Below are 111,822 nucleotides of genomic sequence, written 5' to 3'. Positions count from 1 at the left end.
ACGCCCGTCTGGACGCCAGCGAATTGCTGTTCGAGGGCCGGCTGATCTACCGCCAGGCCTGAGCGTCGACAAAGAAAACGGCAGCCCGTGGGCTGCCGTTTTCGCGTTCTTAAGATCCTGTTTGCGATCCCGCGAGCTAGAGCGAGACAAGACGAAAACTAGCGAAAAAGCGGAATGTGCTTGTGGTACATGAGCATTTCGAAGACGGCACTCATCGCACAATCTCTCTACCGACGCGCAGCAGATCGTAAACAGGTTCTTAGAGCGGCTAACAAAAGTCAGTTTCACGTCTGAGGCAAGGCGCGCCGACGCAGGCAGTACTTGAGTACGGCAAGTCGGCGCAACGCAGCATCAGGAGTTTTGTTAGCCGCTCTTAGTGCGCGGCGGCCGGATAACGCTCCCTCACCCAGGCTTCGAAACGGCGGCACATCTCCGCCTCTCCCGCCTCGTTGTCGGCGATCAGCTCGGCGCCGTGCACCAGCCGTATCGTCGCGTCCAGCCGCTGCGGATATTCCTGCGCGTATGCGCGCTCCGCCGCGGCGGCGATCTGCCCTTCCGCTTCTTGCCAGGCCTCGTCCACGCTGCGATTGCAGGCCTCGGCCAGGTAACGGGCGTTGAAATGCTCGCCGGTCAGGCTCAGCAGGGTGGCGTCGTGGTCCAGGCTGTTGCCCGGCGCCCAGTAATGTTCGGCCAGCAGCGGGCCGATCGCCGGGTTGTCGGTCAGATAGCCGTATTCGCGCAGGAAATGGGCGCGGGTCTGGTACACCGCCATATGCGCCAGCAGATAGCCGTGATAGGACGCCGCCGACTCCTGGTTCAACAAATGCGGAATCGCCAGCAGCGGCCGCGGGCCGCAGTCCACGCCCAGGATGTCGCGCTCGCAGCGGCGCGCCAGCGCCAGCACCGTTTCCGGCGTCAGCTCCGCCTCCGGCAACCGGTACAGCTCGCGTTCGAAGTAGGCGACCACGGCGATGGAGCGCTCGGAGAAGGCGAAGAAAGGCTGGATCGCCTCGATGCGCGCGCGGATCAGCGCGTCCGGCATCGCCTCGCCGGCGGCGTTGCGCGCGTAGCGCTTCAGCCAGTCGGCGTCGTTCAGCAGGCTGTCGCAGAACATGCTCTGGGTTTCGGCGTAGGCCATCGAAGTGGGCGCGAACTCCTGGGAGAAGCACGGCGCGTTCTGGACCACATTGGCGAAGTGGGCGGCGTGGCCGCCTTCGTGGAACAGGGTGTTGATCGCGCGCGCGCCGCTGCCCACCTGGTCCGGCGTGGCGTCGGCGGTGAAATTGATCCGGCCCGGCACCCAGCGGCCGCCGTCGTAGAAGCTAGGCACCGGCCCGTGGCAGAAGCCGTTCTGATACTTGCCCTTGCGCTCCACCAGGTCCAGTTGCATCGTGGCCTGCCGGTATTGCACGCCCAACCGGCGGAAGCTCAGCACCCAGCGCTCCACCGCCTTGGAGAACGGCAGATACGGGTCCATCTGCCGGGTGACGTCGCCGCTCATGTGGAAGCGCAGATTGTACGGCAGCAGCGCGTCCGCGCCCTTGTCCTCGGCCAGCCGCCGCAGCGCGGCCTGGTTGGCGTCGCGGGTGCGCGCCTCGAAATCGTCCAGCACGGCGAACAGCGCCTGCGGCGTCATCTGCTCGTTCTTCCTCACCTTGTGCTCGAAATAATCGGCGCTGCCCAGGCTGCGCGCCAGCGCGTTGCGCTGCTTGACGATGTCGAGGAAGCCGTTGTCCAGCACCCAGCGCTCCAGGCCGAGCAAGGCGTCGTGCGAGCTTTTGCGCGCGGCGGCGTCCGGGTTGGTGGTCATATTGATGCTCAGCATGGTCAGCGTCGCCTCCTCGCGCTCGCCGCGCTCGTTGACGTGGCTGAGCGACAGATCGCGGCGCTTGGCGAACAGCTCGGCCTCCATCTCGATCAGCCGGCGCATCTGTTCCTGCGCCGCCGCGCTGTCGATGATGTTGCTTTCAAACAGCGCCAGCCAACCCTGGTAACCGTGCAGCAAGGCGTCGCGCTCGGCGTCGGCCGGCTGCGCCTGCAGGCGCTCCAGCGCCGCGCGCACCGCCGCCAGCCGTTCCGGGCTGGAAATGAAGGCCTTGTAGGCGGCCTCGGCGCGGGCGAAACCGTCGTGGTCGTCGGACACCGCCATATAGGTGTCCCAGAACAGGTCTTCCTTGGTCTTGTGCACCGCCAGGTAATCGCGGTTGAGCTGGTCGAAGCCCGCGCGCAGTTCGGCAATCGCTGTCATCTTGCTGACTCTCCTTTGCGCTGTCCGTAGGCCGCTTGTGGCGGGCCTGGACAGTCTGTTTATGAAATTTGCATTGAGTGTGCGCGCGCGTTCCGCGCCGGTCAAGCGCGGACCGCGTCCGTGACTAGTCGTTGGCGGCGGCCCATTGCAGCACTTCCCGCCGCGGGCCGGAGAACGGCGGCGGCACCGCGGACAGCAGCAGGCTCAGCCGCGGCTCCGCGCCCAGCGGCTGCACCATGAAGCCCAGCCGCCGCGCCAATTGCAGCATGGCGATGTTGCCGGGCGCGCAATCGGCCCAGATCCGGTGCCAGCCCAGCTGGCGGTAGCCGAAGTCCAGCATCATCCGAGCCGCTTCCAGCGCGTAGCCCTGGCCCCAGGCCGATTCCGTCAGCTCGATGCCGAAACTGGCTTCGCCGCCGCGCCCCAGGCCGCGCAGGCCCACCGAGCCTAGCAGCGCCTTGTCCTCGCCGCGCACGATGGCCAGCTGCCAGCCGCGACGGGGAGAGTCGCGCTGCTGCTCCAGAAAACGCAGCAGCAACTGCCCGCTGCGCGCCGGCGTCACCTCTTCCGGCGGGTAATGACGGGCGAACTCGCGGCCGCTGCGCGCCATCGCGTAGGCGGCGTGGTCGTCCGGGCGGAAATCGCGCAGCATCAGACGTCGACTATAGAGCAAGGGGCTCAGCATAAGCCGCCCTTCTCCAGCCGCAGCCGATGAATGCGTTGTTCCAGCTCCAGACGCTGGTCTTGAACGTGTTGGTCTTGATGTCGGGCCTGGCTGCTCAGCCATCGGCCATCGGCCGGCGCTACGCGCTCGTCGCCGAGAATGTCGCGCAGCAAGTGCGGCGACAGGGGAATAAAGAACGATGCCATGACGGCGGTACCTGTAAAGAACGATAAAGATCATGGACGGCTGGCCCGCGGGGAGCGGGAAGACGTCCGGCATGCGCCGCCGGGCTTGCGGGGCCTGGCGACGCTGCGCAGTCTGCTACCGGGATGGCATGACGTCAAGCATAATCTGCGACAAACATCCAGTTGACATGAACGAAGGGACTCAACGCTCAGCGCCACCAGCCGAGATAACGGGCCAGGCTGGTGGAAATGGCCGCGTCGGTCAGCCCCAATTGCAGGCCCACCAGCGCCGCGTAAAGCTGCATGCCGTGCTCGTCCGGCATATAGGGCAGCGCCCAATCGCTCAACATCGGATACAGCAGCCAGGCCAGCAACAGGCCGGCCGCCAGCGCCGCGCCCACCCAGGCGCGGGAGCGCGCGCGCAGGGCCAGCCGGATCAAGATGTCCGAACCGAAGAAAACCACGCTAACCAGATAGAGCGCCATCACGCGCCTCCTTGCAAAAAATTGACCATGCCGCTCCGCCGTCGGCGACGCGCGGGCGGTTTGGAGCGAATGCTTGTTTTTGGGGCAATCAGGGGCGGCAAGCGCATCACAACGATGCATGGCGACGCGGTGCGGCCGCGCTCTATGCTCTTGAACTACGGAAACGGGCCGGACTCGGCTCGGCAATGGGCCGGCGCCGCAAACGCCCGGCGACGGCCCATTGAGTGGTTTATAGCAGACTCTCCTAATGAAAACAGCCCGCGTTTCTTGCGAAACGCGGGCTGCTTCGGCGGCGGAAAAGCTCAGGCCGCGGCGGCGCGCCGCCCCTGCCACATCTGCAGCAAACCGGCGGCGGAGTACAGCAACAAGGCCGCCCAGATCAGGCCGAAACCCACCGCGCGGCCGCTGTCGAACGCTTCGCCGAACAACAGCACGCCCAAGGCCAGCTGGATGCTGGGGCCTATGTACTGGATCACCCCCACCGTCGCCAGCTTGAGCCGGCGCGCGCCGGCGGCGAACAGCAGCAAGGGCACCGCGGTCACCACGCCGGCGCCGATCAGCAAACTCGTCTGCACGACGCCGCCATGGCCGAAAGCGCTCTGTCCCTGCCATTCGAACCAGACCAGCGCCAAAGCCGCCAGCGGCGTCATCAGGAAGGTTTCCAGCGCCAGCCCTTCCAGCGAGGCCAACGGCGCTTTTTTGCGCAGCAGTCCGTACAGGCCGAAGGTGGCCGCCAGCGACAGCGCGATCCACGGCAGCGCGCCGGCGCTATAGGTGATCCAGGCCACGCCGGCCGCCGCCAGCAGCAAGGCGGCGTTCTGCAGGCCGCTCAGGCGCTCGGACAGGAAAAGCCTGCCCAGCAGCACGTTGAACAACGGGTTGATGAAGTAGCCCAGGCTGCCCTCCACCACGTGGCCGGCGTTCACCGCCCAGATATAGATCAGCCAGTTCAGCGACAGCAGCAGGGACGACAGGCCGAAAATGCCCAGCTTGCGCGGTTCGCGCACCGCGGCCGGCAGCCAGCCCCAATGATTGCGCGCGGTCAGCACCGCCGCGACGAACACCGCCGACCAGACAATGCGGTGGCACAGAATTTGCAAAGCCGGAACATCGTGCAGCGGCTTCCAGTACAGCGGAAACAAACCCCAACAGATGAAGGCGGCAACGGTGAAAGCGACGCCGCGGCCGCTTTCGGAGGTAGAAGAAACAGGACTCATGGGATTTCACACAGCAAGAGAGGGGGTCAGGATGACAGCTTAACCAAATTGACTCTTTGGAAAAACCGCAATTCAATCAACAGATTGTTCATTATTTAAAACAATGACTTTCCGGATAATAAGCATGCTGCGCTGGCACAATCGCCGCAGTCGCCGTCCAGATCAGTCAATCTCTTTGACGTTGACGTAAACGTAACTTATAGTCCGAGCAAATAGAGAAAAGACTCTAGAACCCAGCCCCGGACCAGGGACCGCGCCGGCGCGCCGGCGATCAAAAACAATACCGGCTGGAGATGGAGCTCAACCGCTGACAACAAAGGAGAAGCCGTCGGCGCCGCACAGACCGCAAGCATGCGGCGGGCGCAGACGCACCGGACCGCCGCCCCGAATTTAGGGGCGGTGGCGCCGGGCCAGCGGGTCTAAAACTTAAGGAGAAGGCCGGCCGCACGCGCCCACAAGGCGCAGGCCGGCCCCATCGCCACAAGCGATGGGTCGTCCGCCGCGCGGCGCCAGCGCCCGCCGGACGCGCCCGAGAATGACAGGAGGAGAAACCATGTCGATCCGCCACGCAGACCTGGAAGAAAAATACACGGCCCCCACCGGCCAGGTGCTGATGACCGGGATTCAGGCGCTGGTGCGCCTGCCCATGCTGCAACAACAACTGGACCGCGCCGCCGGACTCAACACCGCCGGCTACGTCACCGGCTACCGCGGCTCGCCGCTGGGCAACGTCGACCAGACCATGCAGAAGGCCGGCAAATACCTGAAGGAACACAATGTGGTGTTCCACCCCGGCCTCAACGAGGACCTGGCCGCCACCGCGGTCTGGGGCACCCAGCAGGTGAATATGTTCGACGGCCCCAAATACGACGGCGTCTACGCGCTGTGGTACGGCAAGGGCCCGGGCGTGGACCGCTCCGGCGACGTGCTCAAGCACGGCAACGCCGCCGGCACCAGCCGCCACGGCGGAGTGTTGCTGGTGGCCGGCGACGACCACGCGGCCAAATCGTCCACCTTCCCGCATCAATCCGACCACATCCTGGCCGCCAGCATGATTCCGGTGCTGAGCCCGTCCGGGGTGCAGGAAATCATCGATTACGGCCTGCACGGCTGGGCGATGAGCCGCTATTCCGGCTGCTGGGTGTCGATCAAGGCGATCTCCGACACCATTGAAAGCTCGGCCATCGTCGACATTTCGCCGGAGCGCCTGCAGTTCAAGATTCCGGAAGACTTCCCGCTGCCCGAGGACGGCCTCAACATCCGCTGGCCGGACGCGCCGCTGGCGCAGGAAAAACGCGTGCTGCACCACCGCCTGTACGCGGCGCTGGCCTACGCCCGCGCCAACAAGCTGAACCACATCACGCTGGATTCGCCCAAGCCGCGGCTGGGCATCATCACCTGTGGCAAGAGCTATCTGGACGTGATGCAGGCGCTGGACGACCTGGGCATAGACGAGGCGCTGGCCGCCGACATCGGCCTGCGCATCTTCAAGGTGGGCATGGTGTGGCCGCTGGAGCCGGAAGGCGTGCGCCAGTTCGCCGAAGGGCTGGAAGAAATCCTGGTGGTGGAGGAAAAACGCCAGATCATCGAATACCAGTTGAAAGAGCAGCTGTACAACTGGCGCGACGACGTGCGGCCGCGCGTGGTGGGCAAATTCGCCGAAAAAGGCGAATGGGCGCTGCCGCACGGCGACTGGCTGCTGCCGGCCGCCGGCGAGCTGACCCCGGCGATGATAGCCCGCGCCATCGCCGGCCGGCTGGCGCTGATCTTCGACAGCCCCATCATCCACGACCGGCTGAAGTTCTACGACGACAAGGAAGCCCAGCTGGTCAAGCCGCGCGAATCCATCGCCCGCGTGCCCCACTACTGCTCCGGCTGTCCGCACAACACCAGCACCAAGGTGCCGGAAGGCAGCCGCGCCGTCGCCGGCATCGGCTGTCATTACATGGCGCACTGGATCCAGGCCGACAGCACCAAAACCTTCACCCAGATGGGCGGCGAAGGCATCACCTGGGTGGGCCAGGCGCCGTTCACCCACACCAAGCACATCTTCACCAATCTGGGCGACGGCACCTATTTCCACTCCGGCCTGCTGGCCATCCGCGCCGCCGTGGCCGCCAAGGTCAACATCACCTACAAGATCCTGTACAACGACGCGGTGGCGATGACCGGCGGCCAGCACGTGGACGGCTATCTGGATGTGCCCATGATCACCCGCCAGCTGGCGGCGGAAGGCATCAAGCGCATCGTCATCACCAGCGACGATCCGGACAAATACCAGAACGTCCAGGGCCTGGCGGCCGGCGTGGAAGTGTTCCACCGCCGCGAGCTGGACCGGCTGCAAAAAGAGCTGCGCGAAGTCGAGGGCACCAGCATCCTGATCCACGATCAGACCTGCGCCGCCGAGAAGCGCCGCCGCCGCAAGCGCGGCGACTACCCCGACCCGGCCAAGCGCGCCTTCATCAATCAGCAGGTGTGCGAGGGCTGCGGCGACTGCGGCCAGAAATCCGGCTGTCTGTCGGTGTTGCCGGTGGAAACCCCGCTGGGCCGCAAGCGCAAGATCGATCAGTCCAGCTGCAATAAGGACTACTCCTGCGTCGAAGGCTTCTGCCCCAGCTTCGTCACCGTGGAAGGCGGCCAGCTGAAGAAATCCGCCGGCAGCAGCGCCAGCCTGAGCACGATGCCGCCGCTGCCGGAACCGGCGATCCCCCTGCTCAGCGAACCGTTCAGCATCATGGTCACCGGCGTCGGCGGCACCGGCGTGGTCACCATAGGCCAGGTCTTGGGCATGGCCGCCTACCTGGACCGCAAGGGCGTCACCGTGCTGGACATGGCCGGCCTGGCGCAGAAAGGCGGCTCGGTGTGGTCGCACGTGCGCATCGCCGACAGCCAGGACAAACTGCACGCGGTGCGCATCGCCGCCGGCGACGCCAACCTGGTGCTGGGCTGCGATCTGGTGGTGACCGCCGCCGAGGAGGCGCTGGCCAAGATGCGCGACGGCTTCAGCCACGCCATCGTCAACAACTACGAATCGCCGACCAGCGCCTTCCTGAGAAACCCGGACGTGCGCTTCCCCAGCAAGGCGATGAAAGAGGCCATCGTGGAATCGGTGGGCGCCGGCCGCTACAGCGAGGTCAACGCCACCCGGCTGGCCACCTCGCTGCTGGGCGACGCCATCGCCAGCAATATGTTCATGCTCGGCTACGCCTGGCAAAAGGGTTTGGTGCCGGTGACGCTGGAAGCCATCATGGAAGCGGTGCGGCTGAACGGCGCCGCGGTCAAGTTCAACCAGGACGCCTTCAGCTGGGGCCGCCACGCCGCCCACGACCCGGCGCGCATCGAAGCGCTGGTCAGCCCGTCGGCGGTGGTGGCCTTCGTTCCGCGTGAAACTCCAGACGCTGTGCTGCACCACCGCGCCACCGCGCTGACCGCCTACCAGAACGCGGCGCTGGCCGAGCGCTACAAAGCGCTGGTGTCCCGCGTGCGCCAGGCCGAGGAGGCGCTGAACCCGGCCAGCAGCGCGCTGACGCTGGCGGTGGCCAAGAACTACTACCATGTGCTGGCGTACAAGGACGAGTTCGAAGTGGCGCGGCTCTACACCGACGGCAGCTTCCAGCGCGAGCTGGCGCAACAGTTCGACGGCGACTTCCAGCTGCGCTTCCACATCGGCGCCGGCTGGATCACCGGCGGCCAGCCGCGCAAAGTGGCCTTCGGCCCCTGGCTGCTGACCGGCATGAAGTGGCTGGCCAAACTGCGCTTCCTGCGCGGCACCCTGCTGGACCCGTTCGCCCGGCAGGCCGACCGCAAGCTGGAGCGCCGCTTGATCGGCGAATTCGAACGCCAAGTGGAAGACCTGCTCGGCGGCCTGACGCTGGACGCGCTGCCGCGCGCGGCGGAACTGGTCAAAACCTGGGAAGGCGTGCGCGGCTTCGGCCACATCAAGGAGCGCAACTACCAGCAGGCCAAGAGCAAACAGGCGCAGTTGCTGGGCGAGCTGAAGCCGGGCGGCAAGAACCGCCAGGTCGCCTAAGTCAAAGCAATGAAGTTGCTGTAAACGTAGTACCCGAGTGTTCCTACAGCTTGCGGGCGTCGACCATGTCGACGCCCTCTTTTTTCGCCCGTCCTTTCTGCCAGCCACCCCTTTCTCCAATTGAAAATGCCAAAGGCATTTTCTAGCTTCAAGACTGGCGCGCTCCCGCGCCGCCCCATCCCAAGCTTGTCCGCATAGGAGATCCCGTATGTCCCTGAACTGTCGCCATGGCTTGCTCGCCTTCGCCTGCGCCCTCTTGCTGGGCTGCGCGTCCACGCCCGGCAGCGACCGCTGCGCCGGCCAGACCCAGCCGCCGATGCCGGGCATGAGCGCGGTCGACAATCCCGCTTTGCTGAACAGCGCGCTGGGCCAGCCCGGCAAAGGCGGCCTGTGCGCCGGCCAGGTGCGGCGCCAGGACGCCGCGGATCAAACCGTGACGGTCTACCGGGTGTACGACAGCGGCAAGGCCAATTCGCGGCTGGGCCGCTGGTGGTCGTTCAACGCGCCGCAAGGGCCGGTGGCCGCCTACCGCGCCGCCAACGCCATCTGCCCGAGCTGGAGCCAGCTCAACCGCGTGGTGCGCTGTCAATTGAAAGTGGGCGCCCAGGTGGCGGTGGGACCGGGCCAGAGCGCCGATTGCGCGCCGGACCCCAACTACCCGCCGTCGCCGGTCAACCAGGTCTACGTTCCCAACGCCAGCCCGGACAGCCTGCTGGTGGAGCGCTGCGAGGATCTGGGAGATTTCCCGCCGGCCTCTTGAGCAAGACTCCACTCAATTGACGCCAATCATCTGAGCCATCAGCATGGTCGTTTATTCCAACAAGAGAAACGACCATGCGCCTTAAGCCCCTTCTCGCCGCCGGCCTGTGCGCCGCGCTGTTCCACGCCGGCCCGGCGCTCGCCGCCGAAGACAGCGCCGCCGCCGCCAAAGCGTTGCTGCAGGCGATGCGTTACGACGAGATGATCGTGCAGACGATGCAGCAGATGGAAGCCACCATGCAGCAGCAAATGGAGCAGCAGCTGTGGCAAAGCCAGCCGAACTGCGCGCAGACGCCGGCTTGCAAAGACAAGGTCGGCGCTTCTCTGCAACAGCTGCGGAAAACCCAACAAGCCTATTTCCAGTCCGCCGAAACCCGCAAGTTGTTGCACGAGGTGCAGGTCCAGGCGCTGAGCAAGCACTTCAGCGTCGCCGAGATCCGCGAGATGAGCGCTTTTTATCAAACCCCCACCGGCAGCAAGATGTTGCGGCTGATGCCCAAGATCGTGGCGGAAACCGGTCCGGCGGTGATGCAGGACCTCAACCAGCGCTTGCTGCCCGAGCTCAAGCGGCAGATGGACGAGTTCGCGCGTCAGAACGGCGTCCGCTGAACCGGGAAGCGGACGACAAAACGGGGCCGTCGGCCCCGTTGTCGTCTGGCGTCCGCGGCGCTCAGCTCTGACGCACCACCATCGCCTGCTCCGGCACCGGGAAGCCGCCGGCGGCCAGGGTTTCGCGAATCACGCGGTTGCTGTCGAAATACACCTGCCAGTAGTCCTGCGGCTTGCAATACGGCCGTACCGCCAACACCGGTCCCAAGGGCGTGAACTCCAGCAGGCCCACGTCCGGCGCCGGGCTGGCCAGCACATTGGGCACCTTAGCCACCGTCTCCCGCAGCAAGCTCATCGCCGCCGCGTGATCGGCGCTGGCGGCCAACTGGGCTTTCAGGTCCACCCGGCGCTGCTCGGTGACGCTGAAGTTCTGGATGGTGTCGGAAAATATCTTGTTGTTGCCGATCAGGGTCAGCACCCCGTCCGGCGTGTCCACCGCGGTGGCGAACAGGCCGATGTGCTTGACCGTGCCGACGACGCCGGCCACGCCCACCAGATCGCCCACCTTGAACGGCCGCAGCACCACCAGGAAGATGCCGGCGGCGAAGTTGGCCAACAAGCCGCTCCAGGCCATGCCCACCGCCACGCCGGCGGCGGCGATCACCGCGGCGAAGGTGGTGGTCTGCACCCCGAAGAAGCCTAGGATGCCGATCACCAGCACGATGGTCAGCGTCACGTCCAGGAAAGACTTCACGTACTGGCGGATGGTGTGGTCCAGCGATTTGCTGGCCAGCTTGGCGTCCAGCAGGCGGGTGGCGAAATTGATCAGCCAGCGGCCCACCAGCCACAGCAAGATGGCCGACACGATGTTGAGGCCGATTTTCACCGCCAGATCGGACCAGTGACTCCAGTTGATGGCATCCATTTGTAAATTCCCCTTTTCAACGGTTTTGCAACATGTTTAAAGATAGGAGCTTGCCACAGAAATACCAAATGAATTTTTACGCGAAGCTTCGCCGCCCTGCTTCTGTCGCCCGCGCGCTCAGCGCCTGGTCAAAGTCTCGCGAGCAAGGGCGAGACCAGGCGAAAACTGGCGAAAAAGCGGAATGTACGAGCGGTACATGAGCATTTTGAGCTCGTACTCGCCGTGCAACGCTTCACGACGCGCAGCAGACTTTGAACAGGTTCTCAGGCCCCGGACAGGGCGCGGCAGGTCTCCCCTATGCCGCCCAGGATGCGCAGATCGAAGGCGTGGTCCATGCGCGTGGGCGTGTAATTGATCAAGGCGGTGGCCACGCCGGCCTGCGCCGCTTCCAGCGGAATCAGGTTGACCGGCGACACCTCCAGCGACGAGCCCATCACCAAGAGCAGATCCGCCTGCAAGGCGGCGTCGAAGGCCAGCTCGATCAAGGGCACCGCCTCGCCGTACAGCACCACGTCCGGCTTGAGCACGTCGTGGCACAACCGGCAGACCGGCAGCGGATGGTGCAGCACGTAATCCAGCGCGTGGGTGGTGTCGCAGCTGGGGCAGCTGGCGGTCAGCAAGCTGCCGTGCAGCTCCAGCACCCGGCCGCTGCCGGCGCGCGCGTGCAGGCCGTCGATGTTCTGGGTCAGCACCGTCACCCGCTTGCCTTGCTGCTCCAGTTCCGCCAGAAACTGGTGCCCTTCGTTGGGCCGGTAGTCGCCAATCAGCTTGATGCGGAATATTTCGCGGAACGCCTGCCAGAACGCCTCCGGATCGCGGCGGAAATAATCGATGGACACCACCTCGGCCAGGCTCATGCTGCGCGACCACAAGCCGTTGGCGGAACGGAAGTCCGGGATGCCGGACTCGGTGCTCATGCCGGCGCCGGTCAGCGCCACAATGGTTTCCGCCTGCTCCAGCATCTGGCGCAGGCGGCGGATTTGCTCGGACATCTATCCATTCCAGCTAATGAATGAAGCGAAATGTAAGCCTGGTTCAACCAGCGTATCGCGGCGCCGAACCTTAGCTTAGCTTTTTCATGCCAATGGCTCAGCCGGCCGTTGGCACAGGGTATTTGACGGCGTTCTTGGCCATCTTGTCGCGCACCGCCGCGTCCAGGTCCACGCCGGTCGCCATCGCCAACATCGTCAGGTAGAGCAGCACGTCGGCGATTTCTTCCTGCAGATGGGTGAAGCGCGCCGGATCGTCGCGCAGCGCGACCGCGTCCTCGTCGCTCAGCCATTGGAAGATTTCCGCCAGCTCGCCCACTTCCCCCACCAGCGCCAGCATCAGGCCGCGCGGCTTGTGATAGCGGTTCCAGTCGCGTTCGTCGGCGAAACGCCGCAGGGCGGCGGTGAGTTTTTCAGTCGAGATCAGGGCTTCGGTCATCGTTCAATCCGGGTTTCACGTGGAACATCAGGCGCTTGCCGCCTCATGCGCCAAGCACCTTCAAGGCCGCCCGCTCCCCCCACCACGCCGCCTCCTCGAACAGCGACAGGCCGCTGAGATCGGAATGAGCGAACAAGAGCGGGCCGTCGGCCGCGCGCAAGGCTTGCAGGCCGGGATTGGACAAAAAGCCCGGCGCCGGACTGGCCATCGCGTGGCCGCGCGCGGTCAGTTCCACTTGCAGCAGCGACTGACGGAAACGCCAGCCGTAGACAGTCAGCAAATCGGCGGCGGCGACGGCGAACAGCTCTTCGGCGCTGGCGACCTCCAGCATTTTACGCGCATCCGCCGGCGCCAGGTCGGCGAAGGCGTGGTAGCTGGTGAACACGCTCTGCTCCGGCTTGGCGGCGCGGATCAGCTGGTGAGTGGACACCACATAGCCCAGGCCGCGGCTGCCGTACACCACATTGTCCCAGGCCAGCGGTGCGGCGGCCGGCTCCGCCGGGAAACGGTCGATCAGGAAATTGCCTATCAGCCACGGCGCGCGCAGCGGCAGGTGGCGGCGTTCGAAGCCCAGTTCCGGCAATTGCCCGCTCAGGTGCAGACTGACGTGCAAGGGCGTGGCCAGAATCACCCGCTCGGCCAGCAGACGCCGGCTTACGCCGGCCGCGTCCAGGTAGTCCACCGCCATGCCGCCGCCGGCCGGCGCCGCTCGCCAGGCCACGCCCGGCCATTGCCGCTCGGCGCCGATGCGGGCGCGCAGATGACGGATCAGCGGATTCAGCCCATCCGGCCAGGTCAGCACCGCGCCCTCCTCGGCATTGGCCGCCTGACCGCCGCGGCTGCAAAAATAGTGCAGGCCGGCCCAGGCCGAAGTGGCGGCCAGCGCGCTGCCGTAATCGTCGCGGCAGCAGTAGTCCAGATACCACAGCAGGCCGGGCGCGGTGTAGCCGTTGGCGCGCAGCCAGTCGGCGAAACTCAGCCGGTCCAGCGCGGTCCAGGCCGGATCTTGCGAGGACAAAGCCACCGGCACGCAGAACACGCGGCGGCCGTCGCTGCCGCGCTGTTCGCGCCAGCCCGCGGTCTGGGCGAGAAAACGACGCTGCTGCGCCAACTCGTCCGCGCCCATGCCCAGCCGCGGCAGCAGGCCTTCCTGCCATTGGCCGTCCAGCCACAACCGCTCGTCCGGCGCGTGCACGGTCGCGCGTTCGTCGAAACGCGGCCGCGCGCCGTAGGGATCGGACTCGATCACCCCCATTTCGGCCAGCAGCTCGCGCACATGGCGCGACTCCGGCGACGGCAGCGGCAGATAGTGAGCGCCGGTGGGATAGCGATAGCCGCCGAAAGCGCCGGCGGCGGCGTTGCCGTCCGGCTCCGGTCCGTCCAGCACCACCACGTCGTCGAAACCCTCCTTGCGCAGCCGCCAGGCGGCGAACAGGCCGGCCACGCCGCTGCCGACGATGACGACGCGGCAGCGGCGCGTTTCGCGCGGCGGCGGCGGCCTCCTGCCGCCGCGCAGCCGGTGGCCGGCGGCCATGCCCGGCCGGTTCAAGCGCAGCGGCACGCCCAGCCGCATCACTCGCTCGCAGCCGGACAGCAGGGGCAGGCCGGCCAGCGCCGCCGCCAGCCGCAAGACCTCGCGGCGGCGCATCAGCGCAGCACCTGCGACCAGTCCTGCTCGAAGTAGTGCACCAATTGCTGATTGTTCAGCTCATTGGGCAACACCTTCCAGCGCGGCATGTCCGGCGGGAAGAAGAACATCTGGCGCGTGGCCTCCTTGTCCAGGAAACGCAGCGGCACCGTATAGCGCTCCGGCGGCGCGTAGCCGGGCTTCTTGGCGGCGATGATGAAGCCCCATTCGCCGAAGGAAGGCACATAGGCGTGATAGGGCGTGGTGCTCAGGCCGGCGGCGCGCAAGGTGGCGTCCACGCTCCAGAACGAGCGCGGCGCGTGCATCGGCGAGGTGGATTGCACCACCGCCAGCCCGTTTTCCGCCAGGTGGCGCGCCAGCAGCCGGTACAGCGGCACCGAGTACAATTTGCCCAGCGCGAAATTGGACGGATCGGGAAAGTCGACGATGACGGCGTCGAAGCTGCCGTGGTCCTGCTCCAGCCAGCGCGCGGCGTCGTCGTTGACCACGGTGACGCGCGGATCGGTCAAGGAGCCCTGGTTCAAGGCCCGCAGCGGCTCGGAGCGGCTGAACAGTCGGGTCATCGCCGGGTCCAGGTCCACCAGGGTGATGCGCTGGATATTGCGGTACTTCAGCATCTCGCGCACCGCCAGGCCGTCGCCGCCGCCCAGCACCAGCACATTGCGCGCCCACGGCAGCTTGGCCAGCACCGGATGCACCAGCGCCTCGTGGTAGCGGTGCTCGTCGCGGCTGGAAAACTGCAGATTGCCGTTGATGTAGAGCCGCAGATCGCTCTTCCACTTGGTGATCACCAGCCGCTGGTAGGGCGTGGTCTCGGCGTGGATGATCTCGTCGCCGTACACCGCCTTCTCGCTCCAGCGCGTCAGATGGTCGGAGGCCAGGAAGCCGCCGGCCAGCAGCAGCAGGACCACGCCGCTGCGCGCCAGTTGCAGGCCGGGCTGGCGCAGTTCGCGGCGGAAGGCGCGGCAGGCCCACAGCGCCACGCCGGCGTTGAGCAGGCCGAACAGCAAGGCGCTGCGCGCCAGGCCCAGCTTGGGCGCCAGCACCAGCGGAAACAGCAGCGACACCGCCAGCGCGCCCAGGTAGTCGAAGGTCAGCACCTGGCTGACCAGCTCGGAAAAGCTCGCCTGGCGCTGGTTCATCGCCCGCATCACCAGCGGGATCTCCATGCCCACCAACACCCCGATCACGAAGACCAGGCCGTAGAGCACCAGCCGGAACGGCTCGCCGGCCCAGGCGAACACCAGGAACAGCACGGCGGCGGACACGCCGCCGATCAGGCCGACCAGCAGTTCGATCTCGATGAAGGCGTCCAGCACCCGCTCGTCCTTCACGTACTTGGACAGGTGGGATCCCACCCCCATGGCGAACAGGTAACAGCCTATGATGGAAGAGAACTGCAGCACCGAGTCGCCCAGCAAGTAACTGGCCAGCGCGCCGGTGATCAGCTCGTAGGCCAGCCCGCAGGAGGCCACGATAAACACCGATACTATCAGCAAGCGATTTCGCATTGGATTGTCATTGTGGGTAAAATAGCCGCCATTATGCCCCAGCCCACGGCCAAGCGCCGCGCGCACCCCGCCTCTGCAAAGGACGCCCGACCATGATTGCCGCCTTCCTGCCCGCCCTGCTCGCCTACCTGACTTATATGGGCAGCGGCCTCGCGCTGCTGGCGCTGTTCGCGGTGATCTATTGCTGGATCACGCCGATAGACGAATTGAAGCTGATCCGCGACCACGGCCACGCCGCCGCCGTCTCCTTCGCCGGCGCTCTGCTGGGCTTCTCGCTGACGCTGGCCTCCAGCGCCTGGCACCTGAACAACTGGAACAGCTTCATGCTGTGGGCGCTGCTGGCCATGCTGGTGCAGATCCTCGTCCACATGGTGGTGGCGCGCTGTCTGAAGGACCTGAGCCGCGCGCTGGTAGACAATAATCTGGCGATGGGCATCCTGGCCGGTTCCATCCACCTGGCGGTGGGACTGATCAACGCCGGCAGCCTGTCCTGAACCCGGCCGCGCCTTTTCAATTGGAGCAGACACTATGAGCCTGATGTCTTTCATCAAGAAGCAGTTCATCGACATCCTGGAATGGCAGGAGCAGGAAGACGGCGTGCTGGCCTGGCGCTATCCGATGCAGGACAACGAGATCCAGTACGGCGGCAGCCTGACGGTGCGCGAGTCGCAGGCGGCGGTGTTCATCAACGAAGGCAAGATCGCCGACGTGTTCGAACCCGGCATGTACAAGCTGACCACCCAGACCCTGCCGGTGCTGACCTATCTGAAGAACTGGGACAAGCTGTTCGAATCCCCCTTCAAGTCCGACGTGCACTTCTTCAGCACCCGGCTGCAGCTGGGCCGCAAATGGGGTACCGCCCAACCGGTGACCATACGCGACAAGGACTTCGGCATGGTGCGGCTGCGCGCCTTCGGCGTCTATTCCTACCGCGTGGCCGATCCGCGCCTGTTCTTCACCGAGGTCAGCGGCACCCGCGACAGCTACAGCCGCGACGATCTGGAACTGCAACTGCGCAATCAGGTGGTGGCCACCATGAGCAGCGTGCTGGGCGGCAGCGGCGTGCCCTTCCTCGACATGGCCGGCAACCAGGGCCTGATGGCGGACAAGATCCGCGAAGCGCTGCTCCCGGTCTTCCAGCGCCTGGGCCTGGAACTGGACAGCTTCGCGGTAGAGAACATCTCGCTGCCGGAAGAACTGCAAAAAGCCATAGACAAGCGCATCGCCATGGGCATGGCCGGCGATCTCAACCAGTACACCCGCTATCAGGCGGCGGAAAGCATTCCGCTGGCGGCGCAGAACGAGGGCGGCATCGCCGGCCTGGGCGCCGGTTTGGCGGCCGGCGTAGGCGTCGGCCAGCTGATGGGCCAGGCCATGCAACAGGCGGTGCAGCCGGAGGCCGCGCCCGGCGCGCCAGCAGCCCCGGCCGCCGCGCCGGCGGCGGACAATCCGCAAGCCAAGCTGGCCCAGCTCAAAGGCTTGCTGGACCAGGGCCTGATCACCCAGGCCGATTACGACGCGGCCAAGGCCGACGTGCTGAAGAAACTGGTGGGCTAAGCTAGCGCATGTACCGTATTGCCTGCCCCTCTTGCGGCGCCGATGTCGAGTTCAAGTCCGAAGCCTCTGCCATGGCGGTGTGCGCCTATTGTCAGAGCACCCTGCTGCGCAGCGCGGACAGCGTGCGCGACATCGGCAAGATGGCGGCGCTGCTCAATGATTACTCGCCGCTGCAAATCACCAGCTGCGGCCAATACATGGGCCGCGGCTTCAGCGTCGTTGGCCGCATCCAGCTGCGCTACGACGCCGGGCTGTGGAACGAGTGGTATCTGCTGTTCGACGACGGCGGCGACGGCTGGCTGTCGGAAAGCGTCGGCCAGTACACGCTGACGCTGGCCGTCGGCGCTGCGCCGCAGGCGGCCGGATTCGAGCAGCAACGCCCCGGCGCCGCCTTCCGCCACGACAAGGTCGACTTCGTGGTGTCCGACGTGCGCGCCGCCGAATGCACCGCCGGCGAGGGCGAGCTGCCGTTCCAGGTGGGCGCCGGCTGGCAGGCCAAGGTGGTGGACGCGCGCCGGCAGGCGCAATTCCTGACGCTGGACTACTCCGACAACCCGCAAAAGCCTCAGCTTTTCCTCGGCAACGCCGTCACCCTGCCGCAGCTGCGCATGGAGCGGCTGCGCGACGCGCGGATGATAGAAGAGGCCACCGGCAAGCTGAAGGGCAGCGTCGCCTCGCTGGAGTGTCCGTCCTGCGCCGCGCCGCTGAGCTACCGCGCCGGCACCGCCACCCAGCTGATCTGCGGCCACTGCCACACCCAGGTGGACGCCAGCGGCGACCAGGCGCTGGCGCTGAGCGCCGCGCAACAGCGGCTGGACACGCCGCTGACGCTGGAACTGGGCAAGACCGCCACCATCGATAAATTGCCATGGACGCTGACCGGCGCGCTGGTGTGGGCCGAGGAAGAAGACGCCGACAGCCGCTGGTGCGAATACCTGCTCTACAACGTGGACAAGGGTTTCCGCTGGCTGGTGGAAAGCGGCGACGGCTGGTTCATCGGCGAGTTGATGGACGTGTGGGTGGACAGCCTGCGCGCCGACTACGCGATGCTGGGCAACAAGGCCTATCAGCGCGCCTATCCCGACTACGCCGCCCACATCGTCTACGCCGCCGGCGCCTTCCCCTGGCGCGCCCAACTGGGCGACCAAGTGCTGCTCAGCGAATACCAGATCTCGGGCGGGCAAAAGCGCTTGTCGCGCGAGCTGTCGGCGCAGGAACTGAACTGGAGCTGCAGCAGCCTGGCCACCTCGGTCGAGGTCGGCCGCTGGTTCGGCAGCCCAACCCCAATTGAACCGGGATTCTTCGCCGCGGAGGACGACGGCGGGGACTTGAAGGCCATCGCCGTCAAATTCGGCCTGGTGCTGTTATTGATCAACCTGCCGCTGGCCTTGCTGAGCCAGGATATCGGCGATGGACTGCTGATCTGCTTCTTCGCCTGCTGCGTGCTGGCGATACCGCTCAAGCAGAAGGACTGAACGCGATGTCGCCAGGACTCTATAAAGCCTTTTGCCTGCTGGTGATCGTAATCACCACCATGATCAATTTCTCCAATATGGACAGCTCTAGCCGCGGCACCGGTTCGCGCAGCTGGAGCAGCGGCAGTGGCGGCGGCTCTTCCGGCTGGGGCAGCGGCGGCGGCGGACATAAATGAAAACGGCGATCGGCCGGCACCTGCTGGCGGATTTTCACGGCTGTCCGCCGCAGCGCCTCAGCGATCCGGCCCAGGTGGAGCAGGCGCTGCGCCGGGCGGCGCAGGCCGCCGGCGCCACCGTGCTGGCCGGCCATGTTCACCACTTCGGCGAGGCCCAGGGCGTCACCGGCATCCTGTTGCTGATGGAGTCCCACCTCAGCATCCACACCTGGCCGGAACACGGCTACGCCGCGCTGGACCTGTTCATGTGCGGCCAGGCCCGCATCGACGCCGCGCTGGCGCGGCTGCGCGAGGCGCTGCAGCCGGCCGAGGTGCGCAGCCAGCTGCATCGTCGCGGCGACCTTCCTTCCCCTCTCCCCAAGCCCTCTCCCGCAAGGGGAGAGGGGCTTTAAGAACCTGTCCAAAGTCTGCTGTGCTTCAGCGATACGGCGTTAAAAACCAGCTCAAAATGCTCATGTACCACTTGTACATTCCGCTTTTTCGCTCGTTTTCGCCTTGTCTCGCCCTTGCTCGCGAGACTTTGAACAGGTTCTAACGACACCTACTCCACCAATTCCAGGCTCACCGAACCATCGCCATGCTCCGCCGCCAGGCGGAACTGCGGCTGGCGCGCCAGATAGCGCAACGCGCCGCCGCCGGTGTCGAAGCGCATGGCGACGCCGGTCACCGGCTGAATGCGCCAGGCCGGCTTGGCCGCCGGATCCACCACCTTGCGCTCGGCCAGATAGGCCGCCACCGCCGCGCGGTTCTCGTCCGGCGAATCCACCACCACGCGGCTGGCGTCGATGCAGGGGAAATGGCCGCCGCCGGAGGCGCGGTAGTTGTTGGTGGCCACCAGGAAGCTGGCGTTCTCGTCTATCGGCTTGCCCTGGTAGCTCAGCTTGACGATGCGATGGCTGTCCGGCGCCGCCAGCTTGCCGTCGGCGTCGTAGCGCGCCGGCTGGCTGACGTCGATCTCATAGCTGACGCCGGCGATGCTGTCGAAGTTGTAGGAGCGGAATTCCGGGTTCAGCAGCGGCTGGGTCTTCGGCCCCTTGGGATCGATGCGCAGAAACTGCCCGGCCGACATTTCCAGCCATTCGCGCACTTCGCGGCCACTGACCTTCACCGCCTTCAGCGTATTGGGATAGATGTAGAGATCGGCCAGGTTGCGAATCGCCAGCGGGCCGGCCGGGATGTCGGTGTAGTAATTCCAGCCCTGGCGGCCGCCGGCCTTGAACGGCGCGGCGGCGGACAGCACCGGCAAGCCTTCGTACTCGGTGCCCTTGACCGCGTTCCTCACATACCAGGCCTGGGCCTCGGCCACGATCTGCACCGACGGGTCATCCGCCGCCTGGGCGAAGTAGCTGTAGATCGGCGCGCGGGTTTCCGCCACCTTGCCGCGCACATAGTCCAGCGTCCGGCGATGCTCGGCGGCGATCAGCTCGGCCACCTTGGGCTCGGCCTCGGCCAGGGGCCGCTTGGCTTTCTTGTCGTAGATGGCGCGCAGGCCGGCCTGCTTGCCGCTCACCTTCCAGCCGCCGTCGCCGCGCTCCAGCATCAGGTCCACCACGCCGATATGGTCGCCCCAGCGGCCCGGCATCACCGCCGGCACGCCGTTGATGGTGCCGGCGGCCAGGTCCACCTTGGGATAGCCGGCGAAGGCGGCGGACGGGAATTCGGCGTGGGCGTGGCCGAACAGGATGGCGTCGATGCCGGCCACCTCGGCCAGCCCGGCCACCGAGTTCTCGGCGAAGCGCGCGCTCTCGCCTTTTTCGAAACCGGAGTGCGGCACCGCGATCACGATGTCGGCGCCCTTCTGCTTGAGCTCGGGCAGGTAGCGGCGCGCGGTGTCGACGATGTCCCGCACTTCCACCTTGCCCTGCAGATTGGCCTTGTCCCACTGCATGATCTGCGGCGGCACAAAGCCGATCACGCCGATGTTCAGCGTCTGCGGCTGGCCGTCCTCGTCCTTGAATTCGCGCTTGAGCAGCGCATAAGGCTGGAAATACGGCCGGCCGGTCTTGGCGTCCACCACATTGGCGTTGACGTAGGGGAAGGCCGCGGTTTTCAGCGCCTGGTCAAGAAAGGGCAAGCCGTAATTGAATTCGTGGTTGCCGATATTGCCGGCGTCGTAGCGCAGCCAGTTGAGCACTTTGTAGGCGGGATGAACCTCGCCGGCGCGCAGCGGCTGAATCTTGGCCACCAGATCGCCCAGCGGGTTGCCCTGCAACAGGTCGCCGTTGTCTATCAGCAGGCTGTTGGGCGCCTCTTGCCGCGCCGCGCGGATCAGCGTCGCCGCGCGCGCCAGGCCGAAGTCCTGTGTCAGCTTGTCCTGGTAGTAGTCGTAGTCCAGCAGGTTCATGTGCACGTCTGAGGTTTCCAGCACCCGCAGTTTCAGCGGGGCGGCCCAGCCGTTGACGGCCGTCGCGGCCAGCAGGGAGGAGACGAGGAGAGGCGCAAGTTTCACGGAACAGCCCTTTTCTGGTTTTATCGCGCCCGCATTATACGCCCGCCGTCGGCCGCTCCAGATAGAAAGCGCCCCAGGCGCACATCGCGTCTATCACCGGCCGCAGCGTGTCGCCCAGCTCGGTCAGCCGGTAGTCCACCCGCGGCGGCACCTCGGCGTACACCGTGCGCGCGATCAGGCCGTCGCGCTCCAGTTCGCGCAGCTGCTCGGTCAGCACTTTCTGCGACACCCCGCCCAGCAAGCGGCGCAGTTCGCCGGTGCGCCGGCTGTCCTCGGACAAGTGGCACAGGATCGCGCACTTCCATTTGCCGCCCACCAGCCGCATGGTGGCGTCGATGGGAAAATTCAGTTCGCTCATGCGGGCACAGTTACCTTTTGGTGCTTATGAAACAAAAAAGTGCATACTTATCAACAACTTGATCAATTGATAGCATGGCCGTACCCATTTTACAGGAAGCACCATGAAAACCCTGATCATCGTTGCCCACCCCGATCTCGAGCAATCCCGAATCAACCGCCGCTGGATGGCCGCGTTGAGCCAGCATCCGGAGCGCTATACCGTGCACGCGCTGTACCAGGCCTACCCGGACGGAAACATCGACGTGGCGCGAGAACAGGCGCTCTTGAACCGCCACCAGCGCATCGTGCTGCAGTTTCCGCTGTACTGGTTCAGTTCGCCGCCCTTGTTGAAGACGTGGCTGGACCAAGTGCTGGACGAGGGCTTCGCCATCGGCGCGTGGCCGGAAGACTGGCGCATGCGGGACAAGCGCATCAGCGTGGCGGTGTCCACCGGCATCCGCGAGCTGGACTTCGCGCCCGACGGCCGCTATCTGTACCGGATGGAGGAAGTGCTGCGGCCGTTCGAGCTGACCTGCCGCTACCTCCGCGCCGAGTGGCTGCCCGGCTTCGCGCTGCACGGCGCCGAGCACGATCTGAGCGACGCCGAGATCGAGGCCAGCGCGGATGCTTATCTGCGGCACCTGCAGGCCGAGGCAGTATAAATCCACCCGCCATGAAAAATGCCCGGCCGGAGCCGGGCATGATCTTGTCTGGAACGGCGAACGTATTCCTGTTCCAGTTGGAATTATTCCAGCAAGCCTTCCGCCTTCAGCGCCTGCTGTACGAAGGGCAGCGCCGCCACGCGCTTCTGGAAATCGATCAGCGCCGGGAAATCGCCCAGCGAACGCTGAACGAACTGCGCCCAGTTCAGGCAAGTGAACAGATAGGCGTCGGCCACGCTGAAACGCTCGCCCAGCAGATAAGGCGTTTTCGCCAGCTGCTGCTCCGCCAGCGCCAGCCGGCTCGTCAGCTTGTCCCAGGTCTGCTGCTTGAGCTCGTCGCTATTGGGATAGAACAGCGGCGAGAAGCCCTTGTGCACCTCGGTGGAGATATAGTTCAGCCATTCTTGCAGCCGGTAGCGCTCCAGCGTGCCGTTGGCCGGCGCCAGCTGCTTGGCCGGCACCTGGTCCGCCAGGTATTGCACGATGGCCACGCCCTCGGTCAGCAATTCGCCGTTGTCCAGCTGCAAGGCCGGCACATAGCCGCGCGGATTGATGGTGGAGAAGTCCACCCCGCCGGCGGTCAGATGCGGCTGAACCTTGAGGTTGACCTTTTCGGTGTCGAAGGGCAGGCCGCTGGCGAACAGCACGATATGCGGGGACAGCGAGCACGCGCCGGGGGAAAAATACAGTTTCATCGCTTTTCTCCAGTTCAGGATGTCTCGGGACAAAGCACAGGAATGCGGAAAACCCGGACAGCCTGATCCAAATCGATGACAGTTGCAACCCTGCGCTCAGCAGGGCCGTTGGCCGGCGGGCGCTCAGGGCGACTTCTTGGCGAACAAGCGCGGCCGCTTGTCCGGACCGGCGCCGGCGGGCGCCTGCGGCCGGCTCTTCAGCGCCACGAACAAGTCCTCCACCTGCTGGCGCGCCCACGGGGTGCGGCGCAGGAAAGCCAGGCTGGATTTGACGCTGGGATCGTGATTGAAGCAGCGGATCTGGATGCGCCGACCCAGTTCCGGCCAGCCGTAATGGCCGACCAGCTGATTCAGCATCTGCTCCAGCGTGACGCCGTGGGTGGGATTGTTGGGTTGCGGTGCGCTCATGGTCGTGTTTTCTGGCTTGGGCGGGCGCAGTGTACCTTGCGCCCGCCGCGCCGCAAAGCCGTCCTCACGCGGCCGGCTTGGGCTTGCGTTGCCGCGGCGCGCGCTGGGACGCGGGCTTGGCCGGCGCCGGCGCAGCGGAAGGCGCGCCGTGCCGCTGCGCCAAGCCCATCGCCAGCGCCAGCCGGCCCAGGCGTTGCTGCTTCTCGCCGCTGATGGGGCCCGCCGCCTGCAGCAGCAGAATCGCCAGCTCCAGCGAGAACTGACGCTGCTCCTCGGTGGGCAGCAAATGCTCCAGCGTGGCCAGCGCGCGCTTCTCGTCGTTGCGCACCAGCCAGGTCTGGCGCCGCACCGCCTGCTTGAACTGCTCCAGCGTCAAATCCTCGCCCAAGGCGGTTTCCTGCATCACCCGGCGAATGGCGTTGAACGGCCGCACGTCCACCACGCCGTTGCCGATGGCGACATAGATCAACAAGCGCAAAAAGCCGTCCACCGGCCCGCCTTCGGCGTAATGCGCCTCCAGCTCCTGGCGCTTGAGCCGCAGCATCTCGCTGCGCTCCCAGCTGCCGTCCGCCTTGCGCACCCCGTATTCGCGCTGCGGCTTCAAACCGGTCAGCGCCGCGCTCCAAGGCGACTCGAACAAGGCGCGGAAGCTCAGTTCCTGCCAGGCGTCACGGCCGTCGCGCCAGCCGTCCAGCGCGGTCTCCATCATGCGCGCGTAGCTTTGCTGCCATTGCCAGAACGGGTTGTCCTCCGCCGCCGGCCGCCGTTCGTCGCGCACCTGCTCCGCCCATTGCCGCAGCCCGGCCAGCCAGGGGTTGCGGCTGGAAAACCAGCGCCGCTCCCATCGCGACGGGTGCATTTCGCGCAGCCAGCGCGCGGTGTGCTCGTTGCCGTACAGGCGCAGCCACGGCGAGACGAAGGTATCGTAAAGCTGCTGGTTGACCTCGCCCACCCGGCGCACCACTTCGAAGGCGGCCTCGCCCTGGCGGCCGTCGCCCAGCGCCAGGATGTCGTCGATGTCGCGCGGCTCGAAGCGGATCACATAGCGCCCTTGCAGATATTCCAGCCCGGCCATTTCCGGGTGGGTGTCGGTGATGATGGCCTCGTACAGGCCGGGCGGCAGCACATCGATCAGGTCCAGCGCGCTGGCCAGCTCGCTGTGCTCCTTGTTGGCCACGCCGGCGGACACGAAGATGCCCAGATGGCCGACCTGCTCGTGCAAGCAGTAGACGATGGTCTGTTCGTTGACGCGGATGTCCTCCACGCTGTGGTACAAATCGGCGATCCAGAACAAGGCCTGCTGCGGCGGAGTGATGTTGTCGCCCCAGGAGGCGAACACCACGATGGGCGAGCGGATATTGCGCAGGTCCACCGCCTGCCGCCCCTGCTCCAGCGTCACCTCGCCGTGGCTCAACCGGTTGCCGACGAACAGGTTCTGGGTGATCCACTCCATCTCCGCCTTGTTCAGCAAGTAATGGCCGCCCCACCAGCGCTCGAACTCCAGAAAGCGCTCGCGCTCGCTGTCCACCTTGGCGTACAAGGTGTAAGGCTTTTTCCAGTAGGTGTTGGCCGGGTCCAGCTGCTCGAAATTGCTGACCAGGTTGGCGCCGTCGAACTGGCCGTGGCCCAGGTCGCCGGCCAGCGAGGCCATCCAGGTGCCGCCGTAGAGGCCGCCGGAATAACGCATCGGATTCTTGCCGGCCACGCCGGCCCAATAGGACAGCGGCGAACCGGCCAGCAGGATGGGGCCCACCAGCTCCGGCGCGGTGGCCGCCAGCATCGCCAGCGCCCAGCCGCCCTGGCAGTTGCCGATGACGAAGGGCTTGCCGGCGCTGTGCGGATGCAGCTGGTTCACCTTTTGCAGAAAGATCTTCTCGGCGCGCCACACGCATTCAATCGTCTGCTTGGGCTCCGGCACCGGGAAGAACATCACGAAATAGCACGGGTGGCCCTGACGCAGCGCGATGCCGATCTCGCTGTCCATCTTGAAGCCGCCTATGCCCGGGCCGTGGCCGGCGCGCGGATCTATCACCACGAAGGGCCGCTTGGCCGGGTCCGGCTTCGGGCAGCCGTCCGGCGGGCGGATCGCCGACAGCGCGTAATTGACCGGTTGCTCCAGTTCGCGGCCGTCGACGATGATGTCGTAATCGAACACCAGCACCGGCGGATGGCCGGAGGCGGCATGTTCCAGATAAGTGTCGCCGCGCTGCCGCAGGATGTCGCAATACAGCACCGAACGCTGCCAGGCGTCTATCCAATACTCCACCAAGGCGCCGTTCAAACCGCCCGCGCCCAGCGCGGAGAACCAGGGAAATGAAGAATCAGGCAGGCTCATGCGAAAACGCTCCCGCGACGATAAGGAAATGCCGCATTTCACTCTAGTTCAAATCCCCGCGCCGATCGGGAAAAAGCCCGCAGTCAAATCGCTTGCCGGCGGGCTTTACATTTGGTAACAATTGATTTTGGCCAACTCATACTTAATTGACAGTCGCCATCCAGAATAATGGTGTAATCCTGCCGATGCCGCTCGCCCGCATCGCAGCCATTGATGGAATGGCCCACCTATGAAACCGCAGATACCCTTTATACTCGCCAGCCTTGTCGCCGGCGCCGCTCTGGCCGCGCCGCCGGAGCCGGCTTGCCCGCCGATGGGCAATTTCGCCGGCCGGCCGTGGAAGATAGACCCGGCCAAACGCGACGCCTTCATCGCCCAGCACCAGAAGGCGCTGCACGACAAGCTCAAGATCCAGCCGGCGCAGGAAGCCGCCTGGCTGGCCTTCGCCAGCGCCACCCGCCCCGGCCCGATGCCGCCTTGCGAGAACGCGTCCACCGCGCCGGAACGCATGGAACAGCGCGTGCTGATGGCGCAGCGCCACCTGCTCAACCTGCAAAAACGCTTGGAAGCGCTCAAATCCTTCTACGGCCAGCTCACGCCCGAGCAGCAAAAAATCATGGACCAGGACAGCCCCCCGCTGATGGGCGGCCGGGGCCAGGGGCCGATGCGCAAGCTGCAGGCCGGCCAGGGCAACGAGCCGCACAACTGAGCAGCGCCTCCCTACCCGCGCCCGTCCCTCCTCCCCGCGCATTGTTGCAAGCTGCTAAGTTGGCCGGCCCGGTTAACATTCGGTAACAACCCCCGCCCGGCCAGCAACACTTGCCAGACATCCGTGGCCAATACTGCCTGCATGATCAACCCTTGTAGGAGTCCTCAATCATGACCAAGCTGTTCAAGCCTCTGCTGATCGCCGGCCTGCTCGCCGCCGGCGTCGCCGGTTCCGCGCTGGCCGCCGGCGAAGCCCCGCTGCATAGCCCGATGCCGATGATGGAAAAAGGCCGCCACATGGACCCGGCCCAGCGCGAAGCCATGGCCGCCCGCCATCTGCAGGGGCTGCACGATCAACTGAAGCTGCAGGCGAATCAGGAAGCCGCCTGGAAAACCTTCGCCGCCTCGATGAAGCCGGGCGAGCGGGCGATGCCGCCCAAGCCGCAAGCCGGCGAAACCGCGCCGCAACGCATGGAGCGGATGCTGGACATGATGAAACAACATCAGGACGCGATGCAGAAACGCCTGGACGCGCTGAAAACCTTCTACGGCCAACTGACGCCGGAGCAGAAGAAGGTGATGGACCAGTGGCATGGCCAGATGGGCCACAAGGGCCGCATGGGCTCGATGGCCAAACCTCAGCCCCAATAAGCGCGATGCGCTCGGCAACAAAAAACGGCAGCTTCAGGCTGCCGTTTTTTGCTTGTTGACGAGGCGAGTGGCGCTCAAGCGCGCCCAAACCACTTGTCGCCGAAGTTGACCAGCAGCACGCCGCCCACCACCAGCGCCGCGCCCAGCAGCCGCGGCAGGCTCACCTCGCGCAGCGGCATCGCCAGCCAGCCGAAACGGTCGAACAACAGCGACACGCACACCTGGCCGGCGATCACCAGCGACAGCATCGCCGCCACGCCCAGCCGCGGCGCCAGCAAGGTGGTGCCGAACACGAACATCGCCCCCATCGCGCCGCCCAGCAACATCCACCACTCCACCCGGCCGAGCGCCGCCAGGTCCTGCCATTTCTGGCCGGTGGCGACGGCCAGCCCGGCCAGACACGCGCTGCCCACCGAAAACGACACCAGCGCCGCCAGCAGCGTGCTGTTGCCCAGCACGCCCTTGAGCTGGTTGTTGATGGCGGCCTGCAAGGGCACCACCACGCCGATGGCGAAGGCGAACAAGGGGTAGATTGGGTTCATCACTATCCTGTCGAATCAATTAAGAGCATGTTTACGATCTCGCGAGCCAGAGCGAGACAAGGCGTACTCGCCGTGTCACGTCTCGCGACGCGTAGCAGATCGTAAACAGCTTCTTAGGGGGTTTCACGTGAAACCGCGTTCACGCCGCGGTGTTGCGATGGAAGACGATCTTCTGCGGATTGCGGGTATAGGCGCAGAAACCGGGCTTGGGGCCCACCTTGGGATGGTTGCGGCAAGTATTGGGACGCCGCTCGTAAATGGCGCACAAGCGGGTTTTCTGATCCAGGTGCATGCAGTCGCCGTTGGCGCGCCGCGCCAGCGTAAACAGCTCGCGCTTGAAATTGAAGTGCTGGATCAGCCGCTGCTTTTCCAGCCGCTTGGCGATGTTCTTGATCGGTTCTTCCAGCTCGAACTCGTCCACCACGCCCATGCGCACCAGATCCGGCAGCCGCACTTCCACCGGCATGGAGCAGCAGCTGCCCATGCAGTCGTCGCACAAACCGTTCTTGTATTTGACCCAGGTGTCCAGGCGCTCGATGTCGGCCACGTTTGATTCCCCGTGCTGCCGGCGTGGCCGGCGATCATTTATTAAAGGATTGTTCCGGATAGGAAAAAAGGAAAGAGGCGCATTTTACGCGCCTCCCCGTCGCCGCAGCAATCGACGCGCCGGTCGTTTCAGACCGGCAAGCCAGCGCTCAAGACTGCGGACGCTGCTTGAAGAAGGTCAAGGGCGCGGTGTAGGGCACCTCGCTCGGCGGCGCCGCCTTCAGGATGTGCTTTTTCATCTTGCCCATCACATGCATCTCGCAGGGCCGGCATTCGAACTTCAGCGTGTAGGTTTCATTGCCGGACTTCAGCGTCATCGGATCGGCGCGCACCTGGCCCATCACCCCCTTCACGCCCTTGGCCTGCTTCGGACACAGATTGAAGGAGAAGCGCAGGCAATGCTTGGTGATCATCAGGCTGACCTCGCCCTCTTCCTGATGCGCCTCGTAGGCGGCGTCGATGAGCTCCACCCCGTGCTTGCGGTAGAACTGCCAGGCCAGATTGTTGTAGACATTGGCCAGATAGCTCAGCGTCTTTTCCGGATACGGCACCGGCGGCTCCAGCGCCGCCTTGCGCGGCTGGCGCGGCCAGGCCTGCAAGCGCGCGGCCTCCAGCCGGGCGATGGCGTCGCGGCGCAGCGCGTTGATCGCCGAGGCCGGCGCGAACCACGGCTGCGACAGCTGCAGCGTCACGTCGTGGGCGACGAACATGGTGTTGCCCAGCTTGCCCAGATTGTCGCGCAGGCCGGCCAGCGCCTTGTCGGCGTCCTTGGCCGGCTCTAGCGCCAGCGGGCTACAGGCGGAGGCGCTGACGCCGTCCTCGTCGGTGACGCTCAGCTCCAGGCCGTCGGCGGTTTCGGCCAGCGTCATCCACACCCCCACCTTGCGTTCGGCGGACTTCTTCAGCAGCGCCAGTTCCCAGGCGTGGTCGCGGTTGCGGCTGATGTCCACGCCCGGCTTGAGCCCGGCCAGCACCGAGGCGTCGTTGGGGAACACCCGCCACAGCAGTTCGCCGTCCGCGGTCTTGCCCACTTGCTGCACGGTGTTGGCCTGCACCCCCACCACTTCGCGCTTCTTCATGAAATTGATGCCGTCGCCGTTGCTCATGGTTTCGCGGCTGGCGATCTCCAGCCAGTCCGGCCCCACCTTGCTGACCACGCCCAGGCCGACGCCGACGAATTTGGGCGAATCGAAAGCGCCGATGTCGATCTTGCGACCGGTGGCGAAGTAATCGGTGCCGCCGCGATGGAAGGTCTTGTCCGGGTCCGGCGCGAAGAATATCTCGCTGTCGCCGCTGGAGGCGCGCGCCAGCTCCGGCCGCCGTTCGATGATCTCGTCCAGCAGCAGCCGGTAATGGGCGGTGATGTTCTTCACATAGGACACGTCCTTGTAACGGCCCTCTATCTTCAGCGAGCGCACGCCGGCGTCCAGCAGCGCCTCCAGGTTGGCGCTCTGGTTGTTGTCCTTCATCGACAGCAAATGCTTGTCGAAGGCCACCACGCCGCCGTCCTTGTCGGTCAGCGTGTACGGCAGCCTACAGGCTTGCGAGCAGTCGCCGCGGTTGGCGCTGCGGCCGTTGTCGGCGTGGCTGATGTAGCACTGGCCGGAGAAGGCCACGCACAGCGCGCCGTGGATGAAGTATTCGATGGTGGCGGCGTCGCCCACCGCGTCCGCCGCCTTGCGGATCAGCGGAATGGTCAGCTCGCGCGCCAGCACCACCTGGGAGAAGCCGGCGTCGGACAGGAAGCGCGCCTTTTCCGGCGTGCGGATGTCGCACTGGGTGGACGCGTGCAGCTGGATGGGCGGCAGGTCCAGTTCCAGGATGCCCATATCCTGGATGATCAGCGCGTCCACGCCGGCGTCGTACAACTGCCAGATCAGCTTGCGCGCCGGCTCCAGTTCGGCGTCGTGCAGGATGGTATTGAGCGTGGCGAAGATGCGCGCGTGGTAGCGGTGCGCAAACGCGGTCAGGCCGGCGATGTCCTCCACGCTGTTGCAGGCGTTGTGGCGCGCGCCGAAGCTGGGCCCGCCGATGTACACCGCGTCGGCGCCGTGCAGAATGGCCTCGCGGCCGATTTCGGCGGTCTTGGCGGGCGATAGCAACTCGATCTGGTGCGACAACAGGCTCATGGCGTTTCCTGACATTTAGTATAGGTGGCCGCACTGGGCGATGGCGGCCGCAAAGGGGCGGAATTATAACGGAATCATGGAGTTATAGGTAGAAATTTGCAGCAGCGGCTTTTAAGTTAAGTCCCAGGATCACGGCCTAGTCATGCCGCCGTCACATGCCGCGACTACACCTCCAAATAGTCAAAATCGGTTTTATGCAAGTAAAAACCAATTCGGAGAGCGTCATGTTCAACCGCTTGACCATCGCCCAGCGCCTCAGCGCGCTCGTCGCGGCCCTGCTGGCCATCACCGTCTTGATCAGCCTGTTTGGCCAGCACGCGCAAAAAGGCATACTCGACGACTTCGCCACCACCTACAACGACCGGGTGGTTTGCCTGAAGCAGCTGAAAACCGTGGCCGACAGCTACGCGGTGGGCATCGTGGACGGCGCGCACAAGCTGCATGCCGGCGCCATCGACGCCGCCGGCTTCCTCGGTGGCATCGACGCCGCGCAGGCGGCGCTGAAGAAACAATGGGGCGATTACCGCGCCACCTATCTGACCGCCGAGGAAAAAACCCTGGCCGATCAGGCCGAGACGGCGATGCGCCAGGCCGACGCCAGCGTGGCCCGGCTCAAAAGCCTGGCCCAGTCCGGCGACCGCGCCGCGATGCAGCTGTTCCTGGACAAGGAAATGTACCCGGCCATCGATCCCATCGCCAACCGCATCGCCGCGCTGATCGATTTGCAGCTGCGGGTGGCGGCGGAAGAATTCGCCAAGGCCCAGGAACGCGCCGCCGCCAGCCGCGCCGTCGCCATCGCTCTCTTGATCTGCGGCGTGGCGCTGGGCGCAGTCTTGTCGCTGATCATCATCCGCTCGCTGATGGCCGAGCTGGGCGGCGAACCGCGCGACGTGGTGGCGCTGACCGAGCGCATCGCCAACGGCGACCTCAGCCAGAGGCTGCAGGTCAAGGCCGGCGACCAGCACAGCGTGATCGCCTCGATGGCGCGGATGCAGAGCGGGCTGATCCGCATGGTGCGCGCCATGCAGCAGATCATCAGCCAGCTGAGCGCCAACGCCACCGAACTGGCGGCGGCGGCCGAGCAGGTGGCCGCCAGCGCGGAAGAACAGACCCGCGCCGCCTCCTCGATGTCGGCCTCGGTGGAGCAATTGTCGGTCAGCATCTGCTCGGTGGACGACAACACCACCGACGTGGCCACCGAATCCGTCTCCACCGGCGAGCTGGCCACCCGCGGCGAATCCATCATCGACCAAACCCTGCACACCATAGAATCCGTGGCCGACATGGCGCGCGCCTCGCAGGACCAGGCCGATCTGATGAGCAGCCGCTCGCAGCAGATCGCCAACGTGATCCAGGTGATACGCGACGTGGCCGACCAGACCAATCTGCTGGCGCTGAACGCCGCCATCGAGGCCGCGCGCGCCGGCGAACAGGGCCGCGGCTTCGCCGTGGTGGCCGACGAGGTGCGCAAGCTGTCCGAACGCACCGCCCAATCCACCTCCGAGATAGGCGCCAGCATCCGCGAAATGCTGGATAGCAGCGCCCACGTGGTGCAGAACATCCACCACACCGTGGACCATATGGAAGTGGGGCTGCAACAGGCCAGCGACGCGCGCGCCGCCATCACCGGCATCAACGACAAGGTGGCCAGGGTCAAGCAATCGCTGAGCGCGATCTCGGTATCCCTGCACGAACAGCAGGCCGCCGGCACCGGCATCGCCGCCAATGTGGAGAAAGTGGCGCAGATGTCCGAGGAGACCAGCGCCGCCGCCAGCCAGACCGCGGACTCCGCCAGCCAGATGGAACAGATGTCGCACGAGCTGCAATCCAGCATCAACTATTTCACTCTGCCGCAGGCCGGCCAAAGCCAGGGCGAAGAAACGCCGCTGCAAACCGGCCGTTCGCTGGCGGCCGCCAGCTGAAGCGCCGCTTACCTCCTCTCCGCACTTGGCCTGGCGCTTGCCAGGCTTTTTTTTAGTCTGGCAATGGCCGGTGGCCTATGGGCCAGCCGGAGGGGGCGCCCCCCGCAAGCACATGCTGCATTGCAGCAATGTCGATAAGCGAAAATCTTCCGCTCATGCGCCCGCTGTCGCGATTGAAAACGCATGGCTTCCCCAGCCAATCCTTCGTTGGCACTCCAAATCCCGTTCGGAAAAACAAAAAGTAGATGCCTTTCATTCGCATTCTGCGGCGATCTGGCGTCATGGCGCACTTATTTCCGACAAAACCATGTGCATGGCAGCATTGCAACAATATGACGAACTATTTTGCAATACCAATGAGATACCAATTGAGAACCAGTAAAAGACCAGATAGTTTTAGCGCAGGACATCCGACAGAGGTGTCGCCACGTGATTGGAGTGACTGAAATGCCTAAGCCGACCAAGCTTGCCCTACTGCTGTTGACCGCCCTGCCCTGTGTCGTCATGGCGGCGGAAGACTCGATTCCGACCAACGACACCTCGCCCACCCAGGGCGCGCCGGCCACCTACGAAGCGGTGGACGTCTACGACTTGATCACCAAGTCCGAAACCACCGTCAGCGCCATCTACTACGGCCGCAACCGTCAGGCGGACTGGCCCGCTCCGCCCAACGGCAAGAACCGCGACGACATCACCGTCAACGCGCTCAACCTGGGCCTGAACTTCCGTTCCGGCTACGCCTGGAACAAGCTGGGCTTCGACGCCGCCGCCCACGCCGCCATCCGCCTGGACAGCGGCAAGGGCTGGTCGGAAGTGCTGAACCACGACGTCAACGACAGCTCCCAGCCCGGCGGCGTGGACAAGAGCGCCGCGGTGCTGAGCCAGGCGGCGCTGAAATTCCGCCAGCACGAAGACGGCCAGGGCTTCTCCGCCCGCGCCGGCTACACCCCGATAGGCATCGGCACCCTGGGCACCTCCGGCGGCCTGCAATCCCACGCCTACCGCGGCGTGGAAATGAAATACAAGTTCGGCGACTTCGAAGTGGGCTACGGCTGGGCCGACCAGTTCCGCAACGAATGGGACACCCGCTTTCGCGACATGACCAACTCCTGGGAACAGGGCCGCAGCAACGGCAGCGCCGCCAAGCGCGTCGATTACGTCAACAGCCTGGGCTTCCGCTACGCGCCCAAGAACGGCTTCGTCGACGTGGGCGTGGGCGAAGGCAAGGACTACCGCCGCAACGCCCAGATCGCCGGCTCCTATTCCTGGCAGCTCAACGGCGACGACAAGCTGACCGCCACCGGCTACTACTTCACCGGCAAGTACCAGACCCAGCTCTCCGGCATCCAGAACCCCAAGAGCGAATACCACGCCAGCGGCAGCGTCAGCTACGCCACCAACGGCTGGACGCTGATGGGCGGCCTGGGCTACACCAAGGCCCCGGACTCCGGCGAACTGAACTTCCGCATGACGCCGTGGGGCAACAGCGACAACCGCAACTTCATCCAGACCTGGGGCCAGCTGGACGACTTCGTCTGGGACGGCACCACCGTCTACAAGCTGGGCGTCAACTACGACCTGGCCAAGGTGGGCGTGCCCGGCCTGACCGTGGGCCTGTCCGGCAACTACGCCACCGGGATGAAAAACCCGGGCAAGACCGACACCAAGGCGCACGAGGTGGACTTCAGCATCGGCTACAGCGTGCAAAGTGGCATGTTCAAGGGCGCCAGCATCGGCGTCTACCCGGCCTGGCTGCGCACCGACGGCTTCTACGGCAAATCCGACCGCAACGACGTCAAGGTGATCGCCTCCTACAGCAAGACCTTCTGATCCGCGCGGCCGGCCGGGGCGCTCCCTCCCCCGTCCGGCCGCCGGCTCACTGGCATTGAACTGGTCTCGCTTTCATTGACACCACTTCAATGCCACAATGCGGCAACAAGACATTCAAATAGCATAACATTGCACCCCGGCCGCCACGGTTGACGCCGACGTCGGCCCCCATGGAGAAACCATCATGAAACTCAACGCCTTCGCTCGCGCCGCCCTGCTCGCCGCCGGCTGCGCCGTCGCCCTGCCGGCGCTGGCCGCCGACAAACCGGTGCTGGAAGTGTGGACCATGAGCCTGTCGCCCAAGTTCGACGGCTACTTCAAGGATCTGGTCGGCAAATACAACGCCCAGAACCCCAATGTCGAAATCAAATGGACCGACTACCCCTGGGACGTGATCCAGTCCAAGTTCACCGCCGCCGTCGGCGCCGGCAAGCCGCCGGCCCTGGTCAACCTGAACGTGCCCTGGGCTTACGACTACAAGCAAAGCGGCCTGCTGCAGCCGCTGGACGGCGTGATCAACAAGGGCCAGTACGTGGACGGCGCGATCAAGGACGTCACTTTCGACGGCAAGGTCTACGCCTTCCCGCACTACAACGGCGCCAACGTCATCGCCTACAACGCCGAGCTGTTCAAGAAAGCCGGCCTCAACCCGGCCAAGCCGCCCAAATCGCTGGATGAACAACTGGCTTACGCCAAAACCATCAAGGCCAAGACCGGCGTCGCCGGCTTCGCCCCGGCGCTGGGCCCCACCAAGATCGAGGGCTTCCTGATCCAGAACGGCCTGCCCTTGCTCAAGGACGGCAAGCCGGTGTTCAACAGCCCGGCCCACGTGGCCATGCTGAAAAAACTGGGCGACGCCTACAAGTCCGGCGCGCTGCTGAAGGACAATCTGTTCGCCCAGGACAATTTCCAGGTATCCATCGCCGCCTACAACAGCGGCCGCATGGCGATGCTGGTCACCACCCCGGCCTCGCTGACCCGGGTGCGCGACGAAGCGCCCAAGCTCTACCAATCCACTCAAGTGGCGCCTGCGCCCATCGGCCCCACCGGCATCGCCGCCGGCGGCTGGATGTTCAACTTCGGCGTGGCGCGCAACGTCAACAAGGCGCTGCTGCCGGAGATAGGCAAGTTCGGCAACTACCTGACCAACGCCGACAACCAGCTCGCCTTCGCCAAACTGGCCGGCACCCTGCCCACCGCGCGCAAGGCTGCGCAGGATCCGTACTTCCAGAAAGTGGCCAATGACGCCGGCGCGGCGGAAAAAGCCGTAGGCGTCGCCGCCGCCAGCCTGGACAAGACCCGCACCATCTACCTGGCCGGGGTCAAGGACCCGGACGTGCTGTCCGCCCGCCTGGCCGCCGCGGTGGAAAAGGCCGTCACCGGCCGCCAGGATCCCAAGGCCGCGCTGGACGAGGCGGCGGCGTTCTGGAGCGGCAAGCTCTAAGAACCTGTTTACGATCTGCTGCGCGTCGTGAAACGTGACGCGGTGAGTACAGCTTCGAAATGCTCATGTACCACTCGTACATTCCGCTTTCTCAGCCGTTTTCGCCTTGTCTCGCCTTAGCTCGCGAGATCGTAAACAGGCTCTAAGTAAGCGCTTGACCGCGGCGGCGTCCTAGACCCCGCCGCCCCGCAACCCGCAGGCCGTCGCCGCATCCCGGCGCCGGCCTGCCGCTACGTCACAAGGTTCTGCCCATGCGCACCAAGACCACGCTGCAAGCCTATCTGTTCCTGGCCCCGGCGCTGCTGCTGATGCTGGCGTTCTCCTTCTGGCCGGTGGGCTTCGGCAGCTTCATCGCCTTTACCCAGTACAATCTGATCGACAGCCCGCGCTGGGTGGGCCTGGACAATTTCCGCGAGCTGTTCGCCGACGAGCTGTTCCTGGCCTCGCTGAAAAACTCCGCCGTCTACCTGCTGGTGGTGCCGGTGATCCAGGTCATCGCCATGCTGCTGGCGGTGCTGGTCAACAACCAGCTGCCGGCGATCAAATGGTTCCGCGCCGCCTACTACCTGCCGGTGGTCACCTCGGTATCGGTGATCGGCATCATCTGGAACTTCATGTACACCGAGGACGGCGTGCTCAACGCCGCGCTGCACTGGCTGCGGGTGATCAACGAGCCGGTGGGCTGGCTCAACGACGATCGCATCGCGCTGTTCGCGGTGATGTTCATCACCGTCTGGCGCGGCCTGGGCTGGTATATGGTGCTCTACCTGGCCGGCCTGCAGGCGGTGCCGGCCGACATCTACGAAGCCGCGCAGCTGGACGGCGCCAACGCCTGGCAGCGCTTCTGGCGCATCACCGTGCCGCTGCTGGCGCCCACCATCCTGCTGTGCTCGGTGATGTCGGTGCTGGCCGCGGTCAAGGCCTTCGAGGAGGTGCAGATCATGACCAAGGGCGGGCCGATGCAATCCACCTACACCGCGCTGTTCTACGCCTATGAGTTCGGCATCAAATCGCTGAACTTCGGCCGCGCGCTGGCCGCCAGCCTGGTGATGTCGGTGTTCTGCGTAGCCTTGGCCTGGTTGAACTTCCGCTATCTGCAGCCGCGCGAATCATAAGGAAACGCCATGCAAAATACCGCCACCCTCGCCGCGCCCGCCGCCCGCCGCCACAGCGCCCGGCTGAGCAAGCTGGCCGGCCGCGGCCTGCATTATCTGGTGCTGAGCCTGATCGCCCTGGTCACCGTCTACCCGTTCTGGTGGACGCTGGTCACCGCGCTGTCCACCGAGGGCGACGTGTTCGCCTTCCCGCCGCCCTTGCTGCCCAGCGCCCCCGGCCTGGACAACTTCAAGGAGGCGGTGTCCAGCATCGATCTGCTGGCCTTCTACAAGAACTCCGTCGTCATCGCGCTGGCCACCGTGGCCGGCACCCTGCTGGTCAGCGCGCTGGCCGCCTACCCGCTGGCGCGGATGCGCTTCCCCGGCCGCAAGCTGGTGTTCGGCGCCATCCTCGCCACCATGATCCTGCCCAGCGAAGTCAACTTCCTGGTCAACTTCATCACCGTGTCCAAGCTGCAGCTCACCGACAGCTACAGCGGCGTGGTGCTGCCCACGCTGGCCGGCGCGGTGGGCATCTTCCTGATGAAGCAGGCCTTCGAAGCCGTGCCGCAGGACTTGATCGACGCCGCCCGCGTCGACGGCGCCAGCGACTGGCAGATTTTCTGGAAAATCATGCTGCCCTTGTCGCGCCCGGCGCTGGCGGCGCTGACCATACTCACCATGGTGTCGGCGTGGAACCAATACATCTGGCCGTCCATCGTGATGTCCAGCCCGGACAAATTCCCGCTGTCGGTGGGCGTGCTCTACCTGTCCGGCGCCTTCAGCTTCAAGACCCGAGTGGTGGCCGCCGGCGCGGTGCTGACCGTGCTGCCCATCCTGCTGGTCTTCCTGTTCACCCAGCGCTACTTCCTGCGCGGATTCGATGGAGCCGTCAAATGAGCGATACCCTGCAACAACTGGCCGGCCAGGCGCTGATGGTGGACGTGGCCGGCCCGCGCCTGGGCGAGGAGGAAGCCGCCTTCCTGCAAGAATTGGGCGCGCGCGCCATCTGCCTGTTCCGCCGCAATGTGCCGGACGAGGCCAGCATCCGCCGGCTGATCGCCGATCTGCAATGTGCGCTGGGCGAAGACATCCTGATAGGCATGGATCAGGAAGGCGGCGCGGTGATGCGCACCCTGTTCCTGCCGACGGCGCCGTCGGCGATGGCTCTGGGCGCGGTGGACGACGCCGAACTGGCCGAACAAGTGGGCGCCGCGGTGGCGCGCGGCCTGGCCAGCCTGGGCGTGAACTGGAATTTCGCCCCGGTGCTGGACCTCAACAACAACCCCGCCAATCCGGTGATCTCGGAACGCTCCTTCGGCGAAGACCCGCTCAAGGCGACGCGGCTGGCGCGCGCCTGGATCAGCGGCCATCTGTCCGAGGGCGTGGCCTGCTGCGTCAAGCACTTCCCCGGCCACGGCGACACCCACACCGACTCCCACCTGGACCTGCCGGTGGTGGACAAGCCCAAGGCCGAGCTGCGCGATTACGAGCTGTCGCCGTTCGCGGCGCTGGCTGGCCTCACCCCCGGCATGATGAGCGCCCACATCCGCTTTCCGACGCTGGACGCGGACTGGCCGGCCACGCTGTCGCCGGCCATCCTGCAGCAACTGCTGCGCGAGCAGCTGGGCTACCAGGGCGTGATGATCACCGACGGCATGAATATGAAAGCCATCCGCGAGCGCTGGGGCCAGGCCCAGGGCAGCGCTCAGGCGCTGGCCGCCGGCGCCGACCTCAGCCTGGTGCTGCAATTCCAGGACGAAATGAAGGAGAGCAAGCAGGCCTTGATAGACGCCGTCGCCGCCGGGCGGCTGAGCGAGGCGCGGCTGCGGGAAGCGGCCGCGCGCGTGGACGCGCTGATCCGGCGCTACCCCAGCCGTCAGCGCGATTACGACCCGGCGCAGCGCGCCGCCGACGCCGAATTGTTCGCCGACACCTGGCGCCGCGCACTGACCGCCCACGGCCAGCCGCAACGGCCGCCTGCCGGCGCCACGCTGCGCCTGGTGGTGCAAGACCAGGCGCCGTCCGACGGCGTGTCCGAGGCCGGCCTGTCCGCCGACGCGCTGGTTACTCGGCTGATCGCCCAGCTGTCGCGCCGCTTCAGCCTGGAAGTGATCCGCTACCAGCGGCGCGAGGAACTGGACTGGCGCCGGCTGCCTCAGGACGGCCGCTACACCGTGGTCGCCTCCACCACCCGCGGACGCTACGGCGCGCGCGAGCGCGCCGAATGGCGGCCGGACCTGCACCTGGCCTTGTGGAACCCCTACGCCGCCGCCGATCTCGACGCGCCGGCGCTGATCAGCTACGGCTTCGCCGACGCGGCGCTGGACGCCGTCGCCCAATGGCTGTCCGGCGAGATAGAAGCCACGGGCGCGCTGCCGGCGCGCTTGCAATAAAAGGACTCGATATGGCCCACCTCAAGCTCAGCAATATTAAAAAAGTCTACGACGACGGCAACGCGGTCATCCACGGCGTGGACCTCGCCGTCCGCGACGGCGAATTCATGGTCTTCGTCGGCCCATCCGGCTGCGGCAAATCCACGATGATGCGCATGATCGCCGGCCTGGAAGACATCAGCGCCGGCGAACTGTGGATAGGCGGCCAGCTGGCCAACGACATCCAGCCGTCCAAGCGCGGCGTGGCCATGGTGTTCCAGAGCTACGCGCTCTATCCGCACATGACGGTGCGGGAAAACATGGCCTTCGGCCTCAAGCTGGCCGGCAAAAGCAAGCAGGACATCGCCGCCGCCGTGCACCGCGCCGCGCTGACCCTGCAGATCGAACACCTACTGGACCGCAAGCCCAAGGCCCTGTCCGGCGGCCAGCGCCAGCGCGTGGCCATAGGCCGCGCCATCGTGCGCAAACCGGAGGTGTTTCTGTTCGACGAACCGCTGTCCAATCTGGACGCCGCGCTCAGGGTGCAGATGCGCATCGAGCTGGCGCGGCTGCACAAGGAATTGGGCAGCACCATGATCTACGTCACCCACGACCAGGTGGAGGCGATGACCATGGGCGACCGCATCGCCGTGTTCAACGCCGGCCGCATCGAACAGGTGGGCACGCCGCTGGAGCTGTACCAGCGCCCGGCCAACCGCTTCGTCGCCGGCTTCATCGGCTCGCCCAAGATGAACTTCCTGCCGGCGACCATCGTCGCGAACGGCCCGGACGGCCTGACGCTGGAACTGCCCGGCGGCCAGCGGCTGAGCCTGCCCTTCCAGGGCCGAGCCGGCGACGCCGCCACCCTGGGCGTGCGCGCCGAACACCTGCGCTTCGCCGACGCCGGCGTGGCGGCGACGGTGCAGTTGGTCGAACACCTGGGCGATGTGCAGATCGTCTACGTCCAGGCCGACGGCGTGACCGAGCCCATCGCCGTCAAACTGGGCGGCCAGGACAGCGCGCCGCCGGCCGGCAGCGCCTGCCGCCTGGCGCTGGACGCCGAGCACTGTCATCTGTTCGACGCCCGGGACCAGGCGCTGCCCCGGCTGGCGGCGCAGCCGCAGGCCCAGGCCGAGACGGTGTAAGCAGCTGGGACGAACAAACAAAAAGGACGCTATTGCGTCCTTTTTCATTTATCCACAGGGAAAGCCGGACCAGCCGATTTATCCACAAATAGAAGCCGCCGAGCAAGGTTGCGCGACGATCACCGGCTGAGGAACCGGCTCGCTCAACTTATCCACAGACCAAGACCTTCACGCCACCTTATCCACAGCAGCCAACTCAAAGCGGGTCCGCGCCGCGTCCAGCTCGAAACGGACCAGTCGTCCAGCATGCGGCCGCAGCTGCTCGGCCAGCCAATCCATGCCGGCCCCGCCGGAAGGAAACCCCTTGTCCGGCCGCTCGCTGACGAAAACCACGTCGCGGCTGCCGGCGTCCAGCTTGAACAGGTCCGACTCCAACCAGTTCAGGCAACGGCACACCACCTTTCGTTCCCCGTTCAGCCATACCGCCTCGCCCGGCTGCGGCGTTTCCGTCTGGTCCCGCCCCAAGGGCAGAAAAGGCTCGTCGCCGGCGGCCAGGTCCAATTGCAATACGCCGCCCAGCTTAGCGATGTCCTCGCCGCCAAACGGGCTCAGGCTGAGCAAGGACGCCTGGTTGTACAAATCCACCAGCGGCAGGATGCTGCGCAGCTTGTCCTTCTGCGCCGCCTTGACCAGGTATTCCAGCGAACAGCGCGCCTTCTTGTCGCCGGGCAAGTCCTTGTACAGCTGTTTCCACGCTTGCAGCAAGGCGTCCAGATCGCGCTCCGGCTCCGGCAGCGCGGGCAGCCGCGCCGGCAAGGCGGCTGCGTTTATATCCAGCGCGATCAGGCCGCTGACCTGGAGTTGCGGCAGGCGGGACAATAAGGCGGGGCTCAGGGCAATCTGCATCGTCGGGCTTTCCACGGTTGAATCCGCTCCAGCATAGGCCCGCCGCGGTCAAAGGGGAAACGCGTTTTTTTGCTGGGGTATTAGTGAAACTGAATCCATTATGATTTCTGGCTTCCCATTCAATAAAAACCATTACTGACAACAAATAAAACATCATTAAAAACAAGCAAAGCATTAATTATTTTTAATGTATTTATTTTTTTATATAAACGCAATGGAATGCAAATAGAAATACTAGTCTTTAAGCCAGTTGCCGGTGCCTACCATTAAATAAATCATCATTATTTTTAAATAATTAGGGGTGCAATCATGGGAACTTGGCATCAAGTTGCACTGGATGGGAGTGTGAGCAAAAACGGTGGGGTATTGAAAGCCACCAGCACGGTCGCCTGCGACAATATAAAAGTTGGTCAGACCGGAGATATTGTCGAATACCCGGACGGCAGCACCGCCATCGTCACCGCTGGCTGCGGCTACGCTTTTTATAACAAGGAAACCGGCAAGTCGCTGGCGCTGATAGGCAGCCCACTCAGCAACGGCGACATGATCCACTCAGGCCCAGCCAATGGCTTGCGCTTCCTTGATGAACACGAAGGGAAACCCACCCCCGGCTTCTTGGACCCTGACTGGAGGCCGAGCCTTGTCAAAGAGATATAACTGCTGTCTTGGGGCAAGCACCACCGCCGGCGGCGTCATCGTAGCCGCCAGCGGGCAAGGACGCATCGAAGGCAGGGAACTGGCCGTTGAAGGCGATCCCATTCACTGCCCGGCCTGCAACCGCCTTGGCCGCATTATCTGCGTGCCGCCGCGGACATCGGAAATCTGGCATGGCAAACAAGCCGCGCTGGAGGGCGATCTGTGCATCTGCCAGTGCGACCCGCCACCCAAACTGATCGCCAATCAAAATCTGAAAAGCAATTCGACCGACGAAGGCGAACCTCCGCCTCCGCCGCCTGGATATGCAGCAGCGCGGGACTATGTCTCGCCCTACCGCTTCGAAATCCAGTACCAACTGGTCAGCGAGACAACAGGCAAGCCGCAAGTGGGCATGCCATATCGCATAGACCTGCAAGACCATACCTTCAGAACCGGACTGACGGATTCACTGGGCATGACCCAACTCATCGTCAGCACTATGTGCATGAATTCAACCTTGACGGCACCCTACCATGACGACCATACAGAGACCTTTGATGGCGAGATCGGAAGCGACTCCTGTTGTAGTGACGATTCCTGAACCAGAACTCAGCGGCATGGCCTGGGTGGAGCGCTATCCAGGCAGCAACAGCCTCTCGGAGCTGGAACCAGCCTTCCAAGCCAATGTTCGGGCTTTTATTGAGGCATTGAAAGCGGCAGGTGCAACTGTGCAGGTAGCATCGACCTATAGGCCTGAGAAACGGGCTTATCTGATGCACTGGAGTTACCAAATTGCTAAAAAGAAAATTAAACCCAATAAGGCCGTTCTTCGTATAGACGTACCAATCTTGTGGGATCACAGTGATGATACGAAATCTATCGAAGCAGCCACCGCAATGTCAAAATATTTCAAGACACTTCATCTAGGTACTAATCCGGCTTTGCGCACTAGGCATACTACCCGCCAAGCTATTGATATGAACACTACTTGGACAGGTGATTTAACAATAGCCAATAAAGATAGTTCTGTTGTAACTATTAAAACTGAGCCACGCACTGGCATGAATAAGGAGCTACATGCAGTCGGTGCCACCTACGGTGTCGTTAAATTTAAATGGGGCATAAAAGATAGACCACATTGGTCTTCAGACGGAAGGTAAATTATGAAGCACATACTAATCTTTGTGATGCTACTGTCTAGTAGCACATATGGCGGTGCTTTAACAAATAAAGACGTCAAGCGCTTTGTTGAGAACGCAGAGATTTGTCAGCACTTGGTTGGCGAGGTTTCTGAGACTAGCGATATGACGATGATTAATGATGCCAATAAAGCATGTGAACAAGCCAAAAAACAGCGAAAGCTATTACTTAAAAAATATAGTAAAGACAGAGAAGTGATAAAAACCATCAGAGAATTTGATGAAACACTTGCTCCAAAATACTGAAGTCAAATAAAAACCACATAAATTTTTTACATACCATGGAATGGCATTTCCATTTATTGACATGAAAAAAATTCTCGCTATTTTTATAACGCTTTCTAACAGCCTCTATGCTAGCAACCTCAACAATAAGGACGTAAAAATCTTCATAGATAATGCTGAAACCTGTGAACATTTGTCAGGTGAGATATCCGGCGATAATGATGCTCGTCAACGCGAAGTTATTCGGGATTTGAATAAATATTGCAATCGTGCAATCAAGCAACAAAAGCGCTTGCTAATAAAATATAAGGCAGACCCTGACGTGATGGCTGAATTAAAGAAATGGAATGAAGTATTCGGTATTGTGGAATGAAGCGGCTTGCCAATACTCGCCTCCCCTGAACACACTGGCTTGGATGCGGTGGATAAAAGCCGAATATAACTATCGCTGTGGATAAGAACAGCGCGTAGCTGAGCATCGTCAGCTTCTAAAGCAGCAGGCTGCAAATCAAGCAAGCCGGGCGCAAACACCAAGCCCGGCGCCATGGCCGGGCATAAACCGCATTGGCGCGGGCTCAGTGGATGGAGCCGCCCATCTTGCCGTCCGCGTCCAGGAATTCGGCGGCGCTGAGCACCGCCTCTTCCAGCAGCGAGAAGAAGCCGGCCCAATACTCGCCCTCCGGCCCTTCCGCGGTGAAATCGGCGTATTCCGCCATGCGCGCCAGCAAGGAATCCTCGGCAGCGCAGGGATGGTGAGCCACGTGTTCAATGTAATGGCCGGCGAACTCGCGGCCCATTCGGTATGCCTCTTGCTCGCCGGCGCCGGCCGGCACCGCCGCGCAGTACAGACGCAAACGCGGCGGCAGGCAGACGGCGAAGGCGGGTTCCTGCAGCGACTCCGCCTGGTCGGCGGAATGCTCATGGCGACGAAATGGACGTTTTACGGACATAAGGCCTCCCATCGGTCTTGCTGCGCGCCTGGCTTCAGGCTAGGAGAGCACAGAGTAGCAGCTTTGGCGCGACAAGGCCCGCGCAGGGTGGAGCGAGCCGGCCGAAATAGCGGGCAAGGGGCGCTCAAGCCGGGCCGCGGGCCCGCTCTGTGGATGAATCCCACTTTCCGCTCCGGCTGTGGATAAATCCGCTAAAGCCCGTTTTGGCCGGCAAAGACAAAGCCCGGCGCAAGGCCGGGCTGTTCTGGGTGGAAACCGCGTCAACTCAGGCGGTCAGCCTTTGCTCGCGCGCGGCGCTCTGGCCCAGCAACCAGGCGTCGATCACCTCGGCGGCGTGCGCCGGCAGGTGCAGCTTGAGCTTGGAACGGCGCCACAGAATGTCCTCGCTGCGCGTCGCCCATTCCTCGTCCGCCAGATAGCGCAGCTCGGCTTCGTACAAGCCGGGCAGCAGTTCCGCGCCCAATTGCTCCAGGCCGGCGGCCGCGCCGATCAGCTTGGCCACGCGGGTGCCGTAAGCGCGCGCCCAACGGCGCGCCAGCGCTTCCGGCAGCCACGGATGCTGTTGGCGCAGGCCTTGCAGGAAACGCTCGAAATCCGCGCCCGGCATGTCGCCGCCCGGCAGCGGCGCGTCGGCGGTCCAGGTGGTCTTGCCATTGCCCAGCAACGGCGCCAGCTTGTCCACCGCCTCTTCCGCCAGCTTGCGGAAGGTGGTGATCTTGCCGCCGAACACCGACAGCAGCGGCGCGCCGTCCAGGTCCATTTCCAGCGAGTAGTCGCGGGTGACGCTGGCGGCGTTGCTGGCTTCGTCGTCCAGCAGCGGGCGCACGCCGGAGTAGGTGGACAGCACGTCGGCCGGGCTGATCTGGGTCTGGAAGTAACGGTTGCTCATCTGGCACAGGTAGGCCACTTCCTGATCGTCTATCGCCACCTTGGCCGGATCGTCGCGGTATTCCACGTCGGTGGTGCCGATCAGGGTGAAATCCTGCTCGTAGGGGATCGCGAAGATGATGCGCTTGTCCGGGTTCTGGAAGATGTAGGCGTAGGGGTGGTCGAACAGTTTCTTGACCACGATGTGGCTGCCCTTGACCAGGCGGATGGATTTGCTGGACGGCAAGGCCAGCGTGTCCTTGATCAGGCTTTCCACCCACGGGCCGGCGGCGTTGACCAGCGCGCGGGCGCGCACCTGGCTGCGGCTGCCGTCTTCGGCCTGCAGCTCGCACAGCCAGTATTCGCCGTCGCGGCGGGCGCCGACGCAGGCGGTGCGGGTCAGCACCCGCGCGCCGCGCTCGGCGGCGTCCTTGGCGTTGAGCACCACCAGCCGCGCGTCCTGCACCCAGCCGTCGGAATAGACGAAGCCGCGCTTGAACGCCGGCTTGATCGGCTGGCCGGCCGGATGGCTGGTGAAACTGACGGTTTCGGAGCCGGGCAGCACTTCGCGGCGCGCCAGGTGGTCGTAGAGGAAGAGGCCGCAGCGTATCATCCATTCCGGACGCTGGTTCTTGTCGTGCGGCATCACGAAGCGCAGCGGCCAGATGATGTGCGGCGCGGCCTTGAGCAGCACTTCGCGCTCTTGCAGCGCTTTGCGCACCAGGCCGAATTCATAGTATTCGAGATAGCGCAGGCCGCCGTGGATCAGCTTGGTGCTGGCGGAGGAGGTGTGCGAGGCCAGATCGTCCTTTTCGCACAGCATCACCGACAGGCCGCGTCCGGCCGCGTCGCGCGCGATGCCGGCGCCGTTGATGCCGCCGCCGATCACCATCAGGTCGTAAATCTCCACTGCCATCTTTCGCCTCTTCCTTCCAGGGGACCCAGTTCGAGTCGTTGTTCCCTCGCCCGCGCGCATCCGCGCGCCGACGATGCCATCCTACCCAGAATAATTATAAACGAACAAAAATACAACATTTCGCTTTCGTTTTTACGTTGTTAGCACGCGATTTTGTCTTTTTAACTGCTTAAACGCGGAAATACACAAAAAAACAGGCGGCAACCAGGGTCGCCGCCTCGTAAAGCGCCCGGCAGCGCCGGGCCCTGCGGGATCTAAACTCGGTTCAAGACGGCGTCCTGGCCGCGTCCGTGCCAGGTGGTCAGCGCCAACAGCACGATGGCGGCGACGCAAGAGCCCACCATCAGCATGAAGCCGCCGTCCCAGCCAAAGTGATCGACGGTGTAGCCGACCACCGCGTTGGCGGCCACCGAGCCGCCCAGGTAGCCGAACAGGCCGGTGAAGCCGGCGGCGGTGCCGGCGGCTTTCTTCGGCGCCAGCTCCAGCGCGTGCAGGCCCACCAGCATCACCGGGCCGTAGATCAGGAAGCCGATGGCGATCAGCGCCAGCATGTCCACGGTGGGGTTGCCGGCCGGGTTCAGCCAGTACACCACGGTGGCCACGGTCACCAGGGCCATGAACAGCATGCCGGTGGCGCCGCGGTTGCCCTTGAACAACTTGTCGGACATCCAGCCGCACAGCAGGGTGCCGGGAATGCCGGCCCATTCGTACAGGAAGTAGGCCCAAGACGATTTATCCACCGAGAAGTGCTTGACCTCTTTCAGATAGGTGGGCGCCCAGTCCAGCACGCCGTAGCGCAGCAGGTAGATGAAGACGTTGGCGAAGGCGATGTACCACAGCAGCTTGTTGGGCAGGATGTATTTCTTGAAGATGTCGCGCGCGCTCAGTTCTTGCTCGTGGCTGGCGTTGTAGTCTTCCGGGTAGTCGTTCTTGTAGGCCTCCACCGGCGGCAGGCCGCAAGACTGCGGGGTGTCGCGCATGGTCAGGTAGGCGAAGATGGCCACGCCGATGGCGGCGGCGGCCGGCACGTAGAAGGCGGCGCGCCAATCGTTGAACCAGCCCATGCCCAGGATGAACAGCGGACCGATCAGACCGCCGCCCACGTTATGCGCGCAGTTCCAGATCGACACGATGCCGCCGCGCTCCTTCTGCGACCACCAGTGCACCATGGTGCGGCCGCTGGCCGGCCAGCCCATGCCCTGGAACCAGCCGTTGAGGAACAGCAGCACGAACATGATGCCGACGCTGGAGGTGGCCCAGGGGGCGAAGCCCATCAAGAGGAAGACGGCGGCGGACAGGATCAGGCCGACGCTGAGGAAGACGCGGGGATTGGAACGGTCCGACACCGCGCCCATCAGGAATTTGGAAATGCCGTAGGCGATGGCGACGCCGGACATGGCGAAGCCCAGGTCGCCGCGCGAATAGCCTTGCTCCACCAGGTAGGGCATGGCCAGCGAGAAGTTCTTGCGCACCAGGTAATAACCGGCGTAGCCGATGAAGATGCCGAGGAAGATCTGCCAGCGCAGTCTTCGATACAAGCTGTCTTGCTCAGAGGAGGGCAATAGCGGCTGATGCGCCGCCGGACGGAACATGCTGATCATGGGAACACCTCATTTTTTAGTGTGGCAACTACGGTCCGCTCTGCGTCGGCTCCGGATTACAAACGCGGCGGCTAAAGCGCCGCCGCGCGAAAACTGCGGCCGGCTCCAAAGAACCGGCCAGGCATCACAGGGTATAGGCCAGGGCCGCCAGCGCGCCGCCGATCAGCGAGCCCACCACCGGCACCCAGGCGTAGCCCCAGTCGCTGTCGCGCTTGCCGGGAATCGGCAGGATGGCGTGCATGATGCGCGGCGCCAGATCGCGCGCCGGGCTCATCGCGTAGCCGGTGGTGCCGCCCAGCGACACGCCGATGCCCAACACCAGCAGCGCGACAGGCAGCGCGTCGATGGCTCCCAGCGACATCTTGGGCGCCACCATGCTGAGGATGGCGAACACCAGCACGAAGGTGGCGACGATTTCGGACACCAGATTGCCCGGCAGGCTGCGGATGGCCGGGCCGGTGCAGAAGGTGGCCAGCTTGGTGTCGGCGCAATCGGTGCTGTCGAAGTGCTTGCGGTAAATCAGCCACATCAGGCCGGCGCCGCTCATGCCGCCCAGCATCTGTGCCAACACGTAGCCGGGCACTTTGTCCCAAGGAAACTTGCCGGCCACCGCCAGCGCCACCGACACCGCCGGGTTCAGGTGGGCGCCGCTGATCGCCGCCACGCTGAACACGCCGACGAAGACCGCCATCGCCCAGCCGAAGGCGATAACGATGAGGCCGCTATTGTGGCCCTTGGTGTTTTTCAGCAGCACATTGGCCACCACGCCGTTGCCCAGCAGCACCAGCAAGGCGGTGCCGATGAATTCGCCCATTAAAGGATTCATGATCGTTTCTTCCGGATAAGGAGTGCGTCCGCCGCGCCCTGGCGGCGGAGCATATCAGTCGTCGCGTCCAAGACGGACCCTTGCGTCAAGCCTGTTCGTCGTCGGCCCAGACCTTGGCGGCGTTCACCGCGCGCCGCCAGCCCTTGACCTTGCCGGCCACTTGCGCGGCTTCCAGCCGCGGCTTGAAGCGGTGGTCCAGTTGCCACTGGCCCTGCACGTCTTCGACGTTCTTCCAGTAGCCGACGGCGAGGCCGGCCAGATAGGCGGCGCCCAGCGCGGTGGTTTCGGTGATCCTTGGGCGCACCACGTCCACGCTCAGGATGTCGGACTGGAACTGCATCAGCAGCTCGTTGACGGTGGCGCCGCCGTCCACGCGCAATTCGGCGATGTCCAGGCCGGCGTCGGCCTCCATCGCCTTGAGCACGTCCATGGTCTGGTAGGCGATGCTGTCCAGCGCCGCGCGGGCGATGTGGGCGGCCTTGGTGCCCAGGGTGGCGCCTACGATGGTGCCGCGCGCGTTCGGGTTCCAGTGCGGCGCGCCCAGGCCGGCGAAGGCCGGCACCAGGTAGACGCCGTCGCTGTCGGCCACTTCCTGCGCCAGCGGACCCACGTCGGCGGAATGGCGGATGATGCCCAGGCCGTCGCGCAGCCATTTGACCACCGCGCCGCCGATGAAGATGGAGCCTTCCAGCGCGTACTGCACCTTGCCGTCCACCTTCCAGGCGATGGTGGTCAGCAGATTGTTCTTGGATTCGATCGGGGCGTCGCCGGTGTTCAGCATCATGAAGCAGCCGGTGCCGTAGGTGTTCTTCACCATGCCGGGGCGAGTGCATTGCTGGCCGAACAAGGCCGCCTGCTGGTCGCCGGCCACGCCGGCGATCGGGATTTCCACGCCCAGGTGCGCGGCGTGGGTGTGGCCGTAGACTTCGCTGGAGCTTTTCACCTCCGGCAGCATGCTGGCCGGCACGCCCATGATGTCCAGCAGCTCCGCGTCCCATTCCAGGGTGTGGATGTTGTAGAGCATGGTGCGCGAAGCGTTGGACACGTCGGTGACATGCACCTTGCCGTGGGTGAAGTTCCAGATCAGCCAGCTGTCCACGGTGCCGAAGGCCAGCTTGCCGTCGCGGGCGCGTTCGCGCGCGCCCGGCACATTGTCCAGAATCCACTTGATCTTGCTGCCGGAGAAATAAGCGTCCACCAGCAGGCCGGTCTTGGAGCGGATCAACTCGCCCAGGCCGCGCCCCTTCAATTCATCGCAGAACTCGGCGGTGCGGCGGTCCTGCCAGACGATGGCGTTGTACACCGGGTGGCCGGTCTCGCGGTCCCACACAATGGTGGTTTCGCGCTGATTGGTGATGCCGATGGCGGCGATGCTGCGGCCGTCGATGCCGGCCTTGGCCACCGCCTCGGCCGCCACGCCCACCTGCCCGCCCCAGATTTCCTGCGGATCGTGTTCCACCCAGCCCGGCTGCGGGTAGATCTGACGGAATTCCTTTTGCGCCAGCGACACGATGTCGCCGCTGCGATTAAACAAAATGGCGCGAGAACTGGTGGTGCCTTGATCCAAGGCCAACACGAATTGATCCTGCATAGGGTTTCTCCTGTTCAGCCGGTGGGCGGCCTAGTGTCTGTTCGTTCGTTGCATGCGGCGGCGGATGCCGGTTCTGGACCGTGCTCCATCGCTCAAGTTATTGATAATGTTTCTTTTTGTACTTATGACGTTCGTTTTATTTTCGAGCCATTCTAGGCCCCGGCCCAAGCTTGTCAATCGTTCTTCGTAAAAAAATCTTAATATCGCGACTTTCCACACCGCCCCAATCCATGCTGCAAAGCAATAAAGACAAGGATTTAGCGCCTGTAGCGCCCCACTACAAATGATGCCGTTTCAGCAAGTTATCGAGCAAAAACCCTATGTTGCAGCGCATTGAGCACCAGGATTCTCCACTGACTCTGTGTTGCAACAAAGTTTTTGTCTTTATCTGGAGATAAAATGACAATGCTCTGGTCCCAAGATCCACCCTGGGCTAGCGTTTCGGCGCCCCGTCCCGCTTGCCGCCAAAGAGAGTAAAACGCGCAAAAAACGAACATTCACCTCGGCCGCGTGGCGGGATTCGCACACAGATCGCGCATTTTCCGGCCCTCCGCGCCGCCGGCCTTACGTAGTCAAGCCGCTACAGCCCGACTGTGGCAGCATGACAGACAGTTCCATCAAGCGCGGCGCAGCCTAGATGGAAAGACACACGGATGTGATTGGCAAAACAACACCGCCCATGCCCGGCCGCGCGCGACGCCGCGGCCGGACCGGGCATAAAGGACTGTCATGCTTCGCAATACCAAAATCCTCGCCACGCTGGGCCCGGCGTCCAGCACGCCCGAAATCATCCTGGAACTGGCCCGCTCCGGCGTGAACGTGTTCCGCCTCAATATGAGCCACGGCAATCACGACGACCACCGCGCGCGCCTGGCCTCCATTCGCGCCGCCGAAGCCGCCGTCGGCCGTCCCTTGGGCGTGTTGGTGGACCTGCAAGGACCCAAGCTGCGCATCGGCCAGTTCGCCGTGCCGGCGACGGTGAACACCGGCGACAAATTCGACTTCGTGCTGGACGAAGTGGACGGCGACGCCCAACGCGCCAGCCTGCCGCATCCGGAAGCCTTCGCCGCGCTCAAGCCCGGCCACCGCATCCTGGTCAACGACGGCAAATTGGCGTTTCACGTGGAACAAGTGGAAGAACGCCGCATCGCCACCCGGGTGGAAGTGGGCGGCGAATTGTCCAGCCGCAAGGGCTTCAATCTGCCGCAAACCATCTTGCCGCTGTCAGCCATCACCGATAAGGACAGGCTGGACGCCGAATTCGCGCTGAAGGAAGGCGCGGACTGGCTGGCGCTGTCCTTCGTGCAGACCGCCAACGACGTGCGCGAGCTGCGCGAACTGGTGGGCCAGAAACTGGGCATCGTGGTCAAGATCGAAAAACCGTCGGCGGTGGACGAACTGGACGCCATCACCGAACTGGCCGACGCGGTAATGGTGGCGCGCGGCGATCTGGGCGTGGAGCTGCCGCCGGAAGACGTGCCGGTGGTGCAGCGCCGCATCGTCCACCAGTGCCGCCACCTGGGCCGCCCGGTCATCGTCGCCACCCAGATGCTGGAATCGATGATCACCGCGCCCACCCCCACCCGCGCCGAGGCCAACGACGTGGCCACCGCGGTTTACGAGGGCGCCGACGCGGTGATGCTGTCGGCGGAAACCGCCGCCGGCCAGTTCCCGCTGGAAGCGGTGCGCATCATGGACCGGGTGATCCGCCGCGTGGAAAGCGCGCCGGATTACCGCCGCGTGATGGCGCTGGACTACAGCGCCGCCGACGCGCCGGACCGCGCCGACGCCATCGCCGCCTGCGTGCGCAAAGTGGGTTCGCTGCTGCCGGTCACCGTGTCCGCCGCCTTCACCACCAGCGGCTCCACCTGCCTGCGGCTGGCGCGCGAGCGCCCGCACACCCCCATCCTCGGCATCTCGCCGCGGCTGGACACCGCGCGCCGGCTGACCCTGGTCTGGGGCGTGGTGGCCTACAACGGCCCGGACGCGGAAAACCTGGAAGACATGGTGGTGAAGACCACCTTCGCCGCCACCAAGCTGGGCCTGGCGGAGCAAGGCAAACCGATGGTGATCATCGCCGGGGTGCCGTTCGGCACGCCGGGCACCACCAATCTGCTGCGCATCGTCTACCCTTGAGCGCCGACTAAACGTCAAAACAAACGGAACCCTCGGGTTCCGTTTTTGTTTGCCCGCCGCCGGCCGCGACAGCGGCTATGCTTAGCTGATCAGCACGCACCGGATTCGCCTCGATGACCGCTAGCATCCGCCGCCTCGGCCTGACTTTGCTGCTGCTATGCGCTAGCCTGGCCGCGCCCTGCCGCGGGCAGGAAGCGGAAACCCTGACCGTGGCGGTGGACGCCAACGCGCCGCCGTTCATGTACGGTGAGAACGAGCGGGTCGGCGGCCTGTACCCGCGCCTGGTCAGCGCCGTCTGCGACAAGGCCGGCATCCCCCATGCCTTTCGAGCGCTGACCTGGCGCCGCGCGCTGTTCGAACTGGACCGCAACGCGATGGCGGCCGCCGGCATCTACAAAACCGTCAACCGCGAACAACGCTACGACTTCAGCCTGCCGCTGTACCAGGAGCGCATCGTGGTGGTCTATCTCCGACAGCGCCCGATCGAATTCCGCGGTCTGGCCGATCTGGACAATAAGCGCGTCGGCGTGATGGCCGGCTGGAGCTACGGCGACGAATTCGACCGCGCCCGCGCCGACAAGCGCTTCATCGCCTACGACGGCGATTCCGACCGCCAGAACCTGCAACTGCTGCAGCGCGGCAATCTGGACGCGGTGCTGGCGATACAGGAAGCAATGGACGCCAGGATGCAAAACGGCGCCTATTCCAACCTGGCGATAGCGCCGGCCATCCTGGCCAGCAAGGCCACTTACCTCGCCATCAACAAAACCTCGCCCCAGCTGCCGCTGCTGCAACGCTTCAACCAGGCTTTGGAGAAAATGCGCCAGGACGGCAGTTATCAACAGCTGGTGAAGCAATTCTTCGCCGGCCAGAGCAAGCCCTGAGAACCGGGCCACACGCCGCCATCCCGCACCAGGCCCGCCCTCCTTCCCGCTCGCGCGGCGACTGAATCCGCGCGAGCTTCATCCCCGCGCAAAACGGATTTTGTTATAGTCATCCACTTGTCCTACCGATGACCATGCCATGTCCATTTTGCACCTGTCGCCGCAGCAAGCCCGCCATCTGCAACTGGCCGCCCAGGGCCTGTTGAGCCCGCCGCGCCGCAAAGCCGGCAAGGCCGACGTGCTGGCCGCCGTCCGCCGCATGGCGCTGTTGCAGATCGACACCATCCACGTGGTGGCGCGCAGCCCCTATCTGGTGCTGCACAGCCGGCTGGGCTCCTACGACCCGGCCTGGCTGGACCAATTGCTGGCCGAAGGCCGGCTGTTCGAATACTGGGCGCACGAAGCCTGCTTCGTCCCCGCCGAGGACTACGGCCTGCTGCGCCACCGCATGCTGAATCCGGAAGCGATGGGCTGGAAATTCTCGCTGCGCTGGCTGGAACAGCACCGCGCCGACATCGACGCGCTGGTCGAAGGCATCCGCGCCAACGGTCCGGCGCGCTCGGCGGACTTCGAGCGCAAGGACGGCAAGGGCAACGGCTGGTGGGACTGGAAACCGGAGAAGCGCCACCTGGAAGTGCTGTTCACGCTGGGGCGGCTGATGGTCAAGGAAAGACGCAATTTCCAGCGCGTTTACGATCTGGCGGAACGGGTGAAGCCCGGCTGGGACGACGCGCGCGACCTGCCCACCGAGGAACAGGCGCAATGGCGGATGCTGCGCAACAGCTGCCGCGCGCTGGGCGTGGTCAAGGCCGGCTGGGTGGCCGATTACTACCGGCTCAAGCGCGGCCGCTACGACGCCATGCTGCACCAGATGGCCGACGCCGGCGAGCTGATTCCGGCGCGCATCGACGGCTGGCAGCATGACGTCTTCGTCGACGCCGGCCTGGCGGAATATTTGCCGCGCGCCGCGGCCGGCGAGCTCAAGGCCAGCGCCACCGCCATCCTGTCGCCGTTCGACCCGCTGGTCTGGGACCGCAAGCGCGCGTCGGAACTGTTCGACTTCGACTACCGCATAGAATGCTATACCCCGGCGCCCAAACGCCAGTACGGCTATTTCGTGCTGCCCATCCTCAACCGCGGCAAGCTGGTGGGCCGGCTGGACGCCAAGGCCCACCGCGCCCAGGGCGTGTTCGAGGTCAAAGCGCTCTACCTGGAACCCGGCGTGCGCCACAGCGCGCGGCTGAGCGCCGACCTCAAGACCGCGCTGCAAAAGCTGGCCGACTGGCACGGCGCGCCGCGGCTGCACGTGGAACGCGCGCCGGGGACGCTGGCGGCCGCGCTGACCGCCTGAAAACTACGTCAGCTGCTTGCGGTACTGGATAAAACCCAGGTTCTCCGCCAACAGATCGTAAAGCCGCCGCGCGGTGGCGTTGGTCTCATGGGTCAGCCAATACACCCGCGAACACTCGCGCTCGCGCGCCCACCGGTACACCCATTCGATCAGTTGCCGCCCGGCGCCCAGGCCGCGGCAATCCTCGGCCACGAACAAATCCTGCAAATAGCAATAATCGCCCAGGGACCAGCTGCTGGGGTGCAATACGATGTGCACCAGCCCCACCGCCCGCTCGCCGTCCCAGGCCAGCCAGCCGCGCATCGCGTGATCCGGCAGCAGATAGCGCCGCCAGGTCCCCTCGACCGTGGCCTCGTCCATCGTCACTTGGTAAAAACGCTGATAGCCGCGCCATAGCGGCAACCAGGCCTCGTAATCTTCGGCCCGCAACGGGCGGATGGAAAGCGTATCGCTCATGCAGATCTCCAGTGGCGGCGCGCACGCGCCCAATGCGCGCATTGTGGCTCAGCCAAGACAGAGTCATAAGAACCACTTGTCCTTGATGCCAGGAACCACCGCAGGAACTTCGGCCTTCGCCGGCGCTCAATACAGCATTTTCCCCAACGAGGACGTTTACATGCGCGCCACGCTTTTGATCGCCGCCGCTTCCGCCCTGGCTCTGGCCGCTTGCAGCGAGAAGCAAACCAACCAATTGCAGGAATCCGCCTCCAGCGCCATCGGCACGGTTCACAACACGCTGCAGGACAGCAGCGCGCCGCTGGGCCAACTCAAGGAACAAGCCAGCGCCGCCATCGGCGCGGCCAAACAGGCCGGCGCCGCCGCCGCCGCGCTGAGCCCGGAACTGAAAGAACAAGTGGACAAGCTGAAAGAGCAAGCCTCCGCCGTCAAAGGCGCGCTGCAGGCCCAGGAGAAAAAGGCCGAGCAGCCGCAAACCGAGCAGAAATAAGCCGGCCGCGTTGGCGGCATTTTTATGCCGCCGCGCGCTTTCTTTAGCGGATCTTTAGCCCCCTCTGACTAGGATGAGGTCGCACCCCTAGCCAAAGGAGAAATCCGCCATGCTGACCCTGCCCGACCTCTGCGGCCCGCAAGACATCCTGCTCAATCAAGCCCTGCCCAATAGAAGCGCGCTGCTGGAATGCGCCGCCTCCCAGCTGGCCCAGCGCCACGCGCTGCACCGCCCGACGCTGGCCGCGGCGCTGCGCGAGCGCGAACAGGCCGGCAGCACCGCGCTCGGCCATGGCCTGGCGCTGCCGCACGCCCGCATCGATGGGCTGGAAGAAGCCCGCGCCTTGCTGCTGCGGCTGCAAACCCCCATCGCCTTCGACGCCCCCGACCAGCAGCCAGTGCACACCGCGCTGGTGCTGCTGTTGCCGCGGCAAAGCCGCGAAGCCCACCTCCATCTGCTGGCCAGCTGCGCGCGCATGTTCGCGGAGCGGCCGTTCCGCCAGGCGCTGGAACGCTGCCACAGCGCCCAGGCGCTCTACCACCTGCTGTGCGACTGGGCCGATCCCGAAGAGCTGAACGACCCGCACTTCCTGCTGGACAGCAACCGCTACTTCATGGACAGCGAAGCCAGCCTGCGGCCGGATTACACGGTGAAACGCAAGGTGGTGGCGCGCTTCTGAAGAACGTGTTTACGATCTCGCGAGCTAAGAGCCTGTTCAAAGGCCTTGCGGCTGAGGAAGCGGAGTTTACAAGTGGTAAATGAACATTCCGAAGCCGCACTCACCGTGCCACGTCTCACGACGCGCAGCAGATCGTAAACCGGTTCCAACAGCCAGCCCCGCCGGGGCCGGCCGCCCCTCCCCGGCTTAGCTCCTCTTCTTCCTCCGTGGCTTCCGCTGCAAGGTGTCCAACTCGTCCAGGCTGAGGTGGAAGCGTTGCACCGCCTCCACGTGTTGCGCCAGATCGACCTGTTGCACACCCAGGTTCAACAACAACTCCAAATAGTTGAAGAAGCTTTTGCACATGCTGCGGCGGTGGCCGCGGTCGCGGAAATCCATATCGCTGGCGATGCGGAACAACAGTCCGCGCGCCGAGTGCTGGCGATTGAGCTTCAGCATCTGCGCCAGATGGGCGGCGTACTGGCGGCCCAAGGCGCAGGCTTCGAGCTCGTCCTTGGCCTCGGCCGGCTGCCAGTAATGCGGATAAGTGCGGCCTGCGATGCGGCGGATAAAGGGCAGGCTGAGGTCTTTGGCGTGGGGGCCGGCAAAGCGGTAGCGCGAGCGCGGACCTAGCGGCGGGAGTGAGGATACGGAGTCCAGACGGATGTCTTGAGTTTCAGCTGGGGATGGAGAGAGTTCGATGCCTAGCACCGGACGGACAAGCTTTACCATTTGCAACCTCCTGAGCAGAAGGGCCCGGCCGCAAGGCGGCAGGGCGGGCACATGACAAGAGTTAGCCTACCGGTGAGTTCTTACGAAAGCCGGCGCGCCCATCAGGGCGCCACTTGCCATGGCCCGCCCGAATAGGCAAAGCAATGGCAGCGGATACGCTGTGGAAACAGCGCATCCGCGGTAAGAACTCATAAGCGGGAGGCTAATCCCGAGCGCCGCGATTGCTGCGGCGCGGGGGCTATTGTTGGGGAGGGGCGGGAGGGCGTCAAGCCGGCGGCATCCGGCGGGATGGGAATAGCCGCGCCTAGGGTGCTGCGCGTCGCGGATGGGCCGGCACTAAGAACCTGTTCACGATCTGCTGCGCGTCGTGGAGCGTTACACGGTGAGTACAGCTTCGAAATGCTCATGTACCGCTTGACCATTCCGCTTTCTCAGCTGTTTTCGCCTTAGCTCGCGAGATCGTAAACACGTTCTAAACCATCATCCGTATAGCGGATTCAATGTCTTTGGCAACAAACTGCTCCAAAAACATCGCCAAAAGCGCCAAAAATCGGCTAAACAATTGACTGCGCATCGTTAGGCGAGGCTTGAAGCGGCGCGAATCACAGCTTGCTGATCGACACCCCGCCATCCACCATCAATGTCGTGCCGGTGACGAAACTGGACGCGTCCGACGCCAGGAACAAGGCCGCGCGCGCAATCTCTTCCGGCGCCGCCATGCGCTTGAGCGCGTGCAAGCCGGCCACCATCTCGCGCTGTTCCGCCGTCGCCGCCGCCGCGCGGCCCATCTCGGTGTCGGTGCCGCCCGGCAGCAAGGCGTTGACGCGCAAGCCCTGAGCGCCGTATTCCGCCGCCAAGGTGCGCGCTAGGCCCACCAGCCCCGCCTTGCTGGCCGCGTAAGCGGCCATGCCGGGGAAACCGATGGCGTGGCCGACGAAGGACGAGGTGAAGATCATCGAACCGCCGCCGCCGCGCAGCAAGGCCGGCAGCTGATGCTTGGCGCACAGGAAGGCGCTGCTCAAATTGCTGTCCAGCGTCGCGCGCCAGCCGTCCAGCGACACCTGATCCAGGCTGCCCAAGGCGCCCAGACTGCCGGCGTTATTGAAGGCGATGTCCAGGCCGCCGAATCTATCCAGCGCCAGTTCCACCGCCTCCCGCGCGCAATCCTCCGAGGTGAGATCGCCGGCCAAGGCCGCGGCCTGGCCGCCGTCGGCGACGATTTCCGACACCAGCCGGTCCAGCTTGGCCGCGCGCCGCGCCACCAACACCACGCGCGCGCCTTCGCGCGCAAACAGCTTGGCCGCCGCCAGGCCGATGCCGGAGCTGGCGCCGGTGACGATGGCGGTTTTATTGATCAATGCGCTCATGGGGGTTTCTCCTGACAGTGAATGAGGCCTGCGCCGGTCTTCGGCGCGGCAGTGGCTTCAGTCTCAGCCCATTCCACCCGTTTGGCATTCCGATTCTTGCTGACTTGAAACGCGGTTTCGACGCGAAAACCGTTTATCATGGCGCGACTCCATTTCCATCCGGATTTTCACCATGAAAGCATTCAAGATTCGATCTGTTTGCGCGCTGCTGGCGCTGAGCGCCGCCGTCCACGCCGCTCCCGTTCTCGACGCGGCGCCGCGCACCGCCGTGGTGTCGGCGTTTGGTCCGGAGGAAACCCTGCTGCTGAGCCAGGCCGCCGACAAACGCGAATACCGCGTCAACGGCGTGCGCTTCACCACCGCGCAACTGGAAGGCCAGCCGGTGCTGCTGTTCATGAGCGGGGTCAGCATGAGCAATGCGGCGATGAACGCCCAGCTGGCGCTGGACCGCTTCAATGTGAGCCGCATCGTGTTCAGCGGCATCGCCGGCGGCGTGGACGACCGGCTGCGCATCGGCGACGTGGCGGTGCCGCGGCGCTGGGGCAATTACGCCGAAGCGATCTACGCGCGCGAAACCGCGCCCGGCCGCTACGCGCCGCCGCCTTACGCGGACCCGGCCGCGCGTCCCAACTACGGCATGATCCACCCGCGCGACGTCAAGCTGGCCACCGCCGACGGCGGCAGCGAAACCCGCTTCTGGTTTGACGTGGACCCGGAATTGCTGCGCTTGGCCAAGGGCTTGCCGGCCGACACCCTGCGCGGCTGCGACGCCGCCCAGCGCTGCCTGCCCGCGCCGCCGCGCATCGTCGCCGGCGGCAACGGCCTGTCCGGCCCCATCTTCATGGACAACGCCGGCTACCGCGATTATCTGGCCAAGACTTACCAGGCCCAGGTGGTGGATATGGAAACCGCGGCGGTGGCCCAGGTGGCTCACGCCAACCGCGTGCCCTTCATCGCCTTCCGCAGCTTGTCGGATCTGGCCGGCGGCAGCGAACACGCCAATGAAATGGACACCTTCATGCAGATCGCCGCCGACAACGCCGCCAATACGGTGAGGGGATTGTTGCGGTCGTTAAGCCGCTAAGAACCTGTTTACGATCTGCTGCGCTTCGGCGATACAGCGTTGAAAACACCCTCAAAATGCTCATGCACCAACCGTACATTCCGCTTTTTCGGTCGTTTTCGCCTTGTCTCACTCTTGCTCGCGAGATCGTAAACACGTTCTAAGCTACCTGCAACAACACCGCCAACTCATCCACCTCCTCGCTCCAGTCCGCATCCTCGGCCAAGGCCTGGCGCAGGAAATCCGCCTGCGCCGGCGTCCAGAACGGCGCGTCCGCCAACACGGCGTTGCGCGGCAGGGGATGGCTGGCGATGAAGGCACGGATGGCGGCGGGCTCGTCGGCCAGGCCCAACTGGCGGAACAGCCCGGACAGGGAATGTTCGCTGGTGTCCATGACGCTTCTCCTATGAGGGGATGTCTGATGATAGACCCGAATCGGCCACGCCGCCGCTAGCCCTTGCGCCATGAAAAACGGCGGCCATGGCCGCCGTTGGATCATCCGTTCACGCTCACACCTTGTCGTAGAGCTTGGAGCCGCCCTTCAGGAACTCCACCGACTTGACCTCCATTCCCCGCCGCAGCGCGTCCTGATCGCTGAGGCCCTGCTTGGCCGCGTATTCGCGCACGTCCTGAGTGATCTTCATGCTGCAGAAATGCGGGCCGCACATGCTGCAGAAATGCGCGACCTTGGCGCTGTCCTTGGGCAGGGTTTCGTCGTGGAAGGCGCGCGCCTTGTCCGGGTCCAGGCCCAGATTGAACTGGTCTTCCCAGCGGAATTCGAAACGCGCCTTGGACAGCGCGTTGTCGCGGATCTGCGCGCCGGGATGGCCCTTGGCCAGGTCGGCCGCGTGGGCGGCCAGCTTGTAGGTGATGATGCCTTCCTTGACGTCGTTCTTGTCCGGCAGGCCCAGGTGCTCCTTCTGGGTCACGTAGCACAGCATGGCGGTGCCGTACCAGCCTATCTGCGCCGCGCCTATCGCCGAGGTGATGTGGTCGTAGCCGGGCGCGATGTCGGTGGTCAGCGGCCCCAGGGTGTAGAACGGCGCTTCGTGGCACCACTCCAGCTCCTTGTCCATATTCTCCTTGATCAACTGCATCGGCACATGGCCGGGGCCTTCTATCATCACCTGCACATCGTGCTTCCAGGCAATGGCGGTCAGCTCGCCCAGGGTCTTCAATTCCGACAGCTGCGCCTCGTCGTTGGCGTCCCAGACGCTGCCCGGCCGCAGGCCGTCGCCCAGGCTGAAGGCCACGTCGTAGGCCTTCATGATCTCGCAGATGTCCTCGAAATGGGTGTAGAGGAAGTTCTCGCGATGATGGGCCAGACACCATTTGGCCATGATGGAGCCGCCGCGCGACACGATGCCGGTCATGCGGCCGGCGGTCATCGGCACATAGCGCAGCAATACGCCGGCGTGGATGGTGAAGTAATCGACGCCCTGCTCCGCCTGTTCGATCAAGGTATCGCGGAAGATCTCCCAGTTCAGGTCTTCGGCCTTGCCGCCCACTTTCTCCAGCGCCTGGTAAATCGGCACCGTGCCGATGGGCACCGGCGAATTGCGGATGATCCATTCCCGGGTTTCATGGATGTTCTTGCCGGTGGACAGGTCCATGATGGTGTCCGCGCCCCAGCGTATGCCCCAGGTCATCTTGTCAACTTCTTCGCTGATCGAAGACGTTACCGCGCTATTGCCGATATTGCCGTTGATTTTGACCAAGAAATTGCGGCCTATGATCATGGGCTCGGATTCGGGGTGATTGATGTTGGCCGGCAGGATAGCGCGGCCGGCGGCGATCTCGGCGCGTACGAACTCCGGCGTGATCTCCTCCGGCAGCGCCGCGCCGTAGGCCTGGCCCGGATGCTGGCGCGCCATCAACTCCACCAACCGGCTGTTCTTGCCGCCGGCCGCGCGCAGCGAGTCCAGGTATTCGCGGCGCCGCAGGTTCTCGCGGATGGCGACGAACTCCATTTCCGGCGTGACGATGCCGCGGCGCGCGTAATGCATCTGGCTGACATTGCGGCCCGGCAGCGCCCGGCGCGGCTGACGCGTCAGGTTGAAGCGCAGCTCGGCCAGCTTGGGGTCGGCCTCGCGGGCGCGGCCGTATTCGCTGGACAGGCCGGCAAGCCGCTCACAGTCGCCGCGCTCGGCGATCCAGTCGGCGCGCAGCGGCGCCAGGCCGCTCTGGATGTCGATGCGCGCGTCCGGATCGGTGTACGGGCCGCTGGTGTCGTAGACGGTGATGGGCGGGTTGGCTTCGCCGCCGAACTGGGTGGGCGTGTCGCTCTGGCAGATCTCGCGCATCGGCACGCGGATGTCCGGCCGGCTGCCGACGACGTGGATCTTGCGGGAATTGGGCAAGGGCTGAATGGCGGCGGTATCCACCACCATGGAAGGTTTGGGCGTTGCGGGCGCGTTCATCGGGCGATTCTCCAATAGTCGATGAATGGCGCAAGGAGCGAGCCGCCGGATAGGCGGGCTGCGGACGATCCAGCGTCGATAAAACCGGACCTACAGCAAGTTGCGCTTCCCTACGCCGGTATTATCCGGGTCAGGTTCCAAGGGTGTTTCTCACCAGCGCAACAATCTTTAACGATTATCCTATCCTTTCAAGGATATGGATCATCTTGTCGACCGTCGCGCAGGACCCCTAGCGATGCTGTGAAGGTACGGCAAATGTGGGATAATCGCAAGTTATCGCCATGACACGCCGCCGCGTTTTTCCTGCGGCGGCAAGCCCCTCCGGAGTGAGCTGATGGATTTTGAGAATGCCCGTTTCAACATGGTCGAGCAGCAGATTCGTCCGTGGGACGTACTTGACACTAACGTGCTGGACCTGCTGTTTCACGTGAAACGCGAACAGTTCGTCGCCGCCGACAAACGCAGCCTGGCCTTTGTCGACACCGAACTGCCGCTGCCCAACGGCAGCTTCATGCTGCAGCCCAAAATGGAAGCGCGCCTGGTTCAGGACGCCGCCGTCCAGGCCCAGGACAAGATCCTGGAAATAGGCACCGGCAGCGGCTACCTGACCGCCTTGCTGGCCAAGATGGGCCAACACGTCTACAGCGTGGAGATCGATCCCGCCCAGCGCGAAACCGCGGCCGCCAACCTGAAGCAGGCCGGCATCGACAACGTGACCCTGGTGGAAGGCGACGGCGTGCTGGGCCTGCCGCAGCAAGCGCCGTTCGACGTGATCGTGGTCGGCGGTTCGCTGCCGGTGGTGCCGCAGGAACTGAAAGACCAGCTGGCCGTCGGCGGCCGCCTGATCATGGTGGCGGGCGATCTGCCGGTTATGACCTGCAAGCTGATCAAGCGCGAAACCGAAGCCAGCTTCAGCGAAACCGGTCTGTTCGAAACCTGTATCGCCCGCCTGGCCAAGGCGGAAGCGGTGGAACCGGAACGCTTCGCGTTTTGATGGTCCAGGAAATCCGCGCCCGCGATCTGGCGGCGGCGCTGGCCGACACCGCCGCCGAGGCCCCGCTGCTGCTGGACGTGCGCGAAGCGTGGGAAGTGCAGCTGTGCATGATTCCCGGCTCGCTGCACATCCCGATGAATCTGATCCCGCTGCGCATGAGCGAGCTGCCGGACGCGCCCATCGTGGTGATCTGCCACCATGGCGTGCGCAGCGCGCACGTGGCGCGCTTCCTGCTGGACGCCGGCTTCGAACAGGTGCTGAGCCTGGCCGGCGGCGTGGAGGCCTGGGCCGCGGAAGTGGATCCGCAAATGGCGCGCTACTGAGCCCACCGCCATGCGTCGTCGTCGCCAGCCGTTCCCGCGGGAACGGCTTTTTCATGGAACGAAACCGGCCCGCCGGATTCCAATTCCCTCACGATAGCTAGAACCCGAATCTTCCATGCAAGCATTGTCTTACCTGTCTCCCGCCCTGGCCCGCGTTCATCCCGCCTGGGAGCAAGTGTTGTCAACGCCGGCCATTCAACAGCAATTGGCCGGCATCGACCGGGAACTGCAAGCCCAGCAGACGCAGGGCAAAATCCTGTTCCCGCCGGCGCCGCTAACCTTCAACGCGCTGACCTTCGCCGCGCCGGCCGATGTGCGCGTGGTGATCCTGGGGCAAGACCCCTACCACGGCGACGGCGAGGCGATGGGCTTGTCTTTCTCGGTGCCGCCCGGCGTGCGGGTGCCGCCCAGCCTGCGCAATCTGTACAAGGAACTGGCGGCGGACCTGGGCTGCGGCGTGCCCAATAGCGGCGACCTGACCCACTGGGCGCAGCAAGGCGTGCTGCTGCTCAACAGCGTGTTCACCGTGGAGCGGGACAAGGCCGGCAGCCACGCCAAGCTGGGCTGGCAAATGGTCAGCGACGCGCTGATCGACGCCGTCAACGCGCAAAGCGCCGGCTGCGTGTTCCTGCTGTGGGGCAACTGGGCCAAGACCAAGGCCGAACGCATCGACGCCAGCCGCCATCTGGTGCTGGACGCCGCCCATCCGTCGCCGCTGTCGGCCAGCCGCGGCTTCCACGGCTGCCGTCATTTTTCGCAAGTCAACGCCTGGCTGCTGTCGCGCGGCCGCGGCGCCGTGCAGTGGGGCGCTCCGGCGCCGCAGAACAGCCTGTTTTAAAGCAGCCCGGCGGCCCCCCTATGCCGCCGCCCTGCCCGTTTGACTCTTTTCCGCCGCGCCGGCATGGCCTAAGCTAGGGCTCCCGCTCCTATCCCGTGTTAGCGCCGTGGAAATTCTCGTCCTGCTGTGCCTGATTCTGCTTAATGGCCTGTTCGCCATGGCGGAAATCGCCATCGTCTCCTCTCGCAAAGTCCGGCTGTTGCAACGCGCGGACGACGGCCAGCGCGGCGCCCAGGCCGCGCTGAAGCTGGCCAACGATCCCAGCCGCTTCCTGTCCACGGTGCAGATAGGCATCACTTCCATCAGCATCCTGTCCGGCGTTTACGGCGAGGCGGCGCTGTCCGAACAGCTGCGCTGGCTGCTGCAGGATCTCCCGCTGCTGGCGCCGTACAGCAAGCCGCTGTCGGTGGCGCTGATGGTGTTCATCATCACCCTGCTGTCGCTGATTTTCGGCGAACTGGTGCCCAAGCGGCTGGCGCTGCTGAACCCGGAGGCGGTGGCCACCGCGCTGGCGCGGCCCATGCTGCTGCTGTCGCGGCTCAGCGCGCCGCTGGTCCAGGCCTTGAGCCGCAGCACCGACGTCCTGCTGCGGCTGTTGGGCGCCAAGAAGAGCAGCGATCCGTCCATCACCGAGGAGGAAATCCGGGTGCTGATGGAACAAGGCGCGGACGAAGGGGTGTTCGACCGCGCCGAACAGGAGCTGGTGACCAATATCTTCCGGCTGGACAACCGCAAGGTGGCGGCGGCGATGACGCCGCGCAAGGACATCGTGGCGCTGGATCTGGACGATGCGCCCGAAGTGAACCACCGCCTGCTACAAAGCCACCATTTCAACCACTTCCCGGTCTGCCGCGGCGGCGTCGAGCAAATCGTCGGCGTGCTGCACGCCAAACGGGTGCTGGACCGCGTGCTGGCCGGGCAGCGGCCCGACGTCGCCGCGGAACTGTCCCAGCCGCTCTACGTGCCCGCCAAGATCACCCTGATGCAGTTGCTGGAGCAGTTCAAGCAGAGCCGCCATCACATGGCGCTGGTGGTGGACGAATACGGCGAGCTGGAAGGCCTGGTGACGATGAACGACGTTCTTGAAGCCATCGTCGGCGACATGCCGGCCATCAGCGCCGAAAACGACGACATCGCCCAGCGCGAGGACGGCAGCTGGCTGATAGACGGCATGCTGTCGCTGGACCGCTTCAAGGAGTGCTTCGACATCGCCGAGACGCTGCCCGGAGAAGCCGGCGGCAACATCCACACCCTGGGCGGCATGGTGATGTTCCAGCTGGGCCGGGTGCCCAGCGTCACCGACCGTTTCGACTGGAACGGCTTCAGCTTCGAAGTGGTGGACATGGACAAAACCCGGGTCGACAAGATCCTGGTGACCCGGCTGCCGGCTCCGCCGGCGGCCTTGCCGGCCGACGACGGCATCTAAGAACCTGTTTACGATCTGCTGCGCTGCGTGGAGCGTTACACGATGAGTACGCCTTCGAAATGCTCATGTACCGTATGTACATTCCGCTTTCTCAGCCGTTTTCGCCTTGTCTCGCTCTTGCTCGCAAGATCGTAAACACGTTCGAAGAACAGCTAACAACACCTCGCAGAGAAGCTGAGCCAAGGCGCGCCGACGCAGGCAGTACCCGCAGTACGACAAGGAGGCACAACACAAGATCAGGGGTGCTGTTAGCGGGTCTAAACCCCGCTCACCCCACCCGTCGTCCGCACACCGTGCTGCGGCGGCTGCCGCCGGCGCGGCGTTCCGGATCGTCGAAGCTGGCCAGCTCGGCGAAACCCGCCTTGCGCATCATGCCGCCGGACGCGGCGTTTTCCTCATGGCGGTCCGCCACCACCCAATGCGCGCCGCGCGCCGCCAGATCGTCGCAGGCCTGTTGCAACAGCAAGCTGCCCAGGCCCTGCCCGGCCTGATCGCGCCTCACCACCGCCTCCATGATGTAACCGGCTTGCTCCGTCGCGACGCCGGCCGGCCGATGCAGAGGAAACGCGTCGTGCAGCCGGTACAGGATGGCGGCGCCCAGCAGGCCGTCGCGCTCGAACAAGGCCGCCCAGGCCTCTCCCTCCGCCACCTGGCGCAAGCTATGCTCCACGCCGTCTTCCGGCAGCCAGTTCCACGGATTGGGCCCATGCTCCATGATCAGTGCCCGCAACGCGTCCACATCCCTCGCTCCGGCCAAACGATATTGCCAACTCATGCTCATCCTTTCGTAAAACGCAGCGTTGCCTGGCCGGCGTCCACTTCCAGTTCGGCCCAGGCGCCGTTCATCAAGGTCCATTGCGGCGGCAGATGGCCGATGTCGGCGTCCACCACCACCGGGCAAGGCAGCCCATCCAAAGCCGCCTCCACCGCCTGACGGTAGCTCAGCGCGTTCGCGTCGGCGGCGTCCGGCCCGCTGCTGCGGCCCAACACCAGCCCGCTCAAGCCGTCCAGCGCGCCGGACAGCCTCAGTCCCAGCAAGGCGCGCAGCAGCTCGCAAGGCCTCAGCTCGCAGTTTTCCAGGTAAAGCAGCACCGGTTCCCGCTTGAACGCGCGCAAGTCGAAGTAAGGGCTGCCCTGCAAGCGGCTGAGAGTGTCCAGGCAGCCGCCTATCAAGCGGCCGGCGATGCGGGCCTTTTGCGCGCCCAGCACGCGCAGTTCGGACGGATAGCGCTCTCCGGGGGCGTCCCAACGCCAAAACGCCTTGTAATGGCCTTGCCGCGGCGGCAAACCGTGGCGCAAGGCATGCAGCAGCGCCGAATTCTCCTCCACGCGCTGCGGATCGCCCAGATCGAACAGATTCGGCCCGTGCAGCGTCGCCCAGCCCGCCAACAGGGTCAGCGGCGCCAGCAGGGTGGAAATATCGGAAAACCCGGCCAGCCATTTGGGCGGCAGCCGCGCCAAGGCGGAAAAATCGATGCCGGCCAGCAATTCCATCGCCCGTTCGCCGCCCCAGGGCGGCAGGATGGCGCGTATCGTCGGATCGAACAGAAAACGGTTCAACTCCGCCAGCCGCTCGGCGGCCGGCGCGCTGGCGTCCTGGGATTCGCCGCGCAGGCAAGCGCCCTCCACCACCTGCCAGCCCTGATCGCGCAGACATTGCAGCGCGCGATCCAGCTGCCCGTGCAAGACCGGAGGCACGCCGGAGGACACCGCAGTGACGGCGACGCGGTCCCCGGGCCGCAGCGGCGCGGGAAAAGCCGTCATGGCAAGCGTCTCCTGTGGATAAACCTCATCGGCGGCCGTTCATTGGCGGTCCGCCAGATCCAAGACAAAGCTGTGGCTGGTTTTCTGTTGCCGATAAGCAAGATGACGATAGAAGGCGTGGGCCTCCACGCGTTGAATGTTGGAACGCAGCCGGACGGCCCGATAACCGCGCTGCCAGGCCCAGGCTTCGCAAGCGCTGAGCAATCGCCGCCCGATGCCCTGTCCCTGGCAGGACGGGCTCACCACGATGCCGACGATCTCGACCGCCGGCGACGCTTGCAGCGAGTGCGCGCCGCGGCAGTGCGCCCAGCCCTGCGCGACGCCGTCTTGCTCGGCCACCCAGACCTGATTGTCCGCCAGCGTTGTCAGCCTGGCGAAGCGCTCGCTGATTTCCGCTTCCGTCGCCTCGTAACCCAGATCCAGGCATAGCCGCGCCACCGCGACGGCGTCCGTCGCCCGCATGGTTCTGATCTCCACCATCTGTCTTCGCCTAGTTGCTCAAGGAAATGACATTGTCAGCATAAGGAGCGGTTGTCGGCAAGCAGGCTATTTGCTTTTCAGCCGCCGCAGTTCTATCAATTTGGCGTATTTGATGTAGCTGTTGAAGCAACCGATGCTGATGTGGACCAAACCGGGGACGCCGTCGAGAAAACCCCGGCGGAAAAAGTAGAACTTGAGGAAGCGCAGCAAGGGGCTGAGGATAAGTTTGGCGATACCCACACGTTTTCCCCGCTGCAACAGCTGCTCGGCCTGCAAACTGGTGTAGCGATTCTGCTTGCTCAGATACAGCGCGATGTCTTCGCCGGACTCGTGCATCAGATCATGGCGCAGCCTGTGCACAGGGCTGTCGGCGATCACGTACTCGTGAACCAGGTCGTCGGACCAGCGCGCATGGCCGCGATGGAACAGACGCAAGGACCAGTCCGGGTAGCCTTCGCCATGCTTCAGAAAACGACCCATGAAGCGGTTGCAACGCGGGAACTGGAAAGCCGCCGCCTGTGGATTATCCAGTACATCCTTGATTTCATTGACTAATTCCGTAGATAGCCACTCGTCCGCATCCAGACACAGCACCCAGTCGTGGCTGGCGGCTTGCACTGCCAATTGCTTCTGAGGACCGAATCCCAGCCAGTCTTGGTGGATAACTTTTGCCTTATAGGCGGAAGCTATCGCCAATGTCCTGTCCGTGCTGCCGGAATCCACAAGCACGATTTCATCGGCGAAGCCCACGCTGTCCAGACATTTTCCCAGCGATGTTTCCGCATTCTTGGTGATTAGCACCACGCTAATTCGCGCACGCATCTTGTTATATGTTTTCCCATATGTAATTTGAAGAAACTGGTAGAAGTCGTCACTTTGCTGTGGATAACCATGATTTTTCCATTGTTTTCATGGCTTTGCGAAAGATGAAATCTTGTTGTTCACTCTGCGTTTTGCAGACGGAAGACTTGTGGATAAATCCGAGCAAGCAGTGAAGTCACGGCTTGTCCACAGCTCCGATCCCATTTGTTCCCACCGGCTTGTGCATGGCGTAATTTTGCCTGCCAAGCTTCCAACGCCACCAATAACTCTTTAACGCAATTTTATATTGATGAAACTGATATAGTCGGCCATTGCTGTGGATAAGCGACAAAAACTTCAAAGGGTTCAGTTACTTGTCCTGTTGATGGGCTTTGGATAGTTTAGGTGCGCTGCGTCATCGCAAATTGTGGATAAATCCGCGCTGAGTTGTCCACAGCGCTTTATCCACAATTGAACTGCAGGGATTTTACTTGGTTAACCACAGCCATGCTCGGGTACAATGCGCGCCATGATGAATGTGCTGATTGTGCGCACCTCGTCGATGGGCGACCTTATCCACACCTGGCCCGCCATTTCCGAGCTGAAAGCGCATTACCCCAATTTCCGCATCAGTTGGCTGGCCGAAGAGGCTTTCGCCGACATTGCCCGTTTGCATCCGGCGGTGGACAGGGTGATAGCCTTGAATTGGCGGCGCTGGCGCAAACGCTGGTGGTTGCCCTCCACCTGGCGCGAAATCCGGGCCTTGCGGCGAGAACTGCGCGACACGCCTTGGGAATTGGTGGTGGACAGCCAGGGCCTGTTGAAAAGCGCTTTGCCCGCCAGCTGGGCCAAGGCGCCGCTGACCGGCTACGGCTGGGGCAGCGCGCGGGAGTCGCTGGCCAGCTGTTTCTACGACAAGCGCCACAAGGTGGACTGGAGCTTGTCGGCGATAGAACGCAACCGTCTGTTGTTCGCGCGGGTATTCGGTTATCAGCCTCAGGGAGCGCCCCGTTTCGGCGTGCCGGCCGGCGAGAGGCCGGGCTGGGTGCTGTCCGGCCGCTACGCGGTGTTGCTGCACGCCACCAGCAAGGCGTCCAAGGAGTGGCCGGAAGGCCATTGGGTGGAGCTGGGCAAACGCTTGTCCCTGCAGCATGATCTGGTGATGGTGCTGCCCTGGGGCAATGATCGCGAGCGCGCGCGCGCCGAAAGGCTGGCCGCGCAGATGCCGGCCGCGGTGGTGGCGCCCAAGATGAATCTGATCGAGGCCGCCGGCCTGCTTGGCCACGCCAACGCGGTGGTGGGCGTCGACACCGGACTGACCCACCTGGCCAACGCGCTGAACGTGCCCTTGGCGGCGATCTACACCGACACCGATCCGGCGGCCACCGGCGTGGTGGAAACGCCGTGGGCCACCAATTTGGGCGGCATCGGGCAGTGCCCGTCGGTGGACGAGGCGCTGCAAGCCTTGTTCGCGCGCAAGGACTGGACATGAACTGGCAACGCAGACTGTATTCCTGGGCCTGGCTGCTGGCCACGCCGCTGGTGCGGCATTATCTGAAGAAGCGGGCGCGCAAGGCGCCGGCCTATCTGGAGCATTGGGACGAGCGTTTCGGCAGCCAGTTGCGGCCGCGCGCGCAGGGAGCGATCTGGATACACGCGGTGTCGGTGGGCGAAACTCGCGCCGCGCAGCCCCTGGTGGCGGCGCTGCGCGAAGCCTGGCCGGACGCGCCGCTGCTGATGACGCAGATGACGCCCACCGGCCGCGCCACCGCCTTGCAGCTCTACCCCGACGCCGAAGTGCGCTATCTGCCCTACGACTACCCGCAAGCGGCGCAGGCTTTTCTCGCCGCCTACCGGCCGCGCCTGGGCGTGTTGATGGAAACCGAGCTGTGGCCCAATCTGATCCACGCCGCAGCCGAGCAAGGGGTGCCCTTGTTTCTAGCCAATGCGCGCTTGTCTGAAAAATCGCTGAACGGCTATCTGAAAATCAGCGGGCTGATTTCGCCCGCGGTGGCGGCCTTGAGCGCCGTTGCCGCGCAAACGCCCGAAGATGGCGAACGTTTGCGGCAGTTGGGCGCGCAAGAAATCGAAGTCTGCGGCAACACCAAATACGATATCCAGCCGCCGCCGGCGCAGCTGGCGCTGGCCGAGGAGTTCAAATCCAGGATAGGCCGACGCCGGGTCATGGTCTGCGCCAGCACCCGCGACGGCGAAGAGGCCTTGATCCTGGACGCCTGGCGGGCGGCGGGCCAAGCGCTGGGCGACGCGCTGCTGGTGCTGGTGCCGCGTCATCCGGAACGCTTCGCCGATGTGGCCGCGCTGGCCGAGAGCCGCGGCATGAAAGCGCAGCGCCGCAGCGACGGCGCGCCGGTGGACGCCGCCACCCAGGTCTGGCTGGGCGACAGCATGGGCGAAGCCTTCGCCTACTTCGCCTGCGGCGATCTGGCCTTCGTCGGCGGCAGCCTGCTGCCGCTGGGCTGCCACAATCTGATCGAGCCGGCCAGCGTGGGCGTGCCGGTGTTGTTCGGCCCGTCCATTTTCAATTTCAAGCAGGCGGCGGCGCTGGCGCTGGCCGCCGGCGCGGCGCGGCAGGTGGGGAGCGCCGCGGACTTGATCGGCGCCGTGGTCGAACTGCTGGGCGACGACGCCCGCCGCCGGGCGATGCGCGAGTCGGCGCTGGCTTTCAGCGGCGCCCATCGCGGCGCCAGCCAGCGCATGAGCGCCTTGTTCCGCCGCAAGCTGCAGGCCTGATTCGCGCAGGCGGCAAGCTTCGCTCCGCCGCTTGCGAAAAAATTAATCATTCGCCGGCTGATCTGCGCCGCGCCTTCTTCTACTCTTCAAACAAGAGCCGCGTCGCCGACGCGGCCCTCCCGCGGCCGCCGGCCCGGGACGGACGTGCAAAACCCAGTCATGCCCCAGGCCGGTCCACGCCGTCGGAGAACTTCCGAGCGGACAGATCGCACATGACCGGCGCAAGGCGCCGCCGCATCGACTCCGCTGTCTAACAAGACAAGGAGCTACCATGTTAGCCAATTACAGCGCGTTGCCCACGATGAGCCTGCCGTCCGCCACCGATCTGGTGCGCCTGGATCAGCGCCCGCACCCGCCGGTCACCCTGAACAGCCCGGCGCTGGAGGTGATGACCGATTTGCGGCGGATCAATCCAGTGGGCATTCATCAGAGCGCCAGCCTGCGCGAAGCGCACGACCGGATGATCAGCCACGGCATCCGGCTGTTGTTCGTCCACGACGGCGACGGGCAATTCACCGGCCTGATCACCGCCACCGATTTGCTGGGCGAGCGGCCCATCCAGTGCATGAAGGAACACGGCAAGCATTACGTCGACATCAGCGTCGGCGACGTGATGACGGCGCGCAAGCAGCTGGAGGCCTTGAGCCTGGGCGACATCGAGCACGCCAGCGTCGGCCACATGGTGGCGACGATGAAGCAGATGGGGCGGCAGCACGCGCTGGTGGTGGAGCTCAATCCGGGCAACGGCCATTACGAGTTGTGCGGGCTGTTCTCCACTTCCCACATGGCCAGGCTGCTGGGCATGCCGCTTTCCTTCATCCGCGTGCCGCAGGCGCTGTCGGAAATCCAGTACTCGCTGCTGCACGCGATATGAGGGGCGCGGCGCGCAAGTCGGCAAGAATCGGGTCGCCGCGGCGGCCCGATCTGCTTATGCTGGGGCTGTGATCGAAGGGAGAGCAGACCATGCACGGCGAAATTCTGGAAGAAGACCGCGACTACGGCCGCATCCGCGACGCCATCCGCTACCTGGTGGCGAACGCCGAGCGCCAGCCGGAACTGGCCGAACTGGCCGACGCGCTGCATCTGTCGGAATCGCGCTTGCAGCGCTTGTTCACCCGTTGGGCCGGGGTCAGCCCCAAGCGTTTCTTGCAGCATCTGACCTGCGAGGCGGCCAAGGCGAGGCTGAGCGGGCAGGCCTTGCTGCCGTTGTCGCATGAACTGGGCCTGTCCGGCGGCGGCCGGCTGCACGATCTGTTCGTGACGCTGGAGGCGATGACGCCGGGCGAATACCGCAACGGCGGCGCCGGCCTGGCGATCGAATGGAGCGTGGAGGCCAGCCGCTTCGGCCCGGTGCTGGTGGCGCGGACCGCGCGCGGGGTGTGCGCGGCGCAATTCGTCGCGGACGAGATGGAGGCCGTGGCCTGGCTGAGCCGGCGCTGGCCCAAGGCCGCGCTGAGCCACGTTCCGGGCGGCGGCGCGGCGGTGGCCGCTGCCATGTTCGAGCCGCTGCGCGCCGACGGCCAGACGCCGCTGGCGTTGCGGGTGCAGGGCAGCAATTTCCAGATCCAGGTCTGGCGCGCGCTGTTGTCGATTCCCTACGGCGGTTTCGCCAGCTACGGCCAGATCGCCGCCGCTGTGGGGCGGCCGCGCGCGGCGCGGGCGGTGGGCAGCGCGGTGGGCGCCAATCCGGTGGCCTGGCTGATTCCCTGCCACCGGGTGATCCGCGCCGAGGGCGCTTTGGGCGAATATCGCTGGGGAGCGGAGCGCAAGGTGGAATTGATAGGCTGGGAGGGCGCGGTGATGGCCGGCCTGCAGCCGGCCTGACGCGGTTCCGCGTTTACCAGGCCTCTTGGCTGAGCTGGCGGAAGAACTGCCGCGCCAATTGGTCCAGGGCCGGGTCGCCCTGGCTCTGCGCTCGCCGGTACAGCGCCATCGGCACCGCGGGCAGCGGCGGCAGCGCTTCGCGCGGCAGCGGCGCGACGTCGGGCAACTCCTCGTCCGACAGCAAGGCGCCGACCCCCAGCCCGGCTTGCAAGGCGGCCTGCACCGCCAGCAGGCTGGAGCTTTCCAGCACCACGCGGTAGGGCCGCCCGGCGTTCTCGAGCGCTTGCAGCATGGCGTCGCGCCAGCTGCAGGGCGCGGCGAACAAAATCAGCGGCAAGGGCTCGGCGGCCGGCATCGCGCCGTGCTGGGCCAGCCAGGGCAGCGGGCATTCCACCACCCAGCTGGGCGCGGCGTCCAGCTGCGCCACCCGCGGGCTGGCGATCAGCAGATCCAGCTCTTCGCGCTGGAAGGCCGCGCTCAATTCCCGTCCCGGCGCCACCCGGATGTCCAGTTGCAGCCCTGGCCGCGCCGCGGCGAAATCCGCCAGCACCCGCGGCAGATTGCGGCTGACCAGGTCCTCGATCAAGCCGATGCGGCAGCGGCTGGCCGGCACGGCCGGCGTGGACGGGCGCATTTGCTCGGCCAGGCTGACGATACGTTCGGCGTAGGGCAGCAATTGCCGCCCCGCCGCGGTGAGGCTGACGCCGCGCGGCGAACGCTGCAGCAGGGTTTGGCCGCAGTGTTGTTCCAGTTTGCGCAATTGCAGGCTTAGGGCCGGCTGAGTGCGGCCCAAGTCCGCGGCCGCGCGGTTGATGCTGCCGCGGCGCGCCACGGCGATCAGCGCGCGCAGCAAGGCGGTGTCCAAGTCTCCGGTCATGATTTTTTCTTATAACAATGCCTTGAATATTCAGTCTACCTATAAGCGACGGGAAAGTTTAGCCTGAGGACGGACATTTCCCATGAGGCGCGCAAACATGTTTATCGCGGCATTGCTGCTGGCGGTCGCCGGCTCCGTCGTCTACCACCTGTCGATCAAACAGGTGCCGGAGGCGGCGAATCCCTTTTTTTCATTGGCGGTCAGTTATGGCGTGGCCATGCTGGCGTGCGTGCTGGGAATGTGGTGGCTGCCGGGCGGCGGCCAGCGCGGACTGGCCGCGCTGAACTGGAGCAGCCTGGGGGTGGCGGCGGGCATCGTCGGCATCGAGCTGGGCTTTTTGCTGGCCTATCGCGCCGGATGGCACGTCGGCTACGCGGCGCTCAGTTCCAATGTGCTGACCGCGCTGGTGTTGCTGCCGCTGGGCTATCTGCTGTTCCGCGAACAGCCGTCGCTGGGCAAGCTCGGCGGCATGGCCTTGAGCATGGCCGGCTTGTGGGTGATGCTGCGTTTTCGCTGAGCGCCGCCCGCGGGACGGGCGGCGTTCAAAGCGCTTGTCAGCCGGCGTGCTGCGGCAGGTGGACGGCCAGCTTGAAGCCGTCGGCCTGATCGCAGAACTCCAGCCGGCCCTTATGTTGCTTGACCACGCGGCTGACGATGGCGAGGCCCAGGCCGCTGCCGCCGTCGGTGCCGCGGTGTTCGGCCAGCCGTTCGAACGGCGCCAGCGCGGTTTCGCGCAACTCGGCCGGGATGCCCTTGCCGTGGTCCAGCACGCTGAGCACGGCGAAGCCGTCGACTTGTTCGACGCAGACTTCCACCGGCGGCGCGCCGTAGCGGCGCGCGTTTTCCAGCAGATTGGACAAGAGCCGCTCTAGCGCCAGCCCGTCGCCCTGCAACTCCGGCTCGGCCCGCCGCTCCAGACCCACCTCCATGCCTTCGCGGGCGAAGCGCGACACCACGCTGGCGGCGAGGTCGGCCAGCGCCACCGGCTCCAGCCGCGTGGTTTCCTCGGCGCGGGCGAAGTCGATGAACTGGCGCACGATCTGCGACAGCTCGTCGATGTCGGCCAGCATATCGTGCTGGTCCGGGCTGTCCTGCTGCAGCTCCAGCGTCAGCTTGAGCCGGGTCAGCGGCGTGCGCAGGTCGTGGGACAGGCCGGCCAGCATCAGCCGGCGCTCGCGCGCGGCGCTGTCCAGCGCCTGCGCCATCAGGTTGAAGTTATGGGCCAGCACTTTCACCTCGCGCGGGCCGTCCTCCGGCACCGCCGCCGGCATGGTGCCGGCGGCCAGTTCCCGGCTGGCCAGCACCACGCGGCTGATCGGCCGCGTCACCCGCCAGGCGACGACGAAGGCCAGCAGGCTGGCGACGATGGAGGCCAGCAGCGCCGCCTGCATGATGGTGTTGATCGGCCGGTCGCTGTAGCGGCCGAAGGGCAGCACCAGCCAATAGGCCTGGTCCAGCACGTGCACATTGACCCAGAGTTCGCTGCGATCCTCTATCTGGGCGTGGCGCACTTCGATGGGCTCGTTGAGGCCGTGCGACAGCCGTTGCGCCAGGGTCTCGCCCAGGCGCGGCACGTAGTCGGTGAAATTGACGCCCTGGTCGGCGTTGATGGGCAGCAGGCGCGGCAGGCCGGGGCGGTTGTAGCCGGCCAGGAATTCGGCGCGCTCGGTGTTGGTCATCGCCTCCATGGTGCCTTCCAGGAAGGCCAGGGTGTCCACCGTCTGCGAATACAGTTGCTTGTCCAAGAGCTTGTGGCGCTCGCCGGCGGCCATCCACAGGGTGACGAACTGGGTGGTCAGCACCACCAGCACCACCAAGACCGCCAGCCGGAAGAACAGCGAGCCGGTCAGCTTGCGCACAGCTTACTCCCGCGGCGTGCCGTCCGGCACGAACACATAGCCGTAGCCCCATACCGTCTGGATGAAGCGCAACTGGGTGTCGCCGCTTTCCAGCGCCTTGCGCAACCGGGAGATGTGCACGTCTATGCTGCGGTCCAGCGATTCGCCGTTGCCCTTGCCCAGCGCCATTTCCATCAGTTGTTCGCGGGTCAGCGGCCGGCGCGGATGGCTGACCAGCACCGACAGCACCGCGAACTCCGCGCTGGTCAGCGTCACCGGCTGGCCGGCCTTGCGCAGTTCGCGCTGGCCCAGATTGAGCACGAATTCGCCGAAGCTCACTTCCTCGTCGGCGTCGTGGCGCGCGCCCAGCGCCGGCGTGGCGTGATGACGGCGCAGCACCGACTGGATGCGGGCGGTGAGCTCGCGCGGATTGAACGGTTTGGGCAGGTAGTCGTCGGCGCCCATTTCCAGGCCGAGGATGCGGTCGATGTCTTCGCCGCGCGCGGTGAGCATGATCACCGGAATGGTTTCGCCCTGGGCGCGCAGCCGGCGCACCACCGCCAGGCCGTCCTCGCCGGGCATCATCACGTCCAGCACCATCAGGTCCGGGCGATTGCGCGCCAGCTTGCGGTCCAGGTCCTTGGAGTCCGGCAGCGCTTCCACCGCGTAGCCTTGTTGGCTCAGATAGCGGGTCAGCAGCTCGCGCAGCTTGGCGTCGTCGTCGACGACCAGTATCTTATTGTGTTCCATGCGTTTTTTCCTCGGAGCGGAGTGTCAGCTTAGCGGCTGGCCCCGGGATGCGGCAGCGCGCCTGATGAAGATATGTTAAGCCGGTTCTCGCGATCACACACCTTAACAAATCAGCGATTGTCGCTCATGTCTGCCTCATGCCGCGAGTCTAGGCTGCGTAATGGGGCGTTCCGGGGGGATGGGCGCGGGGCGATGCCTTTGGCATCCGCGGCGCTTGGTGTATGCTGTCCGCCCTCGCCGGGCCGTGCTTCGGGCCCGGAGTTCCTTTTCCAGCACCTTCGACAGGATAAAACAGCTTTCATGACGCGGTTGCCGATTCTTCTCATCATTGCCTTGCTGCAAGCGCTCGCCGGCGCGCCGGCCCTGGCGCGAGGGAAGGAGCGCGGCCCCATGCCGCCGGAGATGGAGCCGGCGCCGGGCCGCCGTTGCCAGGCGCGGCCCGATCCGGACTGCAAGGAGTTGCGCCGCCTGCGCAATTTGCGCCTGCGCGAGGCGGTGCAGGACGGCGATTTGCCGCCGGAGCAGATGCATAGGCCGCCGCCGCCCTACTGGCGAATGAGCCCGGACGACGCGGCGCCTCCGCCGCCGGATCGCGTCAAGCCGCATTTCTGGCGCGACCGCCGCAAGCGCGGCTCGGACTGAGCCCGCTGCGCGTCATGCCCGGCTGGCGAAGCGGGATTTCTATTGATAAGCTTTGAATAGAATACGCCGGCCTTTTCATTCCAATTCCAATTCTCGCGGCCGGAACGGTTTGCGGCGCAAACCGTTCCGCGGCCTTGGGCCTGGCTGGCTGCCCGCCGCGCCGATAAGGCGCGGCGTCTTCTCGCCCATTCAGACGGGCGCAGCGATAAACGGCTATGCGCAAGGGGCATGCCTTGAAAAACAATAGGGGATACGGCGCGTTGCGGCGCGCCTGGGGACTGGGGCTGGCCTTGTGCTGGCTGGCGGACGCGGCGGCGGCGCAATGGGATTGCAGCCGCGCCACCGCGCCGCAGCGTTGCGAGTTGCACCGCCAGGGCACCATGGCCTGCAACGATTTGCCGGTTAACGGCAGGCACGCCTGCCTGCAGTTTTACACGCCGGCCTTGAGCTGCCTGCGCGAGCGAGACGCCAAGCGTTGCGAAGCCTTGCGGGCGGCGCACAGTTCTTGCGACGGGCTGGAGGGCAAGGCGCGCCGCGTCTGCATCAACGAGCGGCTGCCGCCGCCGGATTGCGCGCGTTCGGCCAACCCCGCGCGCTGCCGCGCCCGCGCCGAGGCCGAGCTCAAATGCGCGGACCGCGAGATCGCCCAGCGCCTGTGCGTGCGCCAGGCCTTGCAAGCCGATTGAGCGCTGTCATTTGGCCGTGGTCGGATCGAACCACAGGCTGCGGTCGGCGAAGGGCGTGCTGGGCGGCAGGAAGGGATTGTCGATGCGGATCAGCCGCCGGTGTTTCAGGTCCAGCCGCTGAATCAGGCCGGCGTGGTATTTCTGGAACAGCCGCTGGTACTCGCCGTTGCGCAGCATCTGCCGCATGCCCTGCTCCACGCGTTGCGCCAGCCGCTGTCCTTCCGCGTCGCGGCCGAACCAGAAGTAAGTGGGCAGCGGGTAGTAGAGCAATAGGGAGCGTTCCAGCGCGATATGCCGATATTGCGGCTGGTAGACGCGCATTTCCTCCTCCACCTCGGCCACGCCGCGCGAGAACGAGTCGCCCAGGCCGCGTTCCAGCATGCGGAACAGCCCGTCGTAATTGGGGTCGGTCACCACGGTCAGCCCGGCCTGTTTCAGGATGGCGTTGTCGCCCCAGCCTTCTCCCTGGATGACGCTGAAACGGCGCAAGTCCGCCAAACTCGTCACCGTGTCGAAATCCGCTTGCCGCGCGTCGCGGATCAGCAGCACGCGATAGCCGAGCAGGCCGCGGTCTATCGGGATTCGCACCGGCAGATAGCGACGTTCGTAGTCGCGGTTGGTTTCGCGGATCACCACGTTGAGCCGGCCGCGCGGATGGCCCAATTCCTGCAGCTGGCGGGCCTCGTTCATCCTCGGCGCGAAACGCAGGCTGTAATCTCCCCAGCTCGCGCGGGTGGCGTCCAGCGCGGCGCGCAGAATCGCCCAATGGTAGTCGTAGCGCTCGTCGGCGGCGCTTTCCGGCGCGTGGCCGATATAGACCATGCCGGCCGCCAGGGCGGACGCCGGCAATCCGCCGCCGAAGGCGAGGAGGACGGCCAGCCAGCAGCCGGCCAGCCGGCGAAGAAATAGGGATTGCCGCATCGGAGGAACCTCGAAAAAGCGCGCAGACGCCGCGCGCCGCTTCTTCATGATGGATAGCGGCGCCGCGGCGCGCAAGGGGCGCCCGCCGTTGCCGGGTTTGCGCGGGGTCAAGCGGCGGGGCGAAACTAGGTCTATTAGTAAATATTCACATAGATACCAATATATCGGACTCCTATCATCCTCCGAATGCCGGAACAGCCTTGTCGGCAAGCGGCATTCACTCTCGGGGGACGACTTATGCAATTCAAGAAAACACTGCTGGCCTTGTCGCTGGGCCTGGCCCTGGCGCCCGCGCTGACCATGGCGGCGCCGCCGCTGACCGCGGCCAACAGCGGCTCCACCGCGGAAGCCGCGCGCGGCAACGCCTGGCTGGAAATCGACAAGGCGGCGCTGGATCACAATCTGGCCGAACTCAAGCGCCTGGTGGGCGCCGACACCAAGGTGTGCGCCATCTTGAAGGCCGACGCCTACGGCCACGGCATCGCCAACGTGATGCCGTCCATCATCGCCCAGGGCATTCCCTGCGTGGGCATCGCCAGCAATGAAGAGGCCCGCGTGGCCCGCGCCAGCGGCTACAAGGGCGTGGTGGCGCGCGTGCGCAGCGCCACGCAGGAAGAGATAGCCGACGGCCTGCAATACGATATGCAAGAGCTGGTGGGCAATCTGGAACTGGCGCGTCAGGCGTCTGCGCTGGCCAAGCGCCAGGGCAAGACGCTGCAAATCCACCTGGCGATCAACTCCGCCGGCATCAGCCGCAACGGCGTGGAGCTGGCCAGCAAGCAAGGCCGCCGCGACGCGCTGGCCATGCTCAAGCTGCCCAATCTGCAAGTGGTGGGCATCATGACCCACTTCCCGGTGGAGGATAAGGCCGACGTGCAAAAAGGCCTGGCGGCGTTCAAGCAGGAAAGCGCCTGGCTGATCAAGGCCGGCGGTCTGGACCGCAGCAAGATCACCCTGCACTGCGCCAACAGCTTCGCCACGCTGGAAGTGCCGGAAGCGCGGCTGGACATGGTGCGTCCGGGCGGCGCCATCTTCGGCGACACCGTGCCCAGCCATACCGAATATCTGCGCGTGATGGCCTTCAAATCGCGAGTGGCGGCGGTCAACCGCTATCCGGCCGGCAACACCGTCGGCTACGACCGCACTTACACGCTGAAGCGCGAGTCCTTGCTGGCCAACATCCCGGTAGGCTATTCCGACGGCTATCGTCGCGCCTTCACCAATAAGGCGCATGTGTTGATCAACGGCCAGCGCGCGCCGGTGGTGGGCAAGGTGTCGATGAACACGCTGATGGTGGATGTGACCGAGATTCCGGGCGCCAAGATCGGCGACGAGGTGGTGTTGTTCGGCAAGCAGGGCAAGGCCGAAATCGGCGCCGCCGAGCTGGAGGACATCAACGGCGCCTTGCTGGCCGACCTCTACACGGTGTGGGGCAATTCCAATCCCAAACTGCTGGTGAACCGCTAAGAACCTGTTTACGATCTGCTGCGCGTTGGCGATACGGCGTTGAAAACCCCTTCGAAATGCTCATGTACCGTGTGTACATTCCGCTTTCTCAGCCGTTTTCGCCTTGTCTCGCCTTAGCTCGCGAGATCGTGAACACGTTCTAAGAAGCTGTTTTAGTCTTGTCCCGCTCTTGCTTGCGGGACTTTGAACAGGCTCTACGTCGGCCCGCGCCGCCGCCGTCCGCGGCGGCGGCGTGTGAGTCTTCACAGTCTGCTGGCGAATTGCCCTGGTTTGGACTTAGATGAATCATGTTCCCGCATCAGGAGTGCGCCATGCAGTTCGACGAAGTTCGCCCAGAGCATTTCACCACGCTGTCCCGCAACCCGTTTCCGCATATTCTGATCGACCGGGCCTTGCAGCAGATCGCCGGCGGCAGCGCCGATGGCTCGCAGTTCCGCAAGGACGTGCTGGCCGCGGCGGGCTGGAGCCATGGCGGGCTGACGCCGTTCGGCAAGTATCCGGCCGACGCCTGCGAGGCGTTCAACCGCATCCGCAAGGTGCTGGAAGTCACCCAGGAGCCCGGCGCCATCCTGGCGGAACTGGAGAAGGACGCGCCCAAGATCTGAACCCGCGCGCGGTTCACGCAAAAGCCCGCCTGTCGGCGGGCTTTGTTCTTGCGCGCAGACGCCGGATCTAGCCGGCGGCCTTTCTCAGGATGATGTACAACTCATCCTTCAGCCGCAGTTTTTCCTTTTTCAGGGTTTCGATTTCGTAGTCGACGGAAGGCTCGATGCGCGCTTCCATATTCTTGATCTTCTGGTCTAGGTCGTTGTGTTTGTTGAACAGGCGGGTGAAGTGCTCGTCTTCGGTTTTCAGCTTGCTGATCAGTTCGCGGTATTCGGGAAACATGGGCGACTCCTTGGGCGGGTGGATACATGGAGCGGCTGGCGACGCGGGCCCGGGCGAAGCCTAAGGGCAAAAACTGCGGCCGTCAGCGATCAGATACTGCCAAACCATGCTAACACCGCGCGGCGGCGAAGGTTATTGATCCAGAGCAGACACCCGCCCTTAGGCCACCAGCCGGGCGCGGCAAGGCGCGCTCAGACTCTGTTCAACGCCGTATCGCCGAAGCGCGGCAGGTTCTCAGGGTTTGAACCAGGGCCGTCCACGCTGGGTGGGCAGTTGGTAGCGCTCGGCCAGTTTCTCGTAGCCGCCGGCGGCGGCGAAGCGGCGCAGGCCCAGGTTGAAGCGGTCGCGGTCGCGGACGTCGCGGAAGGCCAGCCGGTAATGGGTGGGAGTGAACAGCGCGTACGGACAGAGCTTGGCTTTGATGTCGATCTCGTGGTTCAGCTCGCGGCTCAGTTGCTGGAAGATGTTGACGTCGGAAATCGCCACGTCGGCGCGTTCGCTGTACAGCAGGCGGTTGAGGGTGACCTGCGGCGACTCCTCGCGGTAGGACGGAATCTGCGGCGTCAGCGCGGCGAAGGCGGGGCCCAGATAGAGGTGGGCGCCCTGGAAGGCCGCCACCCGGAAGCGGGCCAGATCGTCCAGCCGCCGCAGGCGGATGCGGCGTTTGCACAGCGTGATCGCCATGTTCTGGTAAACGATGTAGGGCTCGGAAACATGGCCGCCGCTATTGGCGATGGCGGCGTCCACCTGGCCGTTGGCCAGCCAGGTGTGGGCGCGCAGATTGGGGCCGAAGCGGATCTGAGGCTGATAGCCGGCCTGGCTCAGGGCCTGGCTGACGATGTCGAATTCCACGCCTTTGCCGCGTTCGGCGTCGATATAGGGCTGTTTGGTTTCGCCCAGCGCCACCCGGATCGACGGCAGCGCGGCAATCTGGGCGCTGAGCAGCAGAGCCGGCAAGGCGCGGAGGACGGGATGGAGCGGCGTAAGAGCCATGGGCCGGTAGCGAAGTCGATGTGTTTGCAATGGCGGGCGCCCTTGGGCGCGGCCGCCGAATAGATTCTTTATAGCCGCTGGCCCGGGTCCGGCCTCGCCTGATGCGCGGATCGCGGCTGCCGCATTGTAGCGATTGCGCGGCCGCGCTTCCCGGGTTTCCGGCAAGGGTCCGGCAAAAAGCGAGAATATGGCTTATCCACAGGGTTTGGCGCAACGCCGTGCTTATCCACAGCGTGTTTCGCGCGCGTCGGCCCCGCCTTTTACTTGATGCCCAGCCTTTCCATCCGGTAGCGCATCGAGCGGAAGGTGACGCCCAGCTGCTTGGCGGCCTGGGTGCGGTTGAAGCGGGTGCCTTCCAGCGCCTTGAGGATGGCCTCGCGCTCCACCCGGTCCAGAAAATCCTGCAGCGCCTCGCCGTCGGCGCAGGTCGGCGCTTCGCCGTCGCCATGGCCGCCGTGATCGCCCGGCAGCAGCTGCAGGTCCCGCAATTCGATGCGGGCGTCGCTGGCCAGCGCCACCGCGCGTTCCAGGATGTTTTCCAGTTCGCGGAAGTTGCCCGGGTAGTTGTATTCCAGCAAGGCCTTGAGCGCCGCCGGCGCCAGCCGCGGCTTTTCATCGGGAGAAAAGCGCTCCAGCAGGCTGGCGATGTAGCGCGGCAGATCCTCGCGCAGCTCGCGCAGCGGCGGCATGCGCAGCGGCAGCACGTTCAGCCGGTAGTACAGGTCCTGGCGAAAGCTGCCGGCGTCCACCCGCGCCGCCAGGTCCTTGTGGGTGGCGCAGATGATGCGCACGTCCACCGCCTCTTCCTGGGCGTTGCCCAGGCGGCGCACTTTCTTTTCCTGAATCGCGCGCAGCAGCTTGACCTGCATCGCCAGCGGCAGATCGGCCACTTCGTCCAGAAACAGCGTGCCGCCGTTGGCTTGCTGGAAGAAGCCGTCGCGGTCGTTGTCGGCGCCGGTGAACGCGCCTTTGCGGTAGCCGAAGAATTCGCTTTCCATCAGCGTTTCCGGGATGGCGCCGCAGTTGACCGGAATGAACGGCCGTTCGGCGCGCGCGCTGTGCTCGTGTATCATCCGCGCCGCCTGTTCCTTGCCGGTGCCGGATTCGCCGCTGACGTAGACTGCGGCCTGGCTGCGCGCCAGTTTGCCGACCAGGCGCAGCGCTTCCTGGATCGCCGGCGATTCGCCGTCCAGCCGCACCGCGGCTTCGGCCTTGCCGTTGTCCACGCGCAGCACGGATTTCACCAGGCTGCGCAATTGCGCCAAGCTGACCGGTTTTTGCAGGTAGTCGAAGGCGCCGGCCTTCATCGCCAGCACCGCGTTGTCGGTGTTGCCGTAGGCGGTGATCACCGCGATGGGCACGTCCAGGCCCTGTTCGGCGATGTGGCGCACCACTTCGATGCCCTCGCCGTCCGGCAGCCGCATATCGGTCAGCGCCAGGTCGAAGGGCTGGCTGTTCAGGCTGAGCTTGGCGGCGCCGACGCTGGCGGCGGTGGCCACGTCCAGGCCCATCTTGATCAGGGTCAGTTCCAGCAGTTCGCGGATGTCCGGTTCGTCGTCGATCACCAGCACGCGCAGGGAGGATTTAGCCATAAGCCTTGTGACAGATCAGACGGAACACGCCGCCGGGCGGGCAGTAGTCCAGCCGCGCGTCGTTGGCTTCCGCCAGTTCGCGCGCGATGTACAGCCCCAGTCCGGTGCCGGCGCTTTCCGTGGTGAAAAAGGGTTCGAACAAGCGGGCCTGGGCATCTTCGCTCATGCCGGGACCATCGTCCATCACCTTGATGGTCAGGTGGTTTTCCACTTCGCCCACTTCGACGCGCACCGCGCCCGGCTGCTTGCTGGAGTAGCGCCAGGCGTTGGCCAGCAGATTGTTGAGAATCTGGCCGAAATGGCCGCGGTCGAACTGGACCGCGGCGGCCTGCGCCTGGTAGACGCAGCAGATCGCGCCGGCGGCGGCGGCCTCCACCACGCCGAAGTGGTCCAGCAGCTCGTCCAGGAAGGCTTGCAGCCGGATGGGCTCGGGCTTGATCCGGTCGCGGCGGTTCAAGGCCAGCACTTCCTGCACCATGTGGTTGATGCGCTTGCTGTTGCCCTGGACGATGCGGATCAGCCGCTGGCGCGCCGGGTCGGTTTCGTCTTCGGCCAGCAGGTCGGCCGCGTGGTTGATCGCCGACAGCGGGTTGCGGATTTCATGGGCGATGTTGGCGGTGAGCCGCCCCAGCGCCGCCAGCTTGACGCGTTTGCCCTCTTCCGCCATGTCGGCCATGTCGCGCATGAACAGCAAGAGCGCGTGGTCGTCGCCCACCAGCACCGGCACCATGCGGCCCACCAATTGGCGGCCGCGGATATTGCGGTCGATGAAGCTGGGATTGGGCGGGCAGCCGTTGTGCCGCCAGCGTTCCACCAGCGGCAGCAGCTCGGGCACGGCGTGGCCGCGGCGCATGGCGCCGAAATAGCGCGCCGCCTGGTTGTTGAACTGGCGCAGCAGGCCGGACGGGTCCAGCACCACCACCGCGTCGCGCTGGCTTTGCAGCACCAGCTCGTTCAGGCGGTTGAGGTTGGCGATCTCGCCGCCGCGGCGGGTGGCCAGCGCTTCGGAGTCGCGCGCCACCCGGCCCAGCTTCCAGGTGACGATGGAGGTGATGAAGCCGGCGGTGGCCAGCAGCGCGGAGTAGTAGAAATCCGAGCCGCGGCCTATGCCCAGGTATTGCTCGACGCCGACGAAGGACAGCAGGATCAGCGTGGCGATGGAGGCGTAGAACAGCGCGTAGCGGCCGGAGGACAGCAGGCCGGCCACCGCCAGATAGGGCAAGAGCAGGATGCCGTAGCCGCTGCGCACGCCGTCGTTGATGCCCATCAGCAGCACGATCATCGCGATGTCGGCGGCGATGGCCAGCGTCAGTTGCAGGGTGTGGGCCAGCCGGCCGTTGCGCAGCAGGAACCAGGCGCCGATCAGCGCGGCGTAAACGCCGCTCCACAGATAGAAGACTTTGCCGCCGGCCACCAGCGATTCGCCTTCGCGGTTGGCGAACAGCGACATCGCCAGCAGCACCAGCAGCAGCGCCGCCCGGAAACTGTTGATGAAGACCAGCCCGCTGCGCGGGGTCAACGGCGTCGGCGGGCGGTCCCGGTTCATGTCGTCGGCAGCTCGCTGATGGCGCTGACGCTCCATTTCTTCGGCATCAGCTTGCCCTTCTTGCCGCGCTTGCCGGCGAACTCCGCCAGCGGCAGTTTTTCATCGGAGGCCTTGCCGCGCACCGACAGCGTGGACAGCAGCGCTTTTTCGCCGTTGACCAGGCCGACGGCGGTGACGGCTTCGCCGTCTTCCACCGCCATCAGCATCAGGCCGCGGCCCTTGGCCAGTTCCTTGAGCTCGGCGGCCGGGAAGGCCAGCAGCCGGCCGTTGTCGGCGGCGGCCACCAACTGGGTGCCCTCGCCTATGCCGGCGGCCGGCAGCGGCGCCGGGGCCAGCACGGCTTCCTCCGGGTTCAGCGTCAGGAAGGCCTTGCCGGCCTTGACCCGGCCGGCCATGTCGCCCAGCTTGGCGATGAAGCCGTAGCCGCCGGAGCCGGCGACGACGAAGCGGGCCTCGTCCTTGCCGGATAGCATCTGCGCCGGCTTGGCGCCGTCCTGCAAGTCCACCAGCGAGGCCACCGGCACGCCGTCGCCGCGGCCGGTGGGCACGTCGGCCGGGTCCACGGTGTAGGCGCGGCCCTTGCTGTCCAGCACGATCACCGACCACACGGTGCGGGTTTCCACCACGGTGTGCAGCGCGTCGCCGTCCTTGAAGGCCAGCGCGGCGAGGTCAACGTTGTGACCGACGCGGGCGCGGATCCAGCCCTTTTGCGACAGGATGATGGTGACCGGCTCGTCGGCAATGGTCTGGGTCAGCACCGCGCGCTCGGCGGTCTTGATCTCGCTGCGGCGCTTGTCGCCGTATTTGGCGGCGTCGGCCTGGATTTCCTCGCGCATCATGCTGCGCAGCGCGTCCGGGGTGTCCAGCACGTGGCGTAGGCCTTCGCGCTCCTCGCGCAGATCGGACAGCTCTTTCTCCAGCTTGAAGCCTTCCAGCCGCGCCAGTTGGCGCAGGCGGATTTCCAGGATGTCCTCGGCCTGGATCTCGGTCAGGCCGAAGGCCTTGATCAGGTCCGGCTTGGGTTCGTCGGATTCGCGGATCACGCGTATCACTTCATCGATGTGGATGAAGGCGATCATCCGGCCTTCCAGGATGTGGATGCGCTTTTCCACCTGGGCCAGCCGGTGCTGCAGGCGGCGGGTGACGGTGGTGCGGCGGAAGTCCAGCCATTCGCTGAGAATGGGCTTGAGGCCTTTCTGACCCGGGCGGCCGTCCAGGCCTATCATCACCAGGTTCATCGAGGCGTTGCCTTCCAGGCTGGTCTGCGCCAGCAGGGTGTTGATGAACTCGTCCGGGTCCTGGCGGCTGGATTTGGGTTCGAACACCAGGCGCACCGGGCATTCGCTGTCGGATTCGTCGCGCACGCGGTCCAGCAGCGACAGCATCAGGCTCTTCAGGTTTTGCTGGTCCTGAGTCAGCGCCTTCTTGCCGGTCTTGACCTTGGGATTGGTGGCTTCTTCGATTTCCGCCAGCACTTTTTGCGCGCTGGAGCCGGGCGGCAGCTCGGACACGATCACGCGCCACTGGCCGCGCGCCAGCTTTTCTACTTCCCATTTGGCGCGCACGCGCACGCTGCCGCGGCCGCTCTCATAGGCGGCGAGGATGTCTTCGGCCGGGGTGATGATCTGGCCGCCGCCGGGGAAGTCCGGTCCGGGCACGTATTGCATCAGCGCCGCGGTGTCCAGTTCCGGATCGTCCAGCAGCGCGACGCAGGCTTGGGCCACTTCGGTCAGATTGTGCGGCGGGATTTCGGTGGCGAGACCCACGGCGATGCCGGAGGCGCCGTTGAGCAGCACCATCGGCAGGCGCGCCGGCAGCAAGCGCGGCTCTTCGAAGGCGCCGTCGTAATTGGGCACGAAGTCCACGGTGCCCATGTCGATTTCCGACAGCAGCAGGTCGGCAATCGGCGTCAGCCGCGCCTCGGTGTAGCGCATCGCCGCAGCGCCGTCGCCGTCGCGGCTGCCGAAGTTGCCCTGGCCGTCGATCAAGGGGTAGCGCAGCGTGAAGTCCTGCGCCATGCGCACCAGCGCCTCGTAGGCGGAGCTGTCGCCGTGCGGGTGGTATTTACCCAGGATTTCGCCGACCACGCGCGCGGATTTCACCGGCTTGGCGCCGTGGGCCAGGCCCATGTCGCGCATCGCGTACAGGATGCGGCGCTGCACCGGTTTCTGGCCGTCGGCCACTTCCGGCAGCGCGCGGCCCTTGACCACGCTCATCGCGTATTCCAGGTAGGCGCGCTCGGCGTACAGGTCCAGCGGAATCCACTCGCCGTCGTCGGCGTCCGCCGCGGGAGGAGTGGGCGGCGGCGGGGTCAGGGCGGCGGCGCCGTCCGGCTTAGTCTCGGCAAACAGATCGTCGTTATCGTTCATATGGGCAAGGCAGGAGTTGAATCGGTTAGCGTTCATCGGCCGGCGTTTGCGCCACGGCAAAGCCTGTCCTCACGGTTATAGCTGGCGAGGACGCCTTGTCGTAAGCTTGGCCCGGAAGCGCCGCAAGCCGGCCGATGATAATGAATCAGTTCAGAGGAATTCTACTATGGCAAACCGAGTTGCGTGGCACTGCCACCGTTTCGATGGTTTTACGCCGCTGGCGCTGTATCGGGCCTTGCAGCTGCGCGACCAGGTGTTCGTGGTGGAGCAGCAGTCGATTTACGGCGATGTGGACGGCGTGGATCTGCACTGTCTGCACCTGTCCGGCCACGACGACGGCGGCCGGTTGCTGGCCTATGCGCGCTTGATCGCGCCGGCGGAGAAATACCCGGACGCGGCGGCGATAGGCCGGGTGGTGGTGGCGCCGGAGGCGCGCGGCCAGGGCTTGGGCAAGGCGCTGCTGGCGCAGGCGGTGGCGCAGTGCCGCGCGCATTTTCCGCAGGCGGCCATCATGTTGTCGGCTCAGACCGACGCGCAGGCCTTGTACGAGAGTTTCGGCTTTCGCGTGGTGTCCGAGCCTTACGACGACGGCGGCATTCCGCATGTGGACATGCGGCGCGAGGCCGGCGTTTAAAACCGCTTCATCGCGTATTCCACAATGAAAAACCCACCCCGCAAGGGGGTGGGCGCATTCAGGCGAGGGCTTGGGCTCAGCGTTTGACCGCCGGGCCGTCGCTGCCCAGTTCCACCGCGTAGGCCAGCGCCAGTTGCGAGAACTTCAGCGCGTGGCGAGCCTGGTTGCCGGCGCTGGCGAGGGTGTCGCGCACGGTGTGGATATTGGGGTTGGACTGGTTGAAGGCGGATTCGAACGGGAAGGACGCCGGGTAGCCGTTCTTGTGCCAGGAGGCGTGGTCGGAGCACGCGTAGCCGCAAGAGCTGTAGCCCACTTTCAGATTGGGCAGGTAGGCCTTGGCCAGATTGGCGAGGAAGGTGTTCTGCGACGCGTTGGTGTAGTCGGTGAACAGGAAGATGTCTTCCGCGCTGCCCTGGTAGTTGGTCATGTCCAGCTGCAAGGCGCCCACCACGTTGACCTTCTGCTGTTTGTAGCGGTTGGCGATGTCGGAGGAGCCGCGCAGGCCCACTTCTTCCGCCGCGTAGGCCATGAACTTGATGGTGCGGCGCGGCTGGTAGTTGTTGGCCAGCAGCACGCGGATCACCTCGGTCAGGCTGGCGATGCCGGAAGCGTCGTCGTCGGCGCCCGGCGCGCGGCTGGTTTCGCCGGTGCCGTTGCCCACGGTGGAGTCCAGGTGGCCGCCCAGCACCAGGGTTTCGGCGGCGTTGTCCTTGCCCTTGATGGTGAGGATCACCGATTTTTGCGGCCAGGCGCTGTGGGCGAACTGCTCCACGGTCACATCGCCGCGGCCGGCGGCCAGCTGCCGCCATTGGCTGGCGATCCAGTTGGAGGCGTTGACGCCGTGGCTGGTGGTGTAGAAGCGGTTCTGGTAGTTGGACAGCGACTGGATGGTGCCGAGGATGTTGCTGTCCTGCAGCTGCGGCAGCAGCTTGTTGACGACGGCCTGGTCGTTGATCTGGTAGCTGGGCAGCAGTGCGCTGGCCACCGGGGCCTTCAACGCGCTGCGCGCGTCCTGCAGATCCTTGTGCACGATGAAGCCGCCGCAATGGCGCAGGCTGTGGTGGATGGCGTCCGACAATTGCGGCAGCACGCTGTCGTCCACTTGCACCAGGTGGACTTTCTCGGTGGCCACGCCCTTGGCGGACACGCCGGCCGGCAGCGCGCTCACCGCCAGCTGGCGGCTTTCCTGGCTGAGGCTTTTCGGGCTGACCTGTTGCAGCAATTGATAGGCGTCGTCGCCGATGGAAATCCACACCGGGGCGGCCTGGGCGGCGCCGGCCAGGCTGGTGGCGGCCAAGAGCGCGACGAGACTCGGTTTGAGAGTGAGCATTCCGGAATTCCTGAGCGATGCCGGCCATGGACGGGCCATGGCCGGCGGATGGGAGAAGCGGCGCGGGCCGTCACGGCCGCGCCGTCAGACGGTCATCAGCTGCCGCAAGCCACGCCCACGGCGGTGAAGGCCTTGGTCACGTCGGCCTTGCTGTAGCCGCGCGCTTCGGCCGCTTTTTCAACGCCGCAAGCGGCGCTGTTGTAAGTGGCGTTGGCGGTCCAGTACAGGCGGTTGGCGTCCACGAACACTTCAAAGGCCTTGCGGGTGTTCCAGCCGGCGCTGGTGGCGATCAGGTAGAAAGCCTTGTTGTACACGCCGCTGGAGTAGTGCACGTCCAGGCCGCTGGTGTAGTCCTTGGCGTGGCCGATGGAACGGCCGTCCTTGGTCGGATCGGCGAAGTAGCGCAGCGCGCCGGTCTGCTTGAAGATCTCCGCGCCCACCAGGAAGTCGTTCTTGCCCTTCATGTAGTACTCGGCGGCTTCGCCGGCCATGTCGGAGAACGCTTCGTTGATGCCGCCGGACTGGCCGCTGTAGACCAGGCCGGAGTTCTGCTCGGTGAAGCCGTGGCTGACTTCGTGAGCGGACACGTCCAGCGACACCAGCGGGTAGAAGCGGGTGGCGCCGTCGCCGAAGGTCATCGCGCTGCCGTCCCAGAACGCGTTTTCATAGTTGCGGCTGTAGTGCACCTTCATCAGCAGCTTCTGGTTGATCGGACGCAGGTTGAACCAGTCCTTGTACAGATTGAACACCACGTTGCCGAAGTAGTGGGCGTCGTTCAGCGGCGAGTAGGCGCCGTTGATCTGCTTGTAGGTGTTGGTGGGGCAAGCGAACTTGTACGGGGTGGTGCCGCTGGTGCCGCCGTTCAGGTTGATGGTGGCGACGTTGCCGCTGTCCATCTTGCAATCGCTGGTGACGATCAGCGGACCGTAGTTGGTGCCGTACAGGTATTTGCCGGTCTTGGCGTTGCCGCCGGGGCCGTTGGCTTCGGCGTGGTTCAGGCCTTCCCACTGCTTCAGCACCTGGCCGCTGTTGGCGTCGATGATGAAGTGCGGGCGGCTGGGTTCCTTGCCGCCTTCCACCAGGAAGGACACCAGATAGACCAGCTGGGCGGTGTTGTTGTCCAGACGCACCACCAGTTCGGTCTTCTCGTTGCGGGTTTCATAGCCGTTGGCCTTCAGCGCCTTGGCGCTGGAGAGCGCCTGGGTGGCGCTGAGGGCCGGCTTGACCGTGGCCAGGTCGGAGGCGATGCCGCGCACATAGTAGCCGGACAGCTTGCTCGCCGAGGCCGTGGACGAGCCTTTGGCGAATTGTTTTTCCTCCACTACGGCTTCGCCCCACACCGGCACGCCTTGATAGTACTGCTGGTAGCGGGTGACGACTTTGCCGTTGGGGAACTGGGCGCTGCGTTGCGCTTTCAGTTCGCCCTGGTTGATGCCGGCGGCGCTGAACACGCTGGCGCCGTCGACGAGTTTGCTGGATTTGGCCAGCGCCTCCAGGTTGACGCGCTCGGCGGCGTGGGCGGAGCCGTAAGCCAGGGCGAGAGCGGACAGCACCAGTACGCGAACCATCGCAGTTTGGGTTTTCATCACGACTTTTTCTCCAATGTAGATCAGCAGGACACGGTAATGCCCCGCGTCAAGCCGGCGAGTCTTGCGTAAAGGCCGCCGGCGCCAGACAGGCTTGCGCCTGCCCTTTCGGACGCTTGGAAACCGCTCCCGAAGATGGCTGGCGCCATCGGGCGGGGGAGGCGTTCGCTGCGTCCCTCATGCGTTCCCGACATGGGACGTCGCTCTGAGCATGGGAAAGGAATTGCTGAAATCAGAGGACGTTGGCTTGGTTTGTTCTGACGACCACTTGCCAAATGCATAAATTATGTATTGGTTTTTCCGCCTTGATATGCATCTGTTCTAAGTGCCAGTTGCCTGGCGATTGCCGGCGACGGGCATGACCAAAATCAAAGCGGGGCGTCGAATCCTTGGTAGACAAGGAGAAGAGAGGGAAACATCAAGAAAATGAAAAGCCGCACCATCCCGATGCGGCTTGTTGTGATGCGGCAACATCCAAATCGCTATAAAAGCGGACAAACTGTCTAATTTGAGATGGTTGCGGTTTTTTGAATATGCGTAAAGCGCATGATATCAATGAGTTGTTCTCACCCGGGCGGGCTCAGGGCGCCAGCCGAGCGATCTTCCAGCCGCCGTCTTCCAGCAGGGAATACTGCACCCGGTCATGCAGCCGGCTGGGGCGGCCCTGCCAGAACTCCAGCCGGTCCGGCGTCACCGCGTAGCCGCCCCAGTGCGGCGGCCGCGGCACGTTTAGCGGGTGCTTGACCCCGAACATCGCCGCCCGCGACACCAGCACGCTCTTGGAGCCGATCTCGCTGCTCTGTTCGCTGGCCCAGGCCCCGACGCGGCTGGTGTAGGGGCGGCTGGCGAAATAGGCGTCCGAGACTTCCGGCGCCACCTGGGCCGCGCGGCCCTCGATGCGGATCTGCCGCTCCAGCTCCGGCCAGAAGAAGGTCAGCGCCACATAGGGGTTGTCGTTCAACTGGCGGCCCTTGCGGCTCAGATAATTGGTGTAGAACAGCAGCTGGCCGTCCTCCACCCCCTTGAGCAGCACGATGCGCGAGGCGGGGCGGCCGTCCGCCCCGGCCGTGGCCAGGTTCATCGCCGTGGGCTCCGGCACCTGGGCGGAGATGGCCTGGTTCAGCCAGCTTTCCAGCTGGGCCAGCGGGTCCGGCAGGCACTCCTCCGGCGACAATTCTTTCTTGGAAAAATCCTTGCGGATGTCTGCGAGGTTCAGCGACATTTCGTCCTCCTTGATGGGGCTTATCTTATGCCAGCTCCGCTTGGGCCATATAGGAGTTTGCGCAAGAAGAGCGCTATTTTGGACGGCGCGCGGCGCCGGATTCTGCTATGTCATATAAGGCGCTGGCCATGGGCCGGCGCGGCTTGCCGCCGCGGCGCAGGACTTGCGGTTCAAGTTAGGCTAAAATACCCCATTTCTTTCCGCGGCTTATCCGCCCATGCATCTGTTCGCCCTTGGTTTGAACCACCATACCGCACCGCTCTCCATCCGGGAAAAGCTGGCTTTTCCTGCGGAGGTGTTGCCCAAGGCGCTGGACAGCCTGGTCAGCTCGCACGCGGCGCGCGAAGCCGCCATCGTCTCCACCTGTAACCGCACCGAGATCTATTGCACCGGCGGCGACCCGCAGGCGGCGCTCAGCTGGCTGGCCAAATTCCACGGCCTGGCGCTGGCGGAGATGCAGCCCTATCTGTATCAGCTGGACGAGGCCAACGCCGCGCGCCACGCTTTCCGCGTCGCCTCCGGCCTGGACTCCATGGTGCTGGGCGAGACCCAGATCCTGGGCCAGTTGAAGGACGCGGTGCGCAGCGCCGAGCACGCCGGCACCATGGGCACCCTGCTCAACGGCCTGTTCCAGCGCACCTTCGCCGTGGCCAAGGAAGTGCGCTCCAACACCGCGGTGGGCGCCAGTTCGGTGTCGATGTCGGCGGCGGCGGTCAAGCTGGCCGAGCAGATCTTCCCCACCATAGGTGAACTGAACATTCTGTTCGTCGGCGCGGGCGAGATGATAGAACTGGTGGCCACCCACTTCGCCGCGCGCAACCCTTCCTGTATCACCGTGGCCAACCGCACGCTGGAGCGCGGCCAGCGGCTGGCGGAGCAGTTCGGCGGCAACGCCGTCACCCTCGCCGAGCTGCCGGACATCCTGCCGCGCTACGACGTGCTGGTCACCTCCACCGCCAGCCAGTTGCCCATCATCGGCAAGGGCATGGTGGAGCGCGCGATCAAGGCGCGCCGCCACCGCCCCATCTTTATGCTGGACCTGGCGGTGCCGCGCGACATCGAAGTGGAAGTGGGCAAGCTGGCCGACGTGTTCCTGTACAGCGTCGACGACATCGCCAGCGTGGTGGAAGTGGGCAAGGAAGCGCGGCAGAGCGCGGCCGCGGAGGCCGAAACCATCATCCAGGCGCGGGTCTGCGAATTCAGCGACTGGCTGAAAAAGCGCGAAACCGTGCCCTTGATCCGCGCGCTGCGCGACGACGCCGACCGGCTGCGCCGCACAGCGCTCGAGGCCGCGCTCAAGCAACTGGCGCGCGGCGAAGCGCCGGAGAAGGTGCTGGAAACCCTGTCGGTGCAACTGACCAATAAATTGATGCATCCCCCCACCCGGGCCTTGTCGTCCGGGCGCGGCGCGGAGCACGACGCGCAGGTGGAAGCCGTGGCGCGTCTTTATCGTTTACACCCGGAGTCGTAATGAAAGCGTCAATTGCGGCCAAACTGGCGCAACTGGCCGACCGTCTGGAAGAGGTGACCCACCTCCTGGCCAGCGAAGCGGCCACTCAAGATATGGATGCGTTCCGCAAGCTCACCCGCGAGCACGCCGAACTCAGCCCGGTGGTGGAAACCTACCAGAGCTATCGCCAGTGCGAGAGCGACATCGCTGCGGCGGAAGACATGTTGTCGGACCCGGAGATGAAGGAATTCGCCCAGGCGGAAATCGCCGAGGGCAAGGACAAGCGGGAGGCGCTGGAACTGGAGCTGCAGAAGCTGCTCTTGCCCAAGGACCCCAACGACGAAAAGAACATCTTCCTGGAAATCCGCGCCGGCACCGGCGGCGACGAGGCCGCGCTGTTCGCCGGCGACTTGTTGCGCATGTACACCCGCTACGCCGAGCGCAACCGCTGGCAGGCGGAGATCGTGTCCGCCAGCGAGTCCGATCTGGGCGGCTACAAGGAAGTGATCGTGCGCCTGATCGGCTTCGGCGCCTACTCCCGGCTCAAGTTCGAGTCCGGCGGCCACCGCGTGCAGCGGGTGCCGGTGACCGAGACCCAGGGCCGCATCCACACCTCGGCCTGCACCGTGGCGGTGATGGCCGAAGCCGACGAGCTGGCCGACGTGGTGCTGAACCCGTCGGATCTGCGCATCGACACCTTCAGGGCCAGCGGCGCCGGCGGCCAGCACATCAACAAGACCGACTCCGCGGTGCGCATCACCCATATTCCGACGGGGATTGTGGCGGAGTGTCAGGACGGCCGCTCCCAGCACGCCAACAAGGCCAGCGCGATGCAAGTGCTGGCGGCGCGCATCATGGACATCCAGCGCCGCGAGCAGCAGCAGAAGGAAGCGGCCGAGCGCAAGAGCCTGATCGGCTCCGGCGACCGTTCCGAGCGCATCCGCACCTACAATTTCCCGCAGGGCCGCATCACCGACCACAGGATCAATCTGACGCTGTACAAGCTGGATTACGTTATGGACGGAGATCTGAGCGAGCTGACCGACGCCTTGATCGCCGAGCAGCAGGCGGAGTTGCTGGCGGAACTGGGCGAGTGAGCGCCTGGCGGTACTAGCAAGGATTATTGCGTTGCCGCTGTCGGCGCAACGCGCTACACTCGCAAACTCAAGAACGGGCGGCTTGCCGCCCGCGCCCAAGCGACGTTCGCGCCGCCTGGGCTTATTCTCCGAACTTTGGGCCACTCGCGTGGCCTTTTTTCTTGTCCGCTCGCCGGAAGACGGGCAAAAAAAGCCGGGCCCTGTCTGAACCCGGCAATGCCCAACGTGGATTGGCAGTCAATCTGGCGACGCCGCCGCATTTTCGGCGACACGCGATAAGCGGTGGAAAATTCTCCGTTGCAAGCGGATGTCATCCTGTAATATTTATAATCCGTTACTATTTCAGTACGGATAAAGCTTTAAGCTCGGGAATGACGGTTCCGTTTCCGGGCAAGCCAAGGCTGGGCTTGGTTTTGGCTGCGGACGCCGCGCTGGAAATCGGGGAGCGCGGCATGGACGGCCGGACCGGCGCGAGCGGCGGATCGCCATGCCATTGACGCATGGCGGCGACCTGGGCGCCGCCGGCCGCCGTTCAAACTGCAGCCGTGCCGGGCATGCCTAGCATACGATGTTGCGCCTGGCATGACAAAGCAGTTAATTTCATGATAACCATGATAAAAAGGCATGTAAGATGAAGCTGCCACCGCTGAATGCATTACGCGTATTTGTCGTCGCCGCCGAGCATTTGTCCTTCACCCGCGCCGCCGCCGCGCTCAGCCTGACCCAGGGGGCGGTCAGCCGCCACGTGCAAACGCTGGAGGAATACTACGGCGCCACCCTGTTCACCCGGCAGGCGCGCGGCCTGTCGCTGACCGCCGAGGGCGAGGCGCTGATCAAGCCGGCCCGCGAGGCTTTCCAACTGCTGAATGAGGCCAGCGAAGCGCTGCGGCTGCGGCAAAGCGATCTGCGCGTGCGCATGCCGCCCACCCCGGCGATGCGCTGGGTGCTGCCCAATCTGCCGGACTTCCAGACCCGCTACCCGGAATACACGCTGCACCTGGTGACCCAGCTGATTCACGACAAGCCCTTCAACCGCGCGGAGTACGATCTGGCGGTGGTGGGCATGGCGCGCGCCGAAGTGGCGCCGGACCTGCGCACCGAATGCATTTGCCGCGAGAAACTGATCCCGGTCTGCTCCCCGGCCCTGCTCAACGGCAAGCATCCGCTGAACACTCCGGACGATCTGCGTCATCACACCCTGCTGCACCCGTGGCGCGATCAGGACACCTGGAAGCGCTGGCTGAAGCTGGCCGGCGTCAACGGCGTGAACCCGGAAAGCGGCGTCACCTTCGACGCTTCCGAATACGCGCTGCACGCCGCCGTCGCCGGCATGGGCGTGACCCTGGCCCAGGTGTCCATGGTGACTCAGGACCTGGATTCCGGCCGGCTGGTGATGCCTTTCGACACCGTGCTGGAAACCGAGTGGAGCTATTACCTGGTCTATCCGCACGAGCTGGCGGAACTGCCCAAGGTCAAGGTGTTCCGCGACTGGCTGGTGGCCATCCTGGCCAAGAGCGAGGCCAGCAGCTGGCTGGCGCGGCGCGGCTATTGAAGCGCGCGCGGCGGCGCGTCCGCGCCGCCGCCTAAGAACCTGTTTACGATCTGCTGCGCTGCGTGGAGCGTTACACGATGAGTACGCCTTCGAAATGCTCATGTACCGTATGTACATTCCGCTTTTTCAGCCGTTTTCGCCTTGTCTCGCTCTTGCTCGCGAGATCGTAAACAGGTTCTATGAACCTGTTCCAAGCCTGCTTTGTAAATCTTTGTGTCCGGCACTGGATTCCGGCGGCTTATCGGCGCAAAATAATTGACTAGTCAATTATTGTCAGGTCAACAAAAATGAACACCTTAGCCGCAACCGCTGGAGCGGCCGGCGCGCTGGACTTCCGCCAGAAAGTGCTGGCCATGCTCGGCCTGTGCTTCGTGCTGCTGATGGTGGCGCTGGACCAGACCGTGGTCGGCACCGCCATGCCCACCGTGGTGGCGGAGCTGCACGGCTTCGATCTGTACGCCTGGGTCGGCACCTCCTATCTGCTGACTTCGGTCATCACCGTGCCCATCTTCGGCAAGCTGGGCGACGATCACGGCCGCAAGCCCTTCGTGCTGACCGCCATCATCCTGTTCACCGCCGCCTCCATGCTGTGCGGCCTGGCCCAGAACATGCTGGAACTGGTGCTGGCGCGCGCGCTGCAAGGCGTGGGCGGCGGCATGCTGGTGGCCACCACTTTCGCCTGCGTGCCGGACATGTTTCCGGAAACCGCGCAGCGCCTGCGCTGGCAGGTGATGCTGACCGCCGCCTTCGGCCTGGCCAACGCGGTGGGCCCGACCCTGGGCGGTTTTCTGACCGAATACCTGGGCTGGCGCTGGGTCTTCTTCGTCAATCTGCCGGTGGGTGCGGCCAGCCTGTGGTTCGTCTGGCGCTATCTGCCGGCGATGCGCCGCGCCGGAACCGCGTCCAAGCTGGATTGGCAGGGCGGGCTGCTGATCGCCGTGCTGCTGGGCTCGATGCAGCTGTTGGTGGAATGGCTGCCGCTGCACAAGCCGCTGTGGCTGATGGCCGGCCTGGGCCTGAGCGGCCTGGCCGCGTTGGCCGGCCTGCTGTGGTGGGAGCGGCGCTGTCCCAATCCCTTGCTGCCGCTGGACATGCTGAGCCACCGTAGCCTGGCGCCCTTGTTCGGCCTGTCGCTGCTGTTGGGCGGCGGCATGTTCGCGGTGATGTACTACGCGCCGCTGATGTTCCAGGGCGGTTTCGGCCTGTCGCCCAACCAGGCCGGCCTGCTGGTGACGCCGCTGGTGGTGTGCATCACCCTGGGCAGCATCCTGAACGGCCGCATCGTCACCCGGGTGCGCCGCCCCACCCTGCTGCTGGGCCTGGGCTTGCTGCTGTTCGCCTTCACCGCCGGCGCGCTGGGCTGGGTGGACGCCGCCACCGCGCACTGGCTGGTGGCCGCGCTGATGGCGGTGGGCGGCCTGGGCCTGGGTCTGCTGCTGCCCAATCTGACCATCTTCGTCCAGCAGAGCGCGCCGCGAGAGCAGCTGGGGGTGGCCACCGCCATGATCCAGTCCACGCGGATGATAGGCGGCATGCTGGGCACCGCGCTGGTGGGCGTTTTCGTCACCCACCGCTACGTGGCCGGCGTCAACGGCCTGCCGGCCGCGCCGCAGTGGCTGGGCTGGCTGCGCGATCCGCAAATCCTGCTCAGCCCGGACACCGCCGCCCGCTTCGAACAACTGACGACGGCGGCCGGGATCAACGGCGGTGTGCTGCTCGGCGCCTCCCGGCTGGCGCTGGTGGACGCCATTCACCTCAGCCAGTGGCTGGTGGCGGCGCTGGCGGTGCTCGGCTTATTGCTCGTGCGCCGAGTCCCGCATGTAGAATTGCGCGATGTCAAAACCAAGACGGCGGTAATCCATGACTGAACGCGCACCCAATCTGCTGCAGCAAATCGGCCGCACCGGCCGCGCCATGTACGCGGCGTTTGAACAGCAGGTGGGCTATCCCTTGCCGCGCTGGCGCATCCTCGCCGCGCTGACCGATCTGGAGCAGGCGACGCAGAAACAGCTGGCCACCCGGCTGATGATGGATCCGGGCGCGCTGACGCGGCAGTTGAAGGGGATGGAGGAGGAGGCGCTGGTGCGACGCATCACCGACCCGGCCGACAACCGCCAGACCCTAGTGACGCTGGCGCCGGCCGGACAGACGCTGATAGACGCAGTGCAGCCCAAGCGCGAGGCGTTTTTCCAGCGCGCGCTGGCGGACATTCCCGCCAGCCAGGTGGAAACCACGCTGGCGGTGCTGCATAAGCTGGAGCAGCGCTTCCGCGGTCAGGATTAGCCGCGGTTCCGCCGGCCGCCTGCCGTCATTCCTGCGGCTGCCACTGATAGGTCTTCAGCACCGCCTTGATGCGGCCGCTCTTCTGCAGGCGGTCTATCGCCTGGTTCAGCTGCGCCACCTTGATATCGGAATGCGGCGCCACCGCGCACATGGTGGGCATGAAGGTGACCACCAGCGGGTGCAATTTGAACTGGGCCGCTTCCTGCGGCCAGTTGCGCGCCCAGGCGGCGAACTCCAGTTCCGAGACGATGGCGACGTCGCTCAGCCGCTTCTGCACCGATTTGATCAGCAGTTCCATCCGCGCCTCCTCGTTGTGGGAGGCCGGGTTGCCGCGCCAGAAGCGCTCCAGCGTCGGATAGTTGTAGCCGCGGATGGTGACGATGCGCTTGCCGGCGAGATCGCCTACCTGGCGCAGCTCCGCCGGCTGCTTCAGCGTCAGCGGCCGCTCCAATTGCGGGTAGATTTCATGGGTCCAGCCCAGCCGCGCGGCGTTGCCGAACCAGTCCGGATTGGCGTTGCAGACGATGTCCACCCTGCCGGATTCGATGGAGGCCTCCACCCGCTTGCGGGCGATCAGAATGAATTCCGGACGCAGGCTCAGTTCGGCGGCCAGCATCTCGCCGATATCCTTGGACAGGCCGCCGCGCAGGTGCTCGCCGTCCGGCGACAGCATCACCACCGGCGCCGCGTCGGTATCCGCCACGCCTATCCGTAAACCGCCCGCCGCCCACGCCTCCCCGCACCATGCCGCCGCCAGCCCCGCGAGCAGCCACAGCTTATTCGTAATGGCCATATGGATGTTCTCTCTTTATTCTTAAGCAAGCGCCCGGACAGTTGATTGCGAGTGTTAAGATGAGCTTTTGAGTCCGTTGCGCTTGTTATCGTTGTAGACAAAAAAAGTTCAGCCGCCATGACAAAAACATCCTCGCATCCCCTCCGGCAACACCTGTCCCGACGCATCCTGATCCTGGACGGCGGCATGGGCACCATGATCCAGCGCCACCAGCTGGAGGAGGCCGATTACCGGGGCGAGCGCTTTGCCGACTGGCCCTGCGACGTCAAGGGCAACAACGACTTGCTGGCGCTGACGCGGCCGGACGTGATCGGCGGCATCCACCAGGCCTATCTGGACGCCGGCGCCGACATCATCGAAACCAACACCTTCAACGCCACCTCCATCGCCATGGCGGACTACGCGATGGAAAGCCTGGTTTGGGAAATCAATCATGCCGCCGCCAGGCTGGTCAAGGAACTGTGCGAAAAGGCCAGCGCCGCCAATCCGGCCAAGCCGCGCTACTGCGCCGGCGTGCTGGGCCCCACCAACCGCACCTGTAGCATCAGCCCGGACGTCAACGACCCGGGCTACCGCAACGTCAGCTTCGACGAGCTGGTGACATCCTACACCGAGGCGATAGACGGCCTGGTGCGGGGCGGCGCGGACCTGCTGCTGGTGGAAACCATCTTCGACACCCTGAACGCCAAGGCGGCGGTGTTCGCCATCCACCGCTATTTCGACGAGCGCCCGGACGCGCCGCGGCTGCCCATCATGATCTCGGGCACCATCACCGACCAGTCCGGCCGCACCCTGACCGGTCAGACCACCGAAGCCTTCTACAACTCGCTGTCCCACGCCGACGCGGTCAGCTACGGCCTCAACTGCGCGCTGGGCCCGGACCTGCTGCGGCCCTATGTCGAGGAGATGGCGCGGGTGTCCGCCGGCTATGTGTCGGTGCACGCCAACGCCGGCCTGCCCAACGCCTTCGGCGGCTACGACCTGGAGCCGGAAGCGATGGGCGTCTACGTCCGCGAGTGGGCGGAGTCCGGCCTGATCAACATCGTGGGCGGCTGTTGCGGCACCACGCCGGAACACATCGCCGCCATCGCCCGCGCGGTGGACGGCGTCGCGCCGCGGCCGCTGCCGGCGATAGAAGCCAAGTGCCGGCTGTCCGGCCTGGAGCCGTTCAACATCGGCGACGGGGATCTGTTCGTCAACGTGGGCGAGCGCACCAACGTCACCGGCAGCCGCGCCTTCGCCAAACTGATTCTCAACGGCGACTACGCCACCGCGCTGGACGTGGCGCGCCAGCAAGTGGAAAACGGCGCCCAGGTCATCGACATCAATATGGACGAGGGCATGCTGGACGCCCACGCCGCCATGGTGCGCTTCCTCAACCTGATCGCCTCCGAGCCGGACATCGCCCGCGTGCCCATCATGATCGACTCCTCCAAGTGGGACGTGATCGAGGCCGGCCTCAAATGCATACAGGGCAAGGGCATCGTCAACTCGATCTCGATGAAGGAAGGCAAGGACAAGTTCGTCGAGCAGGCGCGGCTGATCCGCCGCTACGGCGCCGCGGTGATCGTGATGGCCTTCGACGAGGCCGGCCAGGCCGACACCTACGCGCGCAAGATAGAAATCTGCGGCAACAGCTACCGCATCCTGGTGGACGAAGTGGGCTTCCCGCCGGAAGACATCATCTTCGACCCCAATATCTTCGCCGTCGCCACCGGCATCGAGGAACACGCGCGTTACGGCCTGGACTTCATCGAAGCCACCGGCTGGATCAAGCAGCAGCTGCCGCACGCCAAGATTTCCGGCGGCGTGTCCAACGTCTCCTTCTCCTTCCGCGGCAACAACAAGGTGCGCGAGGCCATCCACGCCGTCTTCCTCTACCACGCCATCCTGCGCGGCATGACCATGGGCATCGTCAACGCCGGCGCGCTGGAAGTCTACGACGAAGTGGATCCGGAACTGCGCGAACGCATCGAGGACGTGGTGCTGATGCGCGCGCCCAAGGACGGCGGCGACGCCACCGAACACCTGATCGCGCTGGCGGAAAAATACAAGGGCGAAGCCGCCGGCGAGAAAAAGGTGGAAGACCTGGCCTGGCGCGCGCTGCCGGTGGAAAAGCGGCTGGAACACGCCTTGGTCAAGGGCATCACCACCTTCATCGTCGAAGACACCGAGGAAGTGCGGCAGAAATCCGCGCGGCCCATCCACGTGATCGAAGGCCCGTTGATGGACGGCATGAACGTGGTGGGCGACCTGTTCGGCGCCGGCAAGATGTTCCTGCCGCAGGTGGTCAAATCCGCGCGGGTGATGAAGGCCGCCGTCGCCCACCTGGAACCCTTCATCGAAGAGGAAAAGATCCGTCTGGGCCTGGCCGATGCGCCGGCCAAGGGCGTGATCATCATGGCCACGGTCAAGGGCGACGTCCACGACATCGGCAAGAACATCGTCGGCGTGGTGCTGCGTTGCAATAACTACCAGGTGATCGACCTGGGCGTGATGGTGCCCTGCCAGAAAATCCTGGACGCCGCCATCGAGCACAAGGCCGACATCATCGGCTTGTCCGGCCTGATCACCCCCAGCCTGGAAGAAATGAGCCATGTGGCCAAGGAAATGCAGCGCCAGGGCTTCACCATCCCGCTGTTGATCGGCGGCGCCACCACATCCAAGGTCCACACCGCGGTCAAGATCGCCCCGCATTACCAGCATCCGGTGATCTACGTGCCGGACGCCAGCCGCGCCGTCGGCGTCTGCTCCAACCTGCTGTCCGACACGCTGCGCGACGGCTTCGTCGCGGACAACCAGGCCGAGCAGGACCGCGCGCGCGAAGGCCACGCCAACAAGGCGAACCGCAAGGTGGTCGGCCTGGAGCAGGCGCGCGCCAACAAGGAGGCGATAGACTGGACGGCCTACCAGCCGCCCAAGCCGCAATGGCTGGGCGTGCGGCGCTTTGAGCGCTATCCGCTGGCCGAGATCGCCGCCTACATCGACTGGACCCCGTTCTTCCAGAGCTGGGAGCTGGCCGGCCGCTTCCCGCGCATCCTGAACGACGAGATCGTCGGCGAATCCGCGCGCGCCTTGTACGAGGACGCGCAAGTGATGCTCAAGCAGATCATTGCCGAGAACTGGCTCTCCGCCAACGCGGTGATCGGCCTGTTCCCGGCCGCCAGCGTCAACCACGACGACATCGAAATCCGCGATCCGGACAACCGCGCCAGCCTGATGAGCTGGGTGGGCCTGCGCCAGCAGTTGCCCAAGATGGACGGCAAGGCCAACTGGGCGCTGGCCGACTACATCGCGCCGCGGGACAGCGGCGCGCAGGACTATATCGGCGCCTTCGCCGTCACCGCCGGCATCGGCATCGATCCGCACGTCAAACGCTTCGAAGACGCCGGCGACGACTACTCCTCCATCCTGCTCAAGGCGCTGGCGGACCGGCTGGCCGAAGCCTTCGCTGAACTGATGCACGCCCGCGTGCGCCGCGAGTTCTGGGGCTACGCCGCCGCCGAGCAACTGGACAACGAAGCGCTGATCGACGAAAAGTATCAGGGCATCCGCCCCGCTCCCGGCTATCCGGCCTGCCCGGACCACACCGTCAAGACCGCGCTGTTCGAACTCTTGGACGCGCCGGCCATAGGCATGACGCTGACCGAAGGCTACGCCATGCTGCCCACCGCCGCCGTGTCCGGCTTCTACCTCAGCCACCCGGCCGCGCGCTACTTCGGCGTCGGCAAAATCGAACGCGACCAGGTGGCCAGCTACGCCGAACGCCGCGGCGTCAGCGTGGAACAGGCCGAACGCGACCTGGCCCCCAATCTGGGCTATGACGCCTGAGGCGGGCAAGCGCTGGCCCAGGCTGCTGCTGGGCGGCCTGCTGTTCTGCGCCGGGGCCTGGCTATTGCTCAGCTTCCGCGACCGCTACGTGGTGCTGTTGCTGGCCGGCGCGCTGCTGGCCTGGCAAGGACTGCCGGCCGGCCTCAAAGCCCGCGCGCTGTGGCTGACCGCGACGGGCTGCCTGCTGGACTTCGCCATCGCCGGCCTGGGGCTGTACCGCTTCGTCGGCGTCGGCACCCTGCCCTTGTGGAGAGTCACCTTGTGGCTGAGCTTCAGCTGTTGGTGGCTGCGCCTGCTGGACGCCTGGCGGCCGTCGCCGCGCTTGCTGGCGCTCATCGGCGCGCTGGCGGGGCCGTTGGCCTATTGGGGCGGCGCGCAACTGCGCGGTCTGCAAGCCGGCGCGCCGTTGTGGCTGACGCTGCTGGTCTTGGCCCCGTTATGGGCGGCCTTGCTGGCCTGGACGCCGCGCCTGTTGCCGGCGGACGAACGGGCGGCGACGCAGCCGTGATTGTGGATAAGATGGGAATTTTTGCCGGTCTGTGGATAAGTTGAAACAGCGCGCCCCAAAACAAGAAAGCAGCCGATGGGCTGCTTTTTTTACGTCGGAGCCGTAGCCGCTCAGAGCACTTCGATATCGGACAAATGGTAGCTGCCGGTGCGGTTTTCCTGGCAGAACACCTTGGCGCGCACCTGGATGCGCTTACCCTGGTAGCGCGCCATATCGCCCTGATTCAGCGGCAGGCTGCGCAGTTCCTGTTCGCCGCAAGAGCCGCCGTCGTCAAAGCGCAGCGCTTGCGCCAGCTTCAAATGGAAGGCCTTGAAAAAAGTGCCGTCGGCCTTGCTGCCGGACTGCACCGGCCCCACCACCGTGCCGCTCAGCACGATGCGGGTTTCGCCGTCTTCGCCAACCTCTATCGGCTTGGCGGCCCAAGCGGCGTGGCAGAACGCGAACATCGCGATGGCCAGCAGGCTGGCCTGTTTCAAGTGTTTCATGGGATGCCTCATTGATCACAAAACCATGGTCCCGGCGCCGTGAGCCGGAACAAGGTGTCATGCGATTGTAGCAATAGACGTCGATTTGGCTCATCGATATGGGCCAAGCGGCGCGGAACACCGCCGCAGCCTGAAGCGGCCAAGGCGCGACCCCGGCTTGCTTATCTCCGACATGATTCTTGTACATACATATCTACATATGCATAATCCAGCACTCAAAAAATGACTATCCACTATAAAAATGCACTCGCGCTTAGCATTCCCCTTCATCCTGGCAGGCAGCCTGGCAGTGACCGCCTGTTCCGGCGGCCCAGCCGCCCAGCCGATTCGTACCGGCGTTTTCGTCGATAGCCCGGTAGCGGGACTCGACTACGACAGCGGCAGCCATGCCGGCAAAACCACCGCCAGCGGCGAATTCCACTACTTGGACGGTGAAACCGTGGTCTTCCGCATCGGCCAACTGGAACTGGGCCGCAGCCTGGGCGCGGCCCAGATCACTCCGCTGCAATTGGCCGGCAGCCAGAACCCCGCGGATCCGAAAGTGCTGCGCCAGGTGCAACTGCTGTTGACGCTGGATCAGGACGGTAACCCCGACAACGGCATCCAGATTGCGGCGGAGACCTCTGCCCGCTTTGACCACAGCCAAAGCCTGGAACAGGCCGGCGATCTGCAAACTCTGCTCAACCAGCTTGGCATTGTGCGCAGTCTGGTCAGCGCCCAGCACGCCGCCAGCCATTTTCAGCGCAGTCTTGCCGCCTTGCACGCTCAGCCGCCCAGCCCGCGCTTCGTCCCCCTGGCTGAAGCCGACGGTGCGCCGTTGAGCGGATCCGCAGAACGTGCCGGCTGCGTGAAGGACAAACAAACAGGCCTCACTTGGGAGGTGAAGGCCGAGCGGGGTCTGCGCAGCCAGTCCCATCGCTACTACGCTAGCGCCAGTGTTAACCAGCAACAATCAGCCCACTGCGGGGCGAAGCAGACGGACTGCCAGCTTGCCATCTATGTCCAGGAGGTCAGACAGCAGAAGCTTTGCGGCTTCGATGATCAGACGGCAGGCGGAGATCGCGGTTGGAGGCTACCCACCGAGAGAGAACTGAAGACGTTGTTGGACTGGAGCCAGCGGGATAAAGCGCTTGGTCTGCCGGCCTTGGATCGCTACGCCTTCCCGGATGCGACAGCTACCTTTTATTGGAGCAGCACCAGCTACTCGGAGGACAGGATGGCGGTGGTTGCATTCGATGACACTCACCGCAGTCTGGCCAGCATTAGCCTGGGCTCGGACCAGGCGGCAAGGGTGCGCCTGGTGCGAGGCCCCAGGTTGGCCGACGAGCCGTCCACCCTCCGCGTCACGGGCCGCCCGCTCTAATATTTGATAGCCCCATCCCTTGGATGCCGCGCCGGGAAAGGCGCGGCTCTCAACTTTCCCATCTGGAATCGCAAAGCCGTCCCATCATCGGCGTACTTGAGCAAGGCACGACCCCCGTTTGCCAATTTCCGACATGATTCTTGTACGAACAACTCTACAAACGCATAATCTGCCGTTTTGAAAATGATTCTTAATAACAGTTATGCACTCGCGCTTAGCATTCCCCTTCATCCTGGCGGGCAGCCTGGCTGTGGCCGCCTGCTCCGGCGGCCCCGCCGCCCAGCCGGTACGCACCGGCGTCTTCGTTGACAGCCCGGTAGCGGGCCTGGACTACGACAGCGGCAGCCATGCCGGCAAAACCACCGCCAACGGCGAATTCCGCTATCTGGACGGCGAAACCGTGGTCTTCCGCATCGGCCAGCTGGAACTGGGCCGCAGTCTGGGCGCGGCCCAGATCACCCCGCTGCAACTGGCCGGCAGCCAGAACCCGGCGGATCCCAAAGTGCTGCGCCAGGTGCAGCTCTTGCTGACACTGGACGAAGACGACAATCCCAACAACGGCATCCAGATCAGCGCCGACACCGCCGCCCGCTTCAGCCGCAGCCAAAGCCTGGCCCAGGCCGGCGATCTGCAAACCCTGCTGGACAGCGCCGGCATCGCCCGCAGCGTGGTGGCCGCCGACTACGCGGCCAGCCACTTCCGTCTGAGTCTGGCCGCGCTGCGCGAACAGCCGCCCGGCCCGCGCTTCACCCCGCTGGCCGAAGCGGACGGCGCGCCCTTGAGCGACGCCGGCGAACGCGCCGGCTGCGTGAAAGACAAGCAGACCGGCCTGATCTGGGAAGTGAAGTCCGTGCAAGGCCTGCGCAGCCAGTTCCACAGCTATTACGCCAGCGCCAGCCGCAAACCGGAACGCCCGGCCCAATGCGAACCCGGCCAGGAAGACTGCCTGGCCGTCACCTACACCGAAGCCGTGATCAAGCAAAAACTCTGCGGCTTCGAAGACAGCGAAGAAGACATCGCCGCGGAACGCGGCTGGCGGCTGCCCACCGAGCGCGAACTGAAAACCCTGCTGGACTGGAGCCAGTACGACCGCTCGCGCGGCCTGCCGGCGATGGACCGCCATGTCTTCCCGGACGCCGAAGCCGCCTTCTATTGGACCGCCACCAGCCGCCGCGGCGAAGGCGCGGTGGCGGTGGCTTTCGACGACACCCACCGCACCCTGCCCAGCGTCAGCCTCAGCCTGGGCCAGCCGGCGCGGCTGCGCCTGGTGCGCGGCCCCAAGCTGGCGGACGATCCCAACCCGGAACAGAATCCGCCTAAGCCGCCGGCTTACATCCCGGTCAGCGCCGACGGCCAACTGACCACGCCGGCCCAGGCCGCCTGCGTCGACGACAACCAGCACCCGGACAGCTGGCGCGACGTCATCCTGTGGCAGGCCCGGCCGCGGCCAGCCGGCGCCGCCAGCCTTAATCCGGCGTTGGCCGCGCTGCAACAGCAGCGGCTGTGCCAGCAGGACAACTGGCGGCTGCCCACGGTGGCCGAGGCCATCCGCTGGCTGCAATTGCAACAGGACCAGGACTATCCCGCCGCCAGCGCCGCCGCCCGAGTATGGGCGCGAGACGCCGGCGGCGAGCTATACGGCCTGGACCGCGACGGCGGGAAACAGAGCGCGGCCCAACTTGCCGGCCTGGCCGAGCAACCGCTGCTGGTCGCCCTCTCCATCCGTCCGGCCAAGCCGCCGCTGCCGGACAGCGACGGCGAGGAGCCGGACGCCGCCCAACTGGCGCAATGGCGGACCAGCTACAGCCAATACCAGCCCGGCGCGGAGCGCCAGGCTGCCTGGCCCGCGCCCATGCTGGATGCCTCGGCGCAAGCCGGTTTCCGCGATCTGGGCCTGCTGCCGGCGGCGCCGTTTCCGGCCGACAACCCCTATAGCGCCGCTAAGGCGGCGCTGGGCGACAAACTGTTCCGCGATCCCCGGCTGTCCCGCAACAACCGCGTCGCCTGTATCAGCTGCCACGCGCCGGAACACGGCTGGAGCGATCCGCGCCCGGTGTCCCAAGGCCACATCGGCCAATTGGGCGGCCGCAACGCGATGACCCTGCTCAACACCGCCTATGTCGGCGCGCTGTTCTGGGACGGCCGCGCCGCCAGCCTGGAAGAGCAAGCCAAGGGTCCGGTGGTCAACCCGCTGGAAATGCATCAGCCGCTGGGCCAGGCCGTGGCCAAGATCGCCGCCGCGCCGGAATACGCGCCGCTGTTCGCCGCCGCCTACGGCGACAGCCGCGTGGATCTGGAGCGCATGGCCAAGGCCATCGCCACCTTCGAACGCACGCTGATCAGCCAGGACAGCGCTTTCGACCGCTTCCTCAAGGGCGAGCGCGCCGCGTTGAACGACCAGGCGCTGTGGGGTCTGCATCTGTTCCGCACCAAGGCGCGCTGCATCAATTGCCACAACAGCCCGCTGCTGTCCGACAACCAGTTCCACAATACCGGCCTCAACTACATCGGCCGCGACAAGGAAGACCTGGGCCGCGGCGGCGTCACCGGCCTGCGCGCCGACCTGGGCAAATTCCGCACCCCCACCCTGCGCGACCTGCTCTACACCGGCGACTACATGCATACCGGCGACCTCCCGCTGGATGAGAACGGCGCAGGCGTGATCGAGTTCTACAACAGCGGCGGCAATCTGGTGGAAGTGGTGGGCGTGGAAAAATACACCCTGCCCAAGCCCTCGCCGCTGCTCAAGCCGCTGGGCCTCAGCGCCGCGGAAAAGCAGGCGCTGCACGCCTTCCTGCAAGCGCTGTCCGGCCCGCCGCGGCTGCAGCCGGCAAGTGAGACCGAGCTGTTCCGGCGCTGAGAAACGCTCATGATCAGCCACGGCCCGGCATCGCCGTCGGGCCGTGGTCACGCTTGAATCCACTGGCGCAAACGTCGTTTACGGTTTATCCCAAAATATCGCGCCATGACAGGCGCGTGTTTTTGCCAATCTGAAACCGTGGACAACAAGGGGGGACGCGATGGCGTGGTCGTTGCGGAGAGCTTTCAATAATGCGGGAAACGGCGCCAACGCCGCCGGAGTGTGCGAGGCCGCGGTCTGCCTGTGGCTCAAGCACATCCAGGACCGCGTGGGGAAATTCAATATGGGCAGCAGCGCCGGCGACTACCTGCCCACCACCGCGCAGGCGGACGCGCTCTACCAGCAGTTCGACAACGGGACTTACCTGTTCCGCTTCGCCTCCTATCTGGAACAGCAGGTCTACCCCTCGGTGGCCGCCAACAATCGGGTGGGCGACACCAGCCACGCAGAAACCTTCGGCCTCGCCTTCTGCCACTACTGCAACAACGCCCACGGCGCCAGCGCCCAAGCCTGGCAAAACATCATCGAAAATCTCATGGTGCGCGGCGACGCGCTGTTCCTCAACCTGATGCGCAATGGCGGCTCCTCGGGCCACGCCGTCGGCGTCTACAAGGGCAGCGACTATATCTGGGTGTTCGACCCCAATAGCGGGCTTTACCGCGGCAATGTCAGCGCCGGTTGCTGCAGCGCGGCGGACCTGTTCCGCGCGGCGCAATATCTAGCCGGCCTTACCACCGGTTATTGGAACCAGACGGTTCACTATGGGCTGCATATGCGAGCCTGAGCCGAGCGCTGCGTAAGACCGCAAGGTGCGGGCGAGTGAGCGAAATTTGATAGCAGGGGAGCCAGTGTTTACTCACTATCGAAACCATTCGCTTCATCATCCCGCTCGTTTCCGCCCATGACCACACTCAATCTCAATACCTTCGTCCAGGCGGCTAGGCTTGGCGGCAGAGTCGTCATCAATGAAAAGACGCCTGAACCCACGGTGACCATTGCCAGCCAAGGCTTCAAGGGGCGGCTCTATGCCTGCCTGTCCCAACTACCGCTGCTGAAAAACCTGGAAGCCGTCAAAAGCTATAGCCAGCGCGTACAGGCGGAAAACCAAACCGCTCTGGGCGTTTTCATCAACACGCTGTCGCACCGTTATGGCCAGGAAAGCGCCCAAGCGGCGCTGGACAGCATGGGCCGGCTCCAGGGCGCGCCGCTCAAGCAGCGAGTGGTGGAGCAACTGATTAGCGTGGCCGAACGCTTTCATGGCCAGGGCGACGCCAAGCCCTTGGCGCGGCAAGTCGTATTCCGCTCTTGGGAATGCAAGGGCATGGATCATCCCGGCCACGCCTCCGTCACCATCAAGAACAAAATCGATGTGAACGCCAATAAGCATGTGCAGGAGCACATAAGCTGGTGGCCGTTCAGCGACGCCCAGGGCGGGCAAATCGGCCGTCTGTTCGGCCAGCGGCAGGGAGGTTCCCTGAGCAGTTACCGGGAGGATAAGCAAGAAGAAGTCTCCAGCCGCACCGCGCAGAAACTCAGCGACGGCGAAGACGCGCGTCAGCAACTGGGTACCGCGGGTTATAAAGCCGCCAGCCAGGACCTGATGGCCAAAGCCCAGTACTACCCCCGCGCTGAACAAAAACGCACGCGGGACGGCGGCTGGGGCGTCAGCGCCCGCAAAGTCTATCTGCCGATGATGGGGCGCAATAAAGAAGTCGCCGCCAGCGGCAAAACCGCCAAATTCGTATTGTTCGGCCTCAATGAAAAAGCCATCCTCCACGAGGCCCGTCACGTCAAGCAAGAGGCCGCCGAAGGCCGGATTGGATATACCCTGGCCAGCACTGAGGAAAACTGCGCTTCCATGGCGCTGCGCATGCTGCGCGCCGGCGGCGCGGAAAACTTCGTGCCGTTCAGCGCCAGCTGGGTAACCGAAGACCCCAACAAGGCCCATGCCTATGCCGAGCGTCTGCAAGCCAGGATGGACAGCCTCAACCGCCAGGTCGCCGACATCGGCGAGCGTTGCAGCGGCATGCTGCAACAGCCCGGCGTCAAAACGGAATGGGACGCTTTCCTCAATCAGGGCCGCATGGGCGAACTCAAGAGAGAAATCAGTCAGCTCAAGCAACAAATCAACAAGGAAAGAAGACCGGAAGCCCAAGCCGTGCAACGCCAAGCGTTGAAGGAGCGCAATGCCCAGCAAGTCTTTCGCATCGGCGCCCACTTCGAGCAACTGGCCGTCGGCAGAGCGGACGCCCTGGCGCTGGCCAAGGCCATGCGGGAAGGCGCCCCCAGTATTGACGACGACGCGGCCGTCCTCACCCGTAAAACCGCCGGACTGGTGGAGGCGTTGCACCACTATCAGGAGAGCCATCCCCAAGGCGCGGAGCAACTGAGCCTTGCCGCCCACGCCATGATCAAACGCAGCGAAGAGCTGATGGGCCTCGCCATTCAATAAGCGTTGTGGACCTTTGCCGGTTTGCTCACAAGGTATCTCTATGGACAAAAATGCAGAACTTCTAGACAGCCTGGGCCGCGCCATCGGCATGGAACTTACGCTGGACCCGCACGGCCAGTGTTTCCTGCTGCTGGATCAGCGCTTGATGCTTTCTATTCGCAGCCTGCCCGGCAGTCTCATTGTGTACGGCATGCTGGGTGAATTCAGCGCCAACGGCAGTGCCGGGTTCTGGCAACAAGCGTTGGCCCTTAATCTGACGCTAGCCGAGGCCGGCGAGGGCAGCTTGGCGTTTGACGACAGCACCGGAGCCGTCATGCTGGTCAAACACTTGTCCAGCGACACGCTATCGTCCCATGACTTCATCGAAGCCGTGGACCGTTTCGCCACCCGCTTGGAACAGCTGATCGCCTCGTTGGGAGAGATGGAAAGCTTCGATGCGCCGGCCGGTTTGCGTTGCTGATTGCGGACGGCTAGCCCCAGGCGTCCACCCGCTCTTGACCTGGCCCACTGCAAGTGGCAACAATCCGTCTTGTGCCGCGCAATGGCGGCACCGGGAGTGCAAACCTGAATAGTAAGGAACACGCGTTGCAAACCGCGCGCGTGCCAACCATCGCGCCGTGCTGAGCGGCCATGATGGTGACGGCTGCACGCCAATCCCTTACGTTCTGGTTTGTTCCCATCACGATGGGTTCAGAGAACTACATGGGTAAATGAAATCAGATTCGCGTTTTTCATTTTCATGTGGTCTTGGCGCTGAACTGCGCAAGTTCAGCGGCAGGCTTTGCTCAGGAGCTGGTGTATGAATCCATTCTTCCCCCCGCGCCGCCGCTACAAAGGCGCATCAAGAGAAGCCGTCGAAATCCTGTTGCCCTTCGTCAGCTTCATTCCCGGCCGCACTTATCCCCATTACTGGCAAATCGAGCCCAGCTACGATTCTTATCCACAGTCCTGCGCCGACGGCCGCGAATACGCCGCCCATCTGCTGCAATGGCTGAAGGACAATCCATTGCTGGTCGGCTCCGGCCTGCTCGGCCGCATCGCTCGCGACATCGACTTCGCCAACGCGCAGCAGCGTGGCGTTTGGGTGGCCTTCTTCAACCATCTGGAACGCGTGCTGGCGCTGGGCCTGCGTCGCCTGGATGTGTTCGCCCATGTCGATGGCCAGCATGACTACCACCGGGCGGTGGAGGCGAGTTTTGAACTGGAGGGGAAGGTGAGGAAGGCTTAAGTCAGCCTGAGAACCTGTTTACGATCTGCTGCG

At 64.9% G+C, this 111,822-nt stretch carries 105 protein-coding genes and 1 riboswitch (1 of these 106 only partly in view); of the genes, 58 read left to right on the top strand and 47 right to left on the bottom strand.

Annotated elements, in window-relative coordinates:
- On the top strand, window positions 1-62 hold the 3' portion of the coding sequence (locus tag VK98_RS04505) for a hypothetical protein (protein ID WP_048412891.1). It extends 499 nt beyond the left edge of the window; the window shows 62 of its 561 coding nt (coding positions 500-561); the start codon falls outside the window, past its left edge; the stop codon is at window positions 60-62.
- A 311-nt stretch (window positions 63-373) separates the two neighbouring features.
- Here VK98_RS04505 and VK98_RS04500 read toward each other — a convergent pair whose 3' ends face one another.
- From VK98_RS04500 to rarD, 5 genes are all read right to left on the bottom strand, one after another.
- A complete protein-coding gene (locus VK98_RS04500) occupies window positions 374-2,248 on the bottom strand; it encodes a M3 family metallopeptidase (RefSeq protein WP_048412890.1) in 1,875 nt (624 codons plus the stop codon).
- A 124-nt stretch (window positions 2,249-2,372) separates the two neighbouring features.
- Window positions 2,373-2,933: a GNAT family N-acetyltransferase gene (locus VK98_RS22665; RefSeq protein ID WP_053077224.1), complete on the bottom strand. Its 561-nt coding sequence runs from the start codon at window positions 2,931-2,933 to the stop codon at window positions 2,373-2,375.
- A complete protein-coding gene (locus VK98_RS23995) occupies window positions 2,927-3,118 on the bottom strand; it encodes a hypothetical protein (protein WP_048412889.1) in 192 nt (63 codons plus the stop codon). Before VK98_RS23995 ends, VK98_RS22665 begins: the two co-directional genes overlap by 7 nt.
- A gap of 188 nt (window positions 3,119-3,306) precedes the next feature.
- Window positions 3,307-3,582 (bottom strand): hypothetical protein, encoded by a 276-nt coding sequence (locus tag VK98_RS04485; protein WP_048412888.1) that lies wholly within the window; start codon window positions 3,580-3,582, stop codon window positions 3,307-3,309.
- Window positions 3,583-3,884: 302 nt separating this feature from the next.
- Window positions 3,885-4,799, bottom strand: coding sequence for an EamA family transporter RarD (gene rarD, locus VK98_RS04480; RefSeq protein ID WP_048412887.1), 915 nt, complete (start codon window positions 4,797-4,799; stop codon window positions 3,885-3,887).
- 553 nt (window positions 4,800-5,352) lie between these two features.
- Here rarD and VK98_RS04475 point away from each other — a divergent pair.
- The 3 genes from VK98_RS04475 to VK98_RS22660 all read left to right on the top strand — a co-directional run bounded on the left by VK98_RS04475 (window position 5,353) and on the right by VK98_RS22660 (window position 10,197).
- Window positions 5,353-8,829: an indolepyruvate ferredoxin oxidoreductase family protein gene (locus tag VK98_RS04475; RefSeq protein WP_048412886.1), complete on the top strand. Its 3,477-nt coding sequence runs from the start codon at window positions 5,353-5,355 to the stop codon at window positions 8,827-8,829.
- A 208-nt stretch (window positions 8,830-9,037) separates the two neighbouring features.
- The gene (locus tag VK98_RS04470) at window positions 9,038-9,589 is read left to right on the top strand and encodes a hypothetical protein (protein WP_048412885.1); all 552 of its coding nucleotides are present in this window, start codon (window positions 9,038-9,040) and stop codon (window positions 9,587-9,589) included.
- A gap of 74 nt (window positions 9,590-9,663) precedes the next feature.
- Window positions 9,664-10,197 carry a DUF2059 domain-containing protein gene (locus VK98_RS22660; protein ID WP_053077223.1) on the top strand — a complete coding sequence of 178 codons (534 nt, stop codon included), beginning with the start codon at window positions 9,664-9,666 and terminating at the stop codon, window positions 10,195-10,197.
- A gap of 61 nt (window positions 10,198-10,258) precedes the next feature.
- On the opposite strand, the gene VK98_RS04460 is transcribed toward VK98_RS22660, so the two are convergent.
- The 5 genes from VK98_RS04460 to VK98_RS04440 all read right to left on the bottom strand — a co-directional run bounded on the left by VK98_RS04460 (window position 10,259) and on the right by VK98_RS04440 (window position 15,649).
- Complete coding sequence (locus tag VK98_RS04460; protein WP_048412884.1) at window positions 10,259-11,062, bottom strand: mechanosensitive ion channel family protein; 804 nt, start codon at window positions 11,060-11,062, stop codon at window positions 10,259-10,261.
- Window positions 11,063-11,325: 263 nt separating this feature from the next.
- On the bottom strand, window positions 11,326-12,054 hold the full coding sequence (locus VK98_RS04455) for an NAD-dependent protein deacylase (protein WP_048412883.1): 729 nt from the start codon (window positions 12,052-12,054) through the stop codon (window positions 11,326-11,328).
- 97 nt (window positions 12,055-12,151) lie between these two features.
- Window positions 12,152-12,490, bottom strand: coding sequence for a nucleotide pyrophosphohydrolase (locus VK98_RS04450; RefSeq protein ID WP_048412882.1), 339 nt, complete (start codon window positions 12,488-12,490; stop codon window positions 12,152-12,154).
- A 43-nt stretch (window positions 12,491-12,533) separates the two neighbouring features.
- Complete coding sequence (locus VK98_RS04445; protein WP_053077222.1) at window positions 12,534-14,138, bottom strand: FAD/NAD(P)-binding protein; 1,605 nt, start codon at window positions 14,136-14,138, stop codon at window positions 12,534-12,536.
- Complete coding sequence (locus VK98_RS04440; RefSeq protein WP_048412881.1) at window positions 14,138-15,649, bottom strand: polyamine aminopropyltransferase; 1,512 nt, start codon at window positions 15,647-15,649, stop codon at window positions 14,138-14,140. The genes VK98_RS04445 and VK98_RS04440 overlap by 1 nt, the downstream gene beginning before the upstream one ends.
- Window positions 15,650-15,741: 92 nt before the next feature.
- On the opposite strand from VK98_RS04440, the gene VK98_RS04435 reads away from it, so the two are divergent.
- Genes VK98_RS04435 through speD form a run of 5 tightly spaced genes read left to right on the top strand, consistent with a single transcriptional unit; the run spans window position 15,742 to window position 19,249 of the window.
- A complete protein-coding gene (locus tag VK98_RS04435) occupies window positions 15,742-16,143 on the top strand; it encodes a DUF350 domain-containing protein (RefSeq protein ID WP_048412880.1) in 402 nt (133 codons plus the stop codon).
- A gap of 40 nt (window positions 16,144-16,183) precedes the next feature.
- Complete coding sequence (locus VK98_RS04430) at window positions 16,184-17,206, top strand: SPFH domain-containing protein (protein ID WP_197082959.1); 1,023 nt, start codon at window positions 16,184-16,186, stop codon at window positions 17,204-17,206.
- An 8-nt stretch (window positions 17,207-17,214) separates the two neighbouring features.
- Window positions 17,215-18,681 carry a DUF4178 domain-containing protein gene (locus tag VK98_RS04425; protein WP_048412878.1) on the top strand — a complete coding sequence of 489 codons (1,467 nt, stop codon included), beginning with the start codon at window positions 17,215-17,217 and terminating at the stop codon, window positions 18,679-18,681.
- A gap of 5 nt (window positions 18,682-18,686) precedes the next feature.
- A complete protein-coding gene (locus tag VK98_RS23635) occupies window positions 18,687-18,857 on the top strand; it encodes a hypothetical protein (RefSeq protein WP_156187762.1) in 171 nt (56 codons plus the stop codon).
- Complete coding sequence (gene speD / locus VK98_RS04420; protein ID WP_048412877.1) at window positions 18,854-19,249, top strand: adenosylmethionine decarboxylase; 396 nt, start codon at window positions 18,854-18,856, stop codon at window positions 19,247-19,249. The genes VK98_RS23635 and speD overlap by 4 nt, the downstream gene beginning before the upstream one ends.
- Before the next feature lie 149 nt (window positions 19,250-19,398).
- On the opposite strand, the gene VK98_RS04415 is transcribed toward speD, so the two are convergent.
- Together VK98_RS04415 and VK98_RS04410 are read right to left on the bottom strand one after the other, a co-directional pair.
- Complete coding sequence (locus VK98_RS04415) at window positions 19,399-21,306, bottom strand: bifunctional 2',3'-cyclic-nucleotide 2'-phosphodiesterase/3'-nucleotidase (protein ID WP_048412876.1); 1,908 nt, start codon at window positions 21,304-21,306, stop codon at window positions 19,399-19,401.
- 34 nt (window positions 21,307-21,340) lie between these two features.
- Window positions 21,341-21,664, bottom strand: coding sequence for a helix-turn-helix domain-containing protein (locus VK98_RS04410; RefSeq protein WP_048412875.1), 324 nt, complete (start codon window positions 21,662-21,664; stop codon window positions 21,341-21,343).
- A gap of 103 nt (window positions 21,665-21,767) precedes the next feature.
- On the opposite strand from VK98_RS04410, the gene VK98_RS04405 reads away from it, so the two are divergent.
- Window positions 21,768-22,307: an NAD(P)H-dependent oxidoreductase gene (locus VK98_RS04405; protein WP_048412874.1), complete on the top strand. Its 540-nt coding sequence runs from the start codon at window positions 21,768-21,770 to the stop codon at window positions 22,305-22,307.
- Between the two features lie 83 nt (window positions 22,308-22,390).
- Here VK98_RS04405 and gstA read toward each other — a convergent pair whose 3' ends face one another.
- The 3 genes from gstA to VK98_RS04390 all read right to left on the bottom strand — a co-directional run bounded on the left by gstA (window position 22,391) and on the right by VK98_RS04390 (window position 25,745).
- Window positions 22,391-23,002, bottom strand: a complete 612-nt coding sequence (gene gstA / locus VK98_RS04400) for a glutathione transferase GstA (RefSeq protein WP_048412873.1) — start codon at window positions 23,000-23,002, stop codon at window positions 22,391-22,393.
- Between the two features lie 123 nt (window positions 23,003-23,125).
- The gene (locus VK98_RS04395; RefSeq protein WP_048412872.1) at window positions 23,126-23,410 is read right to left on the bottom strand and encodes a VF530 family DNA-binding protein; all 285 of its coding nucleotides are present in this window, start codon (window positions 23,408-23,410) and stop codon (window positions 23,126-23,128) included.
- 64 nt (window positions 23,411-23,474) lie between these two features.
- Window positions 23,475-25,745 (bottom strand): TerB family tellurite resistance protein, encoded by a 2,271-nt coding sequence (locus VK98_RS04390; protein ID WP_048412871.1) that lies wholly within the window; start codon window positions 25,743-25,745, stop codon window positions 23,475-23,477.
- 229 nt (window positions 25,746-25,974) lie between these two features.
- On the opposite strand from VK98_RS04390, the gene VK98_RS04385 reads away from it, so the two are divergent.
- Window positions 25,975-26,454, top strand: coding sequence for a Spy/CpxP family protein refolding chaperone (locus VK98_RS04385; RefSeq protein WP_053077220.1), 480 nt, complete (start codon window positions 25,975-25,977; stop codon window positions 26,452-26,454).
- Between the two features lie 170 nt (window positions 26,455-26,624).
- Complete coding sequence (locus VK98_RS04380) at window positions 26,625-27,104, top strand: Spy/CpxP family protein refolding chaperone (RefSeq protein WP_053077219.1); 480 nt, start codon at window positions 26,625-26,627, stop codon at window positions 27,102-27,104.
- Window positions 27,105-27,178: 74 nt separating this feature from the next.
- Here VK98_RS04380 and VK98_RS04375 read toward each other — a convergent pair whose 3' ends face one another.
- From VK98_RS04375 to VK98_RS04365, 3 genes are all read right to left on the bottom strand, one after another.
- A complete protein-coding gene (locus VK98_RS04375; RefSeq protein ID WP_048412870.1) occupies window positions 27,179-27,646 on the bottom strand; it encodes a DMT family transporter in 468 nt (155 codons plus the stop codon).
- A 139-nt stretch (window positions 27,647-27,785) separates the two neighbouring features.
- Complete coding sequence (locus tag VK98_RS04370) at window positions 27,786-28,193, bottom strand: YkgJ family cysteine cluster protein (protein ID WP_048412869.1); 408 nt, start codon at window positions 28,191-28,193, stop codon at window positions 27,786-27,788.
- Between the two features lie 148 nt (window positions 28,194-28,341).
- The gene (locus tag VK98_RS04365) at window positions 28,342-30,321 is read right to left on the bottom strand and encodes a U32 family peptidase (RefSeq protein WP_048412868.1); all 1,980 of its coding nucleotides are present in this window, start codon (window positions 30,319-30,321) and stop codon (window positions 28,342-28,344) included.
- 224 nt (window positions 30,322-30,545) lie between these two features.
- Between VK98_RS04365 and VK98_RS04360 the strand changes: the two genes are divergently transcribed.
- The 8 genes from VK98_RS04360 (at window position 30,546) to VK98_RS04330 (ending at window position 40,131) form a co-directional block, all read left to right on the top strand.
- On the top strand, window positions 30,546-32,243 hold the full coding sequence (locus VK98_RS04360) for a methyl-accepting chemotaxis protein (protein ID WP_048412867.1): 1,698 nt from the start codon (window positions 30,546-30,548) through the stop codon (window positions 32,241-32,243).
- Window positions 32,244-32,355: 112 nt separating this feature from the next.
- Window positions 32,356-32,625 (top strand): hypothetical protein, encoded by a 270-nt coding sequence (locus tag VK98_RS23630; RefSeq protein WP_156187761.1) that lies wholly within the window; start codon window positions 32,356-32,358, stop codon window positions 32,623-32,625.
- Between the two features lie 65 nt (window positions 32,626-32,690).
- On the top strand, window positions 32,691-34,073 hold the full coding sequence (locus tag VK98_RS04355) for an OprD family outer membrane porin (protein ID WP_082158745.1): 1,383 nt from the start codon (window positions 32,691-32,693) through the stop codon (window positions 34,071-34,073).
- A 184-nt stretch (window positions 34,074-34,257) separates the two neighbouring features.
- A complete protein-coding gene (locus VK98_RS04350; RefSeq protein WP_048412866.1) occupies window positions 34,258-35,517 on the top strand; it encodes a sugar ABC transporter substrate-binding protein in 1,260 nt (419 codons plus the stop codon).
- A 251-nt stretch (window positions 35,518-35,768) separates the two neighbouring features.
- Complete coding sequence (locus VK98_RS04345) at window positions 35,769-36,632, top strand: carbohydrate ABC transporter permease (protein ID WP_048412865.1); 864 nt, start codon at window positions 35,769-35,771, stop codon at window positions 36,630-36,632.
- A gap of 9 nt (window positions 36,633-36,641) precedes the next feature.
- Window positions 36,642-37,511, top strand: coding sequence for a carbohydrate ABC transporter permease (locus VK98_RS04340; protein ID WP_048412864.1), 870 nt, complete (start codon window positions 36,642-36,644; stop codon window positions 37,509-37,511).
- A complete protein-coding gene (gene nagZ, locus VK98_RS04335; RefSeq protein ID WP_048412863.1) occupies window positions 37,508-39,007 on the top strand; it encodes a beta-N-acetylhexosaminidase in 1,500 nt (499 codons plus the stop codon). The genes VK98_RS04340 and nagZ overlap by 4 nt, the downstream gene beginning before the upstream one ends.
- Before the next feature lie 11 nt (window positions 39,008-39,018).
- Complete coding sequence (locus VK98_RS04330) at window positions 39,019-40,131, top strand: ABC transporter ATP-binding protein (protein WP_048412862.1); 1,113 nt, start codon at window positions 39,019-39,021, stop codon at window positions 40,129-40,131.
- A gap of 168 nt (window positions 40,132-40,299) precedes the next feature.
- On the opposite strand, the gene VK98_RS22655 is transcribed toward VK98_RS04330, so the two are convergent.
- Entirely contained in the window at window positions 40,300-40,977 is a 678-nt protein-coding gene (locus VK98_RS22655) for a B3/4 domain-containing protein (protein WP_053077217.1), read from the bottom strand.
- A gap of 309 nt (window positions 40,978-41,286) precedes the next feature.
- Between VK98_RS22655 and VK98_RS23990 the strand changes: the two genes are divergently transcribed.
- The 5 genes from VK98_RS23990 (at window position 41,287) to VK98_RS23615 (ending at window position 43,410) form a co-directional block, all read left to right on the top strand.
- Window positions 41,287-41,634, top strand: coding sequence for a hypothetical protein (locus VK98_RS23990; protein ID WP_048412861.1), 348 nt, complete (start codon window positions 41,287-41,289; stop codon window positions 41,632-41,634).
- On the top strand, window positions 41,618-42,214 hold the full coding sequence (locus tag VK98_RS23195; RefSeq protein WP_197082956.1) for a PAAR domain-containing protein: 597 nt from the start codon (window positions 41,618-41,620) through the stop codon (window positions 42,212-42,214). The genes VK98_RS23990 and VK98_RS23195 overlap by 17 nt, the downstream gene beginning before the upstream one ends.
- Window positions 42,171-42,773, top strand: a complete 603-nt coding sequence (locus VK98_RS23190) for a hypothetical protein (RefSeq protein WP_197082955.1) — start codon at window positions 42,171-42,173, stop codon at window positions 42,771-42,773. Before VK98_RS23195 ends, VK98_RS23190 begins: the two co-directional genes overlap by 44 nt.
- 3 nt (window positions 42,774-42,776) lie before the next feature.
- Window positions 42,777-43,058, top strand: coding sequence for a hypothetical protein (locus VK98_RS23620; protein WP_156187758.1), 282 nt, complete (start codon window positions 42,777-42,779; stop codon window positions 43,056-43,058).
- A 61-nt stretch (window positions 43,059-43,119) separates the two neighbouring features.
- Window positions 43,120-43,410, top strand: a complete 291-nt coding sequence (locus tag VK98_RS23615; protein WP_156187757.1) for a hypothetical protein — start codon at window positions 43,120-43,122, stop codon at window positions 43,408-43,410.
- Between the two features lie 202 nt (window positions 43,411-43,612).
- On the opposite strand, the gene VK98_RS04315 is transcribed toward VK98_RS23615, so the two are convergent.
- From VK98_RS04315 to glpK, 5 genes are all read right to left on the bottom strand, one after another.
- The gene (locus VK98_RS04315) at window positions 43,613-43,987 is read right to left on the bottom strand and encodes a hypothetical protein (protein WP_048412860.1); all 375 of its coding nucleotides are present in this window, start codon (window positions 43,985-43,987) and stop codon (window positions 43,613-43,615) included.
- Between the two features lie 265 nt (window positions 43,988-44,252).
- Window positions 44,253-45,770 (bottom strand): glycerol-3-phosphate dehydrogenase, encoded by a 1,518-nt coding sequence (gene glpD / locus VK98_RS04310; protein ID WP_048412859.1) that lies wholly within the window; start codon window positions 45,768-45,770, stop codon window positions 44,253-44,255.
- 254 nt (window positions 45,771-46,024) lie between these two features.
- On the bottom strand, window positions 46,025-47,371 hold the full coding sequence (glpT, locus tag VK98_RS04305; protein ID WP_048412858.1) for a glycerol-3-phosphate transporter: 1,347 nt from the start codon (window positions 47,369-47,371) through the stop codon (window positions 46,025-46,027).
- Between the two features lie 124 nt (window positions 47,372-47,495).
- Entirely contained in the window at window positions 47,496-48,197 is a 702-nt protein-coding gene (locus VK98_RS04300; RefSeq protein ID WP_048412857.1) for an MIP/aquaporin family protein, read from the bottom strand.
- A gap of 85 nt (window positions 48,198-48,282) precedes the next feature.
- Window positions 48,283-49,788, bottom strand: a complete 1,506-nt coding sequence (gene glpK, locus VK98_RS04295) for a glycerol kinase GlpK (RefSeq protein ID WP_048412856.1) — start codon at window positions 49,786-49,788, stop codon at window positions 48,283-48,285.
- A gap of 729 nt (window positions 49,789-50,517) precedes the next feature.
- On the opposite strand from glpK, the gene pyk reads away from it, so the two are divergent.
- The 3 genes from pyk (at window position 50,518) to VK98_RS04280 (ending at window position 54,159) form a co-directional block, all read left to right on the top strand.
- On the top strand, window positions 50,518-51,924 hold the full coding sequence (pyk, locus tag VK98_RS04290) for a pyruvate kinase (protein ID WP_048412855.1): 1,407 nt from the start codon (window positions 50,518-50,520) through the stop codon (window positions 51,922-51,924).
- Window positions 51,925-52,037: 113 nt separating this feature from the next.
- Window positions 52,038-52,808: an ABC transporter substrate-binding protein gene (locus VK98_RS04285; RefSeq protein ID WP_048412854.1), complete on the top strand. Its 771-nt coding sequence runs from the start codon at window positions 52,038-52,040 to the stop codon at window positions 52,806-52,808.
- A gap of 139 nt (window positions 52,809-52,947) precedes the next feature.
- Entirely contained in the window at window positions 52,948-54,159 is a 1,212-nt protein-coding gene (locus tag VK98_RS04280) for a winged helix-turn-helix domain-containing protein (protein WP_048412853.1), read from the top strand.
- Window positions 54,160-54,162: 3 nt separating this feature from the next.
- Here the strand turns inward: VK98_RS04280 and VK98_RS04275 are convergent, their stop codons facing one another.
- On the bottom strand, window positions 54,163-54,615 hold the full coding sequence (locus tag VK98_RS04275) for a GNAT family N-acetyltransferase (RefSeq protein ID WP_048412852.1): 453 nt from the start codon (window positions 54,613-54,615) through the stop codon (window positions 54,163-54,165).
- A 160-nt stretch (window positions 54,616-54,775) separates the two neighbouring features.
- Between VK98_RS04275 and VK98_RS04270 the strand changes: the two genes are divergently transcribed.
- Entirely contained in the window at window positions 54,776-55,105 is a 330-nt protein-coding gene (locus tag VK98_RS04270) for a hypothetical protein (RefSeq protein WP_048412922.1), read from the top strand.
- Window positions 55,106-55,214: 109 nt separating this feature from the next.
- Complete coding sequence (locus VK98_RS04265) at window positions 55,215-55,784, top strand: PTS sugar transporter subunit IIA (protein WP_053077215.1); 570 nt, start codon at window positions 55,215-55,217, stop codon at window positions 55,782-55,784.
- A 186-nt stretch (window positions 55,785-55,970) separates the two neighbouring features.
- Here VK98_RS04265 and VK98_RS04260 read toward each other — a convergent pair whose 3' ends face one another.
- Both VK98_RS04260 and VK98_RS04255 read right to left on the bottom strand, forming a co-directional pair.
- Complete coding sequence (locus VK98_RS04260; RefSeq protein ID WP_048412851.1) at window positions 55,971-56,495, bottom strand: hypothetical protein; 525 nt, start codon at window positions 56,493-56,495, stop codon at window positions 55,971-55,973.
- A 602-nt stretch (window positions 56,496-57,097) separates the two neighbouring features.
- Entirely contained in the window at window positions 57,098-57,862 is a 765-nt protein-coding gene (locus tag VK98_RS04255; RefSeq protein ID WP_048412850.1) for an SDR family oxidoreductase, read from the bottom strand.
- A 172-nt stretch (window positions 57,863-58,034) separates the two neighbouring features.
- Here VK98_RS04255 and VK98_RS04250 point away from each other — a divergent pair, with 172 nt between their 5' ends.
- Window positions 58,035-58,946, top strand: a complete 912-nt coding sequence (locus tag VK98_RS04250; RefSeq protein WP_053077214.1) for a 5'-methylthioadenosine/S-adenosylhomocysteine nucleosidase — start codon at window positions 58,035-58,037, stop codon at window positions 58,944-58,946.
- Between the two features lie 139 nt (window positions 58,947-59,085).
- Here VK98_RS04250 and VK98_RS04245 read toward each other — a convergent pair whose 3' ends face one another.
- Both VK98_RS04245 and thiC read right to left on the bottom strand, forming a co-directional pair.
- Window positions 59,086-59,319, bottom strand: a complete 234-nt coding sequence (locus VK98_RS04245; RefSeq protein WP_048412849.1) for a DUF2789 domain-containing protein — start codon at window positions 59,317-59,319, stop codon at window positions 59,086-59,088.
- A 115-nt stretch (window positions 59,320-59,434) separates the two neighbouring features.
- A complete protein-coding gene (gene thiC, locus VK98_RS04240; RefSeq protein ID WP_369700240.1) occupies window positions 59,435-61,315 on the bottom strand; it encodes a phosphomethylpyrimidine synthase ThiC in 1,881 nt (626 codons plus the stop codon).
- Window positions 61,316-61,435: 120 nt separating this feature from the next.
- Window positions 61,436-61,586, bottom strand: a riboswitch (TPP riboswitch).
- 93 nt (window positions 61,587-61,679) lie between these two features.
- On the opposite strand from thiC, the gene VK98_RS04235 reads away from it, so the two are divergent.
- From VK98_RS04235 to VK98_RS04220, 4 genes are all read left to right on the top strand, one after another.
- A complete protein-coding gene (locus VK98_RS04235) occupies window positions 61,680-62,339 on the top strand; it encodes a protein-L-isoaspartate O-methyltransferase (RefSeq protein WP_048412847.1) in 660 nt (219 codons plus the stop codon).
- Complete coding sequence (locus VK98_RS04230; protein WP_048412846.1) at window positions 62,339-62,662, top strand: rhodanese-like domain-containing protein; 324 nt, start codon at window positions 62,339-62,341, stop codon at window positions 62,660-62,662. Before VK98_RS04235 ends, VK98_RS04230 begins: the two co-directional genes overlap by 1 nt.
- Before the next feature lie 115 nt (window positions 62,663-62,777).
- Window positions 62,778-63,500 carry a uracil-DNA glycosylase gene (locus tag VK98_RS04225; RefSeq protein WP_048412845.1) on the top strand — a complete coding sequence of 241 codons (723 nt, stop codon included), beginning with the start codon at window positions 62,778-62,780 and terminating at the stop codon, window positions 63,498-63,500.
- 106 nt (window positions 63,501-63,606) lie between these two features.
- Window positions 63,607-64,926, top strand: coding sequence for a hemolysin family protein (locus VK98_RS04220; RefSeq protein WP_082158744.1), 1,320 nt, complete (start codon window positions 63,607-63,609; stop codon window positions 64,924-64,926).
- Between the two features lie 268 nt (window positions 64,927-65,194).
- On the opposite strand, the gene VK98_RS04215 is transcribed toward VK98_RS04220, so the two are convergent.
- The 4 genes from VK98_RS04215 to VK98_RS04200 all read right to left on the bottom strand — a co-directional run bounded on the left by VK98_RS04215 (window position 65,195) and on the right by VK98_RS04200 (window position 67,974).
- Complete coding sequence (locus VK98_RS04215; protein ID WP_053077213.1) at window positions 65,195-65,701, bottom strand: GNAT family N-acetyltransferase; 507 nt, start codon at window positions 65,699-65,701, stop codon at window positions 65,195-65,197.
- Window positions 65,702-65,703: 2 nt separating this feature from the next.
- Window positions 65,704-66,690 (bottom strand): S66 peptidase family protein, encoded by a 987-nt coding sequence (locus tag VK98_RS04210; RefSeq protein ID WP_048412843.1) that lies wholly within the window; start codon window positions 66,688-66,690, stop codon window positions 65,704-65,706.
- Between the two features lie 39 nt (window positions 66,691-66,729).
- Window positions 66,730-67,170: a GNAT family N-acetyltransferase gene (locus tag VK98_RS04205; RefSeq protein WP_048412842.1), complete on the bottom strand. Its 441-nt coding sequence runs from the start codon at window positions 67,168-67,170 to the stop codon at window positions 66,730-66,732.
- A gap of 66 nt (window positions 67,171-67,236) precedes the next feature.
- Complete coding sequence (locus VK98_RS04200) at window positions 67,237-67,974, bottom strand: glycosyltransferase family 2 protein (RefSeq protein WP_231589203.1); 738 nt, start codon at window positions 67,972-67,974, stop codon at window positions 67,237-67,239.
- Between the two features lie 529 nt (window positions 67,975-68,503).
- Between VK98_RS04200 and waaC the strand changes: the two genes are divergently transcribed.
- The 4 genes from waaC (at window position 68,504) to VK98_RS24410 (ending at window position 72,546) form a co-directional block, all read left to right on the top strand.
- A complete protein-coding gene (gene waaC / locus VK98_RS04195) occupies window positions 68,504-69,463 on the top strand; it encodes a lipopolysaccharide heptosyltransferase I (protein ID WP_048412918.1) in 960 nt (319 codons plus the stop codon).
- Window positions 69,460-70,722, top strand: a complete 1,263-nt coding sequence (gene waaA / locus VK98_RS04190) for a lipid IV(A) 3-deoxy-D-manno-octulosonic acid transferase (protein ID WP_048412840.1) — start codon at window positions 69,460-69,462, stop codon at window positions 70,720-70,722. Before waaC ends, waaA begins: the two co-directional genes overlap by 4 nt.
- Before the next feature lie 271 nt (window positions 70,723-70,993).
- Window positions 70,994-71,596 carry a CBS domain-containing protein gene (locus tag VK98_RS04185; RefSeq protein WP_048412839.1) on the top strand — a complete coding sequence of 201 codons (603 nt, stop codon included), beginning with the start codon at window positions 70,994-70,996 and terminating at the stop codon, window positions 71,594-71,596.
- Window positions 71,597-71,685: 89 nt separating this feature from the next.
- Entirely contained in the window at window positions 71,686-72,546 is an 861-nt protein-coding gene (locus VK98_RS24410; RefSeq protein WP_048412838.1) for a methylated-DNA--[protein]-cysteine S-methyltransferase, read from the top strand.
- 13 nt (window positions 72,547-72,559) lie between these two features.
- On the opposite strand, the gene VK98_RS04175 is transcribed toward VK98_RS24410, so the two are convergent.
- A complete protein-coding gene (locus tag VK98_RS04175) occupies window positions 72,560-73,423 on the bottom strand; it encodes a LysR family transcriptional regulator (RefSeq protein WP_048412837.1) in 864 nt (287 codons plus the stop codon).
- A 97-nt stretch (window positions 73,424-73,520) separates the two neighbouring features.
- Between VK98_RS04175 and VK98_RS04170 the strand changes: the two genes are divergently transcribed.
- On the top strand, window positions 73,521-73,940 hold the full coding sequence (locus VK98_RS04170; protein WP_048412836.1) for a membrane protein: 420 nt from the start codon (window positions 73,521-73,523) through the stop codon (window positions 73,938-73,940).
- Window positions 73,941-73,977: 37 nt separating this feature from the next.
- On the opposite strand, the gene VK98_RS04165 is transcribed toward VK98_RS04170, so the two are convergent.
- Window positions 73,978-75,282 carry an ATP-binding protein gene (locus tag VK98_RS04165; protein WP_048412835.1) on the bottom strand — a complete coding sequence of 435 codons (1,305 nt, stop codon included), beginning with the start codon at window positions 75,280-75,282 and terminating at the stop codon, window positions 73,978-73,980.
- A gap of 3 nt (window positions 75,283-75,285) precedes the next feature.
- Window positions 75,286-76,011: a two-component system response regulator OmpR gene (gene ompR, locus VK98_RS04160; RefSeq protein WP_048412834.1), complete on the bottom strand. Its 726-nt coding sequence runs from the start codon at window positions 76,009-76,011 to the stop codon at window positions 75,286-75,288.
- Between the two features lie 300 nt (window positions 76,012-76,311).
- Between ompR and VK98_RS04155 the strand changes: the two genes are divergently transcribed.
- Window positions 76,312-76,653 carry a hypothetical protein gene (locus VK98_RS04155; RefSeq protein WP_053077212.1) on the top strand — a complete coding sequence of 114 codons (342 nt, stop codon included), beginning with the start codon at window positions 76,312-76,314 and terminating at the stop codon, window positions 76,651-76,653.
- A 233-nt stretch (window positions 76,654-76,886) separates the two neighbouring features.
- Window positions 76,887-77,339 carry a hypothetical protein gene (locus VK98_RS04150; protein ID WP_156187756.1) on the top strand — a complete coding sequence of 151 codons (453 nt, stop codon included), beginning with the start codon at window positions 76,887-76,889 and terminating at the stop codon, window positions 77,337-77,339.
- Between the two features lie 6 nt (window positions 77,340-77,345).
- On the opposite strand, the gene VK98_RS04145 is transcribed toward VK98_RS04150, so the two are convergent.
- Window positions 77,346-78,260 (bottom strand): ABC transporter substrate-binding protein, encoded by a 915-nt coding sequence (locus VK98_RS04145; protein ID WP_156187755.1) that lies wholly within the window; start codon window positions 78,258-78,260, stop codon window positions 77,346-77,348.
- 237 nt (window positions 78,261-78,497) lie between these two features.
- Between VK98_RS04145 and alr the strand changes: the two genes are divergently transcribed.
- The gene (gene alr, locus VK98_RS04140) at window positions 78,498-79,727 is read left to right on the top strand and encodes an alanine racemase (RefSeq protein ID WP_048412833.1); all 1,230 of its coding nucleotides are present in this window, start codon (window positions 78,498-78,500) and stop codon (window positions 79,725-79,727) included.
- 311 nt (window positions 79,728-80,038) lie between these two features.
- Window positions 80,039-80,332, top strand: coding sequence for a hypothetical protein (locus VK98_RS04135; protein ID WP_048412914.1), 294 nt, complete (start codon window positions 80,039-80,041; stop codon window positions 80,330-80,332).
- Between the two features lie 67 nt (window positions 80,333-80,399).
- Here the strand turns inward: VK98_RS04135 and VK98_RS04130 are convergent, their stop codons facing one another.
- The 5 genes from VK98_RS04130 to parC form a co-directional block, all read right to left on the bottom strand.
- Entirely contained in the window at window positions 80,400-80,615 is a 216-nt protein-coding gene (locus tag VK98_RS04130) for a YdcH family protein (RefSeq protein WP_048412832.1), read from the bottom strand.
- Between the two features lie 234 nt (window positions 80,616-80,849).
- Complete coding sequence (locus VK98_RS04125; protein ID WP_048412831.1) at window positions 80,850-81,608, bottom strand: transporter substrate-binding domain-containing protein; 759 nt, start codon at window positions 81,606-81,608, stop codon at window positions 80,850-80,852.
- A gap of 260 nt (window positions 81,609-81,868) precedes the next feature.
- Window positions 81,869-83,200, bottom strand: coding sequence for a sigma-54 dependent transcriptional regulator (locus VK98_RS04120; RefSeq protein WP_048412830.1), 1,332 nt, complete (start codon window positions 83,198-83,200; stop codon window positions 81,869-81,871).
- On the bottom strand, window positions 83,193-84,746 hold the full coding sequence (locus tag VK98_RS04115; protein ID WP_048412829.1) for a PAS domain-containing sensor histidine kinase: 1,554 nt from the start codon (window positions 84,744-84,746) through the stop codon (window positions 83,193-83,195). The genes VK98_RS04120 and VK98_RS04115 overlap by 8 nt, the downstream gene beginning before the upstream one ends.
- Window positions 84,743-87,151 carry a DNA topoisomerase IV subunit A gene (parC, locus tag VK98_RS04110; RefSeq protein ID WP_231589202.1) on the bottom strand — a complete coding sequence of 803 codons (2,409 nt, stop codon included), beginning with the start codon at window positions 87,149-87,151 and terminating at the stop codon, window positions 84,743-84,745. The genes VK98_RS04115 and parC overlap by 4 nt, the downstream gene beginning before the upstream one ends.
- A gap of 130 nt (window positions 87,152-87,281) precedes the next feature.
- Between parC and VK98_RS04105 the strand changes: the two genes are divergently transcribed.
- Window positions 87,282-87,749: a GNAT family N-acetyltransferase gene (locus VK98_RS04105; protein ID WP_048412827.1), complete on the top strand. Its 468-nt coding sequence runs from the start codon at window positions 87,282-87,284 to the stop codon at window positions 87,747-87,749.
- A 76-nt stretch (window positions 87,750-87,825) separates the two neighbouring features.
- Here VK98_RS04105 and VK98_RS04100 read toward each other — a convergent pair whose 3' ends face one another.
- The 3 genes from VK98_RS04100 to pdxH all read right to left on the bottom strand — a co-directional run bounded on the left by VK98_RS04100 (window position 87,826) and on the right by pdxH (window position 91,887).
- A complete protein-coding gene (locus VK98_RS04100) occupies window positions 87,826-89,079 on the bottom strand; it encodes a M28 family metallopeptidase (protein ID WP_048412826.1) in 1,254 nt (417 codons plus the stop codon).
- Window positions 89,080-89,174: 95 nt separating this feature from the next.
- Window positions 89,175-90,665 (bottom strand): M4 family metallopeptidase, encoded by a 1,491-nt coding sequence (locus VK98_RS04095; RefSeq protein WP_156187754.1) that lies wholly within the window; start codon window positions 90,663-90,665, stop codon window positions 89,175-89,177.
- 580 nt (window positions 90,666-91,245) lie between these two features.
- Window positions 91,246-91,887, bottom strand: coding sequence for a pyridoxamine 5'-phosphate oxidase (gene pdxH, locus VK98_RS04090; RefSeq protein ID WP_048412824.1), 642 nt, complete (start codon window positions 91,885-91,887; stop codon window positions 91,246-91,248).
- 217 nt (window positions 91,888-92,104) lie between these two features.
- On the opposite strand from pdxH, the gene hemA reads away from it, so the two are divergent.
- The 5 genes from hemA (at window position 92,105) to VK98_RS04065 (ending at window position 98,269) form a co-directional block, all read left to right on the top strand.
- Window positions 92,105-93,358, top strand: coding sequence for a glutamyl-tRNA reductase (gene hemA, locus VK98_RS04085; RefSeq protein WP_048412823.1), 1,254 nt, complete (start codon window positions 92,105-92,107; stop codon window positions 93,356-93,358).
- Entirely contained in the window at window positions 93,358-94,434 is a 1,077-nt protein-coding gene (gene prfA / locus VK98_RS04080) for a peptide chain release factor 1 (RefSeq protein ID WP_048412822.1), read from the top strand. The genes hemA and prfA overlap by 1 nt, the downstream gene beginning before the upstream one ends.
- Window positions 94,435-95,065: 631 nt before the next feature.
- A complete protein-coding gene (gcvA, locus tag VK98_RS04075) occupies window positions 95,066-95,986 on the top strand; it encodes a transcriptional regulator GcvA (protein WP_019102440.1) in 921 nt (306 codons plus the stop codon).
- A gap of 287 nt (window positions 95,987-96,273) precedes the next feature.
- Window positions 96,274-97,854, top strand: coding sequence for an MFS transporter (locus VK98_RS04070; protein ID WP_048412821.1), 1,581 nt, complete (start codon window positions 96,274-96,276; stop codon window positions 97,852-97,854).
- Window positions 97,847-98,269 carry a MarR family winged helix-turn-helix transcriptional regulator gene (locus VK98_RS04065; protein ID WP_048412820.1) on the top strand — a complete coding sequence of 141 codons (423 nt, stop codon included), beginning with the start codon at window positions 97,847-97,849 and terminating at the stop codon, window positions 98,267-98,269. The genes VK98_RS04070 and VK98_RS04065 overlap by 8 nt, the downstream gene beginning before the upstream one ends.
- Window positions 98,270-98,294: 25 nt before the next feature.
- Here VK98_RS04065 and VK98_RS04060 read toward each other — a convergent pair whose 3' ends face one another.
- Entirely contained in the window at window positions 98,295-99,062 is a 768-nt protein-coding gene (locus tag VK98_RS04060; RefSeq protein WP_048412819.1) for an ABC transporter substrate-binding protein, read from the bottom strand.
- 117 nt (window positions 99,063-99,179) lie between these two features.
- Here VK98_RS04060 and metH point away from each other — a divergent pair, with 117 nt between their 5' ends.
- Together metH and VK98_RS04050 are read left to right on the top strand one after the other, a co-directional pair.
- The gene (gene metH, locus VK98_RS04055) at window positions 99,180-102,893 is read left to right on the top strand and encodes a methionine synthase (RefSeq protein WP_048412818.1); all 3,714 of its coding nucleotides are present in this window, start codon (window positions 99,180-99,182) and stop codon (window positions 102,891-102,893) included.
- Window positions 102,883-103,401 carry a DUF2878 family protein gene (locus tag VK98_RS04050; protein WP_053077209.1) on the top strand — a complete coding sequence of 173 codons (519 nt, stop codon included), beginning with the start codon at window positions 102,883-102,885 and terminating at the stop codon, window positions 103,399-103,401. The genes metH and VK98_RS04050 overlap by 11 nt, the downstream gene beginning before the upstream one ends.
- A 110-nt stretch (window positions 103,402-103,511) precedes the next feature.
- On the opposite strand, the gene VK98_RS04045 is transcribed toward VK98_RS04050, so the two are convergent.
- The gene (locus VK98_RS04045) at window positions 103,512-103,886 is read right to left on the bottom strand and encodes a hypothetical protein (protein ID WP_048412817.1); all 375 of its coding nucleotides are present in this window, start codon (window positions 103,884-103,886) and stop codon (window positions 103,512-103,514) included.
- A 289-nt stretch (window positions 103,887-104,175) separates the two neighbouring features.
- Here VK98_RS04045 and VK98_RS04040 point away from each other — a divergent pair, with 289 nt between their 5' ends.
- The 6 genes from VK98_RS04040 (at window position 104,176) to VK98_RS04015 (ending at window position 111,789) form a co-directional block, all read left to right on the top strand.
- Window positions 104,176-105,249 carry a DUF1566 domain-containing protein gene (locus VK98_RS04040; RefSeq protein WP_197082953.1) on the top strand — a complete coding sequence of 358 codons (1,074 nt, stop codon included), beginning with the start codon at window positions 104,176-104,178 and terminating at the stop codon, window positions 105,247-105,249.
- Window positions 105,250-105,451: 202 nt separating this feature from the next.
- Window positions 105,452-108,109, top strand: coding sequence for a cytochrome c peroxidase (locus VK98_RS22650; RefSeq protein ID WP_053077208.1), 2,658 nt, complete (start codon window positions 105,452-105,454; stop codon window positions 108,107-108,109).
- Window positions 108,110-108,269: 160 nt separating this feature from the next.
- Entirely contained in the window at window positions 108,270-108,893 is a 624-nt protein-coding gene (locus tag VK98_RS04030) for a hypothetical protein (RefSeq protein ID WP_156187753.1), read from the top strand.
- Window positions 108,894-109,010: 117 nt separating this feature from the next.
- A complete protein-coding gene (locus VK98_RS04025) occupies window positions 109,011-110,561 on the top strand; it encodes a type III secretion system effector BopA family protein (protein WP_048412814.1) in 1,551 nt (516 codons plus the stop codon).
- A gap of 40 nt (window positions 110,562-110,601) precedes the next feature.
- A complete protein-coding gene (gene sicP / locus VK98_RS04020; RefSeq protein ID WP_048412813.1) occupies window positions 110,602-111,021 on the top strand; it encodes a chaperone SicP in 420 nt (139 codons plus the stop codon).
- 339 nt (window positions 111,022-111,360) lie between these two features.
- The gene (locus tag VK98_RS04015; protein WP_048412812.1) at window positions 111,361-111,789 is read left to right on the top strand and encodes a hypothetical protein; all 429 of its coding nucleotides are present in this window, start codon (window positions 111,361-111,363) and stop codon (window positions 111,787-111,789) included.
- The last annotated feature ends 33 nt before the right edge of the window (window positions 111,790-111,822 follow it).

The sequence above is a fragment of the Chromobacterium sp. LK11 genome (assembly GCF_001043705.1).
Classification (GTDB): domain Bacteria; phylum Pseudomonadota; class Gammaproteobacteria; order Burkholderiales; family Chromobacteriaceae; genus Chromobacterium; species Chromobacterium alkanivorans.
The sequence above is the reverse complement of the archived record's forward strand: the minus strand, read 5'-3'. Positions and strand labels throughout refer to the sequence as shown.

Coding starts and splice junctions, on each gene's coding strand:
- VK98_RS04100 (WP_048412826.1), bottom strand. CDS start 89,079: ATGCTCACTCTCAAACCGAGTCTCGTCGCGCTCTTGGCCGCCACCAGC.
- pyk (WP_048412855.1), top strand. CDS start 50,518: ATGCTTCGCAATACCAAAATCCTCGCCACGCTGGGCCCGGCGTCCAGC.
- VK98_RS04225 (WP_048412845.1), top strand. CDS start 62,778: ATGCAAGCATTGTCTTACCTGTCTCCCGCCCTGGCCCGCGTTCATCCC.
- VK98_RS04170 (WP_048412836.1), top strand. CDS start 73,521: ATGTTTATCGCGGCATTGCTGCTGGCGGTCGCCGGCTCCGTCGTCTAC.
- VK98_RS04250 (WP_053077214.1), top strand. CDS start 58,035: ATGAAAGCATTCAAGATTCGATCTGTTTGCGCGCTGCTGGCGCTGAGC.
- VK98_RS04065 (WP_048412820.1), top strand. CDS start 97,847: ATGACTGAACGCGCACCCAATCTGCTGCAGCAAATCGGCCGCACCGGC.
- VK98_RS04470 (WP_048412885.1), top strand. CDS start 9,038: ATGTCCCTGAACTGTCGCCATGGCTTGCTCGCCTTCGCCTGCGCCCTC.
- gstA (WP_048412873.1), bottom strand. CDS start 23,002: ATGAAACTGTATTTTTCCCCCGGCGCGTGCTCGCTGTCCCCGCATATC.
- VK98_RS04125 (WP_048412831.1), bottom strand. CDS start 81,608: ATGGCTCTTACGCCGCTCCATCCCGTCCTCCGCGCCTTGCCGGCTCTG.
- glpT (WP_048412858.1), bottom strand. CDS start 47,371: ATGATCAGCATGTTCCGTCCGGCGGCGCATCAGCCGCTATTGCCCTCC.
- VK98_RS04445 (WP_053077222.1), bottom strand. CDS start 14,138: ATGCGCCGCCGCGAGGTCTTGCGGCTGGCGGCGGCGCTGGCCGGCCTG.
- VK98_RS04105 (WP_048412827.1), top strand. CDS start 87,282: ATGGCAAACCGAGTTGCGTGGCACTGCCACCGTTTCGATGGTTTTACG.
- VK98_RS04390 (WP_048412871.1), bottom strand. CDS start 25,745: ATGAGCCTGCCTGATTCTTCATTTCCCTGGTTCTCCGCGCTGGGCGCG.
- VK98_RS04285 (WP_048412854.1), top strand. CDS start 52,038: ATGACCGCTAGCATCCGCCGCCTCGGCCTGACTTTGCTGCTGCTATGC.
- VK98_RS04330 (WP_048412862.1), top strand. CDS start 39,019: ATGGCCCACCTCAAGCTCAGCAATATTAAAAAAGTCTACGACGACGGC.
- VK98_RS04500 (WP_048412890.1), bottom strand. CDS start 2,248: ATGACAGCGATTGCCGAACTGCGCGCGGGCTTCGACCAGCTCAACCGC.
- VK98_RS04120 (WP_048412830.1), bottom strand. CDS start 83,200: ATGGCTAAATCCTCCCTGCGCGTGCTGGTGATCGACGACGAACCGGAC.
- VK98_RS04385 (WP_053077220.1), top strand. CDS start 25,975: ATGAAACCGCAGATACCCTTTATACTCGCCAGCCTTGTCGCCGGCGCC.
- VK98_RS04460 (WP_048412884.1), bottom strand. CDS start 11,062: ATGGATGCCATCAACTGGAGTCACTGGTCCGATCTGGCGGTGAAAATC.
- VK98_RS04215 (WP_053077213.1), bottom strand. CDS start 65,701: ATGAGTTGGCAATATCGTTTGGCCGGAGCGAGGGATGTGGACGCGTTG.
- VK98_RS04380 (WP_053077219.1), top strand. CDS start 26,625: ATGACCAAGCTGTTCAAGCCTCTGCTGATCGCCGGCCTGCTCGCCGCC.
- VK98_RS04115 (WP_048412829.1), bottom strand. CDS start 84,746: ATGAACCGGGACCGCCCGCCGACGCCGTTGACCCCGCGCAGCGGGCTG.
- glpD (WP_048412859.1), bottom strand. CDS start 45,770: ATGGCAGTGGAGATTTACGACCTGATGGTGATCGGCGGCGGCATCAAC.
- ompR (WP_048412834.1), bottom strand. CDS start 76,011: ATGGAACACAATAAGATACTGGTCGTCGACGACGACGCCAAGCTGCGC.
- alr (WP_048412833.1), top strand. CDS start 78,498: ATGCAATTCAAGAAAACACTGCTGGCCTTGTCGCTGGGCCTGGCCCTG.
- VK98_RS04450 (WP_048412882.1), bottom strand. CDS start 12,490: ATGACCGAAGCCCTGATCTCGACTGAAAAACTCACCGCCGCCCTGCGG.
- VK98_RS04455 (WP_048412883.1), bottom strand. CDS start 12,054: ATGTCCGAGCAAATCCGCCGCCTGCGCCAGATGCTGGAGCAGGCGGAA.
- sicP (WP_048412813.1), top strand. CDS start 110,602: ATGGACAAAAATGCAGAACTTCTAGACAGCCTGGGCCGCGCCATCGGC.
- speD (WP_048412877.1), top strand. CDS start 18,854: ATGAAAACGGCGATCGGCCGGCACCTGCTGGCGGATTTTCACGGCTGT.
- VK98_RS04340 (WP_048412864.1), top strand. CDS start 36,642: ATGCAAAATACCGCCACCCTCGCCGCGCCCGCCGCCCGCCGCCACAGC.
- pdxH (WP_048412824.1), bottom strand. CDS start 91,887: ATGTCGCTGAACCTCGCAGACATCCGCAAGGATTTTTCCAAGAAAGAA.
- VK98_RS23635 (WP_156187762.1), top strand. CDS start 18,687: ATGTCGCCAGGACTCTATAAAGCCTTTTGCCTGCTGGTGATCGTAATC.
- VK98_RS23630 (WP_156187761.1), top strand. CDS start 32,356: ATGCTGCATTGCAGCAATGTCGATAAGCGAAAATCTTCCGCTCATGCG.
- VK98_RS04260 (WP_048412851.1), bottom strand. CDS start 56,495: ATGGTAAAGCTTGTCCGTCCGGTGCTAGGCATCGAACTCTCTCCATCC.
- VK98_RS23620 (WP_156187758.1), top strand. CDS start 42,777: ATGAAGCACATACTAATCTTTGTGATGCTACTGTCTAGTAGCACATAT.
- VK98_RS04245 (WP_048412849.1), bottom strand. CDS start 59,319: ATGGACACCAGCGAACATTCCCTGTCCGGGCTGTTCCGCCAGTTGGGC.
- VK98_RS04425 (WP_048412878.1), top strand. CDS start 17,215: ATGTACCGTATTGCCTGCCCCTCTTGCGGCGCCGATGTCGAGTTCAAG.
- VK98_RS23190 (WP_197082955.1), top strand. CDS start 42,171: ATGGCGAGATCGGAAGCGACTCCTGTTGTAGTGACGATTCCTGAACCA.
- waaA (WP_048412840.1), top strand. CDS start 69,460: ATGAACTGGCAACGCAGACTGTATTCCTGGGCCTGGCTGCTGGCCACG.
- rarD (WP_048412887.1), bottom strand. CDS start 4,799: ATGAGTCCTGTTTCTTCTACCTCCGAAAGCGGCCGCGGCGTCGCTTTC.
- glpK (WP_048412856.1), bottom strand. CDS start 49,788: ATGCAGGATCAATTCGTGTTGGCCTTGGATCAAGGCACCACCAGTTCT.
- VK98_RS04155 (WP_053077212.1), top strand. CDS start 76,312: ATGACGCGGTTGCCGATTCTTCTCATCATTGCCTTGCTGCAAGCGCTC.
- VK98_RS04405 (WP_048412874.1), top strand. CDS start 21,768: ATGAAAACCCTGATCATCGTTGCCCACCCCGATCTCGAGCAATCCCGA.
- thiC (WP_369700240.1), bottom strand. CDS start 61,315: ATGGTGGTGGATACCGCCGCCATTCAGCCCTTGCCCAATTCCCGCAAG.
- VK98_RS04350 (WP_048412866.1), top strand. CDS start 34,258: ATGAAACTCAACGCCTTCGCTCGCGCCGCCCTGCTCGCCGCCGGCTGC.
- VK98_RS04135 (WP_048412914.1), top strand. CDS start 80,039: ATGCAGTTCGACGAAGTTCGCCCAGAGCATTTCACCACGCTGTCCCGC.
- VK98_RS04230 (WP_048412846.1), top strand. CDS start 62,339: ATGGTCCAGGAAATCCGCGCCCGCGATCTGGCGGCGGCGCTGGCCGAC.
- VK98_RS04185 (WP_048412839.1), top strand. CDS start 70,994: ATGTTAGCCAATTACAGCGCGTTGCCCACGATGAGCCTGCCGTCCGCC.
- VK98_RS04375 (WP_048412870.1), bottom strand. CDS start 27,646: ATGAACCCAATCTACCCCTTGTTCGCCTTCGCCATCGGCGTGGTGGTG.
- VK98_RS04050 (WP_053077209.1), top strand. CDS start 102,883: ATGACGCCTGAGGCGGGCAAGCGCTGGCCCAGGCTGCTGCTGGGCGGC.
- VK98_RS04070 (WP_048412821.1), top strand. CDS start 96,274: ATGAACACCTTAGCCGCAACCGCTGGAGCGGCCGGCGCGCTGGACTTC.
- waaC (WP_048412918.1), top strand. CDS start 68,504: ATGAATGTGCTGATTGTGCGCACCTCGTCGATGGGCGACCTTATCCAC.
- VK98_RS04145 (WP_156187755.1), bottom strand. CDS start 78,260: ATGCGGCAATCCCTATTTCTTCGCCGGCTGGCCGGCTGCTGGCTGGCC.
- VK98_RS04175 (WP_048412837.1), bottom strand. CDS start 73,423: ATGACCGGAGACTTGGACACCGCCTTGCTGCGCGCGCTGATCGCCGTG.
- VK98_RS04030 (WP_156187753.1), top strand. CDS start 108,270: ATGGCGTGGTCGTTGCGGAGAGCTTTCAATAATGCGGGAAACGGCGCC.
- hemA (WP_048412823.1), top strand. CDS start 92,105: ATGCATCTGTTCGCCCTTGGTTTGAACCACCATACCGCACCGCTCTCC.
- VK98_RS04015 (WP_048412812.1), top strand. CDS start 111,361: ATGAATCCATTCTTCCCCCCGCGCCGCCGCTACAAAGGCGCATCAAGA.
- VK98_RS04270 (WP_048412922.1), top strand. CDS start 54,776: ATGCGCGCCACGCTTTTGATCGCCGCCGCTTCCGCCCTGGCTCTGGCC.
- VK98_RS04360 (WP_048412867.1), top strand. CDS start 30,546: ATGTTCAACCGCTTGACCATCGCCCAGCGCCTCAGCGCGCTCGTCGCG.
- VK98_RS04095 (WP_156187754.1), bottom strand. CDS start 90,665: ATGAAAACCCAAACTGCGATGGTTCGCGTACTGGTGCTGTCCGCTCTC.
- gcvA (WP_019102440.1), top strand. CDS start 95,066: ATGAAGCTGCCACCGCTGAATGCATTACGCGTATTTGTCGTCGCCGCC.
- VK98_RS04255 (WP_048412850.1), bottom strand. CDS start 57,862: ATGAGCGCATTGATCAATAAAACCGCCATCGTCACCGGCGCCAGCTCC.
- VK98_RS23990 (WP_048412861.1), top strand. CDS start 41,287: ATGGGAACTTGGCATCAAGTTGCACTGGATGGGAGTGTGAGCAAAAAC.
- VK98_RS24410 (WP_048412838.1), top strand. CDS start 71,686: ATGCACGGCGAAATTCTGGAAGAAGACCGCGACTACGGCCGCATCCGC.
- VK98_RS04025 (WP_048412814.1), top strand. CDS start 109,011: ATGACCACACTCAATCTCAATACCTTCGTCCAGGCGGCTAGGCTTGGC.
- VK98_RS04275 (WP_048412852.1), bottom strand. CDS start 54,615: ATGAGCGATACGCTTTCCATCCGCCCGTTGCGGGCCGAAGATTACGAG.
- VK98_RS22655 (WP_053077217.1), bottom strand. CDS start 40,977: ATGCAGATTGCCCTGAGCCCCGCCTTATTGTCCCGCCTGCCGCAACTC.
- VK98_RS22665 (WP_053077224.1), bottom strand. CDS start 2,933: ATGCTGAGCCCCTTGCTCTATAGTCGACGTCTGATGCTGCGCGATTTC.
- prfA (WP_048412822.1), top strand. CDS start 93,358: ATGAAAGCGTCAATTGCGGCCAAACTGGCGCAACTGGCCGACCGTCTG.
- VK98_RS04440 (WP_048412881.1), bottom strand. CDS start 15,649: ATGCGAAATCGCTTGCTGATAGTATCGGTGTTTATCGTGGCCTCCTGC.
- parC (WP_231589202.1), bottom strand. CDS start 87,151: ATGAACGCTAACCGATTCAACTCCTGCCTTGCCCATATGAACGATAAC.
- VK98_RS04315 (WP_048412860.1), bottom strand. CDS start 43,987: ATGTCCGTAAAACGTCCATTTCGTCGCCATGAGCATTCCGCCGACCAG.
- VK98_RS04395 (WP_048412872.1), bottom strand. CDS start 23,410: ATGAGCGCACCGCAACCCAACAATCCCACCCACGGCGTCACGCTGGAG.
- VK98_RS04355 (WP_082158745.1), top strand. CDS start 32,691: ATGCCTAAGCCGACCAAGCTTGCCCTACTGCTGTTGACCGCCCTGCCC.
- VK98_RS22660 (WP_053077223.1), top strand. CDS start 9,664: ATGCGCCTTAAGCCCCTTCTCGCCGCCGGCCTGTGCGCCGCGCTGTTC.
- VK98_RS04365 (WP_048412868.1), bottom strand. CDS start 30,321: ATGAGCCTGTTGTCGCACCAGATCGAGTTGCTATCGCCCGCCAAGACC.
- VK98_RS04485 (WP_048412888.1), bottom strand. CDS start 3,582: ATGGCGCTCTATCTGGTTAGCGTGGTTTTCTTCGGTTCGGACATCTTG.
- VK98_RS04045 (WP_048412817.1), bottom strand. CDS start 103,886: ATGAAACACTTGAAACAGGCCAGCCTGCTGGCCATCGCGATGTTCGCG.
- VK98_RS04130 (WP_048412832.1), bottom strand. CDS start 80,615: ATGTTTCCCGAATACCGCGAACTGATCAGCAAGCTGAAAACCGAAGAC.
- VK98_RS04265 (WP_053077215.1), top strand. CDS start 55,215: ATGCTGACCCTGCCCGACCTCTGCGGCCCGCAAGACATCCTGCTCAAT.
- VK98_RS04210 (WP_048412843.1), bottom strand. CDS start 66,690: ATGACGGCTTTTCCCGCGCCGCTGCGGCCCGGGGACCGCGTCGCCGTC.
- VK98_RS04060 (WP_048412819.1), bottom strand. CDS start 99,062: ATGGCCATTACGAATAAGCTGTGGCTGCTCGCGGGGCTGGCGGCGGCA.
- VK98_RS04475 (WP_048412886.1), top strand. CDS start 5,353: ATGTCGATCCGCCACGCAGACCTGGAAGAAAAATACACGGCCCCCACC.
- VK98_RS04345 (WP_048412865.1), top strand. CDS start 35,769: ATGCGCACCAAGACCACGCTGCAAGCCTATCTGTTCCTGGCCCCGGCG.
- VK98_RS04300 (WP_048412857.1), bottom strand. CDS start 48,197: ATGAATCCTTTAATGGGCGAATTCATCGGCACCGCCTTGCTGGTGCTG.
- VK98_RS04410 (WP_048412875.1), bottom strand. CDS start 21,664: ATGAGCGAACTGAATTTTCCCATCGACGCCACCATGCGGCTGGTGGGC.
- VK98_RS23995 (WP_048412889.1), bottom strand. CDS start 3,118: ATGGCATCGTTCTTTATTCCCCTGTCGCCGCACTTGCTGCGCGACATT.
- VK98_RS04280 (WP_048412853.1), top strand. CDS start 52,948: ATGTCCATTTTGCACCTGTCGCCGCAGCAAGCCCGCCATCTGCAACTG.
- VK98_RS04205 (WP_048412842.1), bottom strand. CDS start 67,170: ATGGTGGAGATCAGAACCATGCGGGCGACGGACGCCGTCGCGGTGGCG.
- VK98_RS04235 (WP_048412847.1), top strand. CDS start 61,680: ATGGATTTTGAGAATGCCCGTTTCAACATGGTCGAGCAGCAGATTCGT.
- nagZ (WP_048412863.1), top strand. CDS start 37,508: ATGAGCGATACCCTGCAACAACTGGCCGGCCAGGCGCTGATGGTGGAC.
- VK98_RS23615 (WP_156187757.1), top strand. CDS start 43,120: ATGAAAAAAATTCTCGCTATTTTTATAACGCTTTCTAACAGCCTCTAT.
- metH (WP_048412818.1), top strand. CDS start 99,180: ATGACAAAAACATCCTCGCATCCCCTCCGGCAACACCTGTCCCGACGC.
- VK98_RS22650 (WP_053077208.1), top strand. CDS start 105,452: ATGCACTCGCGCTTAGCATTCCCCTTCATCCTGGCGGGCAGCCTGGCT.
- VK98_RS04435 (WP_048412880.1), top strand. CDS start 15,742: ATGATTGCCGCCTTCCTGCCCGCCCTGCTCGCCTACCTGACTTATATG.